A 115343-nucleotide genomic window follows, 5' to 3' on the forward strand; every position below is an offset into this window, starting at 1 on the left:
TTTGGAATTCAAAGATTGCTTGTAATTCCCCTTGTGAAATTTCTGGTTGGTATGGCGTGTAAGCTGTATAAAATTCTGAGCGAGAGATAACGTGATCTACAATTACTGGAGCGTAATGATCGTATACGCCTGCTCCTAAGAAAGAAGCATATTCTTTTAAGTTAGCATTTTTGCTAGCCATTTGAGTTAACTCTTTTAAAAGCTCTGGCTCTGATTTTGCTTCTTTAATTTTTAAATCCCCTTTAAAACGAACACTCTCTGGAATATCAGAGAATAACTCATCGATCGTTTGAACGCCGATCGTTTGTAACATTTCTTTTTTGTCTTCTTCTGTCATTGGAAGATAACGATGCAACATGAAATCTACCCCTCTCCCCGTTACTTTGAACGTTTATAAAATGGTGTTGGAACAACTACTGCTTTGACGCGTTTATTACGAATTTCAATTTCTACTTCTGTATCAACTGCTGCGTATTTTACATCAATTAGTGCTAAACCAATGCTTTTCTTTAACGTTGGAGATTGTGTACCACTCGTTACTTCCCCGATTTTTTCTTCCCCAATAAATACAGGGTAATGCGTACGAGGAATTCCACGTTCGATTACTTCGATGCCGACTAACTTACGAGACGCACCGTTTTCTTTTTGCTCTTTTAACGTTTCTTTTCCAAAGAAGTCTGCTTCTTTATTTGGTTTTACCGCAAAGCCAATTCCAGCTTCAATCGGTGTAATATCTTTTGATAATTCTTGACCATAAAGTGGTAATGTTGCTTCGAAGCGAAGTGTATCACGAGCACCTAAACCACATGCTTTTAAGCCTTCTTCAGCTCCAACTTCAAGAAGTTTCTCCCAAAGCTTTGCAGCATCTTCACTCTTACAGTAAATTTCAAATCCATCTTCACCTGTGTAACCTGTACGAGATACAAGTGCTGGGATTCCATCTACAAGAATATCGTTTTTAAATTTAAAGAACTTAATTTCTTTCAAATCTTCTGACACAACTTTTTGTAAAATGCCTTCTGCTTTTGGTCCTTGAATTGCAAGCTGTGCAACTTCACTAGAAACATTGACTACTTTCGCATCGCCAATTACATGGCTAGCTAACCATTCGTAATCTTTCTCGATATTTGATGCATTGATTACTAATAAATAGTCTTCTTCACCACGTTTGTAGATTAATAAATCATCTACTGTACCACCATTTTCGTAGCACATAGCTGTATATTGTGCGCCTCCTACCTTTAAGGTAGAAACGTCATTTGTAACAACACGTTGTAAAAATGCTAAACTATCTACACCTTTTACCTCAACTTCCCCCATATGAGACACATCGAACAAACCTGCCGCTGTACGTACAGCTTCATGTTCTTCTTTAATGCTTGAAAATTGAACTGGTAATTCCCAACCACCGAAGTCGATTGTTTTCCCACCATACTTCGCGTATACATCAAATAACGGTGTACGTTGTAATGTAATCATGCTCTCTCCCCCTTATGCTTTGACAAATCAATAAAAGTTGCTCGCCATATCTAAACATTTTCACTCTGAAAAGATAGGATATACGGAATCTCATTATATTTTTTTATGAAAGCGTAAATAAAAAATCACTTTCTTGGATAAAATACGAAAGATTCCACACATTTCACACCATTATCCTAACATTATTCGCTATATTTCATCAATATTCTAGCATAAAAAATAATTTAGAATTTTTTATTCTTAATCTAATTAAATACAACTTTCAAAATTTAGCCCTTTATCTTTGCCTATTCTTTAACTTTTAGTATGTGTAATAACGCTTTATTACAAGGCTTATATAAAAAGATTTTTTCATAATTACTTTAGTTTATAAAAGGTGGGAGAGTCGTAATGAATGTCGATATTTCCGTAGATCGGACATGGCAACACAATTTTTTAAATAGAATTGACGAAGATGGCCCTTGGACAAACTGGGATTTATATCATTTAGCTTATAAAACAGAAAAATCTTTACTTGTTCCTACTTTCGATGGATTACAAGCACCGAAACATTTATCCCATTTCACACCACTTCCTCATCAATTAGAAGTCGCTCAAAATGTCATTGAACAAATGAATGGTAAAGCGATACTAGCAGATGAAGTGGGACTTGGGAAAACAATTGAAGCTGGACTTATTTTAAAAGAATATATGGTCCGCGGCCTTGTGAAAAAAGTACTTATACTCGTCCCGGCCTCTCTCGTATCACAATGGGCATACGAACTAAATACAAAGTTTTTCATTCCAGCTGTAGCTCAAAAGAAAAGCTACTCGTGGGAACAAGCCGATGTGATTGTATCATCAATTGATACTGCGAAACGTTCACCGCATCGTGATATCGTTTTGAACTTAGAATATGACCTTATTATTATCGATGAAGCACATAAACTTAAAAATAATAAAACAAAAAACTATGAATTTGCACAGCGATTAAAAAAGAAATTTTGCTTATTATTGACTGCTACTCCTGTTCAAAATAAGATTGATGAAATTTTCAACCTCGTTTCTTTATTAAAACCAGGACATCTAGGCAATCAATCCAACTTTGAAGAATATTACGCTTCAAAAAATCGTTCAGCCGAATCTGATGAAGATTTAAAAGCTCTTATTAACAAAGTTATGGTCCGAAATCGACGTCATAACACTGGAATTGATTGGCCAAAGAGACATGTACGTACAATTTTTGTTGAGTTTAATGAAGAAGAGCAAGCTCTATATAATGATATTGAAAATTGGCGAGGACAAGATGCCTTCACATCTGCTTTCTCATCGTTAACTTTAAAACGGGAAGCATGTAGTAGTCGTGAGGCGGTTTACTATTCATTAAAAAAACATGTAGAAAAAAGACAGAAGGAAAATGAGCATTACATAAAAGACCCGCATATTGATGTGCTAATGGACAAAATTAATCATATTCCTTTTAACTCAAAAGCAAATAAAGCTCTCGAGCTTATAAAAGAAATTGATGATAAAGTCATCATCTTCACAGAATACCGAGCTTCGCAAATGTACTTACAATGGTTTTTACAACAACATGGTATTTCTTCCGTACCATTCCGCGGTGGATTTAAACGTGGGAAGAAAGATTGGATGAAGGAACTTTTCCAAAACCGTGCTCAAGTGTTAATCGCAACGGAAGCTGGCGGTGAAGGAATTAACTTACAGTTTTGTAGCCATATGATCAATTACGATTTGCCATGGAACCCAATGCGCCTTGAGCAAAGAATCGGACGTATTCACCGTCTTGGTCAAAAGAATGATGTTCATATTTATAACTTAGCTACAAAGCATACTGTTGAAGAACATATTTTGAAACTGTTATATGAAAAAATCAACTTATTTGAGCGTGTTATCGGTGAGCTAGATGAAATTTTAACGAGAATTAATATGAAAAACATCGAAGCGCATATTCAAGAAATATTTGTGCAGTCAAAAAGCGAGGGCGAAATCCGAATTAAGATGGAAAACTTAACATCTATTATCGACTTCGCGAAACGAAATGAAGCTGAGGTGCAAGGCTATGCAGCAACATGAAATTCATAATTACTTATACAATTTTTTCGAGGCGAATAACTGTGAAATTTTAAACCGTTCCCCTCATCTATTAGATGTGCAGTTAACAATTGAGATGGATAAATTATTAATGAATCGCCCTTTTTATTGGCACTATCTTGAGAAAACAGGAGGCGTACCGAATCCGATGCGCCTTACTCTTCATACAAATCCAGAAAGTGAAGAAAACGATGGTGAGCTTATTCACTACGGTTCACCACGTCTTCATCAAATTTTCCAAACAACAAAAGAATTAGGATCTTACATACGTTTATATGAGGAAGTACGGCATAGCGGGGCAACACATACACCACTCCATCCATGGCTCGGTGTAAATATAAAGGTTTCCTATCAGTGTGATCGAAAAAAAGACATCCTTCACTCCATTGGGATTCATCTCATTTCTGGTACAATGATTGCAAACTTTCATGAAACATTAGCTAACATTAAACTTACGCCGAAAATACCTGACTTTTGTTTTACCCTCTCGCCTATCATTAAACCGCAAAGCGGTTTACAGCGTATAGAGGATGCTTTAAAAAATATTATTGCAGAAGATGACCATACGTGGGCAAAAGAAGCAAGAGTGCGCTGGAATCACGATTTAGACCTTTTAAATCGTTTTTATGAAGAAAGTGATGAACTTCCCGAAAGCTATGAAATTGAAAAACAAGCACTGCAAGAACAATATGAACCACGCATTACAGTGCAAATTATTAACGGCGGACTCTTTTATGTTACGGCGAATCATTTTCTATCTTAAAAAGCCCCTTCTTTTTTAGAAGGAGCTTTTTTGAGTTATCCTCTATCGCCATTACGCTCTTGTTGTTTTTGCTTTGCCATACGTTTTTGATACGCACGATCCTTTGCACTCACATGATTTGCATCAGTTGGAAGATTTTCTTTTGAACGGCCAATTCCATTGCTCATCTATTTCACTCCTTTTATATCTTTCAAAATACATCCTTATTTTCAGCTAGAGGCACCATCCTTATGCAAAAAAAAATAAGAGCAGCCATTGGCTACTCTTACTCACTCACATATTTTTGAAACATATCATGGATGCCTTTATTTACGAGGTTCGAGATCTGCTCGTCAGATTTATTCGGATAACGATCACGCAATCTGATAGATGCCTTCACCATTAAATTTTCTAATACAGAACGGCCACCTTCTCCATAAATAATTTCAGCATACTTAACAAGCCTTCCATCCTCTACTGTTGCTGGATTATGATTGAAGAAAAATTTACTCATTGTCTCCACCTCTCTCTTTTGATAACGTTTACATTTATATAGATTATTTATGTTATTTATTTCACAATATTGTATGCATGTATATTTAATTAGTTTCATTATAAAGCAACATATCGATAGTAAATATGTGATTTTCCGTCCATTTTGTGAACAAACAAAAAAATGAAAGCGTTTCCTTTATTATATACTAAAAAAACTTACTACGCTAGGGGCAATTTTTTCAATCTACTAATCCCTCAAAAAATGATATATTTTTTCTTTTCCCATCAAACCTTATACAATTTTCAGAAATTATATTATAAAATATATGTATGACTTAAGGAGGATTTATATGAATCAAAATAAAAAAGCTATATTAGATCTTGTCTTTTATCTTGTAATCCCATTCCTCATTTGGAAATTTGCAAAACCTTATATCGATCCTTATTACGCGATGTTACTTTCCTCTGTTCCAGGGATTATTTATACACTGTATATGTTTAAAAGGGAAAAACAGTTTAACGTGACAGGGTTCTTTATTTTAATTACACTCATCGCTAATACGACGGTAGATTTATTATCTGGATCAGCTGAACGAATGTTGTGGAACGATGCATACTATCACATCGTACTCGGCATTATCGTCATATGTACAATTTTTATAAAAAAACCACTTATGTTATATTTCGCAGCAGATATCGCAGCACTACAAGGTCATGACCGTGATAAAAGTCGTGAACTGTATCGTGATAGTCGTATCTATCCAGCACTACAATATTTAACGCTATTTTTCGGGCTACAATTCATATTAAAAAGCTTCTTAAAAATTTATTTCATCTCTGTTTTCGGTGTAGATGGCTATGGTGAAATGAGAGCAATTATGACCGCTGTTGGATGGGGCATTTCTATTTGTATCGGAATTGGATTTGTCTGGGTGAACAATAAAATACATGCTGTTACAGAAGAAAAAGAATCCGTACAGTAAATGAAAATCCCCTAGTAGTATGATACTAGGGGATTTTCATTTACTAGACATATTACGAAATCGTTAACTTGATTTTTTTCTTTTATCTTTTACGTTTCGATAAAACAAAGCAGCACTTAGCGGCATCACACCAAACCACTTATTCATAAATGGCTCTTTTTCAGCACGGCGTTGTTCTTTCTTTTGTTTACGATCTTCTTTTGGAGCATCCATATACGACACAAACTGCTGTGTCACAAAGCGAACATAATCATTAGTAGACATATTATCATCACCTCTACTTGATTAGTATGTCCACTTTTTTATTCATTAATCTTTTCTTTTAATTCATTCATGATTTGCTTTACCGATTTATTCGTCGTATCAATATGAATATGAGCCTCTTCATAATGAGCTCGGCGCGATTCAAATTTTGCCACAAATGCCACTATATCTTTTTTCTGAAATAGTGGACGTGTCGTATCTTCACGAAGCCTTTCTGCAATTACATGTGGATCACAATATAAATACACGACAGTTCCATTTTCCTTCATCCACTTTCGGTTTTCCTCTCGTTCAATGATGCCACCACCAGTTGTAATAATTACATTATGAACAGGCAGTGAGCGTAACATTTCACTTTCATATTCCCGAAAAACAATTTCGCCTTCTTCGGCAAACATATCACGAATTGCCTTCTCCTGCTTCTCTTCAATTTTTTGATCGGTATCTACAACATCCATATGAAGTTCTTTACTTAACGCTTTTCCAATTGTTGTTTTCCCTGCTCCCATATAACCGGTTATGTATATAGATTTCATGTTCGTTCCTCTCAATCATCCGTTATTATTTGTTATTATAACGAAAGATTACATTATTGAATAAAAAAACGTCTTGTTCTCCTTATGCAATGAAGAACAAAACGTCACATACACGCTTTTACTTATAAGTACCTCTTCTCACCCACTGCGTTGCAATCCATTTCTCGCCTTTCGTTACAGGTGCCCCTCCGTGTAACGTAAGCTCATTTAATGATTGGTCTTGATAAAAATACTCAAAGTATACTGCCATTCCCTTTCTAGGGTTCACAGAAAGATTTAATTTCGGGAAGAACGTTTCTCCGCCTTCTTCTACATCATTTAAGTACATGACAAGCGTACTAATACGATTATTAGCAGCTGATCTACTATGTTCCGCAAAATAATCATAATGCGCTTTATATTGTTGATCCACTTCATAATTTAAAATGTGTAATCCTTCACCATGCGACGCAGGAACATTCATGATAGATGAAATTCGTTTTTCAATCTTTGTAGTAAGTTCATTATCGTCTAAAAATGCACCCTTACTCGTTCGAATATCATTTACATCACGTGATGAACCAACTTTTGAACGCGCTAACTTACTTTTAGACAATTCAATCAATTCATCGCATTCTTCATCACTTAATACATTTCCTAACACGACAATAAGAGGTTCTTCGAATTTTGAAATAATTTGTATTTCTCTATCTTCTATCATAATTGCATTTCCTTTATGATCAAAAATAGTTTGTTCCTTATTTTCACCTATTTGATTGTTATTTGTCATTTCCCTATTCTCCCTAAAAAAATATGTTTGGATAGCTTGAATATATCATATTCTTTCTACCTTTCTCTTTTTTGAGAAAATTTAAACTTTCAATTGTTTTATTTATCCTTTTCCTATAAAAAAATAACTTATTTTAAAATAAGAAATTATGGTTTTCATCCGTATATTTCACATGCTATCCTTCTATCCAATCGAATATTTTTTCATCCTTTTTTCTATATCGAAAACTAACCTTATAAAAAACTTCTTGTTTTATTTTGCACTGCAACGAAACGAGTATAGCATCGTTTTCAAAGACATAATTTCCACTTGCTTCGCCCTTTTCATATTGAAAGAAAAAAGTATCTTCCTTTTCTTTTTGCTGTAAGTCTTTTTTTATATTTGTAATAGATCGATTTAGTAGTTCCTCCAGTACAAACTTTTGCTCTATTTCAATATAAAATTTTTTATCTATAAGCAACATATTCGTTTCGTATACAAAGAACGAAGTTAATAATACAAGAAAAATGATTGTTCCTGGCATCGTAAATCCATCTTGTTTTCTCATTTATTTATTTCCATTGCGCTATACCTGACAGCTACACCTTCATATATTTTCCCACTCATATCTTTCATATTTATAAAGAGCAAATGAGGTGTTACTTCATACGAAACCATTGCAACATTTTGTAATATAACTTCTCTTCCGCGCATATTCACTTTTCTTATAAGATGATTATTCAATTTTTCATACGTCACTTCATCTCCAGTGCGAAGACGGAAGCGCAAAAGATTATCTTTATTTTCAGGGACTATTTTTTCTACAAAAGATACTTCACGAAACTCTAACTGTACTTGTCCTATAAACACATCCCATTCCCAATTATTTAATCCTTTTGATTGATTGTTTTCTATTCCAATAAAATTCAAACGTGGTAAAAGTAAAAAGAACAGCGATAACAGAAAAAAACATACGATCATTTCTATTAATGTAAACCCAACTTCTAATTTATTTTTTCTCCTGCATAAAAGCATTGTTCCATCATTCTTCCTTTCACATCTTTCCACATCGCACAAACTTCATTTCCTCCCCAATATGTGTAATATACATTTCCGTCCACGTCTTTTTCTTGCTGTTGTTTCGCCCCATTCTCATACATATATAAAGCTGCTTCTCTTTTTAATAATACAAATGCTTTATAACGAATTTGTATGTTTTTTCGTTCTTGCATAATCAATACTGTTTGCGGAAGTAGTAAAGATGCTGCCATCATTACTATACTTAATGCTACAAGCATCTCAGCCATCACTGATCCTTTTTGACATTTCACGATACGTAAATCTCCCTCTTCCAAGCTGAAATACAATCTCATATTTATAACTTCGATACGAAAGTAAAATAGTGCCACCTCTATTAATATTTCCACTCGGATTATATGTCATCGGATTTGGAAAAGTATTCAAATCAATTTGTATATCGCCATCATATTCTCTTTTAATGATAAAACGATTCGTACCTGACTCCCCTATATAATACATATTTCGCTCTTTATACCATCGTAGTGTATAGTGTTTTTGACGGTTTATCGCTAATTGTTGCATATACAAAATATCATTTGAAAACTGTCTCAAAAATTGTTCGATTTTTTGTTTTTCATATAATGAATGTACGTTATAATACGTGACCATACTTAGGACAGAAATTGCAAATAGAACGAGTAGCATTTCTAAAAGAGTAAATCCTTTTTGTTTCACAGTTTCCCACTTGTTACTGTGCCATCATTTGAAATATGAATGGACTCACCATTCGGACACTTGTCAGCTGTAATATATTTTTCATCCCTTAGCTCTTTTAGCGAGGGGATTTTATTATGTTGTAATTGGTATACCTGTATTTGAGCTTCTATAGATTTCACATAGGCTTTACATCCTGTTCCTTCGACGGATGAACGCTGTGTAACTACATTCGGAATAATTAGTAGTAATAATACAGTTATGACGACCATAACTAATAACATTTCTAAAAGGGTAAATCCTTCCTCATTCTGCATGTAAACACCTCCTAAATAGAATTCATCATTTGAAACATTGGCATAATCATCGCTAAATACATAAGAACAACTATTCCTCCAATACACGTAAATAAAATTGGTTGAATGATCACTAACATACGTTTAACTTTTTGCTCCACCTTTTCCATAATAAGATCGCTATAGTCACCTAATTCAATCGCCAAATTACCGTTTGCTTGTCCGTGCGTAATAATATAAGAAAGTTCTTCCTCATAATATCCACTTTTAGCAATAATAGATTGTAACGGTTCTCCCGCAATTAATTGGCGTTCAATTCGGCACGCTTCATACTGAAAGAACGGATGATATTTTTGCTCCATCATTATTGTTAGAGCCTCAAGTACTGATAGTCCGCCGTGTAATAAACCGCTCAATTGAGTGGCGAAATAATGTGAATGCTTTAAAATAAGAAATGTTTTTACGAGGGGGATACGAAGCATAATTTTTACCTGCTTCATATGCGGAAGTTTCTGAAAGTAAAATATATATACGCTACAGCCAATCATAACGATTAAAATAGTGCCAAAAATAAGATAGGGTAGTAGCTTGATTGCACTTAATATTTGTTCTGTAAATAACGTTGCTGTAGAACCAAACGAACTATATACCATGTCAACCTGTGGTAATAAAATGCGATTAAAAATCAAAATCATGATTATTAAAAAAAACGCCAAGAACATAGGATACTGCATTATTTTCATCATATCTTTCCTATACTTATCCTTTTTATAAAGAAGTGCGCTCCCTTGTTGCAATGCAAAAGAAATATCACCATGTTTCTCGGCATAAAATAAATAACTTAACATCTCCTGATGAAACTTTAATTGATGAAAAGAATCGTGTAGACTTTTTCCATCTTTTAATCCATCAATCATGCGCTGCAATTGTACTTTCTTTTCTAAAGGTAATTGAAACCGTAAAAATTCTAATGCCTGCAAAAGGGAGTATCCTTTTTCTAATAGTTCTCCCAATCGTTTAAGCAATACGACTTGATCACTTAAACTCCATATCTCCTTAAACATAAACATCCTCTTCTAAAAATCCTAAAGCGTATCCTTTTCGTATCAAAGATTCTAATGTTTCATGCTTGTATGTGACACATTCCCCGTTTGCTTCTTTGATCGCTTGTTTTAACTCATATCCATATAACAACTCATAAATACTCGCTTGTCTCACCTGCCTCATTGATTTACATAAAGTTGAGCACATTCTTTGGCAAAACGGACACTTCAATTCGACAAGTCGCTGTGCAGCTATAGCTAATAAAGATTGTTCAATCTCTTGCCTCGTTATGCCAAAATCCATGAACCTGAGTATCGCTCCTTTCGCATCATTCGTATGCAGTGTCGTCATTACTAAATGTCCAGTCAAACTTGCTCTTATAGCAATTTTCGCTGTTTCTTCATCACGAATTTCACCGACTAAAATAATATCTGGATCATGACGTAAAATAGCCTTTAGTCCCGCCTCATATGTGATACCTGCTTTTTCATTTATTTGAATTTGTAATACATCGTCATTTCTTTTTTCAACTGGATCTTCCAGTGTAACGATGCGTCGCGTTTTCTTTTTTCTAATTACCTCTAATAATGCATACATTGTTGTTGTCTTTCCAGAACCAGTCGGTCCAGTAAATACGAGTAACCCATGTGAATAACTTAAAAAAGAGAGTAGTTTTTTCGCTGTACTTGGAAATAACGAAAGATGAGATAACGGCTGAATAGATGCTTGTAAATGAAGTCGAATAACGAGACTTTCTTGGTATACGGTTGGAAGCGTGGAAAGGCGTAAATATACTTCTTGTCCATCCATTTGTAAATACAGTGAACCATTTTGTGGCTTCCGCTTCTCTCCTATATCCATGGATGCTAAAAATTTAAAGTGTGAAACAAGTTTTTCTCCAAATTCTTTTTCAATACAATGTTTCGTCATTAAATCTTTTCCTATACGTAGTTGTACTACTACGTCCTTCTGCCGGGGCACAATATGTAAGTCCGACGCTTGTACCCTGCACGCCTCTTTCAAAATCGTATTCGCAAAAATTTCAATTCCATTCATCATTTTTCCCTCCCCACTATGTATATAGCATGAAAAAACAGATAAGAAAAATCGGAATTTTTGTATTTTCACTAGAATAAAAAGGGAAAATATGTTTGTGAAATTATGAACAATTTCCGAATTATTGTCTGAAATTACCTATATGGAAGTTTATCTGTATTATAATGTTATTATCTTGGATAAAGTGATAAAGGTGGAGATCCTCATGGAACAAGCTTTAAAAATTACAGGTGTATTATCTGATCCAACTCGTTATTACATTTATAAATATATTTCTCAAAAACATAGTTACGTAACTGTACAAGAAATTGCAGATGAGTTTGATATTCATCCAAACGTAGCACGTTTACATTTATCTAAATTAGAAGATGTTCATATGCTGAAATCAGAAACGAAGAAAACAGGAAAAGGCGGAAGACCAAGCAGATTATATGTATTATCTGAAGATGTTATCCAATTGCAATTTCCATTCCGTGACTATCAATTGTTAGCAAGAATAGCATTTAATTCTTTACTTAGCCTTGGCGCTGCTGGTGAAAAAGCGCTATACGAAACAGGAAAACAATTCGGGGCCGAATTAATGCAACAACATATGCATCGTTTAAATGTGAGTGAAGATGCTTTAACAGTAGAGCAAAAAGTTCAAATTGCAAAAGAAGCTTTCTCAACAGCTGGCTTATCACCTGCATTTGAATTAAGTGCAGATGGAACGAAAATTTTCTATGATGTACACAATTGTCCATTTAAAGAAGTTGCTGTTCATCACCCAACTGAAATTTGTAATATGCACGGAGATATGATGAAAGGGATTTTTGAAATCCTATTCCCTAACACGGAATTAACACGAAACGATAGTCTACTAGATGGATGTAAATCTTGTAATTATAAACTAACAATTTAATTTCTCATATAAAAAGAAGCCATTTATAAATGGCTTCTTTTTATATGAACGAATATTTACAATAGTAAGAAAAATAAACTATAATAAGGTGAGGTTTACTTTTTTTAGAAAAGGAGGGAGATGGCATGGAGCGCATGTTTCGCGTTCTCGGCTTTTGGACTGGAATTTTCTCGGTTATGTTTTACGTAGGGGATATGCATTCGACCGCACTACTATTTTTAGGACAAACAGGTTTCTTCGTACTTTTAAGCTATTTAAATTTAACAGAGCGTATGTATATATACGTATTCGGGGCATATTTAACTGTTTTCTTCATAGGATTTACATACTACACGACGTTTTTACTTGTCCCTGGGGCTGGACATTAAAAGATGGCATTTTGCCATCTTTTTTTAATTCCGCAATTTCCTAGTTGACTTATAGGTTTTATTACCTTATATTCTATATAACAGATTGGAATTAGGGGGAATCAACATGAATACACTGCTTGTCGGAATTAACGTTGCAGTCATGCTCATCTTAGTTGGCGTATTATATTATATGCAACGTAAGCATGTATCTTTTAATAAACGCGTATTTACTGCTTTAGGAGTCGGAATTCTATTCGGTCTTATATTACAATTTATTTATGAACCAACTTCTAAAGTAATTATTGAATCAAATACTTGGTTTGGCTTAATCGGTAACGGTTATGTGAAATTACTTCAAATGATCGTTATGCCACTTATTTTAGTATCTATTATTTCAGCATTTACAAAATTACAATTAACGAAAAATCTTGGTAAAATTAGTGGTCTTATTATCGGAATTTTAATTCTCACTACAGGAATTGCTGCAGCTGTCGGTATCGCTGCAAGTGCAGGATTTGATGTATCAGCAACAGGCCTACAACAAGGTGATGCAGAATCTGCTCGTCTGAAGCTAGTTGAAGAAAGATTTACTTCTATTGAAAAAACAACAATTCCAGATAAATTATTAGAACTATTGCCTACAAATCCGTTTCTTGATTTAACAGGTGCTCGTCCAACATCAACAATTTCTGTTGTAATATTTGCAGCCTTTATCGGTATCGCCTTTATAGGTGTAAAACGAAAATATCCAGAACAAGCAGAACTATTTAAGAAAATGCTTGATGCTGTATATGCAATCGTAATGCGTATGGTAACATTAATTTTACGTCTTACTCCATACGGCGTATTAGCTCTTATGGCAAAAACAGTTGCTGGTAGCGACATAAATGCTATTTTAAAACTTGGTAACTTCGTGTTAGCATCTTACGTAGCACTTATCGTAATGTTCGTTATCCACTTATTATTAATTGCTCTATCTGGTTTAAACCCAATTCAATATTTAAAAAAGGTGTTCCCTGTATTAACATTTGCATTCACATCTCGCTCTAGCGCTGGTGCAATGCCATTAAATATTGAAGCGCAAAAAGAAAAGCTTGGTATTTCCGAAGGAATTGCCAACTTCGCAGCATCATTTGGAGTATCTATCGGACAAAACGGTTGCGCAGGTATTTATCCAGCAATGCTTGCAATGATGGTCGCTCCAACTGTAGGAATCGATCCATTACAACCACAATTTATTTTAACTTTAATCGCTGTCGTTGCTATTAGCTCATTCGGTGTTGCCGGTGTTGGTGGCGGTGCAACATTCGCAGCATTAATCGTACTATCTACAATGAACTTACCAATCGGTATTGTCGCTCTTGTTATCTCAGTTGAGCCATTAATCGATATGGGTCGTACAGCTCTTAACGTAAGTGGTTCTATGACAGCAGGTCTTATTTCTAGTAAATGGCTTGGTGAATTAGATCAAGATACGTACAATCAAGATGATACAAAAACTGGCGAAATCGCTTCATAATAAAAAGGACGCTAACAAAACTGTTAGCGTCCTTTTTTAGTTCTTTTCATCTTCCTCTTTATCTTTTATACATAAGGCATCACGTATATATATAACGAAATATACCGTTTTCATTTTTTAATAACTATTAATTTAAAATTAAAGACTAACTATTATTCCTCATCTGCAAACTGTAAAAACTCTTCCAACCGCTCCTTTAACTCCTCCTCTATCTCACAATAAGATTCATCAACAAGTTCACCACTTAGCTTACTTCCCCAAAACCTTATTTGAAGCGGTACTCCTAAAAAATAATTACAACATTCCCAGATAGGAACTGTATAAAATTCAATCATCTTTCCTTCTTCATCTAATACAGCTATCGAAATGGATGAAGAATATCCTGTTTCAAAAGGATATTCTTTATCTCTGATGAGTTCTATAAATAATTCCATGTTTTTTTCTATGTACAAATGTGAATAATCTTTAAAAAGTTTAAATGATATTCGCTCTATTTCCTTTTCCATACACTGAATCTTCTCTTTCAACTCCAACGTAAACTCCAGTTCTTTATACTTCATTTCCGTCTCCTTACCCATAGAAAAAGAGAATACAATAACATATTCTCTTTTCTCAAATATATTTCATTATCTCACAGCCCGTCCTTCTCACAAATAACCATTTTGTTCGCACCATTTATGAAATTGTCCTACGTCTACTCCAACTAACACGATATCCTTTAGCTCTACATCAATGCTTTGTTCTCCAATTTCAATAGCAAACTGCGATTCTAATTTTGTCTCGCTGTTCTTTACAATTCCAATTCGGTTCCGATGCGGTCCATCTTTTATATATGCTTTTTGTCCTACAATATCAAAGTTCAAGACTCTCACCTCTTTTATTGCGCTTAAATTTGAAATACGAACTCAAATTCGGAAAATTTCCTTTCCTTGCACTATTTCTCTATATATATGACGAAACAATAAAAGAGTCCTCCCTTCTTTACAATTATTTTTTCTTTGTATCATTTTTGTGATGGAAACGTAAATTTTATAATAAAACACACTTGGAAGCGCTTTCTATGTAGTTTTTTATGTTATAATGTATAAGTAGAACTTCGTAAAGAGGGTAAAAAAAATGAATACAAAAATGATTAAAAAAGTAATTGACGCATTAAAAGTATATGGCTTTCAGAATGTATCATTCTGTGACAAAACGAAACAATTTTTATTTCATAACGAAATGGATATTATGAGCGGCTATGCAGAAATAACATATAGTAGTCAATTTGAAAAATTTAACGTACAAATTCATCCAATTGAAACACATCACCAAGCAGAGTTACAAGAGGTTGAAAGACATATACAGGCTTGTATAAGAAAAGTAGAATATTTAAACGCACTTCTTAGCGGGCAAACAAAACTAGATGACAAAATTATTATAATGTAAAAAAAAGAACGTGATATCCTCACGTTCTTTTTTTTACATTATACGTTCATCTTTTCCTTCAGTTGTAATCCTGTAATGGATTGTAATACATCCATTGCTTCTCCAAATGTCATATCAAAGATTGTCTTATCTTCTATATACGGGAATTGTCTAAAGCGCTTTTCTAACATTTTCACGGCGTCCGACGTAAAGCGTGCACTATCAATGCCAAATTCTGTTTCAAGAAGAACGATCCAATCTAACACATGAAAACCTAATCCATTTACGAATGAAATAAGTTTTTTTTCTGGCTGTGAAGATAAGAATACGTTTCGTTCCATCTCATCGAAAAGTTCTTCACCTAAAACTTCTGCTAATTCATCATCATGTTCGCGTTCAATAATCTCTTCATATCCGTAATCATCAACAAGCTCTTCTACCTCTTCACTATCCTCACAAAGCAATTGACTAAGAAGTGCATCTTTCTTAAATTCACTATTTTGTACGACTTCTAAAAAGCTCGTTTCCCATCCATTTTCTAATTTCATATTATATACTCCTTTATATACGTTTCTTATCATCACTGTACCCAAAAGATCACTTTTATAACCTTTTAGACAGTTACTATTATTTCACGTGATCCATAACATAAGATGCAAATTCAGTTGCATCTCCTTCAAAAATATTTATTTCTGGCAAATGATAGAACGTTGTTTCAAGCGGGTTTCTTTCATGGTATACATATATCTTTTTCTCTAGCGCAATCGCCATTCCAAACTCTGTATGACTCCCATTTCCGCCATCTAATATAAGTAAAAAGACATTCGCTTCTTTAATAGCATTCTTTTCTGCCTGACCAATTTCTCTTAATTGATCTTGATTCACTGCTCTTTCGTTTCTAGTCCAATCATATGTATGGTGCCATCCTGCATGTTTCAGTTCATTTGCTATAGAACGTACAAGATGTTTATTTTGGAATCCTGAGGCGACATAAAAATTCATTTATATACACTCCTTCATTATGTACGGGAAACTCCTTTTAGCGTTACTTGCTATAAACATAATAAAGAACGACTTCAAAAAAAAATCCCTATCTTTAAAACTTATTTGCGTTTAAATGATGGGATTCTTCATGCTCTTCTTTTATTTTCTTCTTTTTATAACTTTCATCAGCTAACATTTCTAGCTCAGCTGTTATTTCTGATTTTTCAAGCTCTCTTTCTTGCGAAAATTTCCTTGAAATATAAACAATAACACTACCAACGTACAACACAAAGCATATAATAAGTGCAGTATTTTCATAGAGACTTAGCTCCAACACAGTCACTCCTAATCCATTCGTATTTTCACGCTTCATTAATTGGAATTTCCCTACTAATCCATTTGTTATTGTAACATAAAAATATCAATCCTTGGAATCTTTCATCCTACTAAAAAAGACATGATTGTTTCATCATGCCTCTGAAATATGTTGAATGATTGTTTGAATTGCTTCTTTTCCATTATATTTTTTTAGAGCTGTTTTATACATCTCATTATTTTGATTTAATTCTTCGACATGTTTTATAAGAGATTTCACAGTCACATCTTCTTCATACAATACAGAAGCATATCCTTGTCTTTCAAAAGACTCTGCATTTAGTATTTGATCTCCACGACTTGCAAATTTCGATAGCGGAATTAAAACCATTGGCTTTTGCAATGTTAAAAACTCAAAAATGGCATTAGAGCCCGCACGTGAAATAACAAAGTCTGTTATCGCTAATATGTCTGGCAGCTCTCCATGTATATATTCAAATTGTTTATATCCTTCTTTATTTTGTAAACTTTCATCAAGATTACCTTTTCCGCAAAGATGAACAATTTGATATTTTTTCAGAAGTTCTGGTAACGCCTCTCGAACCGTTTCATTAATTTTCTTTGCGCCCAAACTTCCTCCCATGATTGTAATAACTGGCTTTTTACGTGAAAAACCTAAAAACGCTAAACCTTTTTCACGATTTCCTTTTAGCACTTCTTCACGTACAGGAGATCCTGTATAGATTACTTTTTCTTTCGGTAAATGTTTCGCAGCTTCTTCAAATGTAACAAATATTTTCGAAGCAAAACGGAGCGCAATTTTGTTTGCTAGTCCTGGCGTCATATCAGATTCATGTAATAAAACAGGGACTCTATTTAGCCATCCTCCAATTACGACTGGTACAGATACGAAACCACCTTTTGAAAAAATCACATCCGGTTTTAGTTTTCGAATCCTTACATACGCATCCATGACACCCTTCATTACAAGAAAAGGATCTTTTATATTTTTCAAATCAAAATAACGACGTAGCTTCCCGCTTGCAATACTATAGTACGGAATGCCTTCCTTTTCTATAATCGTTTTCTCAATTCCTTGATGAGAACCGATATAAGAGATATCCCAATTCTGTTCTTGTAAATGTGGAATGATGGCTAAATTAGGTGTTACATGTCCTGCCGAACCGCCACCTGTAAAGACTATTTTCTTCATACGTCTCCCCCTTCTACACTATAATACACTAAAATATCTTGCTTCAGGGTGAGAAAATACCATAGCCGTCACAGATGCTTCTGGCTCCATCATAAATCCTTCCGTTAATGAAATACCTATTTCTTCTGGATGAATAAGGCGAAATAACTTTTCTTGATCCGCAAGTTCTGGACATGCTGGATAACCAAAAGACACGCGTATCCCTCTATATTTCGTACGGAAACGTTCTTCCATCGTCAGTTCTGGTGAATCTGGAATACCCCAGCGATCACGAATGAGCATATGTGTTTTTTCAGCAAGTCCTTCTGCTAGTTCAAGCGCTAACGATTGAATGGCATGACTGCGTAAATAATCACCCTTCGCCTTCCACTCTTCAGCAATATCCCGAACGCCTTCCCCAACCGTAACAGATAGGAAAGCAACATAGTCCATTTCATCTCCAACTGGTCGTAAATAATCACCTAAAGTACGATATGGTGCCTTTCCTTGTCTTGGGAATGTGAAACGTTCTATAACACTTGTATGATCTTCTGGATCATATATTACAATATGTTGTCCGTCGCTTTGCGCTGGGAAAAATTGATACACAGCTTTCGGTTTTAACCAAGATTGTCCTTCCTGCAATAATTCGTCTATTAAATCATTTAATGCGTGTGCTCTCTTATCTCCCTCTCGCAGAAGCTTCTTCACATTTCCTTTTAATCCAAGGTGATGTCCAAGTAGCATTTGTCTATTTAGAAATGGAGCGAGATGAAGGGCGGGAATATCACGTAATACAATTCGCTTTGTTGAATCAGGTATCATAACCTCAGCCTTCGGTAATGGTTCAATTACTGCTGGAATTTCTACTTTCTTATCCTCTTTTTTTACGATATGAAGATGACGCTCTTTTTTATCTTGTTTCATCTTTTCGCGTTCTTCTTCTTTTTGAAGCTTATTAATGATATCAAGCCCCGTCATTGCATCACTCGCATAGCATACAAGCCCTGTATATGATGGTGAAATACGGTTATCTGTAAACTTTCTCGTTAACGCTGCCCCACCTACAACGATTGGAATATCAATATTTGCCGCTTTTAAATCTTCAGCAGTCGTTACCATTTGTTGCGCTGATTTTACTAATAAACCAGAAAGGCCAATAATGTCAGGCTTCTTTTCTTGTACTTCTTGTACAATTCGATCCGAGCGAACATTGATTCCTAAATTAATAATCTCATATCCGTTATTCGATAAAATAATTTCAACGAGGTTTTTCCCAATATCATGTACGTCACCTTTAACAGTTGCTAATAATACTTTCCCTTTTTTCGCACTCTCGCTAGATTCCATATGTGGCTCTAAATAGCTTACAGCTGCTTTCATACTTTCAGCACTTTGCAATACTTCGGCAACGATAAGCTCATTATTATTAAATAGTCGTCCCACCTCATCCATTCCTGTCATAAGTGGCCCATTAATAATATCCAAAGGTTTTCTTCCTTCTGTAAGTGCGAAGCTTAAATCTTCTTGTAGCCCTTGTTTCGTACCTTCTACAATGTAATTTGCCAGCCTTTCATCAAGAGTTAATGTTTCTTGGATAACGACAGCTTTCTTTTTTGCCGCGCGATAGAAATTTGTAAATTCTTCTAACGTCTCTTGCGTCGTTTCAAAAAGTAATGCATCTGCAAGACGTTTTTCTTCCTCTGGAATTGACGCATACCGTTCTAATTTTTCCGTATTCACAATCGCGTAATCTAATCCTGTTTTCGTTGCATGATATAAAAAGACCGAATTTAATACTTCGCGGCCAGCTGGTGGTAAACCAAATGATATGTTACTTACACCTAAAATCGTTAAACACTCTGGTAATGCTTCTTTAATAAGGCGAATTCCTTCTATCGTCGCTGCCGCTGAACCCATATATTCTTCATCACCTGTACCTACAGGGAATACAAGTGCATCAAAAATAATATCTGACGGGCGTATACCATATTTCGTTGTCAATAACTCATAACTTCTTTTCGCGATTTCGAGTTTGCGTTCTGCACTAACCGCCATACCATCTTCATCAATTGTTCCTACAACAATAGCAGCACCATATTTCCGAAGAAGCGGCGTCACTTTTTTAAATCGTTCTTCTCCATCTTCTAAATTAATTGAATTAATAACAGCTTTTCCTTGAATATAAGTAAGAGCTCGCTCCATCACATTTTCATCTGTTGAATCAATCATAATTGGTACTTTTAATACTTTTGTAACTTCTGCCAAGAAGTTTTCCATATCTTCTATTTCATCGCGATCAGGATCTGCCATACAAATATCAATAATATGAGCATTTTTCTTCACTTGCGCTCTTGCGACTTCAGCAGCCTCTTCAAATTTCCCTTCTGCTACTAATCTTTTAAATTTACGTGATCCAATAACATTTGTTCTTTCACCAACAAATAACGGTCTCATAGAATCATCATACTGCAGTGCCTCTAATCCACTAACTCCGTGTCCATCTCTTTCGTGATGTTCACGCGGCTTAAGAGACGCTAACGCGGATTTCATTGCTTTTATATGTTCTGGTGTTGTACCACAACAACCACCTATAATATTAACCCATCCTTCTTCAGCAAATCGCTTCACTTTTTCAGCGAGAGAAGATGGAGATTCATGATAATGTCCATCTTCATCAGGAAGACCTGCATTTGGATAACAAGAAATGTAACACTCCGATAAATCGGATAGGGAACGAATATGGTCTCTCATAAACTCTGGACCAGTCGCACAGTTTAATCCAACAGACAATGGCTTCATATGTTCTACCGATAAGTAAAAAGCCTCAATTGTTTGCCCAGCCAGAGTCGTTCCCATCGGTTCAATCGTTCCCGAAATCATGATAGGCACAATTTTATTTAGTTCGTCAAAAGCTGCTTGGATTCCAATATAAGCAGCCTTCACGTTACGCATATCTTGACTCGTCTCGACGAGTAATACATCTACGTCGCCATTTAATAAGCCTCTTGCCTGCCGTGTATAGGCTTCAATTAATTCTTCAAACGTCACACCACCAGTAACACTAATCGCCTTCGTTGTCGGCCCCATTGCTCCCGCAACATATACTTCCTTCCCGCTTTCGTTGACCGCTTGCTTTGCTAAACGCGCTGCCTTCTCATTTAGTTCCTCGTCTAAATGAGACAGCTCATAATCACTTAATACAATGTTTGTCGCCCCAAATGTATTTGTTTCAATAATATCCGCTCCAGCTTCAATGTAAGATTTATGGATTTTCAAAATGACATCAGGCCTTGTTTCTACTAAATATTCATTACACCCTTCGTACTCTTCTCCTCCGAAATCTTCCGCAGTTAAGTCCTCTTGCTGAATCATTGTTCCCATTGCACCATCTAATATTAAAATGTTATTTTGTAGTTTTTCTTCTATACATTTCATCAGTTAATACCTTCTTTCACTTCTTGCTTTTCTCTCACATATTTAACAAGATGTTCTGTAATTTCATATTTTAGAAATGGTGTAATAAGATAAATGCCGTTAAAATATTTCATCGCCGCATCGATCAATTCTTGTGAAATGCGAATCCCTTCCTCAATTGCTGCCTCTTTCGTTTCATGTCCATCCATTCTCTCCCTTATTTCTTCAGGTAGAGTAATACCCGGCACCTCAAAATGAAGGAAATCTGCATTCCTTTTACTTATTAATGGCATAATCCCAATAAAAATAGGTTGTTCCAAATGCTTTGTCGCTTCATACACTTCTTCAATTAATGCGATATCGTAAATCGGCTGCGTTAAGAAATATTCTGCTCCAGCATCTATTTTCCGTTCCATTCGCTTAACCGCTGCTTTTAAATGTCTTACATGCGGATTAAACGCACCTCCCACTGAAAACCTTGTTGCTGGACCTATTGATTTCCCTAAAATAGAGCGCCCATCGTTCATCTCTTTAATCATTTTAATGAGCTCAATAGAGGACAAATCATATACAGAAGTGGCACCTGGAAAATCACCAACGCGCGCTGGATCTCCAGTTAAAGCTAACACTTCTTCCATACCTAACGCTGATAGGCCTAGTAAATGAGATTGTAGTCCGATGACGTTATGGTCTCTACACGTTAAATGAGTCAATACTGGAATATCGTGTTTCGTTAATAATGCCCCCATTGCCATATTTGAGACGCGTGGCGATGCTAATGAATTATCTGCTAGAGTAATAGCATCTGCCCCAGCTCTTTTCAATGCTCTTGCTCCTTCAAAAAACCGCTGCGTATCTAACGTTTTCGGTGGGTCTAATTCCACTACTACTGTCGTTTGTTTTTTTGCTTTCTCTGCTAAAGTGACATGAGCTTTCGAACGTTTCTCATGTGTATGAACTACTTTCGGTCTTTGAATCGTATCCTTTTCTATTACAGGTGTAACGTTTAAAGTAGCACGTTTCATACTTTCAATATGTTCTGGAGTCGTGCCACAACAACCACCCAATAACCGAATACCTTGCTCAATAAATTTCGGCGTCATCGCTTCGAAATAAGCCGGACTTCCCTCATATACGTAACGTCCCTCCACATAATTCGGGAGACCTGCATTTGGATATGCTGACAAGTAGCCATTTTGAGGAATCGATATCATTTTAAAAGCTTCCGTCATGTGAAGTGGCCCTAGTTGGCAGTTCAATCCAACAACATTTGCACCGTAATCTAAAAGCTGTTTTAATATTTCATTTACATCATTTCCATTTTGAGTCGTACCCGCCTCATGTAACGCTAATTGAGCTACAATTGGAATATTCGTTTGTTTTCGTAACACCTGAACAGCATGAAGTAATTCAAACTCATCATAAAAAGTCTCTAATAACAGTCCATCAACCTGTTCTTCTAGTAATGCACTCGCCTGTTCCAATAACATAAATTCTCGCTCCATATCAGTTGTCGTTACAGCTCCGATATGTTTCATACCACCAATTGTTCCTAAAATTACATTTCTGTCTGTAACAGATGCTTTCGCAATCTTCACTGCCGCTTTATTAATTTGAACAACTTGATTCTCTAAGCCATACATACGTAATTTTGCTTCATTTGCTCCGTACGTATTTGTTTGAATCACATCTGCCCCAGCAGCTACATATTGCTTATGAATCGATATAATCAAATCTGGATCAGATATATTCAATTCTTCAAAACTACTTTGCAAGCCATGTGAATGTAATAAAGTTCCAACCGCGCCATCACCTATTACAATTCCTTTTGATAATAAATCTAGTAATTTCACAAATCTCCCTCATTTCTATCAATATAAAAACCCCCTCTTCACTTTGAAGAGGGGGACATAATCGATCCTCCTCTTATCATGCAAAACATTCGTTTTGCAGGTATTAGCACCGTTTCAAACATTTCGTTTGAAGGTTGCCGGGTTTCACAGGGCCTTTCCCTCCACCGCTCTCAATAAGAGTTTGTCTTTATTATTTTATTTATGTAGCTAAAAGGAAATACGTTCCCCTTTTAACAATGTTTGTTAATTTTTTAATAAATTTAGCATGCACAAATACAAAAGTCAATGACACTTGCGGAAAAATAAAAATTATTTAAAATAAAGTTGCAATTCAATTATCTTTTGTTGTAAAGTTAAAAACATAATAAAATTTCATACGAACATTCTTATCTAGAGAGGTAGAGGGACTGGCCCTATGACGCCTCAGCAACCATTAACATTTGTTAATAAGGTGCTAATTCCAGCAAATTGTGAAAGATTTGACAGATGAGAAGAAGACTCTATTCAAACCGAAAGCCTTCTTCTTAGAAGGCTTTTTTTATTTTACATTCACTTAATTGTTAATTTAAAAAGGAGGAATTTTTAAATGTCAACTATTGAAACAAAACTAGCACAAATCGGAAACCGGAGCGAAACTACAACAGGAACTGTTAATCCACCTGTTTATTTCTCAACTGCTTATCGTCACGAAGGAATTGGTAAATCTACTGGTTTTGACTATTCACGAACTGGAAATCCAACTCGCGGCCTGTTAGAACAGGCAATCGCAGACTTAGAATATGGTGAACAAGGTTATGCCTGTAGTTCAGGGATGGCAGCTGTTCTCCTCGTCCTTTCCCTATTCCGTTCTGGAGACGAACTTATTGTATCCGAAGATTTATACGGGGGCACTTATCGATTATTTTCTGAGCACGAAAAAAAGTGGAACGTTCGATGTAGATACGTAAATACACAATCTATTAAACAAATTGAGAAAGCTATCACAACTGAAACGAAGGCTATTTTCATAGAAACTCCGACTAACCCATTAATGCAAGTTACCGATATTGCCGCTGTCGCAACCGTAGCGAAAAGACACGGACTACTTCTTATTGTAGACAACACATTTTATACGCCTTATATACAGCAGCCATTAACAGAAGGTGCCGACATTGTGCTTCATAGCGCCACAAAATATTTAGGAGGACATAACGATGTACTAAGCGGTCTTGTCGTTGCAAAAGGAACGGAACTTTGTGAGGAAATCGCTCATTATCATAATGCCTCTGGTGCGGTTTTAAGCCCATTTGACTCATGGCTATTAATTCGCGGTATGAAAACGTTAGCGCTTCGTATGAGACAACATGAAGAAAATGCAAAAGCAGTTGTTGCTTATTTAAATAATGAAGACGGGGTGACAGATGTATTTTATCCTGGAAGAGGCGGCATGATCTCATTTCGTCTGAAAGATGAAACATGGATTAATCCCTTCTTACAATCTTTATCCTTAATTACATTTGCTGAAAGTCTTGGTGGTGTTGAAAGTCTAATGACGTATCCAGCAACGCAAACACATGCTGATATCCCAGAAGAAATCAGAACAGCAAACGGTGTATGTAATCGTCTTCTACGATTTTCCGTGGGTATTGAAAATAGTAACGATTTGATTCAAGACTTAGAGCAAGCCATTAAACTTGTAAAAGAAGGTGTAAGAATATGAGTTATTCGATAGATACACTCTTACTGCACAACCAATATAAACACGACTCGCAAACAGGAGCTGTTAACGTTCCCATCTATAACACATCAACATTCCACCAATTTGATGTAGATACATTCGGAAAATATGACTATAGCCGCTCTGGTAATCCAACTCGTGAAGCTCTTGAAGATATCATCGCTTTATTAGAAGGCGGAACAAAAGGATTTGCCTTCGCATCAGGAATTGCAGCGATTTCTACTGCATTTCTCCTTCTTTCACAAGGCGATCACGTACTCATTTCAGAAGACGTATATGGAGGCACTTATCGAATTATAACTGAAGTTCTCTCCCGTTACGGTGTTTCACATACATTTGTTGATATGACCAATTTAGAAGAAATAAAGCAAAACATTAAGCCAAATACAAAACTCTTTTATGTGGAAACGCCCTCTAATCCACTTTTAAAAGTGACAGATATTCGTGCAGTTTCTAAACTTGCAAAATCTATCGACGCCCTTACTTTTGTTGATAATACATTTTTGACACCACTATTCCAGAAACCACTTGATCTTGGGGCCGATGTCGTTCTTCATAGTGCCACAAAATTCATTGCTGGTCATAGTGATGTTACTGCCGGATTAGCGGTTGTAAAAGATACCGAACTCGCTCAAAAACTTGGATTTTTACAAAATGCATTCGGTGCTATTTTAGGTCCTCAAGATTGTTCTCTCGTACTTCGCGGCCTAAAAACATTGCATGTACGTCTTGAGCATTCAGCTGCAAACGCCAATAAAATTGCACACTATTTACAAGAGCACGCTAAAGTTCAAAATGTCTATTATCCTGGCTTACAAACACATCTTGGATTTGATATTCAACAATCACAAGCTACATCAGCCGGAGCTGTCCTATCTTTCACTTTACAATCAGAAGACGCACTCCGCCAATTTTTATCAAAAGTAAAATTACCTGTCTTTGCAGTTAGTTTAGGAGCTGTCGAATCGATTCTTTCCTACCCAGCTAAAATGTCACATGCAGCCCTGTCACAAGAAGCTCGTGATGAAAGAGGGATTTCTAATTCATTACTTCGGTTATCCGTCGGCCTTGAAAATGTTGACGATTTAATATCTGATTTTGAAAATGCCCTTTCTTATGTAGAAGAACCTGTAAATGCGTAGAGAAAAAAGAAGATATGAAATTAAGTTTTCATATCTTCTTTTTTATGCTGTTAAGTATATTTTTCACTTTTCGTATAGTTCATACAAAAACGAGAGAGTACCACCTATTTCCAAATTATAAATTAATTGATATATTAAGAAGTAAAAAAAGGGGGGGAAATAATGGATACTTGTGCAGATGTTTTAATCGTTATCGATTTACAAAATGGAGTATGTTATAACGAAGAGCATTTATTTGATCTACAAAATTTACTTCCAAAAGTAAATAATAGAATTTCTTCATACAGAAAATCAAATAAATCAATCATTTTTGTTCAACATTGTGATGAGGATTTAGTACCTGAAAAAGAACTTTGGGCTCTTCATATTGATCTAGATGTTCAAGAACAAGATTTTTTTGTAAGAAAAACACATGCAAATTCATTTTATAAAACAAACTTAAAAGAAATTTTAGAGCAATTATCTGTACAGCGTATTGAATTTTGTGGTGCCCAAACAGAGTACTGCATGGATGCTACGATAAAATTTGCGCATGGACTAGGATATGAAAACTTCATGGTACAGAAAGCAACCTCTACGTTAAACAATCCATTTATGTCCGCAAAAGAGACAATTGATTTTTATGAGAATATATGGAACCACAGATTTTTAAAATTGATGAAAGATGAAATCTAGAATACATAACTAATGTCTTGGTAATTCTAAGATTTATCAGCTATATTCAAACATTTCATTTTCACCATAAAGAAGCTGACTACATTTAGCTTCTTTTCTTTTTAACCTGTTTTATATTCTAGATATTACATTACAATCCCTTTATCTTATTATTTTAAAAATTTTGTATATTCATTTGAAAGAATAAGAAAATCATGGTAAGATTGTGTTACAAATATATCTATATCTTTCAATTTTTAAAACGCATCGAAATTTTCACTCAAAAATGTCATTTTACAAAACCGTGCTAAATCATCTACTTTATTTACATCAGAGTCTCTTTTCTTACAATTTCTTTACTTTAGGACTTTTTTTCTGCAACAACTGTTTTCTTTTCTTTAATTTTTTGGTATGTATAGTATGGTATAACAGCTCACACGGAGGTGGAAAAGAACATGTTAGAAACCTTTCAAAAAGAAATAGAACTATATGAAAGCAATGCAGAATTATTGAAAGTACTTGCTCATCCTGTTCGCTTATGTATTGTAAAAGGATTAATTGAACGTGGTCCAAGCAACGTTTCTACAATGTACACTGGCTTAAACATGCCACAATCTACAATTTCACAGCATTTAGCAAAGTTAAAAAGTGCTAAAATCGTTTCTAGTGAAAGAAAAGGATTGGAGATTTATTACAAAGTAGAAAACGAAACAATTATTCAACTCGTTCGCGTATTATTAGGTTAGGGACTAATAAACAGAAAAAAAGGACGTATTTTATATTTTTCATCTCATATCTTTAATATAAATATATATCATGAGAGGAAATATATGATACTACATAAGTCGTATTAAAAAACAAGACACAGAAATATGCTGTGTCTTGTTTTTTATACTTTTAAATACCGTTCCAAGTGTAACTGTTGCATATGTTTCGTATGTATAACAACATCAAATGCACTCCCTAATCCTCCGCTCAAAATCATAGAACGAACTGCTCGATTTTGTTTTTGAGTTTCAGAAAAAGGATTCCGATCTTGATGATTGGTAAGCTGGTCTAATATTCCTGCTGCTAACAAAAACTCCGATTGCTTCTTATGCCATACTATATCCATGCCTTGCAGGCTAAACATCTCTTTCAGTTCGTCCCAATGAATATGAGTAGTAAGATCCATTTCACCTGGATGCGCTAAAGGATTACGGATTAACTTATGCTCGTAATACCCTCGTAAACTTCCTTCTTGACGTGCAGGATGCATCCATTCTTCTTTTGTGTATCCATAATCAACTGTAATACATATACCTTTTTGAAACCATTTCGCAATTTCTTTTATATATTCTTCCATTGAAAGTGGTACTTCAAAACGCTGCCCTTCAGCAAGATGAATATTATATTTCAATAAGTATCGACCAATGCTTTTATGTAACGGTCTACATACTTCTGCAAGTTTCCCTTCCTCTGTGTACGTAACACGTACTTCATACAATATTCCATTTCTCTTCTCAATTACTTCAACAGGAAATGCATCAAATAACTCATTCGAAAAAAGAATCCCATCGAATGATTCTCCCATTTCACTATGCGACGTATAATAGGACACATTAGAAAACGAACAAAGATTTTTCTGCTGTAAGTTTCTATGAAAAGGGCTCATTTCAATCACTGAATAGTTTAAATCAATAAAGGTTTCTGGAGATACTTGCTTCCACTCTTGTAAAACATCATAGGCAAACCTTCCTGTTCCCCCGCCAATCTCACAAATATTCGGAGCAACTTCACCATTTTCAACAAGACGAATAAAAAACTTTGCAAATGTTTTTGCAAAAACAGAGGATACGTTGCTACTTGTAAAAAAGTCCCCTTGTCTTCCAATTTTTTCACGCTCTTTCATATAGTATCCATGTTCCGCTGCGTATAATGCAAGGTTCATATATGTACTATATGAAATCGAATAATCCTTTTCTTTTTCCATCCATTTTCTAAAAATGAGCTCCATCCCCATAATGACTCCTTACTGTAAAAATGGATTATTTTCTTTTTCAAAACCAATGCTTGTTTCTGGACCATGTCCACATAACACCGCTGTTTCATCTGGTAACACAAATAATTTTTCTTCAATACTTCCAATCAATTCAGCAAAACTCCCACCAGGTAAATCTGTTCTTCCGATGCTCATTTGGAACAATACATCTCCAGAAAATACAGCATTCGCCTCTTTACAATAATAAGAAATACTGCCCGGAGAATGTCCTGGCGTCTCAAATATTTCAAAATTAAATGAACCAATTGCTAATGCACCTTCTGCATCAATAATACGATCTGCTGGTTTTGCTGTAATGCTACGATTCATCATAAAAATTTGAGAGCCATTTACAGTTGCATCGCCTAACCAATCTGCTTCTTCTTTATGTACGTACACAGGAATATGAAAAGCGTCTCTTACCGCATCAACAGCACCAATATGATCGAAGTGAGCATGTGTTAATAAAACAGCCAGTGGCTTTAATTGTTCTTCTTGTAAATATGTAACGAGTTTCTCTCCTTCGTGACCAGGATCAAAGATAATACACTCATTTTGATCATTCGTTAAAATATAAGCATTCGTTTGTAATGGGCCTAACGGCATTTGTATCCATTTCATATGAAAATCTCCTCCAATTATTAAACTTACTTTCAATGATACAACATTTTTTTCTCTTAGGAAAAGAAAGGATGCTATCTCGACAATCATTTTTAAAACATGTACAATATAAAAGAGTAAATATTCCAAAAACTCATATTGAGGAATGGGTAGACAGAGGAGGATATTGTATGGGCCTTGTTATTATTTTTGCGCTAGTCACTCTGTTAGCTGTATTTGCTACGCTTAGAACACTTCGCGAAAAAAACTTATTCGCGGGCGGCTTTGCAATTGCAACTGTACTCGTTTTCGGATGGTTTACGATCATGACTGTTCTATATAACGGGTACCCACCAGCAGCTTAATTCATTTACATGTTATTCTTCATCAAGATTTCACACAAAAAGAGGAAGGGTTTCCCCCTCCTCTTTTCATATTTCACAACTTATACCATCTTCGCTTCGTATTTGTGCTTTTTTACAAGCCAAGCTCCTCCGATAACACCTGCATCATTACCAAGTATTGCAATCGCTAACTTCGTGCTCTTTACAGCACGCGAGAAAGCATATTGCTCGAAATAACGTTGAATTGGCTCTAATAGTGCATCTCCAGCTTTAGACACACCACCGCCAATAACAATTTTCTCTGGGTTCAACGTACTAGCAAGGTTCGCTACAGCTAATCCTAAATAAGAAGCTACTTTTTCTACTACTTCGCCCGCTAGCTCGTCACCTTGTTCAAGCGCTTCAAATACATCTTTTGATGTAATACGCCCTTCTTCTGCTAACATAGAACGTAGCATACTCTCTTTATCAGTCTCTTGTATTTTTTGCATAGCAACACGCACAATACCTGTTGCAGATGCTACTGTTTCTAGGCAACCAGACTTCCCGCAATTACATGGGAAAGCATTTTCTGTAACGACTGTAATGTGTCCAATCTCACCAGCAGCACCGCTTACGCCGTGTACAATCTCACCATTGGCAATTACACCGCCGCCAACACCAGTGCCAAGTGTCATACAAATTAAATCTTTTGCTCCTTCACCAGCACCTTTCCACATTTCACCAAGCGCTGCTAAGTTTGCATCATTATCAATAACAACAGGTAATCCTGTTTCTACTTCTAATAAATCTTTTAACGGATAGTTTTTCCATCCTAAGTTAACCGCTTCGTAAATCATTCCAGATGCCACGTGTACAGGACCAGGAGCTCCCATACCAATACCGATTAACTTGCTTTTCAATTCGCCTAACTCTTCTAACTTTTTATCAATAGCTTTCGCTACATCAAGCGTAATATGTTTTCCTTGCTCATTTGTATTCGTAGGGATTTCCCACTTATGTAAAATTTCACCGTACACATTAATAAATGCTAATTTAATCGTTGTACCACCAAGGTCAACACCAACTAACCATTTCTCTTCCATGTTGCTTACCTACCTTTATCTAATTCTTATTTAGCTCTTTTTGAATTTCTTGCTTCAATAAAAATAAAGCTGTTTGATAGTCTTGTGGATCGATTAGCTGTGATTGATTTAATTCACGCAATTCATCTTGCATTAATTGTAAATCTGCAATTCGATCACCCGTATAAATAATCGTACCAAATTTCTTTAGCAATTGCTGAATATCATAAATAGATACCATTTCATCACCCTCTATGCTCACTTACTATAAAAAATTATAATAAGAAAACGTTCACATATTTTATTATAATCAAGAAGAAAAAGTCTCGTCAATTTTTATTTGTCTATACAAGCCCATTTTTAACCATTGTTCCTTTTTCTGTAATAATTTTTTCTACATTTTTATCAAACGGCTCTACTGGAATATGTTCCACCATTTGAAAACCATAAGCTAATGATAGCGTTTTCCCTTTATAATGCACGAGATAACGATCATAATAGCCACCGCCATATCCAATCCGTTCTCCTCGCCCTGTATAAGCTACGCCCGGCACGATTTGAAGATCAATGTCATCTGCACCCACTTCTTCCGTAAGCGCTGGAATTGGTTCACGTAAATTCATATACACTGTTTCTAATTGATCAAAATTACTAATTTGTCGGAAGGACATTGTTCTTGTTCCTTTATTACACTTCGGAACAACAACTTTCTTTCCCTCTTCCCAAGCTTTTTCGATAATAGGATATGTATTCACTTCATTTTCCATTGAGAGAGTGATTCCGATTGTTTTAGCTTCAGCCCACTCTTTTTGCGCATACAACGAAAATGCAATTTGCTCTGATAAAGTTGTATACCGTTCTTCTGATAAAGAATTCATGTGCTCTATTATTTGTTTACGTAAACGTAGTTTCTCTTCTCTCACACATTTTCCCCCTCACAGTGATACTTTGCTCTACGATGATAGTGTATCACTTTTAACAGCGGAATCGAATAAAAAAAGAAACAGTAGGAAAATATTCCTACTGCTTACTTTGTTTCACGGTGTAACGTAGACTTCTTGTCACGCTTGCAATACTTTTTAAGCTCGATACGCTCAGCGTTGTTACGTTTGTTTTTCTTTGAGATATAGTTACGATCTCCGCATTCTGTACATGCTAGAGTAATATTCACACGCATTCTTATTCCCTCCAGTACTAATAACTTAAATCAGACTATACTATAATACCACTTTTAAAATAAAAATTCTACACCTTTTGATATTGTCTAATTTTTTCTATAAGATTTTTCATGTTTTTCCTTGCTATTACTGGGTTTCTGGCATGCGAATACACTAAAAATTTCGGTTGTTTTGTGTCAGAAACGATATAAGACCACTCTTTTTCAGTATATTTGAACTGTACTCCTTCAAATATACCTTCTTCCTTTCTTTCCATATCAGCCAATAATTTCCTCATTATTTTTCCTTTTTCATTCCATGAACATACAACTTCATCACAAAGTAGATAGAGCGGCGGTGATTGCTCTACTATGCTGAGAAATGTTTTCCCCTGCACTGCTATTAGCTCAAATAATTTTCCTATTCGATATAAAATATCTCTCTTCCATCTCGCTTGAAACGACTTCTTTTCATCCTGCGTATAAAATAGAAGGTAACATTCTCCTAATTTCAAAGACATTGGGTAAATATTTCCTGTCGATTCAAGTAATAAATCTGGAATATCTACCTCTTCAAAATCTGTACCTTGGTAAATATTACTATGATTATCATATAACTCGAAATAATTTCCTTGCTCCGAAAACATAAGTGCCATATTTGCTTTACTTGATTTCATCAAGGCTTTCACATGATCCTTTTGTTCCCCTGCATAAATCCATGTAATTGTGCATCCGAGCCTTTGCAAAAAGAGCATAAGTAAATGTTGTAACATATCATTTCTTTTATTAATAAGAAGATGAAACTTCTGTTTTTGTATTTTTTCAATATCAATACGTTCTAATACAGCCTCTATATAATCATGTAAAGAAACGTGGACTAGCTTATTCTGTCCCATTTCCTTCTCACATACGTAATAAAACGACTCAGACATATATACTTGTTCTATCGCTTTTTGCTGCTTATACGTTAATTGTACCCCATCCTTACCATACAATTTTATTACAACCTCTTTTTCATTTTCCACTTGAATGAAAACCCCACCTGCACATTGCAAATCCTGAATACTATACTGAAAAAGCGACTCGTTCATTTCTTTGCATTCCATTGTATGAACCCCGATACCATGAATCGCATGAAGAAAGAGATTTTTATAAGAAGTCGTTTCTATATGTTCTTGACTCCCGATTAATATACTTTCTCCTTTGGCAAAAAGAGATCCATACGCCATCGCAACCTTCACAATAAATTGAGGAGTGATCTCAACATTACCTCTTCCTACAATGCGGCTTTTTTGCAACCACCCTGCACTCTTTTCACTTTCTTGAACACCAGCCGATCCTACTACCGAGTAGCTGTCAATCGCCTTATATGGCCATAGTTTTCCCTTTTGCTTAATTACCGTACTTTTCCCTATATGACAATGATCCGCCACAATGCTTTTTTGAAACAGTGTAACGTCATCTTCCACCGTTGTATGCTCTCCTATTGTCGTTTCTAATAGCTCGCAATACTGCCCAATGTGCGCATTTGCAAAAACAATACTTTTTTGAAGGTGAGAATAACTTGAAACAATACTATTTTTCCCGATAATAGAGTACGGCTCAATTACAGCTCCAGCACCAATCTTTGCTCCTTCTCCAATAAAAGAAGGGCCGTGAATTTTCGTTCCTTTTCCAATCGCCACACCTTCCCCCATCCATACCATCGGCAATACTTCCGTATAAGGAATAGGTACTTGCAATTTTTTCGTTAACAAATCAAATTGTGCTTGTCGATATTGATCAAATGTACCGATATCTAACCAATAGCCTTCTGACAAATATGCAAATAACGCATTCTTATTTGCCAATAATGGAAACACATCTTGACTGAAATCAAAAAATTCTCGGGGCGGTATGTAAGAAAAAATTTCTGGCTCCATAATATATATACCTGTATTCACAATATTAGAGACTACTTCATTCCAGCTCGGTTTTTCTATATATCGTGTAACCTCTTGTTCTTTGTTCATTACAACTAAACCGAATGAAAGTGGATTTTCTACTTCCTTTACAAACATAGTTACCATTCTTTTCTTTTGTTCATGAAACGTAATTCCTTCTGATAATTGAAAATCAGTTAACGCATCCCCGCTTATCACAACAAACGTTTCATCTAAAAATGTTTCCGCTTGTTTAATGCTCCCTGCGGTTCCAAGCGGTGGAGAGTCTTCAAAGTAGTACAAGTTAACGCCCCACTTGCTACCGTCACCAAAATATTGCTTAATGGCTGTACTCATATACTGAACAGTAATTGCAATTTCACGAATACCATGCTGACGTAATAATTCAATATTGTATTCCAAAACTGGCTTTTCTAATAATGGCAACATCGGCTTTGGAGTATTACATGTTAATGGTCTAAGGCGTCGTCCTTTTCCTCCAGCTAAAATAACCCCCTTCATATACTTCAGCCTCCACTTATATAATGTTCAGTAACTTCATATACGATATGTATATTATCTACCCCGTATTAACTAGCAGTATAAAATGAAACTTTAATTAGTAGGGATTTTGCTGCATCTCTCACTGATTATTAGCCCTGACCACTCAGGCTTTTACAGGCAGTAAAACTCCCTATATACATGTACCTTTTAAACACCCACTAAGAAAGCGCTTACTGTAGGTTGGGTGAAATATTACTTATGAAATGAATAACATATATGTCCTATTTTTTCCATTATATTATGATACATCTTATCATCATAAACTAAAGGAAACAACGAGCTTTTTTTGTCATGTTTTGACTAAAAAAAGCAGGTGATGTTTCACCTGCCTTTTTTCGTTATTCATTTAATAAGTAATGCTTTCCTTTTACTAAATAAAAAACATTTTCAGCAATATTTGTAATATGATCTGCTACACGCTCGATATATCTCGCCACAAAGGATAATTGTGTAATTTGTGTAATCGCTTCTGGCTGTTCTGGAACTGAAGATATAAATTCACGAATCGCTTTCCCATATATTTCATCAACTGAATCATCCATTTCGGCAATTTGTTTCGCAAAAGTTAAATTTTCTTGCTCATATGCTTCCAACGCTAACTGTAACATCTTATTTGCAATTGCAAACATTTCATCAAGATTGTGTAAACTAACAACCACTTCTTTTTCCCCAAGACGAATTGTTGATTTCGCAATATTAACAGCATGATCTGCAATACGCTCTAAATCTGTCGCTGTTTTAATTGAAATGAAAATCCTTCTTAAATCACTTGCTACAGGTTGCTGCTTCGTAATAAGCATAAGCGCAAGATCATTTATTTCCTCTTCTAAATTATCCATACGATAATCACCATCTATTACCTCTAACGCTTTCTCTACATCTCTTGTATGAAGACCTTCCATAGCAAGCAATAAAGCTTCCCTCGCTAGCTCTCCAAGCTCAATCACCTTTTGCTGTAACGTTTTTAAATCACATTGAAACTGTTCTCTTACCATCGTTTCTTCCCCCTCAATATTATATATATAAATCTCCTATTGTAAGGCCTCTTATCTCTGTAATCAGCCTTAAAATAGGAGAAGTATTCCTTCTCAGCAAAATAAGAAATACCCTCTGTTAAGAGGGTATTTACTCTTAGCCTTGCAACGATATCAACCGAATCGGCCTGTAATATAATCTTCTGTACGCTTATCTGAAGGTGTCGTAAATAATTTATTTGTATCTGTATATTCCACAACTTCTCCACTTAAGAAGAAAGCAGTTTTGTCTGAAATACGTGCTGCTTGTTGCATGTTATGCGTTACGATCACAATACTAAAGTCTTTCTTTAACTCTTGAATTAATTCTTCTACTTTTAATGTTGAAATTGGATCTAGTGCCGATGTTGGCTCATCCATTAAAATAACGTCTGGTTCAATTGCTAAACAACGTGCGATACATAGACGCTGTTGCTGTCCACCAGATAAACCGTATGCATTATCATGCAAACGATCTTTTAACTCATCCCAAATCGCTGCTCCACGTAAACTTTTTTCAACAATTTCATCCAATGTTTTCTTATCACGAATACCATGAATTTTCGGTCCATATGCTACATTTTCATAAATAGATTTCGGAAATGGATTTGGCTTTTGGAACACCATTCCCACATGAGTTCTTAATTCTTCAACTGGGTATGATTTTTCAAATATATTGCGCTCTCTATATTCAATTACACCTGTAGTTCGCACGATTGGTACTAACTCTACCATACGATTTAATGTTTTTAAGTACGTGGATTTACCACAACCACTTGGCCCGATAATTGCTGTAACTTCATTCTCATGAATGCTTAAGTTAATATCTTTTAAAGCATGGTCTTCTCCGTACCATAAATTTAAGTTTTTCGTATCAAATACTACTTTCTTTGGTGCAGTCTCGATTTTCTCCTCGTTTTTCACCTGTACATTTACTACTGTTGCTACCATTTGAATTCCCCTTTCATCCATTTCCAACTTATTTTCGATTTCGTAACCATAAGACAAATATATTGATAAAGAGCAACAAACCTAACAAAACAATCATCCCAGCAGCAGCTACGTACTGAAATTCTTCTTGTGGCCTACTCATCCAATTAAAAATTTGAATTGGTAAAACTGTAAATCTATCAAACATACTAAATGGAACATAATTTGCAAATGCAAGTGCCCCGATAACTAATAACGGTGCCGCTTCTCCAATCGCTCTTGAGATCGCTAATGTACAACCCGTTATAATTCCTGGGAAAGCATATGGCAATACAATTTGATACATCGTTTGCCACTTCGTAGCACCTAATCCGTAAGAAGCTTCTAATAATGAACTTGGCACAGATCGTATCGCTTCTTGACTCGCTACAACAACTGTCGGTAAAACGAGTAAACTCATTGTCAGTGCCGCCGCAATAATACTCTCACCTAAATGAAGAGCATATACAAAAATGGTTAAGCCGAGTAATCCAAATACAACGGAAGGTACTCCTGCTAACGTTTGATTATTAATTTCTATTACCTTTTTAAATATAGATTCCTTCGCATATTGCTCTAAATAAAGAGCAGTTCCAACTCCAAATATAAAGGAGACTGGTATAACAATACTCATAAATAATATTGTTCCTGACAAAGCTGCAGCAATCCCAGCTTCTTTCGGATTACGCGAAGCGAAGTTTATAAAGAAATCTAACGAAAGGTAACTTATACCTTTTTCAAAAATTTGAAAAAGCAAAATAAGCAATATTACTATTGAAAACAAAATTGCTATATAAAATAACAATTGGTAAACTCGGTCTTTTAAAAAACGTGATGCCATATTTTCTTGTATTTTTTTATGATTCAACATTCGCATATTATGTCACCCTCCTAAAGCGGCGCATAATAGACTGTGAAATAATGTTCATTATAAGAGTAAACAAGAACAACGTTGCGCCTACAGCATACATGCTGTAATACGTAATTGTTCCATGCGGAGCATCACCTAAACTCACTTGCACAATATAGGCTGTTAGCGTTTGGATAGATTGTGTCGGGTCAAGCGATACATTCGGTGTGGATCCCGCTGCAATTACAACGATCATCGTTTCACCAATTGCCCTGGAAGCAGCTAATATGATCGCTGCCATAATCCCTGTAAAAGCCGAAGGAAACACGACTTGTTTTACCATCTCAAACCGAGTTGCTCCAAGTGCTAACGAAGCTTCTTTCGTTCCTTTCGCTACAGCTCTCATCGCGTCTTCAGATAGAGACGCAATTGTAGGTGTCATCATAAAGCCAATAACAATACCTGGGCTGATCGCATTAAAAAACTGTAAATCTGGTATAATCCGTTGTAAAAGCGGTGTGACAACTGTTAATGCAAAAAAACCATATACAATTGTCGGAATACCTGCTAATAGTTCTAACATCGGTTTTAATACTTTCCTTGCACCGTTTGAAGCATATTCGCTTAAAAATACAGCACAGGCTAAACCGATAGGAATTGCTACGAACATGGCAATTGCTGTTACAAGGAATGTTCCACATATAAGTGGTAATATACCGAATTTAGGATCTTCAAAAAAAGGTAACCATTCTTTTCCCGTCAAAAAGGAGTGTAATGGTATTGTTTGAAAAAACATCAATGTTTCATTTGCCAATGTGAAAATAATTCCAAGTGTCGTTACAATAGACACGCTAGCAATTATTTTTAGTAATAATGGAACGATTCGATTGATTCGCTGCGTTTTTTTTCTTTGTTTTGTATTTCTTTCAATCAAATGTTGTACAGAAAATGTAATTTGACTTTTGTCATTATGAGCCAAAGATGAAAACCCCTCTCCACCCTGACATTACCTTTTTATTTCTGTTAACCTCCGCAGCTGTTCATTGTATTTTTCTTTTGGTAATTTTACATACCCAACCTCTTCAGCGAGATCACCAACATGTTGAATCATAAACTCAATATAATTTGCTACATTCATTTTTTTTCGGATAGATGCATCATTCACATAAGCAAATAGCGGCCTAGATAATGGCTTATACTTACCTGATTGAATGGTATCTTTCGTCGGAAGTACACCATTCACTTTTATTGCTCTCACCTTATCTCGATTGGCCATATAATAAGCATATCCTACAAAAGCAATGGCATTTTTATCATTCATTACCCCTTGCATAATAACTTGATCATCTTCAGACAAAGAGACTTTTTTTACAATGCGACTATTTTGTAAGATGACATTTTGAAAATAATCATACGTACCAGAGTCTACACCTGGCGCATAAAACTTCACCTGTTCACGTGGCCATGATGAATGAATTTGTGACCATCGCTTTTCGCTTTCATCTTCACTCCATAATAGACGTAACTCGTCTACCGTCATATTGTCTACCCAAGTATTTTGGCGATTCACAACGATCGTAAGACCATCGTAAGCGACTTCAAACGGTGTAAACTGAATGGAGTTTTTCTTCATTTCATTTTCTTCTACTTGTTTCATTGCTCTCGAAGCATTATTTATATCTACTTCTCCTTTACTGAAACGATTAAATCCTCCTCCTGTTCCAGAAACACTGATGGAAATCTTCACGTTTGGATGCACCTTTGTATATTCCTCCGCTACTGCTTCTATAATAGGGAAAACTGTTGAGGATCCATCAACTCTCACTTCTCCCATTTCATTCACAGCAAATGCAGTAGACGTGCCAACATAAAGAAAACATGTCGACAGTATGAAAACTTTAATCGATGCACTTATCCATTTCACGTGTTCTTCCTCCTAGAAGTAACCGGAAATAACAGGATTACAGATATAAGAATACTGCTAAACTATTAATTCGGTTTTAATTGTTTGTAAAAGTTTTGTAAAGTTCCACAAGAATCAACATTAGGTAAAACTTTAATCCGTAGCCATTGTTCATTTTCACTGATGATTGGTCCATAAAACCGCTATCCTTCAGAGGGATGCATGAGTATCATTTGTGAGGCCTCTTAATTTTCCGATATGATATGCTTGTCCACTTTATTAAAACGTATGCATAAACCATAAAAAAAAGCACACTATCTTTTCAGATAGTGTGCTTTTTTTACAACTTTTTTATTCATCATCTTGCTCTTTATTTTTCTTTTTATTATCTATTTCCTCTTTTGAAGCTTCGCCATTTTCTACTTTTTTCAAATCAAAGTACGCGTCCATAATGTCACGGCTAATATATCCGTTAATACCTGATTTATCATCTACCCAAGGTACAACAACAGAAAATGCTACTTCAGGGTCTTCAAGTGGCGCATAACCTACTAACGTTAAGTTATATGTTTCTTTACGCTCACCGTTTGCCTTTCTACCAATCTCTTTATCTCCGCCATACACAGTTTGAGCTGTACCTGTTTTACCAGCAGCTTTATATTGTGCGCCTGCAAAGTATTTCGTAGCTGTACCACCAGAATCGTTAAACACTTGTCTAAATCCTTCCTGAACACGTTTAATTTGTGATTCAGGCATATCAATACGGTTTAGTACTTTCGGTTCCATTGAATGAACAACTTTTCCAGTTTCTTCTGGTTTCACTGCCGGTTGACTAATTTCCTTTACAACTTGTGGCTGCATGCGATAACCACCATTTGCAATTGTGGAAACATACTGTGCTAATTGAAGTGGTGTATACGTGTCATACTGTCCAATTGATAAATCTAATAGGAAACCTGGCTGATTTCCTCTACCTGTTTGACCCGCAGATTCATTCGGTAAATCAATACCTGTTTTTACGCCAAGTCCAAACTGTCCGAAATAATAACGCATCGTATCAAATGCTTTTTGTGGTATATCTAACGTACCACCTCTCACATATTGAACACCTGCGAGATTCATCGCCGTTTTAAACATATATACGTTAGAAGACATTTTTAATGCTGTTAAATCATTAATATATCCCATCGTCTTCCACGAAGATTTTTGTGGCGTTCCCTTTAATCTGATTGGTTCATCAAGCTGAACTGAACCCGGTTGAATTGCACCTGTTTGATATCCTGTAAGTACTGTCGCACCTTTTACAGTTGATCCCATCGGATAAGAGCTTGTCATCGTTCCTAATGCGAAATCTTGCACTTTCGTTTCGCCATTCTCTTCCACTAACTGTTTCCCTGCCATAGATAAAACTTCACCATTTTTTGGATTCATCATTACAACGAATGCACGATCTAAAAGAGGTTGTCCCCCTTTATATCTCAATAAATTTTTAGTGATAATTTCTTCTACACGCTTTTGTAATTCCATATCAATTGTTAAATTCAGATTATTACCACTTTGCCCTTTTGATACATTAATCGTTTCTAAAATATTACCGTTTTTATCTGTAATATTTTTCACTTCTGCTTTATTACCGTGCAAACTATCTTCATATTGCTGCTCAAGATAACTTTTTCCTACGCGGTCATTTCGATTATAATCACGAACAAGGTAGTAATCTAATCTCTCTCTCGGTAAACCTTCATCTGATGTCGACACTCCGCCAAGTACACTTCGGAATAAATCATCATAAATATACTTTCGATCCCAATCAACATTCGTATCTACACCCGGTAATGCTGCTAGGTTTTCACTAATAATCGCATATTCTTGTTCTGTGGCATCTTTCTTAATGACTTGAGGTGTCATTGCATATCCGCCGTCCATTTTACTCTTAACCGCTAGTATTTCTAAATCTTTTGCGGATAATTGATTCACTTCTTCTTCTGTCACACGACTTCGTTGACGTTCATCTAATTCTTTATCGTCAATTTTTTTATCTTTTAACTCTTGACGATCTTTATTCGTAATCTTTTCTTTAGCTTCCTCTTTATGCATAGCAAGCCAATAATCTTTTTTATCGCGATCTGTTAATTTATCAGTCGGTACTTCAATCAAATCTGCCAGCTTTTTCGCTGTTTCTAAGCGAGCCTCCGCAGTTGATCCTTTCATTTTTGTAAATGTAATCGTACGTACAGCTGCATTATCTACTACAGGTCGCCCAAAACGGTCAAATATTTTCCCACGTGGTACAGGATTACTTATCGTCGAGTTCTCTTGCCTCTCCACTTCATTCTTATATTCTTCACCGCGAACAATTTGTACATATCCAAGCCTTACAATAACCGCGGAGAACATTAAAAACACGCAGAAAAACAGCACGTTTAACCGAAAAGGAACGTGAGTCTTTTTCTTTTGTTGTTTCTGCTTCTTGCTCATACAAACCCCCTCTACCAACAGCTATGTAATGTGAAAGGGACACCTTCATACAGGTGTCCTCACTGCTGTCTTACATCTTTTTCTATTCTAGCATAAAACAACCGAGAAGTTAACCTTCTGGTTCTGTTTGATTCTGCGCAGTTGCTTGCGTTACAACACTTGTTTTACTCGCATTTCCCTCATCATATTTGACATTTTTAACTGCAAAATAAATAAGAAAATGTCCTGCACCTAAAATACATAATAAGTAAGGTATACTTTTTTCAGGCGGAAAGAATAGTACAGCACATAAAAAACTTAAAATCGAGCAAATTCTTCCTGCATTTAACCATAACTCCCGGACAACTACATACTCTACACGCCACTCTCTCGCATTTTTCGCTCTGCCAATAACATCATAAGTCATGGACCCGTACGGAACGAGCAAAATTGGGTATGCAATCGCAATACACGCTGCATAAATAAGTAATTTTGCGTATGTAACATTGAATATAACTAAAAATACGACAGCATATAAAATAATGCCTCCAAGCAAAATTGCTTTTTTTCGCCATTCTTTCTTTAACATACGAGTAACTAAATAGTAACACACAAATGATACAGCCGAATTTACTAAGCTATACTTCCCTAATGCGAGCTCGCTATCAGTTGCTAAATACACGTACACTGAAATCACAAAAATAAACGTTCCCTCTCTCAACCCTTGGAAAAAATGAGCACGTGTAATTCTCCCCCAATTTTTATCAATCTGCCGTTCTTTCAATACTTGTACAATTTCATACCGTCCTTCACATTCTCTCTTAGATACAAAAAAACTTAAAATGACAGCAATTGCAAATAACAGTAACGAAAGAAAGAATATGACCGTATAGCCACTCCATTTTTCCATACGTGAAATTGTGTACCCAGCTGCTATCGGTCCAATCATGCCAGAGAAGGATGTAAGAAGTCCAAGAAATCCGTTAAAGAAATCTCTTGTTTCTGGTTCTGTAATCTCAAATGTTAATAAGTTAAATGCGAGCCAGTAAAAACCATATCCGACTCCTAAAAGAGCCCCCATTAATAAAATATAGTGAGAAGCGCTTTTTCCCGCTACTAAAACAACGATAAAAAAAATAGCTAACGTGCCTACACCTATTCGTAACAAGATTGAGCGATCAATACGCTTCGCTAATTTCCCACCTATAAGAAATGTGAGAGGCTGTAATACAACGCTGGCCAAATTATACAAGCCAAGATTCACATAATTTTGTGTTTGTTTCCATAAATAAATGTTAACAAACGTATTCGATAAAGAAATTGCGAGCGTGTATAAACCTCCAATAAGGAGCAATAACACTAAATCCCGATTCACTTCAACGTCACCAATTATATGTTTCCACTTCATACACAACTCTCCTTTACTTCATGTTCTAGTCTTCCAAAGACAAGCCCAATTATGTAAAAGGAAAGCATAGAAAAAAGCTAGGAGAATTCTCCTAGCTTTTTTTCTATAATTATTTTGCTTCTTGGTAACGTTTTTCAGCAGCGTTCCAATCTACAACGTTCCAGAATGCACCGATGTAGTCCGGACGACGGTTTTGGTAATTTAAGTAGTAAGCATGTTCCCAAACATCTAAACCAACAACTGGAGTTTTACCTTCAGTTAAAGGAGAATCTTGGTTTGGCGTGCTTGTTACTTCTAACTCACCATTATTTACTACTAACCAAGCCCAACCAGAACCGAAACGAGTTGCGCCAGCTTTTGCGAATTCTTCTTTGAATGCATCGAAGCTACCAAATTTCGCTTCAATTGCAGTTGCAAGTTCACCTACTGGTTGTCCGCCGCCATTTGGAGATAGGATTGTCCAGAAGAATGTATGGTTAGCATGTCCGCCACCATTGTTACGTACTGCTGTACGGATTGCTTCTGGTACTTCGTTTAAGTTTGCAACTAATTCTTCTACGCTTTTGTCAGCTAATTCTGCATGACCTTCTAAAGCAGCGTTTAAGTTTGTAATGTACGTGTTATGGTGTTTTGTATGATGGATGTTCATCGTTTCTTTGTCAAAGTGAGGCTCTAAAGCATCATACGCATAAGGTAAGTTTGGTAATTCGTGTTTTGCCATTGTTATATTCCTCCCAGTTTATGTATTGCCACTTAAGTGACATACAACTTCATTCTACCCTAATTGCCATAGGGTGCAAACAAATAAATCACATTGTCTTGCTATCATTAACGTAGCAAAAATCCCACTTCTTTTCAATTAAAATGCTCATATATTCCGTAAAAAAAGCTCCCTTCTACAAGGAAGCTTCCCGCTGACATAATAAACATGTGAAATGGATATGGACCCTGTAGGACTCGAACCTACGACCGGACGGTTATGAGCCGTCTGCTCTAACCAGCTGAGCTAAGGGTCCACAATTATGTATGTAACAACATATCAAATAAAGGAATTCCTATCAGATATATCCTTTAAGAAATGTAAGATAAATTTACCATATGGAAAAGAAAAGTGTCAATTGTATTTTTCTCATATAAAAGAAGAAAATTAATAAAAAGAAATTTAGTTATCTCCACTATATGTAAATATAATATATCTTGAGATTCTCTAGATTCCTACGTTACAATGATTTTATACATACATAAAGGAAGTGAATCTATGTCCATATTTACCCAATTAGCAAAAAGCGTATATTCGCCTAAAGATATGGCGCTATTCCGTTTTCAAAAAATCGGAAAAACCATTTTGTATATTATGCTACTTTGTCTAATCACTACTATTCCAAGAACATTCTTTTACGGTAGCTTTATTCAAGATAGTGTTACCATGGTAAATCAAGCAATTGAAAAAGATTTACCTGATTTTAAAATCGAAAACGGTGAACTAAAAGCAGATATTGAACAACCTATTCTAAAGGAAGAGGGAGATGCTCTTTTCGTATTTGATCCAAATACAACAGATATAGAAACATATCAAAACAAAACTGGTTTATTTATTTTAAAAGATAAAGTAGTTTCTATAGGAAATGGTCAAACACAAACATACTCCTATAATGATTTATTAGGGACATCTCTTGAGAAGAAAGATTTGCAAGATTTCATTTCTGTATTCGATAGTATTTATCCAATTTTACTAGCTGTTATCGGCGTGTTAGTATACCTATTCCAATTGTTTATTACTTTCTTAGGAATTACTTTACTTGCATTTATAGGTTCTGCTATGAGCGGTCAACGTAAATTATCTTATAAGCAAGTATGGACATTAACTGCATACAGCTACACAATTCCAACAATCTTCTTTATGATTATGGATCTATTCAAAATTGTTGTACCTGGTTCAACATTCATTTATATCGCAGTTGTTTTAATTGTTCTTTACTTAACGATTAAAGAAGTTCCAAAACCGAAAGAAAAATAAGAACGAAAAAAATGCCTAAATAGGCATTTTTTTTTTGGACAAGCATATATTCCTAGCAAAGGAGTGAAGAATATGAAGAGATTAGGTATATTCTTATTCGTGCTTGTTCTTGGTTATATATTTTATTACGATATAAAAATCGGCACTTTACCGATGTTAAGTTCATATAAAAAAACAACCGCTGCCCAAACAATAAAACAAGAAAGCACAGATACAAAACAAAATAAAGAGAACAAAGCAGAAAAAGAAACAGATGTCACTTATAAAACAATTGAAGTCAAAACAGGTGAGACAGTTCTTTCTATTACCGAACAAATTAACAAGAAAAAAATCCCTTCCATTGAGAAGGTAATTGATGACTTTAAACAACTAAACAAAAGTACATCTGCTACAAAAATACAAATTGGAAAGTCTTATAAATTCCCGTTATATCAATAAGCAATCACTTAATCCTTGTCAATTACATAAAGGCGCTGATACAATAGTAAAAGTGAAACCGAGCACTTCGGTTTCTATAGCCCTGTATCACGTATACTATCATTGATATGTGGGACTAAATAAGAAACTTCTTTTATAAGGAGAGCGATCTATTCGTGAATGAAATGACTCATCGTACAAAAACACGTCCAGTTAAAGTCGGTAATTTAACAATTGGCGGTAATAATGAATTAATTATACAAAGTATGACAACAACAAAAACACATGATGTTGAAGCAACAGTTGCTGAAATTAAACGTTTAGAAGAAGCTGGCTGTCAAGTCGTTCGTGTTGCTGTTCCAGACGAACGCGCAGCAAATGCTATTGCTGATATTAAAAAACAAATCAACATTCCACTTGTTGCTGATATTCATTTTGATTATCGCCTTGCTTTAAAAGCAATTGAAGGTGGCATTGATAAAGTACGTATCAATCCAGGTAACATTGGTCGTCGCCATAAAGTAGAAGCTGTTGTAAATGCAGCGAAAGAACGCGGTATTCCAATCCGTATCGGTGTAAACGCAGGTTCATTAGAGCGTCACATTTTAGAAAAGTACGGATACCCAACTGCAGATGGTATGGTCGAGAGTGCCCTACATCACATTAAAATTTTAGAGGACTTAGATTTCCACGATATTATCGTATCTATGAAAGCCTCTGATGTTAACTTAGCAATTGAAGCATATGAAAAAGCTGCTCGTGCTTTTGATTACCCATTACATTTAGGTATTACAGAATCTGGAACATTATTTGCCGGAACTGTAAAAAGTGCCGCTGGTCTTGGAGCAATCTTAAATAAAGGCATCGGAAATACACTACGTATTTCATTAAGTGCTGACCCAGTTGAAGAAGTAAAAGTTGCGCGTGAGCTATTAAAGTCATTCGGCCTTGCATCTAATGCAGCAACACTTATTTCTTGTCCAACTTGCGGTCGTATTGAAATCGATTTAATTAGCATCGCTAACGAGGTAGAAGAATACATCTCTACACTAAAAGTACCAATTAAAGTTGCAGTACTTGGCTGCGCTGTAAACGGTCCTGGTGAAGCTCGTGAAGCTGATATCGGTATCGCCGGTGCACGTGGAGAAGGATTATTATTCCGTAAAGGGCAAGTTGTTCGTAAAGTACCAGAAGAAATCATGGTAGAAGAACTGAAAAAAGAAATCGACGTAATTGCTGCTGAAATGGCTGCTGAACGAGAAAAAGAAAAAGAAAAAGAAAAAGAAACACAAGAACAATAAAAAGAAGGTTGCCCACAAATATTGTGGCAACCTTCTTTTTTACGTAAAAAAAGCTCGTCAGTTGTGTAACCGACGAGTTCTTATTTTGCACATTTTGGACAACGGCCGTATATTTCAAACTTATGACCAGTTACTTCATAACCGTTAAAATCTTTATTCATAAAATCCATCGGGCAGGAAGTAATCTCTTTCGTCCCCCCACAATCTAAACAAATAAAATGATGATGATGTTCCATAATAGAACATGTAAAACGAAAATGTTTTTCACCATTTAATTCCGTTTGCTCCAAAACACCGATTTCAGCAAACACCGTTAAGTTACGATAAATCGTATCAAAGCTAAGACCTGGATAATCATCCTTCATATGCTCTAAAACGTCTTTCGCCGTTAAATAACGATTGTGAGCTGCAAATAACCTGAGCATTTCTTCCCTTTTCCCAGTATGTTTGTATCCTTTATCTTTCATTAGGCGTAAAGCTTCTGTTAGATTCATATCTATCCCTACTTTATGCAGTTTTTTTCTTTTTCCATAAAATCGCACCAATTAAAATAAGAACTGCTATCATAACAATTGTACCACCTGGCGCTAGATCAAGTTGATATGAAGCAAACATTCCACCAATTACTGCAATTTCACCAAATAAAATGGAAAAGAAAATTGTTTGTTTAAATCCATTCGCAATACGAATACTTGCTGCAACTGGTAACGTCATTAATGATGATACGAGAAGAACCCCTACTACACGCATTGATACTGCAATGACAAGAGCAACCAATATAATGAAAATAAAATGAATCCACTTTGCACTCAAACCGGTTGATACAGCATATTCCTCATCAAACGATAGTAAAAATAACTCTTTGTATAATAAAGTAATCGTTACAATAACAACAATTGCTACAATGCCGATGATTATTAAATCTGTACTTGTTACAGCACTTACACTCCCAAATAAATAACTAAATAAATCAGTGTTAAATCCATTTGCAAGTGATATAAAGATAACCCCAATCCCCATTCCTGCTGAAAGAATAATCGGAATTGCTAATTCTTGATAATGTTTATATACAGTACGTAATTTTTCAATTAGTAACGCCCCACCAATAGAAAAAATCATTCCCATATATAACGGATTTAAAAATCCTCCTGTGAAAATTGTTTTTTCTAGTAGTAAACTTGCAGCAATACCCGATAATGTCACATGACTTAATGCATCCGCAATAAGCGACATACGGCGAATGACAACAAATACACCGATAAGCGGTGCAACAAGTCCTATTAAAATTCCTGCATATAAAGAGTTACGTAAAAAGTCATATTGTAAAAAATCTTGTATCATTATATCCTCCCGTGATGCTCGTGTTCTAAACGATGAACATGATGTCCATATAAGACGGACATTTCTGCATCTTCTAACTCTCGGAACTTCTCTACATTTCCATGGAAATGTAGATGTTGGTTTAAGCATGCAACATGTGTTACCTTCTCTGTAACAGCTCCCATATCATGAGTAACGAGAATTAATGTGATTCCTAACCTTTTGTTTAAATCCTCTAATATCTCATAAAAACTTTCAACATTCTTCACATCGATTCCAACAGTGGGCTCGTCCAAAATAAGTAATTCAGGATCACTAACGAGCGCACGAGCAATAAATACACGCTGTTGTTGTCCACCAGAAAGTTCTCCGATATTGCGCCCTTGAAACGCACTCATCCCTACATCAGCAATCGCTTTTTCTACTTTTTCCTTATCGTTTTTCGTAAAAAAGCGAAACAGCCCTTTTTTCGAAACGAGTCCCATTGATACAACTTCAAAAACAGTGGCCGGAAAACCAGAATTAAAGCTATTTGCCTTTTGCGACACATAACCAACTTTGTTCCATTCTTTAAACTTCTTACTATCAACACCAAACAAACGAATACTTCCCTGTTTTGGCTTTAAAACGCCTAATAAACATTTTAGCAAAGTTGATTTTCCAGAGCCATTTGGCCCAACTAAACCTAAAAAAGCTCCCTTCGGAACTTGCAAATTAATATCTTCTAACACATTTCGATCTTCATATCGAAATGACAATCCTTCTATTTCTAATATATTATTCATAGCATCTCACCTATTTTAATTCAGAATGATTCCGATTTATATCTATTTGAATTATAGTACAGCTTATTATAGTTGTAAACCAATCTGCCTAAAATATATCAATTTTTTCAAGAAACCTTATTATTATAACAAAAAGCAGAGAAAAATCCTCTGCTTTCGAAAAATATTCCTATAAAATGAAACCTTAATCAGATGAGGCTATCCCCTAACGATTAGCGAGGGCTTTTACTGGATAAATTTTCTAGTGGATAGCCGATTTAAACTTGCCACCATTTGTCTCTTGTGTATTCATAATCGTAACAAACGCATTCGCATCAATTTCATACACAATTGATTTTAACTTTGTCACTTCCAGACGCGTTACAACTGCATAAATAACTTCTTTTTCTTTATCCGTGTAACCGCCTTTCGCTACAAGCTTTGTAGTTCCACGACCAAGACGATGCAAAATCGCATTTGATACTTCCTCATATTGATCTGATACAATTAAAACTGCTTTCGTTTCATCTAAGCCTTGAATGACTGTATCAATTGTTTTGAATGCGATATAGTACGTCATAACAGAATACATAGCTTGCTCAACACCAAATACAAATGCTGCCCATGCAAAAATAAATAAGTTCACAAACATTACAAATTCGCCAACAGAGAAAGGTAATTTCTTCGTTAATAAAATACCCATAATTTCTGTTCCATCCATTGATCCACCATGGCGAATAACGAGCCCTACACCAAGACCTAAAATAAGACCACCAAACACTGTCGCTAAAATCGGCTCTGTTGTAAATGGCGGCACAGCATGTAACGTTGATTCAATAAACGCTAAAGCTACAATACCGAACGCTGAAGATAGCATGAACGTTTTTCCGATTTGCTTATAACCCGAATACATAAATGGGATATTGAGAATAACGACTAAAGTAGAGAAACTTAACCACCAAATATTAGGAGTAAGATAATCTAACATAAGAGAAATACCAATAATTCCACCATCAATAATTTTATTTGGCATTAAAAATAGTTCAATCGCTACCGCTGCGCATGCTGCTCCAAAAATAATCATAACTAAACGATAAATAAGATGGATAACACTTTCTTTTCGATGTTGCTTCTGCTCCATAAGTCCTCCCTATACTCTTTTTCTATGGTTTTGTCCTTATATTATAACATACGCTTCTTTTTCTCATGAAAAAGAAGCTCTATACGAATATGTACAAGCTACGTACTCATATATTTCGATAGAAGAACATGTGAAGGAGGATAACTCGATGAACCTCATTAAACAACTTGTAAATAAAAAATTAAATCATATTTCTACAAAAGAGTTATTGAAATATAGTAAAGAGTATGAAGTTTCTATTACGACTGCACAAGCGGATCAAATTGTTTTACTTATGAAAGGTAAGAATATTAACATTTACGATAATGACGAACGGCTAGAGCTCTTAAAACAAATAGCAAAAGTAACCTCCCCTGCTACTGCCCAACAAGTAAATACTTTATTTCAGCAACTACTAAAATAAGGAGGGGAAAATCCCCTCCTTATTGCTTATTTCGCTTTAATTTTCTCAAGAATTCCTTCATCAAAAGTACCATTTTTCAGCATTTCGATTTCTAATTTATATGGTGGCTTCTTATCTTTTTTATCTTCACCTACATATGGTGTTTCAAGAATTTTTGGTACGTGCATTAACTGCGGGTGATGCACAATATGATGTAACGCTTTATAACCGATATGACCGAAGCCGATATTTTCATGACGGTCCTTTCCTGCGCCGCATACATTTTTACTATCATTAATATGAAGTACTTGCAAACGATCAATACCAACAATCTTATCAAATTCGTTTAATACGCCGTCAAAATCATTTACAATATCATATCCTGCATCATGCGTATGACACGTATCAAAGCATACTGATAATTTTTCATTATATTTGACACCATCAATAATCTTTGCAATTTCTTCAAAGCTACGACCGCATTCTGTTCCTTTTCCTGCCATCGTTTCTAATGCAATGTTAACCGTCTGCTCTGGCGTTAATACTTCATTAAGCCCTTTAATAATTTGTTGAATACCAGCATCCGCTCCTGCACCAACGTGCGCACCTGGGTGAAGAACAATTTGTTTCGCTACACCTAATGCCGATGTTCTTTCAATTTCCATGCGAAGGAAGTCTACACCTAATTGGAATGTTTCTGGCTTTGTCGTATTCCCAAGATTAATAATATATGGCGCATGTACGATAATTTCCTCAATACCGTTTAGTTCCATATGTTTTCTTCCTGCTTCTATGTTCAATTCTTCAATTGGTTTTCTTCGTGTATTTTGCGGTGCACCTGTATAAATCATAAACGTCGTTGCACCGTATGAAACAGCCTCTTCACTTGCTGCTAATAACATTTTCTTACCACTCATAGAAACATGAGATCCAATCTTTAACATACAATCACCTCTTCAATATACAATAGATATAATGATAGCATAATTTGTAGAAATATGTAGTGAATTGTTTGTTCCTAAAACACTACGCAAATTGTAACTAGCTACACCAAAACTTTAATCAGTGTTTTTTCCATCCTCCACTGATTTTCATCCCGCAAATAGCCGGATAAAAAAAGATAAGGGGGCTCCCCTTATCTTTTTTTATGGCTATATTTTTTCTTCACTTTGTCACGTTCTGTTGCAAGTTTACGTTTATAGTTTGGTTTTACTTTTTTCGGCTTTTTAATAACTTTCGTTGCCATAACGTCAAGTTCATCATTTGGTTTTTTACGGCTCTTACGACGACGACGTTCACCTAAATCCGCCCACTCATCTCCACGTAACTCTACATGCTTAAACTCAATATGACGTTGTTTTTCTAAACTATCTAACGCTTCTTCGTTTGCTGGATCATAAATCGTCACTGCAATACCTGAATGCCCCGCACGTGCTGTTCTTCCAACACGGTGAACGAAGAAATCTAAATCTGATGGAAGTTCGTAGTTAATAACATGACTAATTCCTTCAATATCAATACCACGTGCTGCTAAATCAGTTGCAACAATATATTGGAATTCAAGATCACGAATTTGTTTCATCATTTTTTTACGATCACGCGGTGATAAATCTCCGTGAATTCGTCCAACTTTTAGGCCACGTTCCATTAATCCGTCAGCAACCTGATCCGCCATCTTCTTCGTATTCGTGAAAACAACTGCTAAATACGGTTTAAATTGTAGCAACATTTTGTTCACTAAATCGATTTTGTTACGATGTTTAGAAGGTACTAAATAATGCTCAATATTCCCAGCCGCAACTTGTTTTGGATTGATATGAATATGCTCTGGATTCTCCATATATTTCTTCAGAAACGGTTTTAGTTTTTGAGGAATTGTTGCAGAGAAAACTAGCATTTGCAAGTTTCTAGGCATGCGTGATGCAATTTTGTCTACATCATGAATGAATCCCATGTCAAGCATTAAGTCTGCTTCATCGACAATAATAGTATTTGCTTTATGAACAAATAATGCTTGCGCTTCTACTAAATCTTTAATACGTCCTGGTGTTCCAACTACAATATGAGGTTGTTTTTTCAACTTTTCAATTGATCGTTGTTTATCAGTTCCACCAATTAAACAACGTGCTGTAATCATTTGATCTTCCGCACAAAACTTTGTTAATTTCACGATTTCTTCGTAAATTTGTTGTGCTAACTCACGAGTAGGCGCTGTAATAACAAGTTGTACTTCTTCACGACTTGCATTAATTCGGTTCAATGTAGGAAGTAAGTATGCATGTGTTTTCCCAGAACCTGTTTGGGATTGTCCAATTACACTTACACCTTTTTTCACGACCGGGAAAATTTTCTTTTGAATTCCTGTCGGCTCTGTAAAGCGTAGTTCACGAACTGCATCTATTAAAAATGGTTTAAAATCATACTGTGTAAAAGTTTGTTGTGTCATAAGTTACACCTTCTTTCTAAATTTCTACTGCGCGCACAAATCAGTCAAGTCTACATTATATCGAAATCTACAAGTAAAATCCATCTTTAGTTTAGGTTTTCCCTTCAAAAACTAACCTTCTTCCCTCTTATTGCATATTGTATGTGTATATACCTAACTGAAGAAAGGAGGATTTCTCACATGTTTCCAAAATCACCCACAAGGCAAATGTATCCGAATCAAGGACAGCAACCTTATACACCATATCCAATTCCACAGCTACCACCGATGGCACAAAAAAAGAAAGGGTTCCTTGCTAAACTCTTTAAAAAACACGATCCAACCGAGCCTTTCATGCAAATGGTTCCGCCTTATCGACAAATGGAAGGACCGCCGCCAATGATGCACCAGCAACCGCCGCCCCAATATCAACAACAATACCCTCAACAATACCCGCAGCAATACTCACAACAATACTCACAACAATATCAACCATACATGCAGCAGCATCCAGAGCAAAGGATCCCCCCTCAAATGTATGAATCAAATGAAATGCGCGGCGGTGCAGCAACTACAGCAGCAGCAAGTAGCGGCATCGGCAGTTTTTTTGCGAATTTAATTTCGAATCCAACTAATATGATAAACAATATCGAAAAGGTATCCCAAGTCGTTCAATCTGTAAGCCCTGTCGTCGAACAGTACGGTCCTATTATGCGTAACCTACCAAGCATTGTTAAAATCCTCACCTCTGGAAAAAGTACGGAAGAAGATCCGACTGAAGATCAAGCTAAAGACATAACAGAAAAGGTTGAGGTAGCAACTCCGCCTCCTCCACAAAAAAAAAGAAAAAGAAAAAAAATAGTGATTGAGCCAGTCATAGAAAAAGAATTACGAGAGGAGCCTGTTCAAAAAATAGCAACAAAACCAAAACTATATGTATAACAATCCTTTGTTTTCTATCCACTCCTCCTTTATAATATAAAAGACTATGCACAAAAGTATCCCTTGTTTAGAAGGAGAGGATTACTCATATGAAAATTGTTAAAATTTCCCCTCGTGGTTATTGCTACGGTGTTGTGGACGCGATGGTTATTGCACGTAACGCCGCATTAGATACATCATTACCAAGACCTATTTACATTTTAGGTATGATTGTTCACAACAAACATGTAACAGATGCATTCGAAGAAGATGGCATCATTACATTAGACGGCCCAAGTCGATTAGATATTTTAGATCAAATTGATTCTGGTACTGTTATCTTTACTGCTCACGGTGTTTCTCCTGAAGTTAAACAGCGTGCAAAAGAAAAAGGTTTAACGACAATCGATGCCACTTGTCCAGATGTTACAAAAACGCATGACCTTATTGAAGCAAAGAAAGCTGAAGGTTACCATATCATTTATATCGGTAAAAAAAATCATCCTGAACCAGAAGGTGCGGTTGGTATTGCACCTGACATCGTTCATCTTATCGAAAGAGCCGCTGATTTAGAAACATTAGAAATCCCAACGGATAAAATTTTAGTTACGAATCAAACAACGATGAGCCAATGGGATGTCCAGCATTTAATGGAGGATATTCAGAAGAAATTCCCAACAGCAGAATTTCATAAAGAAATTTGTTTAGCAACTCAAGTTCGCCAAGAAGCTGTTGCTAAACAAGCTGATGTTGCAGACTTAACAATTGTTGTTGGTGATCCAAAAAGTAACAACTCAAACCGTTTAGCACAGGTATCACAAGAAATCGCTGGTACGAAAGCGTACCGCGTCGCAGACGTAAGTGAGATTAAGTTAGAGTGGCTACAAGGTGTAGAAAACGTAGCTGTTACAGCAGGTGCTTCTACTCCAACTCCAATTACAAAAGAAGTTATCGCTTTCTTAGATCAATATGATCCAATGAATCCCGCTACATGGGAGAGAGTTCGAAAAGTACCGTTACAAAAAATATTACCTCGTGTAAAAGTGAAAAAAGAACAATAATAAAAACCGTTGCCTATATGAGCAACGGTTTTTTATTTTTCTTATACAAATGTAAATGGATCTGTATGTAATTGCGAAGCATGAATGTGTGCATTAAAGTTCTTTGCATCCACTTTTTCTTGTAATTGCTTTTGCACACCTTGCTTCATTACTTTTTCAACGTTATGTCCTGGGTCAACTATATTTAAACCGAGCATCATCGCATCATGAGCAACATGATAATACATGTCTCCTGTTACATATACATCCGCTCCTTTAAATTTAGCTTGATTGATGTATTTGTTACCATCGCCACCCAGTACAGCTACTTTGCGCACTTTATCATCTAATTTCCCAACAACTCGTGCACCCTTTACATCTAATGATTGCTTTACATGTTCTGCAAACTGTCCAAGTGTCATTTCTTCTTGTAAATATCCTATTTTTCCAAGCCCTAATGTTTCGCCTTTGTTATCAAGTGGGTACACATCATATGCTACTTCTTCATATGGATGCGCCGTCACCATTGCTTTAATCACTTTTCGCTGTAGTGAAGCTGGAATAATCGTTTCGATTCGTGCTTCTTCTACGCGTTCTAACTGCCCAGTTTCCCCGATATAAGGATTTGTCCCCTCTTGAGGTACAAACGTGCCTGTACCCTCGCTATTAAACGTACAGTGGCTATAATTGCCGATATGACCAGCACCTGCGTCTCCTAATGCTTTTCTTACTTCTTCTTCATGAGTTTCAGGTACAAACACAACAATTTTTTTCATTTCTTCTGCATATGTCGATGCCAAAACTTCTGTATCTTGCAATCCTAACGCCTCAGCAAGTAAATCATTTACTCCGCCCTTAGCAACATCCACATTTGTATGCGCTGCATAGATTGCAATATCATTTTTAATACACTTTTCAATAATTTTCCCATACGCCTTATCTGTATGAATCGCTTTTAACGGGTTAAAAATTAAAGGGTGATGAGCAATAATGACATTCGCTCCTAATTGTATTGCTTCATCCACAACTTCTTCCGTTACATCTAACGCAATTAATACGTGTTGTACAGGCTTATTAAGCGCTCCAATCTGCAGTCCAATCTTATCTCCTTCCATCGCCAAATGCTTTGGATACATACTTTCAAATAAAGAAATAATTTCATGGCCATTTGGAGTTTTACTCATGATAAAACCTCCTCTATCATTTTCATTTTCGCTTCGACTTTCGCACGCTTCGCTTTTGTTTCTTCAGAATCAGCCGCACGTTCTAACTGTTTTAAAATATTTTGGAAGTTTTTCAATTCCCCTTCCCATTTTTCAACGAAAGCTTCACTTTTTTCTTTTATTAAAAATGGTCCCATAAACAATTCAGCTTGTTTATTTTCGGAATAAGGAAGGTCGATGTTTCCGCGCTCCCCTACTAAAATTTCGTAAATTTTCCCATCTTCTTTTACGATTTTTTCATGGATAAGCTCCCATCCATTCTCAATAAACCATTCACGAATGTGATGCGCTGCAATATTCGGCTGTAAAATTAAACGCGTTACACCTACTAATTTTTCTTTACCACTTTCTAAAATGTCACGAATTAACGCTCCGCCCATTCCAGCAACCGTAATTACATCTACTTCTCCTGGCGCTATAACAGCTAATCCATTCCCTTTACGCACATCTACTTTATCTTGTAAGCCACTTTCAGCTACAGTTGCTTGCGCAGATCGAAATGGTCCATCTACAACCTCTCCAGCAACTGCTTTTGTAGCAATATTATTTATAATTGTATAACACGGTAAATACGCATGATCCGATCCAATATCAGCTACTGTAGATCCTACCGGTATTTCACGAACAACTTCTTCTAATCGTTTTGAAAGCTTTACTTCATTCATGTATTTCCATTACTCCTTCTCTTGTCAGTCTGTCTCCATGATAATGAATTTATAGTAGTTGTTGCAAGCCTATAACAACAATTCACATCTCTATCATTCATCGTATTTTAGAAAATATAGAAAAACAAGCCCTTTGCATAAGCAAAAGGCTTGTCATACAGAACTTTATTTTTTCTTTGATAACCAATCAGCTACTTTAGCGGCTTGATCAGCTGGAACTATATTTGGCGGCATGTTTCCTTTTCCTTTCGAAAGAATTTCTTTAATTTCATCTTTTGAAAGTTTCCCACCAATTTTTTGTAAATTAGGTCCTACTGCCCCTTGTAACTGATCACCGTGGCAGCTCGTACAGCTTTGCTTCACAATATCCTCTGGCTTTGATGCTGTTTGTGCTGGCTTCCCACCATTTTTTGCATCAGCTAACTCTTTAGATTTATTTAGCCCCTGAAATGAAAATACAAACATAACGATAATACCTAATGCTGCAATAAGAGCGAACGGAATCAGCGGATTACGTTTCATATCTCTTCTCCCCCCTCTATACCCCTAAATAGTTAGATGATTCAGTCATTTATATTGTACTTGAAAACGCTCTATCAGAAAAGAGTAAACTACTAATCATTAAAAATATTCCATAAATTCAGTTTATTGTTTTTCATTGTAATATCGCTTATTATTTCGATAATTATTAACGTTTCTCATCATATTTTTCACTTTTCTACATATATTTTTGTATAGAATAAACAAAATTAATCGAAAAATCGAAAAATGAGCATTTGCAAATCAAAAGACAATTCTGTAAAATAAATTACAAGAAATTGTAATCGTTGCCGATAGCTAAAGTTTAACAAAAATTAACAAAATAAAAAAGTTTACTTCACAAAGGTGAAGTAAACTTAAAGGTAGCCCTACTCTAAGAAATCCTTAAGACGCTTACTACGGCTTGGATGTCTTAATTTACGAAGTGCTTTTGCTTCAATTTGACGGATACGTTCTCTTGTTACGCCGAATACTTTCCCAACTTCTTCAAGCGTACGAGTTCGTCCATCATCTAAACCGAAACGAAGACGTAGAACATTTTCTTCACGATCTGTTAGTGTATCTAACACATCTTCTAATTGTTCTTTTAGCAATTCATACGCTGCATGGTCCGCAGGCGATGTTGCTTCTTGGTCTTCAATGAAATCACCTAAATGGGAGTCATCTTCTTCACCAATCGGTGTTTCAAGAGAAACTGGCTCCTGTGCAATTTTTAAGATTTCACGTACTTTTTCTGGAGCAAGATCCATTTCTTCACCAATCTCTTCAGGAGATGGTTCACGTCCTAAATCTTGTAGTAATTGACGTTGTACACGAATTAACTTATTAATCGTTTCAACCATATGAACTGGGATACGAATTGTTCTTGCTTGGTCTGCAATCGCACGTGTAATTGCTTGACGAATCCACCAAGTTGCATACGTACTAAATTTGAAACCTTTACGATAATCGAACTTTTCAACCGCTTTAATTAGACCCATATTCCCTTCTTGGATTAAGTCTAAGAAAAGCATACCACGGCCCACGTAGCGCTTTGCAATACTTACTACAAGACGTAAGTTTGCTTCCGCAAGACGACGTTTCGCTTCTTCATCGCCGTCTTCAATACGCGTTGCAAGTCGAATTTCTTCTTCTGCAGATAGTAAATCTACACGACCAATTTCTTTTAAATACATACGAACAGGATCATTGATTTTAACCCCAGGTGGTACACTTAAATCATTAAGGTCGAATTCTTCTTCCGCTTTTGTAATTTGGCGATTATTAGGGCCTTCTTCGTTGTCATTGTCGCCAACTAAGTCAATCCCTTGTTCACCTAAATATTCATAGTATTCATCCATTTGATCAGATTCAATTTCAAATCCATTCATGCGTTCTGCAATCTCTTCATATGTAAGAACGCCACGTTTTTTTCCGAGCTCAGTGAGTTGTTCTTTCACTTGCTCAAGGGTCATTTCAGTTTCAATTTGTTTAGAACGAGCTGGTTTGTCAGCCATCTGTTCCCCTCCTTACGCGAGATACAAACATTCATTATACTAAAAATTTATCAAAAAAGCTATTTTCTCGCTTTTTGATTTTGTAAATATGCTACATAATATTTAGCAGCTTCTACAGGATCTGTTTTTTCCATTTGTTTTACCTTAAAGATGATTTCCGTCTTTTCAAGTTTTTCTTGGTGACGTCTGAGCGTCTCCAAATGGCCTTGTAACACTTCTTCTGTGTATTCTGGATTAATAAATTCATCCGTCGAAATATCAGTGATAATATTTTTTAACTTCTCATCAGAGAGCCAACTTAAAAATGTTCCGACTGAAGGTTCATTTCCCTTTTCATAATATGCGTATAGTTCATATAAAATCCCTTTATGTTCTTCTGTATGAAAATCTTCTATGTGGGATTCCATACGAACAGCCACTTCTGGACTTTGCAACATATGGTAAATAATTTCTCTTTCTGCCCTTTCAAAACCTGTTAACTTCGGTTTTGTTTGAACAATTTGAGACGGCTTAGAAACCTGCTTTACTTGTTTTTGCTGTACCTTTTGTTCTTTGCGATATTGGTGCAATTGATTCAAAAGTGTTTCCATTGAATACGAAAATTCTTGCGATAATGACTTCAAATATGATTCTGCCTGCATCGCATCCTGTAGCAACGATAACTCTTTTAAAACACTTTTCACATATTCTTCTTTGCCAGACTCATCTTGCAAATTTTTCCCTAAACGCAAATAATTTATTTTAAAACCAACAAAACTTATACTTGATTTCACAAGATTTTCAAAAGCAGTTGTCCCATATTGTTGCACATATTCATCAGGATCAAGCTTATCTGGCAAGGATGTAACTTTCACTTGGCAACCAACTTTTAGCAATAATTGCCCTGCTTTCATCGTTGCTTCTCGCCCTGCTTTATCACCATCATAGCAAAGAACAACAGTTTCAACGTTACGTCGCAGAAGTTTTGCTTGTTCTTCAGTTAAAGCTGTTCCCATTGTCGCAACAGCTTCTTCCACACCACTTTTTACCGCAGCCATTACGTCGGCATACCCTTCAAAAAGGACCACTTGCCCACGTTTTCTAATAAACGGCCTCGCTTGGTGGAAGTTATACAACAATTTACTTTTATGAAAAATCGGTGTTTCAGGGCTATTTAAATATTTCGGAGTGTCATCTCCCAATGCCCTTCCACTAAACGCTATCACTTTACCTTGTAACGTATAGATTGGAAACATAACTCTTCCACGGAAGCGATCATAATGACTACCATCCTTCTCGCTTCTTATGAGAAGACCAGCTTGTTCCATACTAGACAGCGATAAACCTCTTTTTTGTAAAATTTTCGTTGCTGCATCCCAAGCAGGTGACGCATAACCAATTTCAAACTTCTCAATCATCTCTTTCGTAATACCACGTTTTAACAAATACGAAAGTGCTTCATTTCCTTCTTCTGTATTTACTAATAAATGATGATAATACTTTTTCAAAAGTTCATGAGCCTGTTGCATGATGACAGTGTCATCAGATATGTCTTCTTGTTGTCCTTGCCCTGATGTATACTCTGCAACTGCAGTTCCATTTCTTTCACCTAGCTTTTGAACAGCCTCGGTAAAAGCCAATCCTTCCATTTTCATTAGAAAGGAAAATACATTTCCACCTTCTCCACATCCGAAGCAATGAAAAATTTGCTTATCAGATGAAACAGAGAATGAAGGAGAATTCTCACCATGAAATGGACAAAGGCCAAAGTAGTTACGCCCCTGTTTTCTAAGTTGAACGTATTCACCAATCACTTCTACAATATCCGATGACGTCCGAATCTGTTCAACAACTTCTTCGGGAATTCTGTTCCCCATAAATCCATCTCCGTGTCGTATTTTGTATTCGATATAAATTAAAAAATTCCTTTATAATTCGACAATATTTTTTCTAAACTTATTAGAAAGTGTTGTCGATCACGTTATCAAACGATTTTTCAGGCCTTTTTCTACGTAATTTCGCAGATACGTACCTACTATATAAAATTGTATCCATTTGCTCATCTGTTACAAATGTATCTCCTGGAGACAATACATATACACTTTTTACAAGAAGACTAGCAAGCACCATATCCTATGTGATCACGAGATCTGTTTCTTTTGCATGTTGATACATATAAAAAATCAACTTTAGCTTATTCAGCATCTACATAGACCCAAACTTCCTTGCTACTTCCTTAAACAATGAGCATACGATGTGACAAACAAAATTTCGACATGAACTTTCGTTCCAACTTGCACAATTTTCAGCATTCACAGGATATGCATCTGCATCAACTAATACGATATTGATGTTTTGCATATTTCTGTATTCTACATCCCTTCTGCGAATCCTTCCATAATGTGCGTTTTCTTGTATAGATTTTGTCGATTTAACGTAATTACATGTCTTTTCGTAAATCCTATCCCTAGTTTATTCTGAAAAATTAAAGTCTAAACGTAAAATATAGGTTTTTATCACAATTTTTTATTATAATATATTTTCTTCAACTGCGCTACATATCCCTTTATTTTTTTCATCTTCTATTTCAGGATAACGAAACCCTGCCTTTAGCATAATAAAAAGACAGAAGAATATAAGTATAACCACTCCGCTATAATCTATTACGAAATCAACAGGCATTGTGTTTCTCACGAGCGAAAAAAGCACATTCACCTTTGGTAAATGTGCTAAAACAATTTTTGGTTTTGCACTGCATTCACAATGATGTTGGCTGTTTCTTCAATCGCTTTATTCGATACATCAATTACTTGACAATTTATTTTACCAACTACATTCTCAAAGTGATCAATTTCTTCTTTAATACGATTAATATTGGCATATGTTGCACCGTCACTTAGTCCAAGTGATTTCAATCGCTCTTTTCGAATATGATTCAACTTATCTGGCGTAATTTTCAAACCGAAGCATTTTTCTTTAGCCACTTGATATAATTCTTCAGGCGGATCTACTTCTGGTACAAGCGGTACATTGGCAACTTTCAAACGTTTGTTATGAGCTAAATATTGAGAAAGTGGTGTTTTTGATGTGCGCGAAATACCAATCAACACGATATCTGCTTTTAAAATGCCACGTGCGTCTCTACCATCATCATACTTTACAGCAAACTCAATCGCTTCAATCTTTTTAAAGTATTCTTCATCTAATCTACGAACAACACCCGGCTCATATCTTGGTACTTGGCCTGTAATTTCTTCAATTTGATCGATAAGAGGCCCGATAATATCATATGCCTCTACGCCTTCTTTCGCAGCCTCTGTCACTAAATACTGGCGCATGTCAGGCTTTACTAACGTGAAACAAATAAGCGCTTGATTGCTCTTAGCAATTGAAATCACTTCTTTTAATGTCCCTGTATCTTCTACATACGGTACACGTCTAATATCAGGAGCGAATGGGAATTGCCCCATCGCTGCTCGAACAACCAAATCAGCCGTTTCTCCAACAGAGTCAGATACGACATATACGATTTTATTATCCATTACATTACCTCACTTTAAACAAATTACACTTATTCGTTATTTACTAAATTTACAAACGCACGTGTAATATTTGTTTTTGTAATTCGTCCAATCACTTCTAAACCTTGCTTCGTATCTTTTACAACTGGCATCGCATCAATCTGTCTTTCTATTAATTCCATCGCAATATCATACAAAGAATCTTCTCTACGACACATCGCAATGTTTGGCATCCTTGTCATGATAATATTAACCGGAAGAGAGGTTAAATCCTGCTTTCCTAGGCTAGCTCGTAATAAATCTTTACGAGATACAACGCCAACTAATAGAGTCGATTGATCTACAACGAATAATGTACCTACGTCCTCTAAAAACATAGTACAAATCGCATCGTATACTGATACATTTTTATCAATTACAGCTGGTCTAGATTGATAATCTTGTACTTTAATTTTCTTAACAGCTTCAGATAATAGCTGCCCCCCAGTTTTACCCGTATAAAAATAACCTACGCGTGGACGCGCTTCTAAATAACCAGCCATCGTTAAAATTGCTAAGTCTGGTCTTAGCGTTGCACGTGTTAATCCTAATTGCGCAGCAATTGACTCCCCTGTAATAGGACCGTGATCTTTTACAATCTGAATGATATGTTCTTGCCGTTTATTCAGCTCTATGATAATCACCACCTTCAATGCACAACGAAAAAAGTTATACTATCTCTTAAATATTATATACTAAATATGCTATTTGAAAAAGATAGGATGTAAAAAGGACCGTATACGGCCCAAAATTATATTTGAAACTTATCAAGTTGTTCCAAGAAACGTCTTGATTTCAAATAAATCCCGCAATATTCATCATAATATGTATTCAATACTAAACGCATTTGTTTTTTTGTGCTATCCTTCACTGATACATTGCCAAGTCTATGTAAATCGAAGTGGTAGAAAAGACGTAATAATTTATGAACAGCTTCCCCCACTGGTATACGATACTGGTCTTGCTCAGCATGACGCGAGCACAGAAAACCGCCTTCCCGGACAGAGAAGGCGACAAAATCTGTTTCTTGATGACAAATCGCACATGTATCAAAATACGGGCGCATCCCTAATACTGGAAGCATTTTCGTTTGATAAATTAATGATAATACTTCTGAATCAACACCCTCACACATATAATGCAACGTTTGATATAACATTTCAAATAAATATGGATTATGTTTTTTATCTTCTGTTGCTTTATCAGTTAACTCAACAATAAATGATGCATAAGCAGTTAAAAATATATCCTCGCGAATTTCTTTCATAGTTGAAATAATCTCGCCTTGTTGCAAAGTTCCAAGCCCAGATCCCATTTGAATAAGAAAATTACCATGGGTCATAAGTTGCGAAACAGATGCTAACCGGCTTTTCGGCTTTTTCGCCCCTCTGGCCATTGCACTTACCTTACCCAATTCTCTTGAGAATATTGTAACAATCTTGTTCGTTTCTCCGTAATCTGTCGTACGGATAACGATGCCCTCAACTTTTTGAAACATGTTCGTCACCATCCAAGGTTTGAACAAAACGGGTCAAGAAATTGGAGAGTCTAGATGCGCTAGCTCCTCTTCATGTTGATCCATCTCATCGTTTACGTCTTTTTCCATCTCTTTCAAAAGCAAGTACGTTTCAATGCTTCCTGTTTTGGAGAAAAACTTCCAGGTAAAATCTAGCATAAGAATCCACCTTTCTCAATAAGCGTAGCCTATAAACCAATTTCCTTTGTTGTTATTAAATTGACCCATTTTGTCCATTTTCATGTGAGAAAAATTTTTCCTAATTTATCAAAACTCATAAAAACCAATAATCAGCGGATGAACAAAGCATCCGCTGATTACAGCTGCACTCTATTTTAGTACTCGTCTTCGCGGAAACCAAGGTCACGAAGCTGAGACATTTTATTACGCCAATCTTTTTGCACTTTTACCCATACTTCTAAAAATACTTTAGAACCAAGTAATGCTTCAATATCAAAACGAGCTCGCTTACCAACTTCTTTTAACATCTTCCCTTGTTTTCCGATAATAATCCCTTTTTGCGACGGACGTTCAACAACAATCGTTGCATTGATATAAACTGCCCCGCCTTCGCGTTTTTGGATTGCATCGATAACAACAGCCACAGAATGAGGCACTTCTTCACGTGTTAAATGTAGTACTTTCTCACGAATAAGCTCTGAAATAATAAATCGCTCTGGATGATCCGTTACTTGATTATCTGGGTAGTATTGCGGTCCTTCTGGTAAATACTTTTTAATTGTTCCAATTAAAGCATCCACATTATTGCCGTCTAATGCAGAAATTGGTACAATCTCTGCAAACTCATATAGTTTACGGTATTGATCAATTAACTCTAATAATTGCTCTGGATGAAGTTGGTCAATTTTATTAATTACTAAAAATACTGGTTGTTTCGTTTCTTTTAATTTCTCAATAATGAATTCCTCACCACGACCAAATCCTTCAACTGCATTGACCATAAACAGAACAATATCAACTTCTTTTAATGTCGTTTGAGCCATCTTCACCATGAAGTCGCCTAATTTATGTTTAGGCTTATGTATTCCTGGTGTATCAATGAAAATTACTTGTGAATCATTTTCTGTATATACGCCTTGAATTTTATTACGAGTTGTTTGTGGCTTGTCACTCATAATCGCAATTTTCTGGCCGATAATACGATTTAAAAATGTAGATTTCCCAACATTCGGTCTGCCAATAATAGAGACAAAACCTGATTTATAACCTTTTCTATTCATGTAAATCCTCCGCTAAAAATGCTCCTGGCAACAATTCTCCGACTGTCGTCTCTTGAACGTCACCATGTAAATTTGATAGGTATACTTTCGTATCCTGTTTACATAATTCTACCATAACTTGTCGACATGCTCCACAAGGAGGTACCGGACGCTTTGTATCTGCCACAATTGCGATAGCTACAAACTCTTTATCTCCTTCAGAAACCGCCTTAAATAAAGCTGTTCTTTCTGCACAGTTACATAAGCCATATGATGCATTCTCAACATTACATCCACGATATACTTTTCCATCCTGTGTTAATAATGCTGCACCTACTTGAAATTTAGAATATGGTACGTACGCTTGTTTACGCGCTTCGATTGCTTCTTGAATTAATTGTTTACTATTCATATTCCCGCATCCTTCCTGTCCACAGCTGTGAATAGATACACTCTCTGATTAAAGACCTTTACGGCACTTTCAAAGCTTAATAAAAGCTTTGGAATGCAACTATACCACATACGGCAAAAAGATAATAGCACCAATTATAACGGCTATTATCGCAAACAATAAAACCGCTCCGGCTGCGACATCCTTTGCAATTTTCGCAAACGGATGTATATCGGTAGTCGCTAAATCTACTGTTTTTTCCACAGCCGTATTTACCATCTCTAAACTCATTACAATTCCTATTACAATAAGTAATACCATCCACTCTACTTTCGTAATATGGAAATAAAAACCGCAGCATATAACAATGACTGCGGCTAAATAATGAATTTTCATATTTCGTTCATGACGAAGACAAAAGAATATACCTGCTATAGCATATCCAAAACTATTTATAAGTTTTCCTTTTTTCATCGACCTAATCCAAATGCCTCTAAAATTTCTTTTTGTCTTCCAAACATTTCTTTTTCATCCTCTTCTGTCATGTGGTCATAACCAAGTAAATGCAAAAAGCCATGTAACGCTAAAAAGCCAAGTTCACGATCAAAAGAATGTCCATACTCTTCAGCTTGTTCTTTCGCTCTCGGAATAGAAATAATAAGGTCACCTAACATGCGAGGCATCTCTGCACCTACAATTTCCATTTCTCCTTCTCCCATTTCTTCCATAGCAAAGGAAATGACATCAGTAGGCTGATCTTTATCTCGGTAATCACGATTAATCTCGCGAATGCGTTCGTTATCTACAAATGTCACTGATAACTCCGCACCATCCTCTATTTTTTCCATTTGAGCTGCTTTTTCTAATATCTCACGAATTAAATTCACATATTCTTCTTTCACTTCTTCTGTTTCATCAATGAAATCAATTAATAAACTCATTCTTTCTCCTTCTCTTCCGGTGGTTCCGGATATGTAATACGCGAATGGAAAATACCATTTAACGTTTCACATAACGTTTTTCCAACGATTTGTAGTTCCTTAAACGTCAAATCACATTCACTAAATTGCCCATCTTGCAGGCGATCTTTAATAATACTTTGTACTAAATTATTAATTTGATCTGGCGTTGGGTGATTCATAGAACGTACCGCCGCCTCAACACTATCAGCAATACCAACAATTGCCGACTCTTTAGAAGTTGCTTTTGATCCCGGATAGCGGAACATCTCTTCTGTATATTTTTCTTTATCTTCTTTAATCGCCTTATAATAAAAATATTTAAGTAATGTTGTACCATGGTGTTGTCCCGCAATATCGATAATTTCTTGCGGAATATGGTATTCTTCGAGCATTCTGACTCCATCTGTTACATGAGCAATGATAATATCTTTACTCGTCACAGGATCTAATTTATCATGTGGATTTTCAATTCCCATCTGATTTTCAATAAAGAATTGCGGTTGTACTGTTTTTCCTACATCATGATAATACGCCCCTACACGTGCTAATACACCATTTGCTCCAACCGCTTCACAAGCTGCCTCAGAAAGATTCGCTACCATTACACTGTGGTGATATGTTCCTGGCGCTTCTAACAAAATTCTACGCAAAAGCGGATGATTCGGACTTGATAGTTCCATAAGCTTCATGCTTGATACAATTCCAAGTCCACTCTCTAAATATGGTAATATCCCCATCGCTAAAACGGATGAGATAATCCCTGAAACGGAAGCCATCAATAATTGCGTTCCAATTTCAAGAGGTGAAAAATTCCCATTACGTAATAATAATAACGCCGCTAAGACGACTACATTTAAGATAGAAACGAGTATACCAGCTTGCAAAATCATCGTACGACGATTTTTTTCTCTTAAGAAAATACTTACTGATAATGAACTTAATAGCACATAAATACCTACACTATAATTAAGTGTACTTGTTACTCCTTCATTAAACATAATACTTCCGCACACAGAAAAAATCATACTTGTTAAAAATACAAATCGATCGCCAATCATTAGTTTTACAAGTATTGTTCCCATCGCAACTGGGACAACATACGCAATTCCTGCATATTCAAGCTTTTGAAACAAACTAATAGTTTTCATTAAAACAATCGTGATAGATAAAATTGTAATATATGCTAAAACATAGGGTCTGTCTTCTCTTTTACGCTGTAAAAATACTTCAAACTGCTTATGCATAAAGTACAGTAACACACCAATGAGCACCGCTAATCCAACATAAGGCTGAAAACTATTACCTTTCTCTAATAAACCGACTAATTTCAACTGATTATACATATCACTTGAAATTGTTTCACCTTCTCTAACAATAACTTGTCCTTGAAGAATATAAACAGGTGGAACTAAATCTTCTTCCGCTTTCTTCTTCTCTTTCGTTACAGCCGGATCATAAAAGTAATTTGCCGTAATCGCATATGATCCTAGCGCATTCACAGCTTCCTTCAATCCGCTATTCACATTGAGGCTTTTCATTTCATTAACAAATCGCTCTTTTGCCGCTATTTCTTCGGACATTTTAATATTTCCACCCATAATAACACTAACAGACGTTAGAGCCGCATTCTTTGCTAATTCTAATTGATCCGGTTCTGCATTAATAAAGTATAATAAATTCTCATCAGATAATTCCTTTGTTAAATTAGATGGCAACTTCTTCTTCAACTTTTCTAATTTATTTGCATCAGTCATCTTTTTTTGTTCTTCAGGTCCAGCAGCTTTCATCTCTTGAATTACTTCATTTACCTTAGCAAAAACATCATTTACAATATCTACTCTATTTTGTTTATATTCACTTCTATATGTATATTGATCCCCAACTTTTTGAGCGGCCTCTTGTTTTTTTCTGTCCGTTATAACCTTATCTTCAATTTTAATAGGAGAATGAATTGTTTTTTTCGCAATAGAATACATATCAACATCTAATTGCTCTGGTTTTACATTATTCATAAGTGCAAAAAACAGCACTGCTCCTAATAAAACATAAGAAATCCAACTTAGTTTTTTCGAATGTTGTAAATTACGAAACCACTTAGAAATTTCTTGAGCTCTTAACATGATTTCAATACCTTCTCCTCTCCAGAAATAAAGTGAAACTATTTATAGCTTTCATTTCTTCTAGCCAACGATACTTTTAGGTAACATTTTGATACACCAGTACCTATAGTTTATTTCTCTTATCTTTTATGATAGTAAAAAATATGCCGTTCGCCAACCTTAATACAAAAAGAAATGATCCTGACAAATAGGATCATTCCATTTTATCATATGCCTCAATAATACGTTGCACCAGCGGATGCCTCACAACGTCCGTCTGTTCTAATGTAATGAATGAAAGACCTGATACACCAGATAAAATGTTAGAAGCTAGCGAAAGCCCTGATTTTACCCCTTTTGGTAAGTCTACTTGTGAAGGGTCTCCCGTAATAACCATTTTAGAACTAAAACCCAATCTTGTTAAAAACATTTTTATTTGTGCACCCGTTGTATTTTGAGCTTCATCTAAAATAACAAATGAATCATCGAGCGTACGCCCTCTCATATAAGCAAGAGGCGCGATTTCAATTACACCTCGCTCCATCATACGTTGCGTATATTCTTGTCCAAGAATATCGTGCAACGCATCATACAATGGACGTAAATACGGATCTACCTTCTCTTTCAAATCTCCTGGTAAAAAACCTAAACTTTCTCCAGCCTCTACAGCCGGTCTCGTTAAAATAATTTTCTTTACATATCCTTGCTTTAAAGCTCTCACAGCCATTACTACAGCTAAGTATGTTTTCCCCGTCCCAGCAGGTCCTATTCCAAATACAATATCATTCTTCTTCATTGCATGAATATATCTTCTTTGCCCCATTGTTTTTACACGAATGGATTTACCTTTTGCCGTTTTAAAGATTTCTTCTTCATATAACTCTTCAAATTGAGCAATATTCCCTTGTTGTGCGAGCTGAATTGCATACGCAACATCTCTTTCTGCAATTGATACACCTTTTCGAATAACAACAAGTAATTGCTGTAAGATTTTTTCTACGAGTGTCACAGTTTCAACTGCTCCAGATGCATGAACAGTTTCACCTCTAGTTACAATCGATACATTCAGTTCCCGTTCAATTACTTTCAAATGAGCATCATTGACTCCAAAAAGAGCGATTGCTTCGTTAGTATTTTCCAATTGTTGGTTCATTTCTACTAATTGTTCTGCCATTACTCAGTCTCCTTGAATATCGGATTCGGATATTGGTTGTGGCTCTGCAATATTTTCGATCACAGTATAATGCAACGTGACTTTTAGTTGATCCGCCTCAACCTCTTTACTCAAAATCTTATCACTTACAATCATAGCATGTTCATCCAATTTTTTCTTTAGTTCTTTTTCAGCCATCTCTTTCGCTACTTTCATTGCCTGTTTTTCTGTATATTCCCGATTCGCTTCTTCCTCTTCTCGCACGATATCTTTTTCGTACGCGATCGGCAGTGTAAAACCAAATAGTTTCACATCGTGTTTTACACTTTCAGTACGAGAGCGTTTATACTTATCATGTTGAAATCCCCATATTTTTATTTTCGCACTCCCAAATGTAAGGTAATGCTCATTATATGCATTGCCAGTATATACTTGAAATTGCGTCTTCAGTGGTACATTCACCTCAGATGTATACCACGTTTCTCCATACACAATACCTTTCGCCGAAACAATCGTTGGACTCTCCTCATTACCGTATATCCCTGATACGAGAAGCTGTCCTTTTTCGACATGGTCATTTTTCAAGACGACTGGTTTTCCTACTTCAACAAATGTTTTTGTAACAATCGCTTCTTTTTTTGCTACTAAATTTTGCGGCCTTTGTTCCTTTTCTTTTTTCGGCTCGTTTTTTTCAACAATTTTAAAATGGTACGTCGTTCCTCTTATTTCTAGTCCCGCCCAAGTAATCGCATTAATATTGTCTGTCAAATGACGTTGTACATCTTCTACATTAGGCATTTGGAATTGTAATTTCCCTTTTTTAATACCCATTTTGTCCAATTCTTTCATCAATATATATTCCGTTTCAGGTTTCGCTCCTGTAATTTCAATTTTCCAAACCATATTTGATAATGCAATCATGCCAAAAAAGAAAATTAAAAAACCAATTAAGAATCCACTATTTTTAATTAAACGCTTATTTAAAAAAGGAAAACCGTAACGTCCAATAAAATATAGTTTACATTCATTTTTTCTATAAATTGGTTTTATTTTCTTCACATCTCGTAATAACATACAAAAAACTAACGTTTCATCAGCAATCTTCTTAACATCCCAAACTAATAATTTTCTACGTACACATTCGTTAACGAACCGTTCCGCTCCTCTACCTTCAATTCGTACTTTTACATATCCAAGCCACTTTATAAACCATTTATTTTTCATCTACTACCTCCACTACCTTTCCAAAAGTATACACACTACTTTTTTCAATTTAATTAGCAAAATAGCTCGTACGAAAATGAAATAAAGAGTTTTACTGCCCATAAATAGCGAGATAAACTGAATAGTAAGGTCGAATCACAAAAATAACGAAGAAAAACTTCACATATGGAAGTTTCTCTCACTCCTCTTTTTTTTCGTTTTCTAAAAACGTCACTTGCTCAATTATTCCTTCAAGCAAAAGTTCTTCTGGAAGGATTGTTTTAATAATAAAGGATTGCCCCTTAATTAATAATTGACCGTGCTTTAACAACAATCTTACTTCTTTATCTGAAAACACTAATAAACCCCGATGATTTTCTATATAGATATGCACTTGCCCAACAAGCGTGATCCGAGGTAGATCCATTAGCACATCCACTGGTAGGTCTATTTGCTTCGTTAACCAATTCTTCATTTGTTCTAATTTTTTCATCTCAAAAGACCCCCTCTCATCCCATATGTATGAAAAAAGAGCTTGTAATATCACGTCCAAACTGAAAAAAAGCATAAAAAAACGTCTCATACGAAATGAGACGTTTTTTTATGCTAATAGCTGGATAACCAGCTTATTCACAAGTGATCCGTCTGTTTTACCTTTTACTTTCGGCATAACAGCAGTCATCACCTTACCCATATCTGCTTTAGAAGTCGCACCAACTTCAGAAATAACTTGCTTAATTACATTCGCTAGTTCTTCTTCTGTTAATTGCTCAGGCAAATATGCGCTTAAAATCTGAATTTCACTTTGCAGTTTATTAACAAGGTCTTCACGACCAGCTTTTTTAAATTCAAGGAGGGAGTCCTTATACTGTTTTACTTCACGAGCTAAAACTGTTAATTCCTCTTCTTCAGTAAGAGTATGTTGCAGTTTAATACCTTCATTTTGTAAAGCAGCCTTAACCATACGAATAACGGTTAATTTTTCTTTTTGTTTATTCTTCATCGCTTGTTTCATATCATCGTTTAAACGACCGAGAAGACTCATAACTTACACCCTCTCTTAGAATTTACGCTTTCTTGCCGCTTCAGATTTCTTCTTACGTTTTACACTTGGCTTTTCATAAAACTCGCGCTTTCTTGCTTCAGCAAGTGTACCAGTTTTAGAAACCGATCTTTTAAAACGGCGAAGTGCATCCTCCAAAGACTCGTTTTTACGAACGACTGTTTTTGACATTCTCTTTCCCTCCCTCCGAAACATCACACTTACATACTAATTTCAGCATGCAAAAAGAAACCCTTCTTCAGCATGTCTTTTACGATTATAATACATTTTATCACTTCAGGTCAACTATTTGGCAGAATAAAAGAAGAATAGATACCCTTACCTGTTCAAAAGCTATGTAGATAGCTATTATCCTTTTTCCCTGAAGACAACTATATTTTTATCGTTACACCTTTTTTAATACAAGAAAGCATTAAATAACTACTCATTCAACGCACCTGCCTTTTCAGTACTTAACTTCTCCACAAAAAAAGAAAGCATGCAAATCGTTTCCGTTTGCATGCTTTCTTATCCCGCTATTTGCCAGGACAGTAAGACCCCTACCTCAAAATTCAGCAAAAGCAAAGAACTTAGGTGGGGGTCAGGCTGATAATCAGCGGGGATGAACAAAGCCCCCCACTGATTAAAATTTCATTTTATGCGCTTGCTGATTCTTTTTTTACATCATCTTCAAGAACACGAACAAATTGCGCTTCGTTATATGGATAACCAGCTTTCGTAATTTTCACTTTCACTAGCTTACCAATTAATTCTTCCGATCCTTCAAATACAATTTTCAAGTAGTTATCCGTATAGCCTACATATAAGCCTTCACGGTCGCCCTCTTTAAATTGCTCTTCCGGAATGATTTCAAGCACTTCCCCTTCAAACTGTGACGCATACTCTTTCGCTAATTGGTTAGATAGTTCAATTAAACGATGAACACGATCATTCTTCACATCTTCAGGAACTTGATCTTCCATACGCGCTGCAGGTGTTCCTGTACGCTTCGAGTAAGGGAATACGTGTAACTCAGAGAAGCGATTCTCTTTAATGAAATTGTATGTTTCCATGAATTCTTCTTCTGTTTCACCCGGGAAACCAACAATTACGTCCGATGTAATCGCAAGGCCTGGTAACGCTTCTTTCAAACGATCTAAACGTTCTTGGAAAAATTCCATCGTATACTTACGACGCATACGCTTTAATACAGTATTAGATCCAGATTGCAACGGAATGTGTAAGTGACGTACAACTACTTCAGACTTATCTAACACTTCAATTACTTCATCTGAAATTTGACTCGCCTCAATAGAAGAAATACGAAGACGTTTTAATCCACCTACTTCCGCTTCCATATCACGAAGTAATCCAGCTAAGTTATAATCTTTAATATCTTCACCGTACCCACCTGTATGAATACCTGTTAATACGATTTCTTTATAGCCTGCATCTACTAATTGCTGCGCTTGTTTAATAACTTCTTTCCCATCACGAGAACGCATTAAACCACGTGCCCAAGGAATAATACAGAATGTACAGAAGTTATTACAACCTTCTTGTATTTTTAAAGATGCACGTGTACGATCCGTGAAATAAGGTACATCCAGTTCTTCGTATACACGTGTTTTCATAATGTTGCGGACAGCATTAATTGGTTGACGCTCTTTGCGGAATTCTTCGATGTATCCTAACATCTTTTCACGATCCTGTGTACCAACTACAATATCTACACCTGGAATCGCCATAATTTCTGCTGGAGATGTTTGTGCATAACATCCAGTTACACAAATAACCGCATCCGGATTTTGACGAACAGCACGTCTAATAACTTGACGACTTTTCTTATCTCCAGTATTCGTTACTGTACATGTATTAATAACATATACATCAGATTTCTTTTCATATTCAGTTCTTTCATAACCACCTTGTTTAAACAATTGCCAAATGGCTTCTGTTTCATAGTGGTTTACTTTACAACCTAACGTATGGAACGCAACAGTTGACATTGATCATCACCCCATCAATTCAAAATGATACGAAGCAGCACTTAACGCGTATAACGGCGCCGTTTCTGTTCTTAAAATTCTTGGTCCTAAACTACATGGTACAAATTTATGTTCACGAAGCGCTGTAATCTCTTCCTCAGCTAAACCGCCTTCTGGGCCAAATACAATCAATAGCTTTTGACCTGGTTTCATCGTTGTTAAAGCTTTCGCAAAATTAGATTTCTCGCCTTGTTTCGCTTCCTCTTCGTAAGCAACAAGACAAACATCATACTCACCACTCATTGAAAGCAATTGTTTAAACGATGCCGGAGCATGTACTTCTGGAACTTCACTTCTATGTGATTGTTCCGCAGCTTCTTTCACAATTTTTCTTAAACGCTCAACTTTTTTATCAGCTTTTTTCGCATCCCATTTTACGATAGAGCGAGATGCTTGAAATGGTAAGAATGCAGCTGCCCCAAGCTCTGTTCCTTTTTGGAAAATTAACTCTAGCTTGTCTCCTTTTGGCAGTCCACTTGCAATCGTCACGAAAACAGGAAGTTCACTTGACGCCTCTACCCATTCTACAATAGCCGTATTAATAAATTCACTGGTAATTTCATCAATTGAACATACTGCTGTTTTTCCGTTTACACAGCAATAAATGTGATCTCCAGCTGACATACGCATCACTCTTGCGATATGATGTACGTCATCACCTACAATACGAATATTTGTCTCATTTACATATTTCTCTTCTACAAAATAACGTTGCATATAATCACCTTAGTAGAGTTTCGTTCCTTTCGTAAGTCAATACTTACGAAAGGAACGAAACGTTATCATTTTTCATATAACAAACGGCAAGTCCCTCACCTGATAGTGAGAGACTCCCCTTTTCATTATAGACTAAAATCTATATTACGCATTTCGTGCAATAATTGCTACCCAATCTTCCATTCGTAACACTTCTTCAATTGTAAATCCAGCTTTTTCTAGCGCCTCCGAAATTACCTTTTCCTTCGCAGCAATAATGCCCGATGTAATAAATAATCCACCTGACTTCACAACTCTCGCTGCATCCTCAGGGAATAAAAGAATAATTTCTGCTAATAAGTTAGCTACGATTAAATCAACAGGACCTTCAATACCCTCTAAAAGACTATTTTGCCCAACAGACACGATATCATCTGTTTTATTTAAACGTACGTTCATTTCTGCACTTTCAACTGCAACTGGATCTAAATCATACGCCTGAACAGAAGACGCACCTAATTTTGCCGCTGCAATACTAAGCACACCAGAACCTGTTCCTACATCAATGATAGTGTCACCTGGCTGAACTGTTTTTTCTAAAGCACGAATACACATCGTTGTTGTCGGATGAGTTCCTGTCCCAAACGCCATACCTGGATCTAATTCAATAATTTTTTCTTCCGGAGAAGCTGGTGTATACTCTTCCCACGTCGGCACAATTGTGAATGTATCAGAAATTTGTACTGGATGGTAATATTTTTTCCAAGCAGTAGCCCAATCTTCTTCATTGACTTCGTTAACGGTAATATTTCCAGTACCAATTTCAATGTCGTAAGATGGAAGCATATCAATAGATGATTTTACACCTGCAATCGTTTCATGTAAAGAATCCGTTTGCGGGAAATATGCTTTTATTAATACACCTTCCGCCGGATATTCATCTGGGTTCAATGCATAAATTTCACCGTATTGTTGCTCGCGCTCTTTCGTCAACTCTGCTGGATCCTCAATCGCAACTCCACTAGCACCAGCTTCATGTAAAATATGAGAGACAGCTTCTACTGCTTCTTCTGTTGTATGAATACTAATTTCTGACCATTTCACAATTTACCAACTCCATTTTTTATTTCCATTATTCCCCTTTGAAAGCACGTTTAAGCTTTCCAAATAAACTATCATCCTGCTCTTCTTGTCCCGCAAATTCACGTAATAACTCTTTTTGATGTGAAGTTAATTTCGTCGGTACAACAACACGAACAACTACATATTGATCTCCTTGGCCGTATCCACGTACGTTCGGCGCACCTTTTCCTTTTAAGCGGAATTCTGTTCCTGTTTGTGTTCCTGCTGGAATTTTCAGCTTCACTTTCCCATGAACAGTAGGAACTTCCACTTCAGCACCAAGTGCCATTTGCGCAAATGTTAATGGCATTTCGCAAATAATGTGATCTCCCTCACGCTCAAAGAATTCATGATTTCTTACATGAACAACAACATATAAATCTCCTGCCGGTCCGCCATTTACGCCCGATTCACCTTTTCCAGATACACGAATTTGTTGACCATTATCGATACCTGCTGGAATTTTGACATTGATTTTTTTACGTTTACGTACTTTACCAGAACCATGACATGTCGTACATTTTTCTTTAATCATTTGACCAGTTCCTGAACAATGACCACAAGCTTGACGGTTTACAATACGACCAAACGGTGTATTTTGTTCTACACTTACTTGACCTGATCCTGAACAATGTTTACATGTTTCTTTTGAAGTTCCTGGTTTTGCTCCGCTACCTTTACAAGTATCACATGGATCTTCTACTGGAATCTCAACATTTAACTCTTTACCAAAAATAGCTTCTTCAAACTCTAAAGTAACTTGGTATTGTAAGTCAGCACCTTGACGCGGAGCATTTGGATCACGGCGTCTGCCACCACCACCGCCAAAGAATGAACTAAAGATATCTTCGAAACCGAAGCCACCGCCGAAGTCTCCTCCGCCGCCAAAGCCACCGAAACCTTGATTTGCACCAGCATGACCGAATTGATCGTATTGCGCGCGCTTTTGATCATCACTTAATACTTCGTATGCTTCTTGTACTTCTTTAAACTTTTCAATTGCATTTTCTTCTTTACTTACGTCTGGATGGTATTTTTTAGCCAAACGACGATACGCTTTTTTTATTTCATCTTTAGAAGCACCTTTGCTAAGGCCAAGAACCTCATAATAATCTCGTTTACTCATAAATTTACAACCCCCGAATCTTTCACATAAACGTAATTTTAACACCGAAAGAAAGTGCTTTGCAACAAAGTTTCCTCACTTACAGTATGCAAAGTAAAAAACTTAAGAACCTCACACATTTCTTCTCATTCATGAAAAAAGCCAAAGCCAAGGCACGCTTGACTTTGACTTTTTGTCATCTTACTTATTTATATTACTTATCTTCTTTTACTTCTTCAAACTCAGCGTCTACTACATTGTCTTTCTTCGCGCCAGTATCTTGTGCGCCTTGTGCACCTTCTGCTTGCCCTGCAGCTGCTTGAGCTTGCTCGTATAATTTAACTGTTAATTGTTGTACGATTTCTTGTAAAGCGTCTTTTTTCGCACGGATTTCCTCAAGCTCGTTCTTCTCGATCGCAGCTTGTAATGCTTCTTTCGCTTCTGTTGCTTTTGCAACTTCAGCCGCATCCACTTTACCTTCTAAATCTTTTACAACTTTATCCGTTTGGAATACAAGTTGGTCAGCTTCGTTACGAAGTTCAACTTCTTCCTTACGTTTTTGGTCAGCGTCAGCATTTGCTTCTGCTTCTTGTACCATACGATCTACTTCTTCATCAGAAAGACCTGAAGAAGATTGGATTGTAATAGTTTGCTCTTTGCTTGTTCCTAAGTCTTTTGCACGTACGTTAACGATACCGTTCGCATCAATATCGAATGTTACTTCGATTTGTGGAATACCACGTGGTGCTGGTGGAAGGTCTGTTAATTGGAAACGACCTAATGTTTTGTTGTCAGCTGACATTGGACGCTCACCTTGTAATACGTGAATGTCTACTGCCGGTTGGTTATCAGCAGCTGTTGAGAATACTTGTGACTTACTTGTTGGAATTGTAGTGTTACGCTCGATTAATTTCGTGAATACACCACCCATAGTTTCAATACCTAAAGAAAGTGGAGTTACGTCTAATAATAGTACGCCTTCTACATCACCAGTAAGTACGCCACCTTGAACTGCAGCACCTAATGCTACAACTTCATCAGGGTTTACACCTTTATATGGTTCTTTACCAGTTTCACGTTTAATAGCTTCTTGTACAGCTGGGATACGAGTAGATCCACCAACAAGGATAACTTTATCTAATTCGCTTGGAGCAAAACCAGCGTCTTTTAATGCACGACGAGTTGGCTCTAACGTTCTTTCAACAAGACCTGCTGAAATCTCTTCGAATTTCGCTCTTGTTAACGTTAACTCTAAGTGTAATGGACCAGCAGCTCCAGCACTAATGAATGGTAATGAAATTTGTGTTTGTGTTACGCCAGAAAGATCTTTTTTCGCTTTTTCAGCTGCATCTTTCAAACGTTGAAGTGCCATTTTATCTTGGCTTAAATCAATGTTATTTTCTTTTTTGAATTCAGCTACTAAGTGGTCAATAATAACTTGGTCAAAGTCATCTCCACCAAGACGGTTGTCACCAGCAGTTGAAATAACTTCGAATGTTCCGTCTGCTAACTCAAGGATAGATACGTCAAATGTACCACCACCTAAGTCATATACTAAGATTTTTTGCTCTTCATCTTGTTTTTCTAAACCGTAAGCAAGCGCTGCTGCTGTTGGTTCGTTAATGATACGCTCAACTTCTAAACCAGCGATACGACCAGCATCTTTTGTTGCTTGACGTTCTGCATCGTTGAAGTATGCAGGTACTGTAATAACAGCTTTCGTAACTGTTTCACCTAAATATGCTTCAGCAGAAGCTTTTAAGTTTTGTAAAATGATTGCAGAAATTTCTTGAGGTGTATAATCTTTACCTTCAACTTCTACTTTGTAGTCTGTACCCATATGACGTTTAACAGACATGATTGTATTTGGGTTTGTAATTGCTTGACGCTTTGCAACTTCCCCAACTTGACGCTCTTCATTTTTGAAAGCTACAACAGAAGGTGTTGTACGGTTTCCTTCTGGATTTGGGATAACCTTTGGTTCTCCACCTTCCATAACAGCTACACAAGAGTTTGTTGTACCTAAGTCAATACCGATAATTTTACTCATGGCGAATCCTCCTACTTTTATGTAAATTATTGATTTACTTTTACCATTGATGGGCGAATCACGCGGTCTTTTAGTTTATAACCTTTTTGGAATTCTTCAACTACCGCGTTCGATTCAAATTCACTATCTTCCACTTGCATAATAGCTTGGTGTTCATTAGGATCAAACTGTTTACCGACAGATTCAATCACTTCAACACCTTCTTTAGTCAGCGCTTCTAGCAATTGGCGATGCACCATTTCCATACCTTGTAACAAGGATTTCGTTTGCTCATCAGTTGCTTCCACTTGCATCGCTCTTTCAAAATTATCAAGAGCTGGCAAAATATCTGAAACTAGACTTTGTGCTCTATATTTTTCAGCAGCCTGTTTATCCATTTGGACACGACGCTTATAATTTTCAAAATCAGCTTGTAGACGTAATGTGCGACCTTCCGTTTCCGTTAGTTTCGCTTGTAACTCATCTACTTTTTCTTGTAAAAGAGCAGCCTCACTTTTTTCTTCTACAGTTTTTTCACTGTTTTCTGTCGTGACAGCTTCTTCAACTTGCGCTTCTTTTACTTCCTCTACCACTTGTTCGTTACGCTCTTCCACAATATTCACCTCCTTAAAAGGTATTAGGTATTATGCTCAGCACAATTACCTAAGCATTATATATTACACACAGCAATGAAAATTTCATTACTTGAGCGAATGTATTACTCCCATTTACTTTTTAAGTCCATCAGTAAATTGTCTCGTAAATAACTGTAACAAACTAATTACCCGAGAGTATTGCATTCTTGTCGGACCTAAAATAGCAATTGTTCCAAGCTGTTCTTCTCCAATCGAATATGTTGCAGAAATTAAACTACAATCTTCCATGGCCGTCGCAGAGTTTTCCCTACCAATGTTCACTTGAATACCTACTTGTTTATGACGCAAAATGTCATAAAACTCGGCTTCATTATCAATCATCGTCAGCAAGGATCTTACTTTGTGAATGTCATGGAACTCTGGTTGCGAAAGCATATTTGCTTTGCCTCCAAAGTATATCTTTTCCGATAAAGGAACTTGAAATGTACCATCTAACATTTTTATTGCACTATCGTAATTATGAACATACCCACGTAAAACTGTAACAATCTCTTTAAAGATTTTGTTATGCAGTTCTGCCATTGGTACACCCGACAGCTTTTCATTTAAAATATTAACCATTTTTTCTAAATCTGATAAATCAACAGATTCCGGAACGGTAATCGTTTTGCTTTGTACATGCCCTGTATCAGTTACAATAATAGCGACTGCAGTTTGACGATCAAGCGGTACAATTTGTACGTTTTTAAGTTTATTTGTGCTTAACTTCGGTCCAAGAACAATAGCCGTATAATTCGTAAGCTCTGATAAAATTTGAGCCGATTGCTGTGCAATCTTTTCCGCTTCAAAAATTCGTTCAGCAAATAAATCTTTAATTTGTACAATTTCATCGTTCGGTAAGTTTTGCGGCGCTAAAAGATGGTCTACATAAAAACGATATCCTTTTTCGGAAGGAACACGTCCTGAAGAACTATGCGTTTTCTCAATAAATCCTAGTTCCTCTAAATCAGCCATTTCATTTCGAATAGTAGCTGAACTAAACGTAATTTCATCTTTCTTAGCCAACGTCCTCGACCCAACAGGTTGCGCTGATCCAATAAAGTCATCAATAATTGTTTGTAAAATTAAGAGCTGACGTTCCGTAAGCATCTCATCATCACCTCTGTTAGCACTCTTTGTCTTCGAGTGCTAAATCTATTAATAACTTACCAAAATTGACATTCAATTGTCAACGGAAACGTCACGAAATAATGAAACTTTTTCACGTTTATGGAACATTTAATTAGTCAATCAAAAATGATTGGAATACTTCATTCCCTAATAATTTTCCTTTTCGCGTTAAATGAACATATCCATCTTTCTCTTCAAGCAATCCTTGTTCTTGATTTTTTTGCAACTGCTTCGCGAAAACTTGATTCATCTCCATATTAAATTTCTTTTGAAACAATATTTTAGATACGCCTTGTGTTTTTCGAAGCCCTAAGAACAACTCTTCTTCCATTCTTTCTTTCTCCGTCACCGCGTGAACATCTAAATACGGAAATCCAGTTTCATCGATTTTATTGAAATATTGCTTGAGCGGCCCTACATTTTGGATACGCTCTCCATTTACATAACTATGCGCTCCAGCTCCAAATCCATAATACTCCTCATTATTCCAGTATGTGAGATTATGTCTACTTTCATTATCACCTTTTGAGAAATTGCTAATTTCATACTGGGTATATCCGTGTTTCTCCATCTCATTCATTACCATTTCATACATTTTCGCTTCATGGTCTTCACCTGGAAGTCTTAATTTCCCTTTATTCATTAAGTTATAAAACACAGTTTTCGGTTCCACAATTAATGAATATGCCGAGAAATGTTGTACACCAAGCGTAAAAGCAATGTCTAATGTTTCTTTAACATCTTCTATTGTCTGCCCTGGCAGAGCATAAATAATATCTACATTTATATTTTTAAAGCCCACTTCCTGCGCTTCTCTAATTGCTACAAATGCATCTTCCCTCGTATGCCTACGCCCAATTTTCTCAAGCAACTCATCCCGAAATGTTTGCACACCAAAACTAATTCGGTTCACTCCACCTTCTAGCAATACATTTAACTTCTCTTTCGGTAAATCACCTGGATTCGCTTCAAATGTTAATTCACAGTTTGGGGCGAACGGACGTAAACGACGATTTATAATATCTAATAATTTCTTTGTCTGCTCCATATTTAACGCTGTCGGAGTTCCTCCACCAACAAAAATCGTTTTCATACTATCAAACGGTTCTTTTTGAACTGTATTTATTATTTCTTTCTCTAAATACTCTAAATATTGATCGACCGGTTGGCGTTCAATAAACACTTTATTAAAATCACAATAGTGACAAATATGCTGACAAAACGGAATGTGAATATATGCAGCTTGCACCAAATATAACTCCTACCTTTCTAAAAAGAAAACCTCCGCGCTCCGGAGGAATCTTTACTTCTCTAACGTATTACGAATTTGTTCCATTCGCATTTTTCCCCAATCATACATCATTTCAACGATTGGTAAAAGCGACATGCCTAATTCCGTCATATAATACTCTACTCGCGGAGGAATTTCTGGGTATACTGTTCGGTCAACAATCCCATCTTCCATTAACTCTTTTAATTGGTTCGACAAAACTTTATGAGAAATGCTTGGGAATAATCGTTGTAATTCACTAAAACGATGAGGCCCTTCCACACCAAGATGCCACAGTATCACAACTTTCCACTTCCCACTAATAATAGAAAGCGTCAATTCCTTTTCACAATTAAAATTGCCATTTTGTATTTTCTCGTGAATATCTTTTCGAATATTTTCGGACATTAATAGTCTCCTAACTCTATATCAATCATTCATAAATATAGCCACCTCACTATTGTAAATGAGAGAAGCTACGTTGTCTAAAAAGTAATTACACATAAAAAAGAAGCCGCATAAACGACTCCTTTTTATTTTAATTATTAGTTGTCATCCATTTTCAATACAGCCATGAATGCTTCTTGCGGTACTTCTACAGAACCAACAGACTTCATACGTTTTTTACCTTCTTTTTGCTTATCAAGAAGTTTACGTTTACGAGAAATGTCACCACCGTAACATTTTGCAAGTACGTTTTTACGCATCGCTTTAATTGTAGAACGGGCTACAACTTTATTTCCGATAGTAGCCTGAATTGGTACTTCGAACTGTTGTCTTGGAATTAATTCTTTTAATTTCTCTACGATTACTTTACCACGGTCATATGCTGAATCACGGTGCACGATGAATGATAAAGCATCCACTTGCTCATTATTTAAAAGAATATCCATTTTCACAAGTTTAGATGGTTTATAACCAATTAACTCGTAGTCAAATGATGCATATCCTTTCGTATTTGATTTCAATTGATCGAAGAAATCATATACGATTTCTGATAACGGGATGTCATATGTCAATGTAACACGTGTTTCATCTAAATACTGCATATCAATAAACGTTCCACGTTTACCTTGGCAAATTTCCATTACAGCTCCAACATAGTCATTCGGAACCATAATTGCAGCCTTCACAAACGGCTCTTCTACACGATCGATAGACTGTGGATCTGGCATATTAGATGGATTATCAACAATAACATCTTCACCGTTTGTTAAATAAACTTTATAAATAACGCTTGGCGCTGTTGTAATTAAGTCAATCTTAAATTCACGTTCAATACGTTCTTGAATAATTTCCATGTGAAGAAGTCCTAAGAAACCACAACGGAAACCAAATCCTAGCGCTTGAGATGTTTCTGGTTCAAACTCAAGAGCAGAATCATTCAGTTCTAGTTTTTCTAATGCATCACGTAAGTCGTTATAGCGAGCAGAATCAATCGGATATAAACCACAGAATACCATTGGGTTTAACTTACGATATCCTGCTAACGCCTCTGCAGCTGGACGTTTCGCATGTGTAATCGTATCACCAACGCGTGTATCACCAACGTTTTTAATAGATGCTGCTAAGAAACCTACATCACCTACTGTTAACTCGTCACGTTGCGTTGTTTTCGGTGTAAACACACCTACTTCTGTTACTTCAAATTCTTTTCCAGTTGCCATCATACGTACTTTATCGCCAACTTTTACCGTTCCATTTACAACACGGATATAAGCAATTACACCACGATACGGATCATATAAAGAATCGAAAATCATACATTGTAACGGCTCTTCTGAATCACCTGTTGGAGCTGGTACTTTTTCAACGATTTGTTCTAAAATTTCTTCAATACCAATTCCAGCTTTTGCTGAAGCAAGTACTGCTTCTGATGCATCTAAACCAATTACATCTTCTACCTCTTGACGTACACGTTCTGGGTCCGCACTTGGTAAGTCGATTTTATTAATAACTGGTAAAATTTCCAAATTGTTATCAAGCGCTAAATATACGTTCGCTAATGTTTGCGCCTCAATCCCTTGTGCTGCATCCACAACAAGAATTGCACCTTCACAAGCCGCTAAACTACGAGATACTTCGTACGTAAAGTCGACATGTCCTGGAGTATCGATTAAGTGAAGAATATACTCTTCACCGTCTTTCGCTTTATACGTTAATTGTACTGCATTTAATTTAATTGTAATACCGCGCTCACGCTCTAAATCCATAGAGTCAAGCAATTGAGCTTTCATTTCACGTTGTGTTAACGCGTTTGTTTTCTCTAAAATACGGTCTGCTAACGTTGATTTTCCGTGGTCAATATGAGCAATGATAGAGAAATTACGGATTTTGGACTGTCTTTTTGCTCTTTCTTCTTTGTTCATCTATGTTCTCAACTCCTAATAGTCTCGCCAATATACACTAGCACTGATTATATCAATAGAGCAGCAAAGATTCAATGAAAACTCGTGCTGCTTACAATACAAATCATTCTATCTATATCTTATGCGAACAAACCATAAGAGACAAACCTTTTTCAAATTTAAAAACGGCTGTCGTACAAAATGGTAAGACAACCGTTCTTCCTGCTACCCTTAACTAAAAATCTCTTTCACTTTCCCAACAACTATATCCGTTCCAAACTTTGTTACTTCATAAGTAGCACTTGCTATTGCCATACCAATTCCTTCTACAACATTAAAACTTTTTAAGCTTTCTAATTGTTTTTGTTTCTCAGTAACGGAAAACGAACTTCCCAAAATTGTTGATTCAGCACCTGCACCCTCTGTTCCTGTCATATGAGCGATTTGTTCATACGACATTTGCTGATAACCTTTCATACTTTTCAAACCATGATTAGCAAGTGCCACCCCTGCTATTATCATAAGTAAACATAAGGCCGCACTACATATACATAAAAGCGAAAAGCGACTTAAACGATTATCGTCTCTTCCCATCAATGTGTATATGCTCCTGTATTGTCTTGGTCAATTTGATGATGCAAGGCTGCATTTAAACCACTCGCTATTACATTCGCCATATCCTCTATGAAAGCATCCACTTCTTTCGGAGTCACCATTAAATTATGGCCAAGAGGAGATAACACTTCATAAATTAATTTTCTCTTCTCTTCATCTTCCAATGTACCTACAGCACCCAAAAACATATTCCGACTCTTTTCATCCGGCATATCTTCTTCTGTTAATTTTTTCTTTTCTCCAAATGAAAATCCCGCTGGTAACAAAGAACGGGAAGGTTTGTTTCCTTCTTTCATCTCCCGTCCAAAATGTTTCAAAATAAAATCAATTGTATCGCTTGTAATTGAAACGGCATCAACCACAGTCGGAACACCAATCGCGATAACAGGAATACCTAATGTTTCTTTACTAAGCTCCTTACGCTTATTCCCAACACCCGATCCAGGATGAATTCCCGTATCAGAAATTTGTATCGTACTATTTACTCGTTCAATAGAACGGGCAGCTAACGCATCAATTGCAATGACAAAGTCTGGCTTCGTCTTCTCAATGATTCCATAAATGACATCGCTCGTTTCGATTCCTGTAATCCCCATTACCCCCGGCCGAATTGCACTAACAGGCCTAAACCCTTCTTCTACACTTTCAGGCTGCAATTGAAACAAATGTCTCGTTACCAATACATTTTCTACAACGATCGGTCCAAGCGCATCTGGCGTTACATTCCAATTCCCAAGACCAACAATTAAACAACTCGCTTCTTTCGTAACGCCAACCTCTTCTAAGAAATAAGAAAATTCTTTTGCAAAAATGCGCTCTACTTTTTGTTGCAGCTCCGTATCTTGTTGACGTATGCCTTGTACTTCAAGCGTTAAATAGCTCCCAGGTTTTTTACCCATCGATTCAGAGGCAATTTCATCAATCGTTACTTTTGTAATAGTAATACCTTCTTCTTCCCTCTCTTTTACAAGAACTCCTTGTATCCCTTTTTGCTCTTCTTGACTCTCTTGCAGCATTTGATGTGCCTCTACAGCAAGGTCCGTTCTAACACTATATTTACTTAAATCTAATGGTTCTTTCATCGTATCTCCTCCGTAATTCATAGTAAATATCGTTAGATTTCCCAAAGTTATATAAGGTCATTCTTTCCTTTACGTGAAATTTCATTGATATACTATTGCAATTCTCTTCACCGTTTGATAGAATATCACTTGTTCTATGTTAAGAATCGAGTCATTCGATTGCACCAGGGAGGTGAAAAGTATGGCAAACATCAAATCTGCTATCAAACGCGCTAAACTTAGCGAAGAGCGTCGTTCACATAACGCTTCTATCAAGTCTGACATGCGTTCTGCTGTTAAAACTGTAGAAGCTTTAGTTACTAATAACGATCTTGAAAATGCTAAAGAAGCTTTCAAAACTGCTTCTAAAAAACTTGACAAAGCAGCTCGTAAAGGTCTTATCCACCAAAACGCTGCAGCTCGTCAAAAATCTCGCTTAGCGAAACAAGTAAACGCGTAAGGCGTTTAAAAAACGATCCATTTGGATCGTTTTTTTATATACAAAAAAAGTTCACGTGCTAAGCACGTGAACTTTTTGTTTTATCACATATGATTTAACCGCATTAAGAAAAATTCAAGCACAAGCTTCTTATCCATTTTCCCAGTCTTCATACTATAATCAGCTTCTGCTAATTCTATAATCACTTTTTTTAATTCTTCAAAAGAGAAAAACTTCGTTTGATTCATCGCTAACTTTACACGGTATGGATGCACACCAATATGAGACGCAATTTGATTTTGTCCATAACCACGCTGCTGTAACTCTTTCACTTGATAGAGCAAGCGGAATTGACTTACTAATAATGCAAGCAGTTTAATGGGTTCCTCTTGCTGCGTAAATAATCCATCCAAAATTTGCATCGCACCCGCGATATCTTTTTTCACCACTTTTTCTGTCAAAGCAAACACATTTTGTTCAACCGATTTCGGCACAAGCTCTGCAACAAGTTTCGATGTAATCTCTCCACCCATACCGACGTATAACGTTAACTTGTCCATTTCCTTCGCCAACATCGTTACATTACTTCCCACAAGCTCTAACAACAAACTAACAGCTGCATTATCAATATGCACATGCACCTCATCTGCACGAGCAACAATCCACTTCTGAACATCCTGCACTTGCATCGCATTCGCTTCTACTACGTCCGCTGTTTTCTTTAATAGTTTTGTAATTTTTTTTCGTTCATCAAGTTTTTCGTAAGGCGCAACAAAAACAAGAATAGAAAATGGAGAAGGCTCTCCAATATATTCTTCTAAAATTTTTATATTTTGCTCTAATTTTTCTTTTTGTGAAGTTAAAAATAGTGGTGATTTTATTAATATCACTTTACGTTCTCCAAAAAAAGGAAGTGTACGTGCATCCTCAACCACATCTTCTAAATACGCTTCTTCTAAATCATATGTCACAACATTAAACTCGCGATCTTCCTCTTCAAGCGCTTCTGTTGCAATAAGCTTTATCGTTTCATTTATAAAAAACGCTTCCGTTCCATACAGTAAATACAACGGAGCAAACTGCTTCTTTTTAATCTTTTTATGTATATCACTCATACTTTTTCCTACTCCCTAACTTGGCAATATATATTTATACTAATGCCCTAGCTTTCGTTTTACAAGTACAAAGGAACAGGCTTTATAACCCGTTCCTTTATTTATATTAAACGCCACGCAATAAGCCCCGGGTTTCTTATTGGTGTGCGGTAATCACCTTCCCTTTATTATTCACAATAAAAATTCGAGTATAAGTGCCAACTGTTAACATGCTTGGAAACAAAAAACTCACGTTCCTTAATGATCTAAAAGTAGTAAAAACGATCGATTTCTCTTCATATGGAAATTGTAGATTTTTTTCTGACAATATTTTATACTAAAGTGGAATGTTGGGGAGGGATTCTAAATGAATGATTTTGAACAAAACGTTCAAAGTAAACGCAATGACGCTATTGATTCAGGGGTAGGATTTATCGTCTCATTTGGTTTTTTCGCAACACTTTTCATCATTGCGACTGTTATTAAATTTATCGGTTCTTAAAGACTGCTGCTTACTGGCAGTCTTCTTTTTATCTATTATGTGTTTCATCATATGTGATTTTACTACGAAAGGTTCCATGTTCCTCTTTAAAAACATAGGAAATAGCACCTTGCTTATCCGTACGCCATACTTCAATCCCCATCTTCTCAAAACGCTCTATAACTTCCTTATGAGGATGCCCATACCTATTACGCTCACCGACAGAAATAATCGCTACATCAGGCTGTACAACGCTCAAAAAAGGCACTATAGATGACGTATTACTCCCATGATGAGCAACCTTTAAAACATCCGCCCGTAAATCTGGATACGTAGCTATTAAAAACTTCTCTCCTTCTTCTTCTAAATCACCTGTAAACAGCCACGTTAACCCTCCTAATTTTGCCCATATTACAATTGAAGCATTATTTTCACTTCTTGCTTTTCCTGTTGGAGCTAACACAAAAAATTCCGCTTCATTTACACGCCAATTTTCTCCTTCCCCCACTTCACTTATTTTCACTTTCTTTTCTAATGCCTGTTTCTTTAATACTTTTTCTAATACCGCATATTGTTCCTTTCGGCCGAATACAACTTCTTTTACGGTTATATTTGCTATTAACTCTTGCGCAGCACCTATATGATCCGCATCTCCATGCGTTACGATTAATTTATCGATGGTTTTAATACCTTCCTTTTGTAAATAAGGGATTAAAATATCATTTCCAACAGAAAATTCATGCTTTTTCCGCTGCCATTCTTCCTTATTTGCACGCATTGTGCCACCAGTATCAATGAGATAAATCTCTTTATCGTACGGGAGGCGAATTAATATTGCGTCTCCCTGTCCAACATCAAGAAATGTAACACTCCCACTTTCTCGAAAATACGGATATACATAATGACATGTACAAACAAAAAGAAATATACCCGAAGCTATGAACATAATTTTCTTCGACACCCGCCCCTCCCATACCATCAATATACTAACAATACTCGCGCAATATAGAGCTACAAGAAGTATCGGCGTTTGCCCAAAAACAAGGCGGATAAACGGTAAACTTTCACAATAACTTAGAAAATCATTAGAAAGATTCAAACCTATTGATAGTACATCCGCAAGTCCTTTTGCAAGAAACGAGCCGATAGGTATACATACCAAAATAATAATACTACAGGGCAATACAATGAGAGATAAAAACGGAACGTATAGGATATTAAGAAAAATGCTATATGGAGAAAAATAACCGAAGTGATATAACAAAATCGGAGTACTAACAAGCTGTGAAATAAGAGAAATATAAATGGAATTTCGGATTACTCCATTACTACTCTCTAGTAAAAACGGGGCTGACAAAAGCAAGGCGAAACTACCAACGAAAGAAAACTGAAAGCCAATATTAAAAACAAGATACGGATCAAATATAAGCATACATATAGCTGTGATACTTAAAGCATCTAAGCTAGATAAACGAATAGAACATATGAAAGCAATCAACATCAAAACTCCTGTTATAGAAGCTCTTATAACAGACGGGGATGCTCCTGCTAAAATCATATATAGAGGAATGCAAAAGATAAGACATACTGTCGCTACCTCCCTCGTCACACCACTTCTTAGCAAAACAAAATACACAATCACCATTAACAATACGATATGCGATCCTGAAATCGCCAACAAATGTACAAGACCAAATTGCTGATATTGCTCTTCAATTTCAAATGTCATTTGTTGTCTATCACCAAATACTAATGCATTTATAAAAGCACCTGATTGCTCTGGAAACATTTCTGTAACTCCCGTGATTGCTTGCTGTCTCAAAAGAAGAATCCATTGCACGAGTGACAACGATGTTTTATGGCATCCAGAAATATATGTAGCCTCCAATACGAAATGAACATTTTGCTTATACAAATAATCACGATAATTAAAACCATGAAAATTCCGAGCTATTGGTGGTTCTTTCCTCCCACCTTCGAATACACATGATACTCCTGCATGTAATTGTCGCAGTTGTTTCTTTTCCGAGGCTGATTTAATTTTGTAACTTAACTGCACTATATTTTTATTCTGATCTTCAACTTGAAATGATAGGCGATCCCCGTTAATAAGAGGTGTATTTTGTATCACTCCTCTTGTAGCTTCGTAGGACTCTCCCAGAGGCTTGTTTTGCTCTTGGGCATACGTAGTGTACATAACGCCGCTAAAACACGCTATTATACAATAAAGGAAGGTTTTACGCGAAGTACGATACAAACAAAAGAAAACATATAGAACGAGACAACAAGTCAGCAACAAAACCGAAGAGGAGAAGGCAATTGCAATCCCTATTATAAATGAGATTGCAACATAGCCCCATTGTCCTTTCAACTCATACTCACTCCTTATAGCATCATTTTTGCTTTCGTGAATACATGCTGTAATTCTTCCATCGATAAGTTCTCTTTTTCTAAAGATGCAAATAGTTCTTTTAACTCCATATAACGCTTTTGATCCTCTAATGCTGCAATATCATATTCTAGCGGAACATGTTTCACCGTTACATTCGCCTTTTCAAATAACTCTACGGCATATGGATGATTTTTATAATCCTGCGCATAATAAACTGCTGTAATACCACTTTGAATAATCGCCTTACAGCATTGTAAACAAGGGAAATGCGTAACATAAATTTCCGCTTCCTCCGTTTTCACACCAAATTTTGCACATTGTAATAAAGCATTCATTTCTGCATGAATCGTACGAACACAATGATTATCAATAACGTAGCATCCATCATCTATACAATGTACGCCACCTTTAATTGAACCATTATATCCACCAGCAATAATTCGTTTATCACGAACGATAGTCGCTCCTACTGCAAGCCTTGTACATGTACTACGTAAAGATAGCAAATGGCTTTGCGTCATAAAATATTGATCCCATGAAATTCGTTCCATATTTTTCACCTACTTTTTTGTCTACTTGTAGTGTAGCGAATGAAGAAAAACTTCGTCAATCTTTTACGGAATAATAATTTGATCTTTTATTTTTTCCAGTGACTTCACACCAATCCCGTCGATCTCTAACAAATCTTCTATTTTCTGAAACGGACCATGTTCTTCACGATATTTCAAAATACTTTCTGCTTTCCTAGAACCAATACCTGTAATTTTTTCAAGTTGTTCTTTAGAAGCTGCATTTATTTGAACTTTCCCTTCTCCCTTTGAAACAGCAGCTCCTTCTTGCACTTGTTCGTTTTTATCCGGCACATAAAGGACCATTTGGTCTTGTACCATTTGCGCTAAATTTACCTTTTTCCTATCTGCCTCGGGCAAAAAACCACCTGCCTTTTCAATAGCATCCTTGACACGGTCCCCTTCTTTCATTTCATACACTCCCTCTTTAACAACAGCTCCTTTCATATCAATTATAATTATTTTTTTCTGCTGCTTTGTATCCGATATTTCCGGTTTACTTTTTTTCTCTATCTCTTTCGCTTGAACATCCGTTGTAATGACTGATTGATCTGTATGCTGGTTCGTTTTCCAAAAAAGAAGAAAAAGTACAGTTCCAATAATAGCTACTATTCCTAACCATTTCTTTGGAAAATTCCACATCATTTTACACCTCTAATCATAAATTTATAACATCATTCATATTGTTTAGGAGAAAGCTGTTACGAAGGAGGGATGAAACATTGAACATAGGAATTATAGGGACAGGGAACATGGGGAATATACTAATCGACGCATTTTTAGAAACCCGTGCTGTCAAACCTTCGTGCCTTACAATCATTAATCGAACGCCCGCCAAAGCATATCATATAAAGGAAAAATACCCTTCTGTTCATATAGCCAAAACTATCGATGAGGTAATCGAACGATCACATCTTATTTTTATTTGCGTAAAACCGATAGATATATACCCGATCCTACAAAAATACGTTGAACATTTTTCTGATGAAAAGTGCTTAGTTTCTATCACAAGTCCAATATCTCCATCACAATTAGAGACACTTGTACCTTGCCACGTTGCACGTATCATTCCGAGCATTACAAACCGCGCCCTGTCTGGCGCATCACTATTTACATTTGGAAGTAAATGCTCTGAAGAATGGCAACAAAAACTATTTCGCCTATTCAAAAACATTTCCACTCCCCTTGTAATAGAAGAAGATATAACGCGCGTTTCATCTGATATAGCAAGCTGCGGTCCTGCATTCTTTAGTTATTTATTACAATGTTTCATTAACGCTGCTGTAGATAAAACAAATATTACACATGAAGAAGCCACTACTTTAGTAAGTGAAATGGTCGTTGGAATGGGGAAACTACTTGAAAAAGGGATTTTCACATTGCCTACTTTACAAGAAAAAGTATGTGTTAAAGGCGGCGTTACAGGAGAAGGCATTCGTGTTTTAGAAGAACATGTTGGGGATATGTTTCATAAATTAATTGAGCGGACACACGAGAAATTTGATGAAGATTTAAAATGCGTTAATCAGCAATTCAATAAACACACATAATAAATACGTCATCGTCATTCCAAATCCTTTTTATACATGCTTACTTTTTTACATTATATTTTTACTTAAACTAGCATTTTCACACTTCACGTATATCATCTTATTATTATTCTAGAACTAAAATTACAACTTCTTTACAAAACAAAAGCAACCTTCTCGGTTGCTTTTGTTTTATCCGTTTTTCTTCGCCATGAAGAAAATACGCTCTGTTTGTTCTGTAACTTCAAGTCGTTCAAAATCACCAGTCACGCGAAGCACTGTAAAACCAGCTTCTTCAAGCCATTTCGTTAACTCTTCAACCTGATATGCACGTTGCACGTGACATTCGTCAAAACGATGGTACACATCTTCTTCTGGGTCTTGAACAAAGAATGTTAAATCATGTTCTACACTATTTGATTCTTCACCAGGGAAGCAATTCCAAATAAGAGATATTTCTTCTCCATTTACTGTGTATGTTTCATTTTGAAATACATGATGTATTTTATATAAAGAATGTACATCAAATAAAAACAAACCATCTTGACGTAAATGGTGAAACACTCTTCGAAATGTTTCTTGCACTCCATCTTCTTGCAATACATAATTTAATGAATCACAAAAGATTGTTACACAGTCAAACTCACCTGGAACATCAAGCTCTCGCATGTCTTGTTGGTAAAAAGGAATAAAGTATCCTTCTCCGCCTAGTTTTTGCTGAGCGACCGTTAACATTTCTTCTGAAAGATCGACACCGATTAAATCGTAACCCTTTTGTACAAGCGGAAGTGTTACATTACCAGTACCGCATGCTACATCAAGAATCTTCGCCTCTTTCATATCCGCTTGCTGTAAACTTTCCTCTGTGAATTCCACCCATTTATCATAAGGAACATCATTCATTAGTTCGTCGTACAACAATGCAAATTGTTCGTATTTCATTGGTCTAGCTCGTCTGTAATATCCTCACGTGGCACATCGCCCCAAAGACGCTCTAAATTATAGTGATTACGCTCATCTTTATGGAATACATGAGCAACTACATCTCCAAGGTCAACTAGTACCCAGCGTGCTTCGTCAAAACCTTCCATACGTTGTACGTCGATTTCAAACTCATGTGCTTTTGATTTAATTTCACGCGCAATTGCTTGCACTTGCTTATCTGAGTTACCGTGACAAATAATGAAATAATCTGCAATTGGTGAAATACCTTGCATATTTAGGACAACCATATCTTCTGCTCTTTTATCATCAGCCGCTTTTGCTGCTAATACTAATAAATCTTTATCTTTCATTTACTAATTTCCTCCTTGATAACTGCGTTGTATGTTTGGAATGTCAATGGATAAATCGTTTGATTTTTTTCCATTAAAAATTGAATTGTTCGCTTTAATGCAAATAATAAAGCTTGATTTATATCCGTATATGCTAGTTTGCGAGCTTCCTCCACCCCTGGAAACTTTCGTCCAGGCTCAATGTAATCAGCTACATAAATTACTTTATCTAACATCGTCATTTTCTCATGACCACTTGTATGATATGTAATAGCTTGCAGGATTTCAGGATCCGTAATGCCTACTTCTTTTTCTACTAAGTATGCCCCAACAGGTGCATGCCATAACTCTTTGTTATAACAAAGTAAATCTTTCGGCAAACCTTCACTTTTAATAATCTCTTCCATCTCAGAAATCGCTCTACACTTCGCATAATCATGGAATATAGCTGCAACTTCAGCCTTTTTTTCATCCACACCGTATAACTTAGCAAGTTCAATTGCTGTCTCCATTACACCTATTGTGTGTATATAACGTTTTTCATGCATTTGTTGTTTGACAATATGAAGTGCTTTCTCACGATTCATACAACCCATTCCTCTCGATATACACCTGTACTTTTTCAGGAAGTAAATATTTACACGTTCTCTTCTCTTTATATCTCTCACGTAATAAAGATGAAGAAACTGCAAACTCCGGAATTTCCACAGTGGTGATAGGATAAGGTGTACGCAATGTATAACCAGGTCTTGCAACCCCAACAAACGTCACAAGATCAAGTAACGCTTCAATGTTATACCACTTCGGTAAATACTCAACCATATCTCCACCAATAATAAAGTGAAACTGCACATCAGGATACTTCTTCGTCAATTGTAACATAGTGTCATACGTATAAGATGGGCCCTTCCTGCTTAGCTCTTCTAAACAAATAGAAAAATGTTCCTCCACCTCAGTCGCAAGCTCTAACATTTGTAAGCGATTTTCTACACTTGTAATATTCCGCCCTTGTTTATGCGGTGGAATTTGGTTCGGTAAGAACCATACTTCTTCTAAATTCAAAGCGTGATATACTTCATTTGCAATTAGCAAATGCCCATAATGTGGCGGATCAAATGTACCGCCAATGATGCCAATTTTTCTCAAAAGAAACGCCCCTTCCTTTTACCTACAGTAACTCTCTTCATTCCTATCCGAAGAGAGTTCACTGTTAATAAAAGTTCAATTGGTTTCGCTCTCTACATCATTACGCACTAACGATAAAAAATAGCATATACTAGTCTTTTGATCGCGGAAGTTTAATTTGTTTATTTTCTCTAGATTCTTTGTATAAAACGATTGTACTTCCAATTACTTGAACGATTTCAGCACGTGCGCCTTTTGCAAGTTCTTCTGCAACTTCACGACGATCGAATTCACAGTTTTGTAGCACACTTACTTTAAATAGTTCACGAACTTCTAAAGTATCTGCGATTTGTTTAATCATATTTTCATTTACTCCGCCTTTTCCTACTTGAAAAATTGGTGTTAAATGATGTGCTTGTGCACGTAAAAATCTTTTTTGTTTTCCTGTTAACATATATGTTAGCCTCCAAGCTTTCTTATAACTAATTGTTTCATTCTATCGATATTCGGTACACGCCCTGTCCACATTTCAAATGCAAGCGCCCCTTGATAAACAAACATATCAATACCATTTTGAATCATTGCACCTTGCTCTTTTGCCTCACATAAAATTTTCGTTTCAAATGGATTATAAATTATATCTGATACAATCGTCCCTTCTTTTAACGAAGAAATTTGTAATGGCGTATATTCGATGCGTGGATGCATACCTATTGTTGTCGTCTGAATGATAATATCATAATTCCCTTGTTCTTCTGTTGCTTTTTCTAGCGATAAAGCAACAGAATTAACAGTAGCCATACATGCAGCAATAAGTTCTTTCGCCTTATCTACTGTACGATTAGCTACATCAATCTCTTTCACACCTACATCAGCAAGAGAAAAATAAATAGCTCGACTAGCACCACCTGCGCCAAGCAATAAAATACGTTTCTCCTGAAGTGGTTCCCTACTAATTGACTGCAGTGCTCGGACAAAACCAATTCCATCTGTATTGTAGCCAATCAATTTTCCATCCTTATGAACCACTGTATTTACTGCACCAATTTGTTTTGCTAGCGGGTCAATCTCATCCAAATAATCCATAATAGCAACTTTGTGCGGCGTTGTTACATTAAATCCTGAAATACCTAATGCTTTTAAACCTCTTACTGCTTCCCCTAGCACTTCCTCTTTAACAAGAAATGCATGATAATGGGCATCCATATTCAAGTGTTCAAATGCATCGTTATGCATAACAGGTGATAATGAATGTCCAATTGGATTTCCGATTACACCATATAATTGTTTCATAAATCCCTCTCCATATTAAATTAAAGATTTACGCAATGAAACACTTACTCCTTTTGGTACGTGTGCAACAATTTTTGCTCCCGGTTCGTTCACAGTAACCCATCCTAATCCAGAGAATACAACATCCGTTTTTGGTTCACGAATATTAAATTCGTATTTCACTAGATCTGGCATATTTGCTAATTCTTCTGGTGTTGGCGGGCTTAGTAAATCCCCAGCATGATTTTTATACAATTCATCTGCTTTCTCAAGCTTTGTACGATGGATTGTTAAACGATTCGAGAAGTGACAAGTAAATGCACGACGACCACCACTTACATAATCAAAACGTGCCAAGCCACTGAAGAATAATGTTTGTTCTTCATTTAATTGGAACACCATTGGCTTAATTTCTTTTGTTGGTGTAATAAGCTTTAAGCTTTCTTTTCCAACATAATGAGCCATTTGATGGTGGTTAATAATACCTGGCGTATCATATAAAGAAGATTCTTCGTCTAACGGAATATCAATTAAATCAAGTGTTGTTCCTGGGAAATGAGATGTTGTAATTACATTTTCAGTCTCATCACTAAATTCTTTAATCATACGATTAATAAATGTTGATTTTCCTACATTCGTACATCCCACAACGTAAACATCTTTTCCGCCGCGGTAATACTCAATAGCATCTGCCAGCTCAGCAATCCCTTGTCCTTTCGCTGCACTAATTAAAAAGACATCTTCTGGTTTTAATCCTAGTTGCTTTGCACTGTAGCGCATCCAATGCTTTACTTTATCATGTTTTACTGACTTAGGAATTAAATCAGCTTTATTTCCAACAAGTAATACTTTATTATTCCCCACGAAACGATGTAAGCCAGGTAACCAGCTACCATTAAAATCAAAAATATCTACAATTTTAACTACTAACGCATCCGATTTTCCAATTCCATTTAGAATACGTAGGAAGTCATCATCTGTTAATGATACATCTTGAATTTCGTTGTAATGTTTCAAGCGAAAACAGCGTTGACAAATTACTTGTTCTTTCTCTAAAGATGAGGTAGGAGCATATCCCACTTCGTTTTTATCTTCTGTTTGAATTTCTACACCGCAACCAATACATTTAATTGTTTCAGTCAAACTTTATTCCTCCCAGTTAATTAAACCTTTTTTCTTCATACTTCTCATAATTCTTCGTTCAATTTTCCGATTAAAGCGCGTTACTAATCCGTCCGTTTGTGCTACCGGTACAACCAAAATCGTATGAAGTCCCACTCGGTTTCCACCTAACACATCCGTTAGTAACTGATCCCCAATTACTACAACTTCATCTGGTTGCAGGTGCATCTCTTGTATCGCACGCTTAAATGCGCGGACAAATGGTTTACGCGCACTATGAATAAATGGAATACCTAATGGATCAGCAAAGTCTTTCACACGTTGCTCATTATTATTTGAAACGACCGTTACTTGAATGCCTTGCTCTTTCATTTTCAAAAACCATTCTTCAAGTTGCGGCGTTGCATTTGGACGATCCCATTCAATTAACGTGTTATCTAAATCAGTAATAACACCTTTAATTCCACGTTTTTTCAAATCTTCTGGTTGAACATGATATACATTTTTCACATATTCATTTGGTAAAAATAACTTCAATTTCTTTCACCTCTTTGAGGAGTTTTCATAAAAATTTTTCGACAACATATTTCGATATATAACCTGTGGATAAAATTGTACACATTTTCCACATTAATTTTTCAGTCAATTTGGAATTTACTAACAATCTATTCACATTTTATCCACCTAGATATGTGGATAACCACCCGTTTGTGACTGTCATATTTTTTTGGTACATTAAATGCAACAACGAATCAATCCTTATATTATTAGGAGGTGACTCACCTTGAAAACAAAACACATGGAACAGTTATCTACTGAGTTACTCACTGAGTCTTATTATAAAGCAAAAGAACTAAAATTAAATCCCGACTTCATTTTACTTATAAAACAAGAAATGATTAGACGCTCATTAGAGGACAAGCTTGTCAAATCGTCTTAATTACATATAAAGTGAAATTTTAATGAGTTAACTTGTAAAAAGAGCCATCCTGTGATGGCTCTCGAATAAACAAGTACTCCCATCTAGGGAATTTCATCATTAAGCATCTTTGTCCATAACTCTTGCTTACAGTTATAAAATCTTTTCTTTACTTATGAGCCAATCGAGTAGCAATTTTTTCACCAAGACGAAGTTCTTGTCCACTCTTCAAATTCTGCACTACTTCTATCATATCTTTTTCAAACAATAACACAACTGTTGAGCCAAATGTAAAGTATGCCATTTCTTCACCTTTTTGAACAGTACTTCTTTCATGTAGCAGCTCAATACTGTTAACAAACATAGCTCCTACTTTTACAAGTGCCATATGTTCACCGTCACTATTTACTTCTGTAACAGAGCGATAATTTTTTGACAATGGCTCTTTCCCGTATTCCATACCAGCTGCATTTACCGGATATGACTTTCTACCAAGTACAAACCTTTCAGTCACAGAACCAGAAAGCGGACTATGAATACGATGATAATGACTTGGGCTTAAATAAATAACCATGTATGTACCACCTGCATATCGCTTTGCACGTTCTTCATTACCTAGCATATCCACGATTGAATAACGCTTACCTTTAATATCAAATGTTTTTGTGTCCTCAATAGGACCGTAATCAGCAAAAACACCATCAACAGGACTAACGATACTCGATGCATCTGTATCAACACTACGCTTTCCTTCTTTTAGCTTACGCGTAAATAATTCATGCAATGTTCTATATTCCTTCAAACCCTTTTCCATCTCATCTTGGTTAATTTGAAAAACTTTCGCATACGATGGAATAATGATAGCGCTCAAACGAGATTGTGCAAATTTACGTAATATATAAGAAGTAAAACGACCATTTGTAAGTTCGATCATAAGTCGATATAATGTACGTCGCAAATTGCGAAACCTCCTAATCAGTCTATAACTTTAGCTTCCCCTTCTTTTCCTTCTATATCATATGTAAAATTGGTTCTTATTCCCACATATCATATAGAACTGTTTCATTATACATGCGGAAAACTAAGTATGGTATTATTCTTAAATTGTTTAGCACCCTCTAATATTACAGATAGAATCCGTCATTTTCAACAGTGAACATGGATTTCTTCTAAACACACCTCTTTTTCTTTCCTTATTTACAAAAAGAAAAGCAGCCCATTTTAAAACATGGCTGCTTGCAATGTACATTATTCTTTCGCTTTTTTCTCTTTCTCAGCTCTTACAAATTCATGGAACATTTTCATTAACGCGCGCTTTTCAATTCTTGATACGTAGCTTCTGGAAATACCAAGTGCCTTTGCAATCTCTCGTTGCGTTTTCTCCTTATCAAGCCCCAGTCCAAAACGCTTCACGATTACTTCTTTCTCTCGTTCGTCTAAAATATCGATATACTCTTTAATCTTTTCCAACTCCATACTAAGCTGGATCATATCAATTACATCTTCAGACTCTGATTTTAATATATCAATAAGCGATATTTCATTCCCCTCTTTATCTTGCCCGATCGGATCATGAAGTGAAACGTCCTTTTTCGTTTTTTTCAGTACACGTAAATGCATCAAAATTTCATTTTCAATACAGCGCGCTGCATACGTCGCAAGTTTTGTGCCTTTTCCTGCCGAATAGCTCTCGATCGCTTTAATGAGCCCAATTGTACCAATTGAAATTAAATCTTCTGCATCTTCCCCTGTATTTTCAAATTTTTTAACGATATGAGCTACAAGCCGTAAATTATGTTCAATTAACAGATTTCTCGCTTGAGCATCACCTTGCTCCATTAACTCTAAGTACTTTCTCTCATCGTCTGATGATAACGGCTGCGGAAACGCATTATTTTTCACATAAGAAACAAAGACAAACACTTCTCGAACCATATATCCAATTGCGGCGAATAGACTCAAACCTTTCACCTCCGCCAAAATAGTGGTCTTTACTAAGTGTATGTGGGCGTGAGGTTGTTTGTGTCTGTACGATATAAATATGGAATCCTTAGCTTTTTGTCGAACGAAATAAGTCTTTCGTACCTTGCATATTTTTTCCAATGTATTACAATATGTTAAGTTCCAAAATTTTGAAAGAGGTGTTTTCATGCGATACGCTACGTCACAAATCAGAAACCTTGCAGTACTCACATTATCATTTTTCTTACTTTCAGCTTGTGGACAACAAACGTCTCCTACAAAAACCGAGGCTACTAAACAGGATACTGCCGCATCAAAAGACAGTACAAAAACGGAAGATAGCCAAAAAACGGAAGACAATGCAAAAACTGAGAACAACGCGAAAACTGAGAACAACGCAACAACTAAAAACAGCACAACAACTAAAAACAACACAAAAACTGAGAACAACGCAAAAACTGAAAACAACGCAAAAACTGAAAACAACGCAAAAACTGAAAACAACACAAAAACTGAGAACAACGCAAAAACTGAAAACAACGCAAAAACTGAAAACAACGCAAAAACTGAAAACAACACAAAAACTGAAAACAACACAAAAACTGAAAACAACACAAAAACTGAAAACAACGCAAAAACTGAAAACAACACAAAAACTGAGAACAATACAACAGCTACAACTAACGGAAAAACTGAAGCATCATCTAAAAACACGCAGAAAGATCAACAACCAGCTAAGCAACCAAATAAACAAACTGATACTATTACATTCACAAGTGAAGATGCTATAAAAGTCCTAGAAAAAAGAATGGGAGCTCGCTCAGATGAAATTCGTTATGGCTCCGGCGAAGACAAACTAATTGGCACAATAAATGGTATTAAACTATACGACGTCTTATACGGACGCGAATCTTCTGAGAACTCACGTGCTCTAAATTTTGCAGTAGGATCTGATGGAAACCTATATAATTGGTCAAAAGCTCAAGATGGTATTCTTCAACCACTTAACGGCAATTAATAAATGATTCTAAGAACATAGTAAAAGCCAATCGATACGTATCGATTGGCTTTTACTAATATTCACTCCAAATTTTCTCCCCAGTATGCGCATCAATATAACGAATTTCTCGACTAAAATCGAAGGATTCTTTATGATTTTCATTCGTCGTTTGTTTATACAGTAGTTCGTAATTCGTTTCCTCTAAGTCATTTTCTAAAAACCATTCTAAATTAACTCGCATAGCCCCTCTGTATATTGCTACCGCGTTTTCCTTTTTTACTTTTGGTGTTGTTTCATATGTAAGTAATTCTTTTATAAATTTGTTAGACTCTCCAGAGTAGTGCATCACTGCACCATTTTCTGCATTGATGTTGATCATAATATATTTCCGCTCTACATGAATGTCATTTACATACATTGAAAAGGAAAACCTCTCTATCCCCTCTTCCTCTTCATAATCATCCCACAGCTGAATATACTTTGTCGCATCTGGTATAGTATGCTCTAAAAATTGAAGTGCTTTGCTTAAACATTGCTCTCTTGATAAGATTGTTCTTCTTTTTTTCTCATCCTGCCACATAAAAAAAGAAAGCAATTGATTTGTTTCTTTATCTAGAGTAATTACAACAAATTCATCATGCTTTAGCATTGGAACATGTTTTTTATAGAACTCATCCATTGAATATTGATCCTTCTCTTCTATTTCGTTTTGTAATTCTTCTTTTAATACAAATTTTATCCGGACTTCATCCTCATCTACTTTTTCATCTAATTTTACAAATTTCTCCTTGTCCCAATCAAATAAATCAAGCACATCCTTTTTCAGACTACTCTTTAGGGGTTTATCAACAAGTACTGTAGAAGATAATTTATAATGGTCTGGCCCATATAAATCTTTACCTGTACTTGCTTTAATAAACGCATAACTAGGCGCTGGCTCATATACAAGATGATGCCCTTTTATTTCCTCACCATTTTCATATTTACATGAAGAGTATGTTAAATCTACAAATACAAGTCTCATATCTTGTCTAGCTTTCAAGTTTTCTAAAACGACGTTCTCCTCAACAATTTCGCTTGGCCATAACGGTTTTTTCTCGATAGCTTTTTGTCCATTATAATGAAAATTCACAACATTCCCTGAAGAGTGAACTCGCACAATACACCCTGTATTCGGCAATGGATAGCCATTCACTTCTTGCATATAATTTACTTCTTTCCGACCACGCCTGTCGTCCTTAACCGTTACATATGTATAAAATTCATATCCTTCTTTTGTATATTTTTTTAAGAATGCATTTGCAATCTCTCTTGCTTTATTCTCCTCTATCGCTTTCTTACCGCTCGAAAAAGAATTTTCATCATCTATACTAAATTCAATTAAATTACCAGTATGTCTATTCAACGTAATTTGTATCGTTCTCTCCTCATCCTCTTTATGCTCCCACCATAATAGATGATATGGGTCATCCACGCCTTCTTGATCATCTACAACGAGTCTATAATCATCCGAAATTTCAATAATATGTGCCACTTTCTCTTTTCTTTCTTTATCTTTTTGATTCATCATACCTCTCCTTCATTACAATTTAAGGTAATTATAACAAACAAAACCAAAGTACTATAAACAAAAAAGACTAGAGATATCTCTAGTCTGCTACTTCGTTTCACGATGTAACGTTACTCGCTTTAATCGTGGACAATATTTTTTTAGTTCGATGCGCTCTGGATTGTTTCGTTTATTTTTTTTAGAAATGTAATTACGATCACCGCACTCCGTACAAGCTAGTGTAATATTTACACGCATATGTAATTCTCCTTTCTTTCAAAGATCGCAACTAAAACGTAATGATTACGATTTATATATTATATAATCTTATTCTATTTGTCAATTGCAAAACAAAAGGGATCTAAATAGACCCCTTTTATTTAAGTAATCTATGCCTTGTATTAAAATGTTTCGTATGTAACAAACTCACTAATCGGCTTTCGGTATCCTCGTGGACGAGTTTTAGTAGTATCACTTTTTCCTATCGTAATCATTAAAACAGGTACTATATGCTCCGGCATATTTAGTTCACTCTGCACTGCTTTTTCATCGAAACCGATCATTGGACACGTATCATAGCCGTAATATTTAGCTGCGTACATAAAAGTCATCGCACTTAACGAAGCATTTCTAATCGCTTCCTCTTCCATGAAGCGTTCTCCTTTTCCTTCATATAGCCCTTTCGTTTGCTTAATTGTATCTTCATACTCACATTCATCAATCATCTTTAAAACCTTCATACCGAAATAAATATTTTCGACATTTTGGTATGCTCTCTTATCACCACAAACAAGTATTACCGCAGATGCACTCGATACTTTATATTGCCTAAAAGCTAACTCTTTTAATCTTTCTTTTCGCTCTTGATCACGAATTACAACATAATGCGTATGTTGCAAATTGTAACAAGATGGAGAAAGCTTTGTTAGCTCAAATATTTTTTTAAAATCCTCATCTGGGATTTCTACTCCTTGTACAAATTTCATTGCGGAACGTCTAGCAATTGCTAATTCTTCAAAGTTCACTGTACAGCCTCCTTAATAACCGTAAATTCAAATATACATTAATTCATACAAATGAATAATTCAAATGAAAACACTTTAAATTATGGATAATAATGATGCTTCAAAAAAAAAGACAAAAAGCTGAAACAATTAGTTCATACGAAATTCACATGAATCTATTACTATAGGAATTGTACATAGTGAACTTATTAACAATCACGTTTATTTATATAGAATCTTACTCGAAAGGAGTTGAAAGTATGAAAACTAAATATCGTTTTATGATCTCATCATTTGCTGCTTGCGCTTATATGCTTTGGTATTTAGTATAATAACAACCTCACTTGTAAATAGGAAAAGGTGTGTATATAAATGGAATATAATCAATCAACAGTTAACTACTGGAAAGCTTTTGTACTACCATATACATTTGCTTTAGAAGAGTTAAAAACTAAATTTGAAATTATGAACCGGGAAGCTCAATTTTTAGAGGATTACAACCCGTTTGAACATATAAAAACAAGATTAAAACAACCTGAAAGTATTATTAAAAAGCTTGAACGTAAAAATTTATTACCTACAGTTGAAAATGCGCAAACACATTTACAAGATATCATCGGCATTCGTATTACATGTTGCTTCGTAGAAGATATTTATCATTTAAAAGAAGTCATTCAAAAGCGTGAAGATATGGAAATCATAGAGGTAAAAGATTATATTGCTAACCCAAAGGGAAACGGCTATAAAAGTTTACACATGATTATTAAATATCCTTTATCACTGAATTCTGGTACAAAAGATGTATTTGCAGAAATTCAGTTACGTACACTTGCTATGGACTTTTGGGCAAGTTTAGAACATAAACTTTATTATAAATATGAGGGGAAAATACCTGAGTATTTAAAAGATGAACTACATGATGCAGCAATGAAAGCTGAAGATCTTGATAATAAAATGGCAACAATTCGCCAAGATATTGATGATATCGAAGCATGCTCAAATCAAATTATGTTACCACTATAAAAAAAGGTTCTCGCCAATGAGAACCTTTTTATTTCGCTATTTACAGGTAGGAAGACTCCCTGATTAAAGTTTCACTTTATTTCTTCCCTATCGTGCGAACCTCTTCAATTTTCCATCCATCCTCTTCTTTTCCAAGTGCATACTGTACTTTCTTCTGAAGAGTGATCTCTCCCTCTATTTCTTTTTCCTTCGTCTCAACAACAACATACCCTGCTTTACTAGCTTTCATATCTATATGTTCCAATTCAATTTTCTTATTTCCTTTTTGAAAAGCTGCTTCTTTTTGCGTTTTTAAATCTTCAGCACTAGGCATCTTCTTTGAAAATAACTCCATATGTTCAGCAAGATTTTTTTCATTTGTCGTCCGTACAAACTTCTCCATAACATCTTGAATCGATTTCTCTTCTTCTTTCGTTATTTGTACCTTTTCCTCAGCTTTTGTAGCAGTAGATTTTTGTTCTATATGACTCTCCTTGGATTGACATCCAACTAGTAGTAATACACCTATTAGAAGGGATCCTATCCCTCTGAAAAAACCCCTCATCTTCCCATCTCCTAAAAAGAAAAGTGAGGCATTTTGCCTCACTTCCATTTATAATTAGCGTCTTCCTTTATTCGGATCGCCACCGCCAACAATATCAAAGACGCGTTTGGCAATATTTGTATTCTCTTGAACACCAGAGAACAAGTATTTACCAGGGCCAAATGCATATACGTTTACATCTTCCCCTGTATGTCCACCTGTTGTCCATCCTGTAACCGAACGCTTATTGAAAATATCCTCAATCGCATTATCAATCTTTGTTACATCTTTTGAAGGAGCAATATCATTTACCGCTTTAATTTCTTCAGGTGTTAATTGTAAATCAATATATTTTTTCAATGTTTCTTCTACATTTGCACCTTTTGCAATTTCATTTGCCATGAAGTCTGGTGTGCGCTTTGCAGCTTTAATTGGATCTACTTTAAAGTTATACTCACCATTTGCACCTAAAGATAATCCACCTGTAGCGTGATCTGCTGTCGCAACGACTAACGTATTTTTATCTTTTTTCGCAAACTCAATCGCTGCTTTAAATGCTCTTTCAAAGTCTTCCATTTCACTCATTGCACCAACGATATCATTATCGTGTCCAGCCCAGTCGATTTGGCTTCCTTCAACCATTAAGAAGAAACCATTTTTATTTTTATTCAAACGATCAATCGCTGCATTTGTCATCTCTTCTAATGAAGGTGTTTTATCAGTACGATCAATCATTTTATCTAATCCGCCTGGTGCAAATAAACCTAGAATTTGATCGTTTTTATCATTTAATAATTGATTTCGATCTGTTACATAGCTATAACCAGATTTCTTAAATTCTTCTGTAAGATTGCGATCTTTTCTAACAAAGTTATTTACACCGCCGCCAAGCATAACGTCTACTTTATGCTTCCCTTTAATTTTCTCATCAAAATAATCATTTGCAATTGCGTCCATATTTTTACGACTAATGTCATGCGCACCGAAAGCCGCTGGTGTTGCATGTGTAATTTCAGAAGTAGCAACGAGTCCCGTTGATTTCCCTTTTTCTTTCGCTTGTTCAAGAACAGTTTTTACTTCTGCTTTATCATTATCAACTGCAATTGCTGCATTATATGTTTTAATTCCTGCCGACATAGCTGTTGCTGCAGATGCAGAGTCTGTAATATTTTCATGTTCATCTTCCGGATATGTTTTTTGCGTTCCTACAAGATGCTTATCAAATTCTGTAGATTCCATCTCAAAAGTTTTTGGATTATCTTTCATATAACGGTGAGCCGTCATATATGAAGGTCCCATACCATCCCCAATTAATACGATGACATTTTTAATCTTTGCATTGCTTCCGCTCTCATCTGCATTAACCTCACTAGAACGAGTAAAATTCCATGTTGCTACCGAAGTAACAGCTAACGATGCCACAACTGCAAATGGCCATGCTTTTTTCACAAACTTTTTCACTATATTGTCCCCCTAATTAGGTTATTCATTTCCCACTATCAAATTTAATAGAAGACTATTAAGATAAAATTAGTTATATGTAAATTTTTTGTTAACTTATGTAAATATCAGTTATAATTTGTATAACTTTGTCCCTTCATAGCAACCTTCTTCCCCTTTACAATCAAAATATAAATAAGTTGGATTTCATTTAAAGTAAATCTCTTATTTAACACTTTCAATCTACTTTTATGAAAATTAATAGAAAAGTGGTGAACATTTATGAAAACAATAAAGCTAGATGAAACTTTTATTTTTGATTTACTCGACCTTTGCAAAGCTATTGGATGGTTACAAGATAAAGCATTTATGAAAAAACAATTCGAAATGTATCTTTCGCTCGGCACACTTATCGGTTATATGCATGAAAATAAACTGATTGCAGCTGGAGGAGTATTTCCTTTTAAAGATAGTTTTTCTACTATCGGCATGTTAATCGTCCACCCTAATTTTCAAAGCCGAGGCATCGGGCGGATTTTGCTTAATCACTGCTTAGAATACACTCACCCAAAACAACCAATTGCACTTATTGCAACAAAAGCTGGCGAGCCTCTTTATACATCGTGCGGATTTCAAACAGTAACGACGATTCATCGTTTTGAAAAACAAACTACTAAAACACATATTGCACACACGCAACAAGTGAACGAACCAGACCTTGTATCACTTATTTCTCTCGATCAAATTACAACTGGTGCTAATCGTTCTTTACTTTATTCATTACTATTACCAAGAACTAGGTACTCTTTTAAAATCGAGAGAAATAACTGTATAGAAGCTTTTTCTTTATGTATACAAAAAGGTAATATATTATGCGTCAATCCACTTATCGCAAAACAAGAGAAGGATGCTATCCAATTATTCAAGAAGATCTGTGAATGTTGGAATGGCACAGTACGAATTGATGTCCCACATTCACAATTTTCATTTCGTAAATTTCTTCAAACAGAAAATTTCCAAGAAACGCTTCTTTCACCTCTTATGATGAAAAATGGTAGCCAACTTCCTGGAAATCGTAATATGCTATTTGCTATGATAGATACAGCGTTATGTTAGAAAGGGGACACCTCATTGAAGCGATTTAGCTATTTTATGGTAGGTTGTCTTACTCTTACACTATTAGTAGGATGTAGTGCAGCAGAAAAGCCAGTAGAACAAGTAAAACAAGTTAAAAATACAATTACAGCGAAACTAACTACCGAGGAAAAAATGGTAGAAATAGATGGTCAAACCATTTACTTTAAAAAAATTGGTAATAAAAAACCACCTTTACTTATGATTCATGGATTTGGAGGGTCATCAGATGGCTTCCAAAAGATTTATTCAGATTTAGCAAAAAATCATACGATTATTTCTGTTGATGCTTTAGGATTCGGACGCTCATCAAAGCCGATGGATTTTTATTATTCTTTTCCAACTCATGCAAACTTGTATTATAAGTTAATGAAAAAACTCGGCTATGATTCATTCGCAATACTGGGACATTCAATGGGCGGAGAAATTTCTCTTAATTTAACATATTTATACCCTGAAGCAGTTACCCACCTTATCTTAACTGATGCCACAGGCGGTCCTCATACACTAGTTAATAAAACAGGTTCTCCGAAACCACAATTATCGACTGATTTAAATACTGTTTCTTCTGTTAAAGACTATGATGAGAGCCAAGTGAAGTTTAAGCGTGACGATGAAGAACATTACAACAAAATGAAATTATGGCCTAGACGTCTTCAAATCAATGCGAATGAAATCAAACAACCAACTTTAATTATATGGGGAAGAAATGATAGTAGCGTTTCTTGGAAAGAAGGAGAAACGTATCATCAATTCTTAAAAAATAGTACTTTCCATATTATCGAAAAAGGTTATCATGCACCATTTCGTCAAGAGCCACAAGAGTTTGTAGGTTATGTAAAAGACTTCTTTAAGAACAATCCAATAAAAGTTGAAAAATAATATAAACGGGTATCTCATTTTGAGATACCCGTTTTCATATATTAAGCAGCTTGCTTTTGGCGTTTTGGCGTTTTTGATCCTAATACTTTTGGAATAACGAAACCATCCATTCCAAATTTACCAGCGTTCATACCAGAGACTAGAACGAACATTGATAAAATAACCATTTCAGGGTTTACACCAATTGACCCACTAAACATATAGGAAAAGTTCATTACAAGGCCAAAAAAGACCGCTGTTTTTGTTAAACAGCCTACAATTAAACCAATTCCAACTAAAATTTCTCCCCACGTTACAAGTGTATTAAATAGATCAACGTTTGGAATTGCGAAATCTTGTAAAAATGATGCCCACCAAGATTGAACAGCCGGTTGTGCTCCTTTAGATTTTTCAATTGCACCTTGTAAATAACCAGTTGCATCGAATCCTTTTCCTTGTAGTTTACCGATTCCAGCCATTAACCATGTGTAACCAAGATATACTCGAATTACTGCTAACACAAAAGAAACTGCTTTGTTTTCTCTTAAAAATTGAATAACCATATCTTCCTCCTAAAGTTGTAATTAAGTTAGTTACAGATAATATAATAACATTAGTTACTTATTTTTCAAATGTTAATTACGAATAATTTGTGACATGTGTATGAAACATTAAAAACTAACATTTATATAGTAACTTTTTTCACCTGTAAAAACTTGAACATATCATACCATAGGTGATAATCATTTTCATTGAAGAAAATGTAAAAAAAATGTGAGTTAAATGTGAAACGCCTTTATTCGAATATAGAATAAAGGCATTTTTTATTATTTATAGAATTGAAATGTATGTGTCTCCTCATCAATTAATTTCGCCTCTTGAAAAACATCCTCTAACGTTTTTGCATGGTTAATAAGCCCATAAAATAAGCGTATTGTAAACATAAGTGCTGCATTCCCATCTACATAATCTATCGATCCAATATACGATTTCGCCCCACTACGTAAAAAAGATTCTGCTAGTTTTCGCTCCCCTAACGTACACCCACTATTTACAATATGTGTATTATGCAATTTTGCATATTTATAAATCTCTGCTGCACCAAAGTATCCCCTCGGTTCATCTTGTTCATATATATCTTCACCTAACTCTTCCATCACAAATTTTCCTTCCTCACCATGAAAGCAAAAGACCACATAATCAATATCATTATATAAACTCTTTCCAGAAAGAATATCGATGAACTCTTTCGGTCTACCAATCCAGTATGTTATAACTTTTGCTCCAAAATATTCAAGCGATGCTCGGATTGATTGCGCCTCTAAATCCGAATTAAAACCAACTACTAATGCAACATTCAACATACACCCTCCATCCTATAATCACCCCTTATCAATCAGACTTTTAAGGGATACATCCATTTCATATATACCCGTTTCTTTCAAAAAATCAGATCTAGTTAAAACGACTTTCTGTAAATATTGCCGATACGCTGTAATTGTCCCGTCGTGAGATACAATACAAATTCTTTCCGCACCCAGCTCATAACACCAAAGGAGGAATTCATCTACTATTTGCTGAAAACGATTCTCTAAAATAGTATTTATACCTTCTGTCCATAGCCGCTTATTTGTGCTTTTCGCTATCGAAAAATGTGGAAATACATTTGTTATCATTTCCTGACCTACTATATGATCACATGGTAATGTTTTCGCTCCTTCTCGATAAGGAAAAATACGTGGGGATACATATGGATGGACAATTTTTTGACAAGCTACTTTCGTACTCCATATAGTCGCCGTTTGTAAAGTTCTAAGTGTAGGGCTAGCAATTAATATATCCGTTTCCTGCAATGGTACATCGAATTGAATTAATTTAGCCTGATTCCTTCCCTCATTCGTTAATGGCGGATGCAACACTTGTAAACTTGACGGCAAATCCTTTGTATGTTCTCCTTCACCGTGCCGAACAAAGACTAGTTTCATACTCACCCTCCTCTCGCTATGAAATCCTTCAACATAATTTCTTCCCTATCTCATCCATTATTCCTGCTATATGAAAAATCGATATGTAAAAAATATTTGATATAACAATTTGGAAAACATTACAATTATATATGTAAAATACTTTTTACAAGAGAGAGGGGAATCACAAATATGAAATGGATTATTGCCTTTATCGGAATGATCATATGGGGATACATAAATGGATTTTTTAATAGTGATAAAACTGCTAATCCTTGGATTACAGATGATGAACGTGAAACAAAAATGAAACAGAAAGCAATTATTGCAAGCTGGTCTGGTGTTTTCATGTTTTGTATCATTAACCTCTTAAACAAATGGTTAGGTTTAGGAACGAGCAATACATCACCTTACTTACCAGATCCCGTCGCAACTATTTTAAAAGAAAATGTTGAGTTACAAGTTTTACTTATGCTATTTATTACGTATGGCATATTTTACGTATACTATCGAAGAAAATTAGGCGCTTAACTTTTATCTCATGATTATCCTCCTAAATGGTTATAGTAATTAGGACGAAATGAAAGGAGCGATATAAAAATGAGTAACTCAAATGACTTTTTAGATACACTACATGAAAAACAAGCAAAAGATGAACAAAATAGAAAACGTCAAGGGAACGGAAACCCAGCGAAAAAAAAGCCAAATAAAACACATAAATAACAATAAAAAAACCTACCTAAAATTATCTTTTAGGCAGGTTTTTTTATTCTTCTTTCACCGAGATGACATTTTCCCAATTCCACCTCTCGTAATACCACTCTGGTACATCTATATTTTCAATCCACTTCTTCTCCTGTTTCCCATCACTATGTGCAATCCATACATTAGCTTTCTTACGGTCTGAACGTACCCATATTAATTGATTGCTCTTCTTCATAAAGATCGGATGATAATCACCTTGCTTATGAGGTGGATTTGTAATTTGATGTTGTTTATCGCTTGTACGATCGATCTCATTTAAAGATGGCAGTGGCCTTTTTTCTGGTGGAGTTTCTATCCCCGCCTCTTTTGCTCGTGAAACGATAATGACATTATCGTTCTTCCATGCAAAATCCCAATCGACATATCCTTTCGGCGTAAATGTGTTCTGCTGAAGTGCTGGTAGTTCTTTTACTTTTAAATGTTTATTCTCTAACGCAACTCTCCCGCTACCTTCAATATAGGCTAATATATCTTTTGATGGCGCCCATTGAAACCATTGTGTGTCTAATAACATTTGATCTACTTTTTCAAATCGGCTGCCATCTGCCCGAACTAAGCAAAGCGTATTGCTATCAGCTGACCATGAAGCTGTCGGTACTGCTAAAAATGAAATCCACTTTTGATTTGGTGACCACTTAAAGCCACTTGCAACTAATGCTAGGAAATCATCATGTTCATTTGGTAATGCATACAAATGTTTCATTTTATGAGGATTCATATGTGCATCTTTTTGCACTTCATATAGCTGAGCCCCTGTCCATCCTGTTGGAAGTAAGTGTGCTTCAGATGATACAAGAAACTTCTTTCCATCAGGGGACCATGCATAATCACCTACACCAGCCGATACATTTTCATAATCTGCATTCTTTTTTTCTACATCAAATGTATTTAATGCGCCTGTAAAGATAAAGGCAATTATATTATCTGTTGGTGACCATTGATAATTTGATGCCTCTGAGTGAAACGGCATAACTTTCTTTCCATCTTTCAGCCGATACAGTTCAAAGTGATTTTGTTTCTTTCCTTTGGCATAAGCAATCCATTCTCCATCATGAGACCATTTCGGCCCTGTTATGTACTCACCTTTTGTTATTTTCTTTTCCTTTCCATCAATTTTAATCCAAAGGTCATGATGACGAATAAAAGCAACTCTCGCTTCATTATTTTCTGCACTAATAATAGTGATTGAACATAAAAACATGAATAACATTGCGCTACCACTTACTATGAACCTTTTCATAACACCCCTCCATTTCCCTCATAGCATTCCTCACTTCCCACCTACAATATGTGAAAAATTCCTATTCGACATAATCCCAAAAAATTTCCCAAGAAATTTTTAATTCAAAGAGGATTGGTATGAATTATGTCGAAAGTATAGTTTATCCAACATTCGATTTTATATTTCATAACAAAAATGTAAGATATTCTTTCGGAATATTGGCACTTTTTATTAGGGGGAGTTTCAATGAAAAAAACTGCATCTACACTATTAAGTATGGCGCTCGTCTTTTCAAGTTTTGGAGCTTTAAGCGCACATGCTGAATCGCTGCAAAAGGAGAAGCAATTTAGTCCACAACTAAAAACAACGATTGAACAGTGGGGAGAAAATAAAATTGCTCAACATGTTGAAACAAAAACAACAAAAGAAATATCTGTAATTGTAGAATTACAACATGCTCCTCTTGCTGCGCAAAGTAACATTCAGCATGCTCCAGATTTACAAAATAGTAATGCACAGTCTTATCATGCCCAGCTAAAAAAGGCACAAGAAGATACGACTAAGAAAATAAAAGAAAAAGCACCTGGTGCAAAAATTAAAGAAGTTTATAATACGTTATTTTCTGGTTTCTCAATTTCAGTTCCTGGAGATCAAATTACCGCTCTTGCTTCTTTACCTGAAGTAAAAGCAATCTATCCGAACTTAACATATAAATTGCATGAAACATCAAAAAGTACTACTAACGAAGAAGTACCAAATATCGGCGGACCGACAATTGGTGCACCTGAAGCATGGAATTTAAAAGACCCATCTGGCAAACCGCTTGATGGAAAAGGTATGAAAGTAGCGATTATCGACTCTGGTGTAGACTATACACACCCTGACTTAAAGGCAAATTATATAGGTGGATATGACACTGTCGATGAAGATAGCGATCCAATGGATGGTAACGTACATGGTACTCATGTAGCTGGAATTATTGCTGGTAACGGAAAAATTAAAGGCGTTGCTCCAAATGCTTCTATTCTAGCCTACCGTGTCATGAATGACGGTGGAACTGGTACAACAGAAGATATTATTCAAGGTATTGAACGAGCGATTCAAGATGGTGCTGATGTGCTAAATCTATCCCTTGGACAAGATTTAAATGTACCTGATCAACCTGTAACATTAACGTTAGAACGTGCAGCAAAACTTGGGGTTACTGCAGTCGTTTCCAATGGAAATGATGGGCCAAAACCTTGGTCTGTTGATGCACCTGGAAATGCGAGCAGCGTTATATCAGTTGGAGCATCTACTGTTTCTATCCCGTTTCCAACATTCCAAGTAGCTGGTTCCAGCAAAACATATCAAGGGTTACCGTTATCAAAATCAGATTTCCCAATAGGAAATGATTCTCCACTTGTATATGTTGGCTATGGTAATCCAAGCGATTATGCAAAACAAGATGTGAAAGGAAAATTTGCACTTGTTTTACAAGGTACTTCTAGTACGTTAGTAAAAGCTGAACAAGCGAAGCAAGCCGGTGCAATTGGTGTACTATTAATTTCTATAGAAAAAGAAATCAATATTATGCCTGAATACTTTGCACGTGAAAGCCTAGCCCTTCCAGTTATGCAATTATCAAATGTAAATGGTGAAGAGTTGAAAAGCTTAATTACAAAGCGCAAGAAAAATATAAAAATTGGACAACCCGTTCCGACTGAATTAATTGGCAACTTTAGTTCCAGAGGTCCGTCACAAGGAAGTTGGCTTATAAAACCAGATATCGTTGCACCTGGAGTACAAATTACTAGTACAGTACCACGAGGCGGCTATGAATCTCATAACGGAACCAGTATGGCTGCGCCTCAAGTAGCTGGAGCGGTTGCTCTATTACGCCAAATGCATCCTGATTGGACAACGGAACAATTAAAAGCATCCCTTGCCAATACAGCAAAAACTTTAAAAGATGTTAATGAAAATACGTATCCTGTTATGACACAAGGATCTGGCTTAATTAACATTCCAAAAGCTGTTCAAACAAATGTATTAGTACAGCCTAACAATGTCAGCTTCGGTCTTATAAAGCCAAATAGTGGCAAAGTAAAACTGACGCAAAATATTACGTTACAAAATCTTTCTAGTAAAAAGAAAAGCTTTTCAACTCGTGTAGAATTACTAGATGCAAACACAAAAACCAAAGTAAAAACTTCTGTTCCTTCATCGATTAGCGTACAGCCAAATAGTAATACAGAAAAGCCATTTACTATCACTGTCGATAGTTCACTACCACAAGGTGTGTATACTGGGAATGTATATGTAAAAGAGCAGGGAGCGAAAGAAGAAATTCGAATTCCATTTACATTTAGTATCGACCCTAAAGATTATAAACGTATTGATGGTCTCGAAATTGTGAATTCTACTTTTAGTCCAAACGGGGATAACATATTAGATGATAATCTCATCAACTACTATTTAGTTTCTCCTGTTGAAGATGTAACGTTACACGCTAACTTAGTTACAAAAGAACGTGTGACATACCAAGGAATAATTTATCAAGGAAAAAATGAAACAGCAGGTTATAAACCTTTCAAATGGAATGGTACAAAATTAGATGGATCACCACTAGCGGATGGTTTATACCAAATTGAAGCTGTTGCTTCTAATTCTGG

Annotated in this window: 125 protein-coding genes, 1 tRNA gene, 2 pseudogenes and 2 riboswitches (2 of these 130 only partly in view); of the genes and pseudogenes, 30 read left to right on the top strand and 98 right to left on the bottom strand. The window is 35.9% G+C overall.

The window, feature by feature from the left end; translation table 11 throughout:
- Together gcvPA and gcvT are read right to left on the bottom strand one after the other, a co-directional pair.
- On the bottom strand, positions 1–358 hold the 5' portion of the coding sequence (gene gcvPA / locus KZZ19_RS20655) for an aminomethyl-transferring glycine dehydrogenase subunit 1 (RefSeq protein WP_098341799.1). It extends 986 nt beyond the left edge of the window; only the first 358 of its 1344 coding nucleotides appear in the window; the start codon lies at positions 356–358; its stop codon lies off the left edge, out of view.
- Between the two features lie 20 nt (positions 359–378).
- A complete protein-coding gene (gene gcvT / locus KZZ19_RS20660) occupies positions 379–1479 on the bottom strand; it encodes a glycine cleavage system aminomethyltransferase GcvT (protein WP_002122489.1) in 1101 nt (366 codons plus the stop codon).
- Positions 1480–1869: 390 nt separating this feature from the next.
- Here gcvT and KZZ19_RS20665 point away from each other — a divergent pair, with 390 nt between their 5' ends.
- Together KZZ19_RS20665 and KZZ19_RS20670 are read left to right on the top strand one after the other, a co-directional pair.
- On the top strand, positions 1870–3552 hold the full coding sequence (locus KZZ19_RS20665) for a DEAD/DEAH box helicase (protein ID WP_237979486.1): 1683 nt from the start codon (positions 1870–1872) through the stop codon (positions 3550–3552).
- Positions 3539–4333: a YqhG family protein gene (locus tag KZZ19_RS20670; RefSeq protein ID WP_237979487.1), complete on the top strand. Its 795-nt coding sequence runs from the start codon at positions 3539–3541 to the stop codon at positions 4331–4333. The genes KZZ19_RS20665 and KZZ19_RS20670 overlap by 14 nt, the downstream gene beginning before the upstream one ends.
- A 35-nt stretch (positions 4334–4368) precedes the next feature.
- Here the strand turns inward: KZZ19_RS20670 and KZZ19_RS20675 are convergent, their stop codons facing one another.
- The gene (locus KZZ19_RS20675; protein WP_000064669.1) at positions 4369–4500 is read right to left on the bottom strand and encodes a hypothetical protein; all 132 of its coding nucleotides are present in this window, start codon (positions 4498–4500) and stop codon (positions 4369–4371) included.
- A 98-nt stretch (positions 4501–4598) separates the two neighbouring features.
- Positions 4599–4826 carry a hypothetical protein gene (locus KZZ19_RS20680; RefSeq protein WP_000032702.1) on the bottom strand — a complete coding sequence of 76 codons (228 nt, stop codon included), beginning with the start codon at positions 4824–4826 and terminating at the stop codon, positions 4599–4601.
- Positions 4827–4899: 73 nt separating this feature from the next.
- Between KZZ19_RS20680 and KZZ19_RS20685 the strand changes: the two are divergent.
- Positions 4900–5017 (top strand): annotated as a pseudogene (locus KZZ19_RS20685) (GTP pyrophosphokinase).
- Between the two features lie 140 nt (positions 5018–5157).
- Positions 5158–5790, top strand: coding sequence for a VC0807 family protein (locus tag KZZ19_RS20690; protein WP_088097740.1), 633 nt, complete (start codon positions 5158–5160; stop codon positions 5788–5790).
- Positions 5791–5853: 63 nt separating this feature from the next.
- On the opposite strand, the gene KZZ19_RS20695 is transcribed toward KZZ19_RS20690, so the two are convergent.
- The 10 genes from KZZ19_RS20695 to comGA form a co-directional block, all read right to left on the bottom strand.
- Positions 5854–6054 carry a YqzE family protein gene (locus tag KZZ19_RS20695; RefSeq protein WP_000106080.1) on the bottom strand — a complete coding sequence of 67 codons (201 nt, stop codon included), beginning with the start codon at positions 6052–6054 and terminating at the stop codon, positions 5854–5856.
- 38 nt (positions 6055–6092) lie between these two features.
- The gene (locus KZZ19_RS20700; protein WP_237979488.1) at positions 6093–6590 is read right to left on the bottom strand and encodes a shikimate kinase; all 498 of its coding nucleotides are present in this window, start codon (positions 6588–6590) and stop codon (positions 6093–6095) included.
- A 118-nt stretch (positions 6591–6708) separates the two neighbouring features.
- Entirely contained in the window at positions 6709–7359 is a 651-nt protein-coding gene (locus KZZ19_RS20705) for a 2OG-Fe(II) oxygenase (RefSeq protein ID WP_088097742.1), read from the bottom strand.
- 175 nt (positions 7360–7534) lie between these two features.
- Positions 7535–7906 carry a competence type IV pilus minor pilin ComGG gene (gene comGG, locus KZZ19_RS20710; protein ID WP_088097743.1) on the bottom strand — a complete coding sequence of 124 codons (372 nt, stop codon included), beginning with the start codon at positions 7904–7906 and terminating at the stop codon, positions 7535–7537.
- The gene (gene comGF, locus KZZ19_RS20715; RefSeq protein ID WP_237979594.1) at positions 7903–8373 is read right to left on the bottom strand and encodes a competence type IV pilus minor pilin ComGF; all 471 of its coding nucleotides are present in this window, start codon (positions 8371–8373) and stop codon (positions 7903–7905) included. The genes comGG and comGF overlap by 4 nt, the downstream gene beginning before the upstream one ends.
- On the bottom strand, positions 8343–8645 hold the full coding sequence (locus tag KZZ19_RS20720; protein ID WP_237979595.1) for a type II secretion system protein: 303 nt from the start codon (positions 8643–8645) through the stop codon (positions 8343–8345). The genes comGF and KZZ19_RS20720 overlap by 31 nt, the downstream gene beginning before the upstream one ends.
- Positions 8638–9093 (bottom strand): competence type IV pilus minor pilin ComGD, encoded by a 456-nt coding sequence (comGD, locus tag KZZ19_RS20725; RefSeq protein ID WP_088097744.1) that lies wholly within the window; start codon positions 9091–9093, stop codon positions 8638–8640. Before comGD ends, KZZ19_RS20720 begins: the two co-directional genes overlap by 8 nt.
- Entirely contained in the window at positions 9090–9389 is a 300-nt protein-coding gene (gene comGC / locus KZZ19_RS20730) for a comG operon protein ComGC (protein ID WP_088097745.1), read from the bottom strand. The genes comGD and comGC overlap by 4 nt, the downstream gene beginning before the upstream one ends.
- 11 nt (positions 9390–9400) lie before the next feature.
- A complete protein-coding gene (gene comGB, locus KZZ19_RS20735; protein ID WP_237979489.1) occupies positions 9401–10432 on the bottom strand; it encodes a competence type IV pilus assembly protein ComGB in 1032 nt (343 codons plus the stop codon).
- Positions 10425–11468, bottom strand: coding sequence for a competence protein ComGA (comGA, locus tag KZZ19_RS20740; RefSeq protein WP_237979491.1), 1044 nt, complete (start codon positions 11466–11468; stop codon positions 10425–10427). The genes comGB and comGA overlap by 8 nt, the downstream gene beginning before the upstream one ends.
- Positions 11469–11673: 205 nt before the next feature.
- On the opposite strand from comGA, the gene KZZ19_RS20745 reads away from it, so the two are divergent.
- From KZZ19_RS20745 to KZZ19_RS20755, 3 genes are all read left to right on the top strand, one after another.
- Entirely contained in the window at positions 11674–12369 is a 696-nt protein-coding gene (locus KZZ19_RS20745) for a helix-turn-helix transcriptional regulator (RefSeq protein ID WP_088097748.1), read from the top strand.
- Positions 12370–12494: 125 nt separating this feature from the next.
- Entirely contained in the window at positions 12495–12737 is a 243-nt protein-coding gene (locus KZZ19_RS20750) for a DUF2626 domain-containing protein (protein WP_000440714.1), read from the top strand.
- A gap of 106 nt (positions 12738–12843) precedes the next feature.
- A complete protein-coding gene (locus KZZ19_RS20755; RefSeq protein WP_001094345.1) occupies positions 12844–14238 on the top strand; it encodes an L-cystine transporter in 1395 nt (464 codons plus the stop codon).
- Between the two features lie 152 nt (positions 14239–14390).
- Here the strand turns inward: KZZ19_RS20755 and KZZ19_RS20760 are convergent, their stop codons facing one another.
- Both KZZ19_RS20760 and KZZ19_RS20765 read right to left on the bottom strand, forming a co-directional pair.
- On the bottom strand, positions 14391–14798 hold the full coding sequence (locus KZZ19_RS20760; RefSeq protein ID WP_237979492.1) for a hypothetical protein: 408 nt from the start codon (positions 14796–14798) through the stop codon (positions 14391–14393).
- A gap of 87 nt (positions 14799–14885) precedes the next feature.
- Positions 14886–15101, bottom strand: coding sequence for a DUF3912 family protein (locus KZZ19_RS20765; RefSeq protein WP_140392552.1), 216 nt, complete (start codon positions 15099–15101; stop codon positions 14886–14888).
- 253 nt (positions 15102–15354) lie between these two features.
- Between KZZ19_RS20765 and KZZ19_RS20770 the strand changes: the two genes are divergently transcribed.
- Complete coding sequence (locus KZZ19_RS20770; RefSeq protein ID WP_001093232.1) at positions 15355–15666, top strand: hypothetical protein; 312 nt, start codon at positions 15355–15357, stop codon at positions 15664–15666.
- A 38-nt stretch (positions 15667–15704) separates the two neighbouring features.
- Here the strand turns inward: KZZ19_RS20770 and KZZ19_RS20775 are convergent, their stop codons facing one another.
- From KZZ19_RS20775 to KZZ19_RS20800, 6 genes are all read right to left on the bottom strand, one after another.
- Positions 15705–16193, bottom strand: a complete 489-nt coding sequence (locus tag KZZ19_RS20775; protein ID WP_140392553.1) for a hypothetical protein — start codon at positions 16191–16193, stop codon at positions 15705–15707.
- Between the two features lie 79 nt (positions 16194–16272).
- Complete coding sequence (locus KZZ19_RS20780; RefSeq protein ID WP_237979494.1) at positions 16273–16647, bottom strand: nucleoside 2-deoxyribosyltransferase; 375 nt, start codon at positions 16645–16647, stop codon at positions 16273–16275.
- 94 nt (positions 16648–16741) lie between these two features.
- A complete protein-coding gene (locus KZZ19_RS20785) occupies positions 16742–17002 on the bottom strand; it encodes a DUF3966 domain-containing protein (protein WP_000817963.1) in 261 nt (86 codons plus the stop codon).
- 96 nt (positions 17003–17098) lie between these two features.
- Positions 17099–18157, bottom strand: coding sequence for an undecaprenyldiphospho-muramoylpentapeptide beta-N-acetylglucosaminyltransferase (gene murG / locus KZZ19_RS20790; RefSeq protein ID WP_088097753.1), 1059 nt, complete (start codon positions 18155–18157; stop codon positions 17099–17101).
- Positions 18158–18175: 18 nt separating this feature from the next.
- Complete coding sequence (metH, locus tag KZZ19_RS20795) at positions 18176–21574, bottom strand: methionine synthase (protein WP_237979495.1); 3399 nt, start codon at positions 21572–21574, stop codon at positions 18176–18178.
- A complete protein-coding gene (locus KZZ19_RS20800) occupies positions 21574–23406 on the bottom strand; it encodes a bifunctional homocysteine S-methyltransferase/methylenetetrahydrofolate reductase (RefSeq protein WP_237979496.1) in 1833 nt (610 codons plus the stop codon). Before KZZ19_RS20800 ends, metH begins: the two co-directional genes overlap by 1 nt.
- A gap of 70 nt (positions 23407–23476) precedes the next feature.
- A riboswitch (SAM riboswitch) is annotated at positions 23477–23586 on the bottom strand.
- Between the two features lie 203 nt (positions 23587–23789).
- Positions 23790–23899, top strand: a riboswitch (SAM riboswitch).
- Positions 23900–23992: 93 nt separating this feature from the next.
- Between KZZ19_RS20800 and metI the strand changes: the two genes are divergently transcribed.
- From metI to KZZ19_RS20820, 4 genes are all read left to right on the top strand, one after another.
- Positions 23993–25105: a cystathionine gamma-synthase/O-acetylhomoserine thiolyase gene (metI, locus tag KZZ19_RS20805; RefSeq protein WP_237979497.1), complete on the top strand. Its 1113-nt coding sequence runs from the start codon at positions 23993–23995 to the stop codon at positions 25103–25105.
- On the top strand, positions 25102–26265 hold the full coding sequence (gene metC / locus KZZ19_RS20810; RefSeq protein ID WP_237979498.1) for a cystathionine beta-lyase: 1164 nt from the start codon (positions 25102–25104) through the stop codon (positions 26263–26265). Before metI ends, metC begins: the two co-directional genes overlap by 4 nt.
- A 162-nt stretch (positions 26266–26427) precedes the next feature.
- Positions 26428–26940 (top strand): cysteine hydrolase family protein, encoded by a 513-nt coding sequence (locus tag KZZ19_RS20815; protein ID WP_237979499.1) that lies wholly within the window; start codon positions 26428–26430, stop codon positions 26938–26940.
- Positions 26941–27374: 434 nt separating this feature from the next.
- Positions 27375–27665, top strand: a complete 291-nt coding sequence (locus tag KZZ19_RS20820) for an ArsR/SmtB family transcription factor (protein WP_000894375.1) — start codon at positions 27375–27377, stop codon at positions 27663–27665.
- Positions 27666–27808: 143 nt separating this feature from the next.
- Here KZZ19_RS20820 and KZZ19_RS20825 read toward each other — a convergent pair whose 3' ends face one another.
- Both KZZ19_RS20825 and KZZ19_RS20830 read right to left on the bottom strand, forming a co-directional pair.
- Positions 27809–28921, bottom strand: coding sequence for a class I SAM-dependent methyltransferase (locus KZZ19_RS20825; RefSeq protein ID WP_237979500.1), 1113 nt, complete (start codon positions 28919–28921; stop codon positions 27809–27811).
- Positions 28922–28930: 9 nt separating this feature from the next.
- Positions 28931–29560 carry an MBL fold metallo-hydrolase gene (locus tag KZZ19_RS20830; RefSeq protein WP_237979501.1) on the bottom strand — a complete coding sequence of 210 codons (630 nt, stop codon included), beginning with the start codon at positions 29558–29560 and terminating at the stop codon, positions 28931–28933.
- Positions 29561–29730: 170 nt separating this feature from the next.
- Between KZZ19_RS20830 and KZZ19_RS20835 the strand changes: the two genes are divergently transcribed.
- Positions 29731–29904 carry a DUF2759 domain-containing protein gene (locus KZZ19_RS20835; RefSeq protein WP_000524847.1) on the top strand — a complete coding sequence of 58 codons (174 nt, stop codon included), beginning with the start codon at positions 29731–29733 and terminating at the stop codon, positions 29902–29904.
- Positions 29905–29984: 80 nt separating this feature from the next.
- Here the strand turns inward: KZZ19_RS20835 and glcK are convergent, their stop codons facing one another.
- The 14 genes from glcK to KZZ19_RS20905 form a co-directional block, all read right to left on the bottom strand.
- Positions 29985–30968 (bottom strand): glucokinase, encoded by a 984-nt coding sequence (gene glcK, locus KZZ19_RS20840; RefSeq protein ID WP_237979502.1) that lies wholly within the window; start codon positions 30966–30968, stop codon positions 29985–29987.
- Positions 30969–30987: 19 nt separating this feature from the next.
- Positions 30988–31188, bottom strand: a complete 201-nt coding sequence (locus KZZ19_RS20845) for a YqgQ family protein (protein WP_000253699.1) — start codon at positions 31186–31188, stop codon at positions 30988–30990.
- 103 nt (positions 31189–31291) lie between these two features.
- A complete protein-coding gene (locus KZZ19_RS20850) occupies positions 31292–31870 on the bottom strand; it encodes a 5-formyltetrahydrofolate cyclo-ligase (protein ID WP_088097762.1) in 579 nt (192 codons plus the stop codon).
- Between the two features lie 104 nt (positions 31871–31974).
- Complete coding sequence (rpmG, locus tag KZZ19_RS20855; RefSeq protein WP_001265616.1) at positions 31975–32124, bottom strand: 50S ribosomal protein L33; 150 nt, start codon at positions 32122–32124, stop codon at positions 31975–31977.
- Between the two features lie 68 nt (positions 32125–32192).
- Positions 32193–34547 (bottom strand): sugar phosphate nucleotidyltransferase, encoded by a 2355-nt coding sequence (locus tag KZZ19_RS20860; RefSeq protein WP_237979503.1) that lies wholly within the window; start codon positions 34545–34547, stop codon positions 32193–32195.
- A 380-nt stretch (positions 34548–34927) separates the two neighbouring features.
- The gene (gene phoU / locus KZZ19_RS20865) at positions 34928–35584 is read right to left on the bottom strand and encodes a phosphate signaling complex protein PhoU (protein WP_088098192.1); all 657 of its coding nucleotides are present in this window, start codon (positions 35582–35584) and stop codon (positions 34928–34930) included.
- A 153-nt stretch (positions 35585–35737) separates the two neighbouring features.
- Positions 35738–36553, bottom strand: a complete 816-nt coding sequence (pstB, locus tag KZZ19_RS20870) for a phosphate ABC transporter ATP-binding protein (protein ID WP_000226689.1) — start codon at positions 36551–36553, stop codon at positions 35738–35740.
- A 28-nt stretch (positions 36554–36581) separates the two neighbouring features.
- Positions 36582–37448, bottom strand: a complete 867-nt coding sequence (gene pstA, locus KZZ19_RS20875; protein WP_237979504.1) for a phosphate ABC transporter permease PstA — start codon at positions 37446–37448, stop codon at positions 36582–36584.
- A 1-nt stretch (position 37449) separates the two neighbouring features.
- Positions 37450–38400, bottom strand: a complete 951-nt coding sequence (pstC, locus tag KZZ19_RS20880; RefSeq protein WP_237979505.1) for a phosphate ABC transporter permease subunit PstC — start codon at positions 38398–38400, stop codon at positions 37450–37452.
- A gap of 27 nt (positions 38401–38427) precedes the next feature.
- The gene (phoX, locus tag KZZ19_RS20885) at positions 38428–39345 is read right to left on the bottom strand and encodes a phosphate ABC transporter substrate-binding protein PhoX (RefSeq protein WP_237979506.1); all 918 of its coding nucleotides are present in this window, start codon (positions 39343–39345) and stop codon (positions 38428–38430) included.
- Between the two features lie 330 nt (positions 39346–39675).
- Positions 39676–41802 (bottom strand): peptidoglycan D,D-transpeptidase FtsI family protein, encoded by a 2127-nt coding sequence (locus KZZ19_RS20890; RefSeq protein ID WP_237979507.1) that lies wholly within the window; start codon positions 41800–41802, stop codon positions 39676–39678.
- Positions 41803–41911: 109 nt separating this feature from the next.
- On the bottom strand, positions 41912–43189 hold the full coding sequence (locus tag KZZ19_RS20895; protein WP_237979508.1) for an MFS transporter: 1278 nt from the start codon (positions 43187–43189) through the stop codon (positions 41912–41914).
- Between the two features lie 109 nt (positions 43190–43298).
- Entirely contained in the window at positions 43299–43910 is a 612-nt protein-coding gene (gene sodA, locus KZZ19_RS20900; protein WP_001052034.1) for a superoxide dismutase [Mn], read from the bottom strand.
- A 221-nt stretch (positions 43911–44131) separates the two neighbouring features.
- A tRNA-Ile gene (locus tag KZZ19_RS20905) sits at positions 44132–44205 on the bottom strand.
- A 242-nt stretch (positions 44206–44447) separates the two neighbouring features.
- Between KZZ19_RS20905 and KZZ19_RS20910 the strand changes: the two genes are divergently transcribed.
- The 3 genes from KZZ19_RS20910 to ispG all read left to right on the top strand — a co-directional run bounded on the left by KZZ19_RS20910 (position 44448) and on the right by ispG (position 46924).
- Positions 44448–45206, top strand: coding sequence for a DUF1189 domain-containing protein (locus KZZ19_RS20910; protein WP_000021902.1), 759 nt, complete (start codon positions 44448–44450; stop codon positions 45204–45206).
- Between the two features lie 72 nt (positions 45207–45278).
- Positions 45279–45644: a protein YqfZ gene (gene yqfZ / locus KZZ19_RS20915; RefSeq protein ID WP_088097769.1), complete on the top strand. Its 366-nt coding sequence runs from the start codon at positions 45279–45281 to the stop codon at positions 45642–45644.
- 164 nt (positions 45645–45808) lie between these two features.
- On the top strand, positions 45809–46924 hold the full coding sequence (gene ispG, locus KZZ19_RS20920) for a flavodoxin-dependent (E)-4-hydroxy-3-methylbut-2-enyl-diphosphate synthase (RefSeq protein WP_131934101.1): 1116 nt from the start codon (positions 45809–45811) through the stop codon (positions 46922–46924).
- 80 nt (positions 46925–47004) lie between these two features.
- Here ispG and KZZ19_RS20925 read toward each other — a convergent pair whose 3' ends face one another.
- From KZZ19_RS20925 to KZZ19_RS20940, 4 genes are all read right to left on the bottom strand, one after another.
- A complete protein-coding gene (locus KZZ19_RS20925) occupies positions 47005–47418 on the bottom strand; it encodes a Fur family transcriptional regulator (RefSeq protein WP_001054512.1) in 414 nt (137 codons plus the stop codon).
- A 13-nt stretch (positions 47419–47431) separates the two neighbouring features.
- Complete coding sequence (locus KZZ19_RS20930) at positions 47432–48265, bottom strand: metal ABC transporter permease (protein WP_000613823.1); 834 nt, start codon at positions 48263–48265, stop codon at positions 47432–47434.
- A complete protein-coding gene (locus KZZ19_RS20935) occupies positions 48265–49029 on the bottom strand; it encodes a metal ABC transporter ATP-binding protein (protein ID WP_088097772.1) in 765 nt (254 codons plus the stop codon). Before KZZ19_RS20935 ends, KZZ19_RS20930 begins: the two co-directional genes overlap by 1 nt.
- A 241-nt stretch (positions 49030–49270) precedes the next feature.
- Positions 49271–50149 carry a YitT family protein gene (locus KZZ19_RS20940; protein WP_088097773.1) on the bottom strand — a complete coding sequence of 293 codons (879 nt, stop codon included), beginning with the start codon at positions 50147–50149 and terminating at the stop codon, positions 49271–49273.
- Positions 50150–50297: 148 nt separating this feature from the next.
- Between KZZ19_RS20940 and KZZ19_RS20945 the strand changes: the two genes are divergently transcribed.
- The gene (locus tag KZZ19_RS20945; RefSeq protein ID WP_001048965.1) at positions 50298–50552 is read left to right on the top strand and encodes a DUF2624 domain-containing protein; all 255 of its coding nucleotides are present in this window, start codon (positions 50298–50300) and stop codon (positions 50550–50552) included.
- Between the two features lie 26 nt (positions 50553–50578).
- Here KZZ19_RS20945 and KZZ19_RS20950 read toward each other — a convergent pair whose 3' ends face one another.
- Positions 50579–51475: a deoxyribonuclease IV gene (locus tag KZZ19_RS20950; RefSeq protein ID WP_237979509.1), complete on the bottom strand. Its 897-nt coding sequence runs from the start codon at positions 51473–51475 to the stop codon at positions 50579–50581.
- A 191-nt stretch (positions 51476–51666) separates the two neighbouring features.
- Positions 51667–52977, bottom strand: a complete 1311-nt coding sequence (locus KZZ19_RS20955; RefSeq protein ID WP_087981972.1) for a DEAD/DEAH box helicase — start codon at positions 52975–52977, stop codon at positions 51667–51669.
- Between the two features lie 180 nt (positions 52978–53157).
- Here KZZ19_RS20955 and KZZ19_RS20960 point away from each other — a divergent pair, with 180 nt between their 5' ends.
- Complete coding sequence (locus KZZ19_RS20960) at positions 53158–53898, top strand: YqfQ family protein (RefSeq protein WP_237979510.1); 741 nt, start codon at positions 53158–53160, stop codon at positions 53896–53898.
- An 89-nt stretch (positions 53899–53987) separates the two neighbouring features.
- Positions 53988–54938, top strand: a complete 951-nt coding sequence (locus KZZ19_RS20965; protein WP_098341783.1) for a 4-hydroxy-3-methylbut-2-enyl diphosphate reductase — start codon at positions 53988–53990, stop codon at positions 54936–54938.
- A gap of 41 nt (positions 54939–54979) precedes the next feature.
- Here KZZ19_RS20965 and KZZ19_RS20970 read toward each other — a convergent pair whose 3' ends face one another.
- From KZZ19_RS20970 to gpr, 31 genes are all read right to left on the bottom strand, one after another.
- Positions 54980–56101 carry a Nif3-like dinuclear metal center hexameric protein gene (locus KZZ19_RS20970; RefSeq protein ID WP_237979511.1) on the bottom strand — a complete coding sequence of 374 codons (1122 nt, stop codon included), beginning with the start codon at positions 56099–56101 and terminating at the stop codon, positions 54980–54982.
- Entirely contained in the window at positions 56098–56805 is a 708-nt protein-coding gene (locus tag KZZ19_RS20975) for a tRNA (adenine(22)-N(1))-methyltransferase (RefSeq protein ID WP_237979512.1), read from the bottom strand. The genes KZZ19_RS20970 and KZZ19_RS20975 overlap by 4 nt, the downstream gene beginning before the upstream one ends.
- A gap of 165 nt (positions 56806–56970) precedes the next feature.
- A complete protein-coding gene (gene cccA / locus KZZ19_RS20980) occupies positions 56971–57327 on the bottom strand; it encodes a cytochrome c550 (RefSeq protein ID WP_000828145.1) in 357 nt (118 codons plus the stop codon).
- A gap of 386 nt (positions 57328–57713) precedes the next feature.
- Positions 57714–58841: an RNA polymerase sigma factor RpoD gene (gene rpoD, locus KZZ19_RS20985; RefSeq protein WP_237979514.1), complete on the bottom strand. Its 1128-nt coding sequence runs from the start codon at positions 58839–58841 to the stop codon at positions 57714–57716.
- Positions 58842–58900: 59 nt separating this feature from the next.
- Positions 58901–60697, bottom strand: coding sequence for a DNA primase (gene dnaG, locus KZZ19_RS20990; RefSeq protein ID WP_237979515.1), 1797 nt, complete (start codon positions 60695–60697; stop codon positions 58901–58903).
- Between the two features lie 852 nt (positions 60698–61549).
- Positions 61550–62362, bottom strand: a complete 813-nt coding sequence (locus KZZ19_RS20995; RefSeq protein ID WP_000368940.1) for a pyruvate, water dikinase regulatory protein — start codon at positions 62360–62362, stop codon at positions 61550–61552.
- Between the two features lie 29 nt (positions 62363–62391).
- Entirely contained in the window at positions 62392–63024 is a 633-nt protein-coding gene (locus tag KZZ19_RS21000) for a helix-turn-helix transcriptional regulator (protein ID WP_000583755.1), read from the bottom strand.
- A 107-nt stretch (positions 63025–63131) separates the two neighbouring features.
- Positions 63132–63878 carry a DNA repair protein RecO gene (recO, locus tag KZZ19_RS21005; protein WP_000487012.1) on the bottom strand — a complete coding sequence of 249 codons (747 nt, stop codon included), beginning with the start codon at positions 63876–63878 and terminating at the stop codon, positions 63132–63134.
- Positions 63879–63911: 33 nt separating this feature from the next.
- Complete coding sequence (locus KZZ19_RS21010) at positions 63912–64055, bottom strand: YqzL family protein (protein ID WP_000883924.1); 144 nt, start codon at positions 64053–64055, stop codon at positions 63912–63914.
- A 176-nt stretch (positions 64056–64231) separates the two neighbouring features.
- Positions 64232–65137, bottom strand: coding sequence for a GTPase Era (gene era, locus KZZ19_RS21015; RefSeq protein WP_061677310.1), 906 nt, complete (start codon positions 65135–65137; stop codon positions 64232–64234).
- Entirely contained in the window at positions 65130–65528 is a 399-nt protein-coding gene (locus tag KZZ19_RS21020; protein ID WP_001086294.1) for a cytidine deaminase, read from the bottom strand. The genes era and KZZ19_RS21020 overlap by 8 nt, the downstream gene beginning before the upstream one ends.
- A 99-nt stretch (positions 65529–65627) precedes the next feature.
- Entirely contained in the window at positions 65628–65981 is a 354-nt protein-coding gene (locus tag KZZ19_RS21025; RefSeq protein ID WP_000715483.1) for a diacylglycerol kinase family protein, read from the bottom strand.
- On the bottom strand, positions 65978–66448 hold the full coding sequence (gene ybeY, locus KZZ19_RS21030) for an rRNA maturation RNase YbeY (RefSeq protein ID WP_000054689.1): 471 nt from the start codon (positions 66446–66448) through the stop codon (positions 65978–65980). Before ybeY ends, KZZ19_RS21025 begins: the two co-directional genes overlap by 4 nt.
- The gene (locus KZZ19_RS21035; protein ID WP_237979516.1) at positions 66445–68589 is read right to left on the bottom strand and encodes an HD family phosphohydrolase; all 2145 of its coding nucleotides are present in this window, start codon (positions 68587–68589) and stop codon (positions 66445–66447) included. Before KZZ19_RS21035 ends, ybeY begins: the two co-directional genes overlap by 4 nt.
- Before the next feature lie 193 nt (positions 68590–68782).
- Positions 68783–69742, bottom strand: coding sequence for a PhoH family protein (locus tag KZZ19_RS21040; protein ID WP_237979517.1), 960 nt, complete (start codon positions 69740–69742; stop codon positions 68783–68785).
- Positions 69743–69745: 3 nt separating this feature from the next.
- Entirely contained in the window at positions 69746–70945 is a 1200-nt protein-coding gene (yqfD, locus tag KZZ19_RS21045) for a sporulation protein YqfD (protein WP_088097785.1), read from the bottom strand.
- Between the two features lie 178 nt (positions 70946–71123).
- Entirely contained in the window at positions 71124–71417 is a 294-nt protein-coding gene (gene yqfC / locus KZZ19_RS21050; RefSeq protein ID WP_000732264.1) for a sporulation protein YqfC, read from the bottom strand.
- A 108-nt stretch (positions 71418–71525) separates the two neighbouring features.
- The gene (locus KZZ19_RS21055) at positions 71526–71969 is read right to left on the bottom strand and encodes a GatB/YqeY domain-containing protein (protein ID WP_000054579.1); all 444 of its coding nucleotides are present in this window, start codon (positions 71967–71969) and stop codon (positions 71526–71528) included.
- 15 nt (positions 71970–71984) lie between these two features.
- A complete protein-coding gene (gene rpsU, locus KZZ19_RS21060; protein ID WP_000048061.1) occupies positions 71985–72158 on the bottom strand; it encodes a 30S ribosomal protein S21 in 174 nt (57 codons plus the stop codon).
- A 464-nt stretch (positions 72159–72622) separates the two neighbouring features.
- Complete coding sequence (mtaB, locus tag KZZ19_RS21065) at positions 72623–73975, bottom strand: tRNA (N(6)-L-threonylcarbamoyladenosine(37)-C(2))-methylthiotransferase MtaB (RefSeq protein ID WP_061677306.1); 1353 nt, start codon at positions 73973–73975, stop codon at positions 72623–72625.
- Between the two features lie 6 nt (positions 73976–73981).
- On the bottom strand, positions 73982–74731 hold the full coding sequence (locus KZZ19_RS21070) for a 16S rRNA (uracil(1498)-N(3))-methyltransferase (RefSeq protein ID WP_048531237.1): 750 nt from the start codon (positions 74729–74731) through the stop codon (positions 73982–73984).
- A gap of 144 nt (positions 74732–74875) precedes the next feature.
- Positions 74876–75814: a 50S ribosomal protein L11 methyltransferase gene (gene prmA / locus KZZ19_RS21075; RefSeq protein ID WP_088097786.1), complete on the bottom strand. Its 939-nt coding sequence runs from the start codon at positions 75812–75814 to the stop codon at positions 74876–74878.
- Positions 75815–75842: 28 nt separating this feature from the next.
- On the bottom strand, positions 75843–76958 hold the full coding sequence (gene dnaJ, locus KZZ19_RS21080; RefSeq protein WP_237979518.1) for a chaperone protein DnaJ: 1116 nt from the start codon (positions 76956–76958) through the stop codon (positions 75843–75845).
- Positions 76959–77151: 193 nt separating this feature from the next.
- Positions 77152–78987: a chaperone protein DnaK gene (gene dnaK / locus KZZ19_RS21085; RefSeq protein WP_237979519.1), complete on the bottom strand. Its 1836-nt coding sequence runs from the start codon at positions 78985–78987 to the stop codon at positions 77152–77154.
- Between the two features lie 26 nt (positions 78988–79013).
- Positions 79014–79580 carry a nucleotide exchange factor GrpE gene (grpE, locus tag KZZ19_RS21090; protein ID WP_000392717.1) on the bottom strand — a complete coding sequence of 189 codons (567 nt, stop codon included), beginning with the start codon at positions 79578–79580 and terminating at the stop codon, positions 79014–79016.
- Positions 79581–79694: 114 nt separating this feature from the next.
- The gene (hrcA, locus tag KZZ19_RS21095; RefSeq protein ID WP_000954947.1) at positions 79695–80711 is read right to left on the bottom strand and encodes a heat-inducible transcriptional repressor HrcA; all 1017 of its coding nucleotides are present in this window, start codon (positions 80709–80711) and stop codon (positions 79695–79697) included.
- Positions 80712–80844: 133 nt separating this feature from the next.
- Positions 80845–81984 (bottom strand): radical SAM family heme chaperone HemW, encoded by a 1140-nt coding sequence (gene hemW / locus KZZ19_RS21100; protein ID WP_237979520.1) that lies wholly within the window; start codon positions 81982–81984, stop codon positions 80845–80847.
- 51 nt (positions 81985–82035) lie between these two features.
- Complete coding sequence (locus KZZ19_RS21105) at positions 82036–82410, bottom strand: winged helix-turn-helix transcriptional regulator (RefSeq protein WP_001293536.1); 375 nt, start codon at positions 82408–82410, stop codon at positions 82036–82038.
- A 137-nt stretch (positions 82411–82547) separates the two neighbouring features.
- Positions 82548–84371: an elongation factor 4 gene (gene lepA / locus KZZ19_RS21110; protein WP_001030963.1), complete on the bottom strand. Its 1824-nt coding sequence runs from the start codon at positions 84369–84371 to the stop codon at positions 82548–82550.
- A 210-nt stretch (positions 84372–84581) separates the two neighbouring features.
- Positions 84582–84947, bottom strand: a complete 366-nt coding sequence (locus KZZ19_RS21115; protein WP_237979521.1) for a YqxA family protein — start codon at positions 84945–84947, stop codon at positions 84582–84584.
- The gene (gpr, locus tag KZZ19_RS21120) at positions 84944–86047 is read right to left on the bottom strand and encodes a GPR endopeptidase (protein ID WP_237979522.1); all 1104 of its coding nucleotides are present in this window, start codon (positions 86045–86047) and stop codon (positions 84944–84946) included. Before gpr ends, KZZ19_RS21115 begins: the two co-directional genes overlap by 4 nt.
- Before the next feature lie 181 nt (positions 86048–86228).
- Between gpr and rpsT the strand changes: the two genes are divergently transcribed.
- Complete coding sequence (gene rpsT / locus KZZ19_RS21125) at positions 86229–86486, top strand: 30S ribosomal protein S20 (protein ID WP_001274014.1); 258 nt, start codon at positions 86229–86231, stop codon at positions 86484–86486.
- A gap of 83 nt (positions 86487–86569) precedes the next feature.
- On the opposite strand, the gene holA is transcribed toward rpsT, so the two are convergent.
- Positions 86570–87580, bottom strand: coding sequence for a DNA polymerase III subunit delta (holA, locus tag KZZ19_RS21130; protein WP_237979524.1), 1011 nt, complete (start codon positions 87578–87580; stop codon positions 86570–86572).
- Between the two features lie 346 nt (positions 87581–87926).
- On the opposite strand from holA, the gene KZZ19_RS21135 reads away from it, so the two are divergent.
- Positions 87927–88061 (top strand): YqzM family protein, encoded by a 135-nt coding sequence (locus tag KZZ19_RS21135; RefSeq protein WP_000997609.1) that lies wholly within the window; start codon positions 87927–87929, stop codon positions 88059–88061.
- Between the two features lie 28 nt (positions 88062–88089).
- Here the strand turns inward: KZZ19_RS21135 and KZZ19_RS21140 are convergent, their stop codons facing one another.
- From KZZ19_RS21140 to KZZ19_RS21150, 3 genes are all read right to left on the bottom strand, one after another.
- Complete coding sequence (locus KZZ19_RS21140) at positions 88090–90411, bottom strand: DNA internalization-related competence protein ComEC/Rec2 (RefSeq protein ID WP_237979526.1); 2322 nt, start codon at positions 90409–90411, stop codon at positions 88090–88092.
- A gap of 14 nt (positions 90412–90425) precedes the next feature.
- Positions 90426–90983, bottom strand: coding sequence for a ComE operon protein 2 (locus tag KZZ19_RS21145; protein WP_088097795.1), 558 nt, complete (start codon positions 90981–90983; stop codon positions 90426–90428).
- Positions 90984–91046: 63 nt separating this feature from the next.
- Positions 91047–91646 carry a helix-hairpin-helix domain-containing protein gene (locus KZZ19_RS21150; protein ID WP_237979527.1) on the bottom strand — a complete coding sequence of 200 codons (600 nt, stop codon included), beginning with the start codon at positions 91644–91646 and terminating at the stop codon, positions 91047–91049.
- 77 nt (positions 91647–91723) lie between these two features.
- Here KZZ19_RS21150 and comER point away from each other — a divergent pair, with 77 nt between their 5' ends.
- A complete protein-coding gene (comER, locus tag KZZ19_RS21155; RefSeq protein ID WP_237979528.1) occupies positions 91724–92551 on the top strand; it encodes a late competence protein ComER in 828 nt (275 codons plus the stop codon).
- 171 nt (positions 92552–92722) lie between these two features.
- Here comER and KZZ19_RS21160 read toward each other — a convergent pair whose 3' ends face one another.
- From KZZ19_RS21160 to KZZ19_RS21195, 8 genes are all read right to left on the bottom strand, one after another.
- The gene (locus KZZ19_RS21160) at positions 92723–93472 is read right to left on the bottom strand and encodes a class I SAM-dependent methyltransferase (RefSeq protein WP_000873069.1); all 750 of its coding nucleotides are present in this window, start codon (positions 93470–93472) and stop codon (positions 92723–92725) included.
- Complete coding sequence (gene rsfS, locus KZZ19_RS21165) at positions 93469–93825, bottom strand: ribosome silencing factor (RefSeq protein WP_000653202.1); 357 nt, start codon at positions 93823–93825, stop codon at positions 93469–93471. Before rsfS ends, KZZ19_RS21160 begins: the two co-directional genes overlap by 4 nt.
- Positions 93822–94391: a bis(5'-nucleosyl)-tetraphosphatase (symmetrical) YqeK gene (yqeK, locus tag KZZ19_RS21170; protein WP_064474757.1), complete on the bottom strand. Its 570-nt coding sequence runs from the start codon at positions 94389–94391 to the stop codon at positions 93822–93824. Before yqeK ends, rsfS begins: the two co-directional genes overlap by 4 nt.
- Complete coding sequence (gene nadD, locus KZZ19_RS21175) at positions 94381–94950, bottom strand: nicotinate-nucleotide adenylyltransferase (protein WP_088123418.1); 570 nt, start codon at positions 94948–94950, stop codon at positions 94381–94383. Before nadD ends, yqeK begins: the two co-directional genes overlap by 11 nt.
- Positions 94951–95080: 130 nt before the next feature.
- Positions 95081–95383, bottom strand: coding sequence for a ribosome assembly RNA-binding protein YhbY (gene yhbY, locus KZZ19_RS21180; RefSeq protein WP_048541496.1), 303 nt, complete (start codon positions 95381–95383; stop codon positions 95081–95083).
- A gap of 5 nt (positions 95384–95388) precedes the next feature.
- Positions 95389–96222 (bottom strand): shikimate dehydrogenase, encoded by an 834-nt coding sequence (gene aroE / locus KZZ19_RS21185; protein ID WP_237979529.1) that lies wholly within the window; start codon positions 96220–96222, stop codon positions 95389–95391.
- A 15-nt stretch (positions 96223–96237) separates the two neighbouring features.
- Positions 96238–97344, bottom strand: coding sequence for a ribosome biogenesis GTPase YqeH (yqeH, locus tag KZZ19_RS21190; RefSeq protein WP_088097801.1), 1107 nt, complete (start codon positions 97342–97344; stop codon positions 96238–96240).
- Between the two features lie 3 nt (positions 97345–97347).
- Entirely contained in the window at positions 97348–97860 is a 513-nt protein-coding gene (locus KZZ19_RS21195) for a YqeG family HAD IIIA-type phosphatase (protein ID WP_237979530.1), read from the bottom strand.
- A gap of 247 nt (positions 97861–98107) precedes the next feature.
- Between KZZ19_RS21195 and KZZ19_RS21200 the strand changes: the two genes are divergently transcribed.
- Positions 98108–98263, top strand: coding sequence for a sporulation histidine kinase inhibitor Sda (locus KZZ19_RS21200; protein ID WP_000850097.1), 156 nt, complete (start codon positions 98108–98110; stop codon positions 98261–98263).
- Between the two features lie 148 nt (positions 98264–98411).
- Here KZZ19_RS21200 and KZZ19_RS21205 read toward each other — a convergent pair whose 3' ends face one another.
- Together KZZ19_RS21205 and sigK are read right to left on the bottom strand one after the other, a co-directional pair.
- Positions 98412–99200, bottom strand: coding sequence for a phosphatidylserine decarboxylase (locus KZZ19_RS21205; RefSeq protein ID WP_237979531.1), 789 nt, complete (start codon positions 99198–99200; stop codon positions 98412–98414).
- 290 nt (positions 99201–99490) lie between these two features.
- Positions 99491–100204: an RNA polymerase sporulation sigma factor SigK gene (gene sigK, locus KZZ19_RS21210; RefSeq protein WP_000051382.1), complete on the bottom strand. Its 714-nt coding sequence runs from the start codon at positions 100202–100204 to the stop codon at positions 99491–99493.
- A 187-nt stretch (positions 100205–100391) separates the two neighbouring features.
- Here sigK and KZZ19_RS21215 point away from each other — a divergent pair, with 187 nt between their 5' ends.
- The gene (locus tag KZZ19_RS21215; protein WP_348638005.1) at positions 100392–101222 is read left to right on the top strand and encodes a hypothetical protein; all 831 of its coding nucleotides are present in this window, start codon (positions 100392–100394) and stop codon (positions 101220–101222) included.
- A 55-nt stretch (positions 101223–101277) separates the two neighbouring features.
- On the opposite strand, the gene KZZ19_RS21220 is transcribed toward KZZ19_RS21215, so the two are convergent.
- The 3 genes from KZZ19_RS21220 to KZZ19_RS21230 all read right to left on the bottom strand — a co-directional run bounded on the left by KZZ19_RS21220 (position 101278) and on the right by KZZ19_RS21230 (position 103778).
- On the bottom strand, positions 101278–102774 hold the full coding sequence (locus KZZ19_RS21220; protein ID WP_237979533.1) for a YcdB/YcdC domain-containing protein: 1497 nt from the start codon (positions 102772–102774) through the stop codon (positions 101278–101280).
- Between the two features lie 87 nt (positions 102775–102861).
- Complete coding sequence (gene rpmG / locus KZZ19_RS21225) at positions 102862–103011, bottom strand: 50S ribosomal protein L33 (protein WP_001265617.1); 150 nt, start codon at positions 103009–103011, stop codon at positions 102862–102864.
- 143 nt (positions 103012–103154) lie between these two features.
- Positions 103155–103778 carry a nitroreductase family protein gene (locus KZZ19_RS21230; protein ID WP_088097805.1) on the bottom strand — a complete coding sequence of 208 codons (624 nt, stop codon included), beginning with the start codon at positions 103776–103778 and terminating at the stop codon, positions 103155–103157.
- 351 nt (positions 103779–104129) lie between these two features.
- On the opposite strand from KZZ19_RS21230, the gene KZZ19_RS21235 reads away from it, so the two are divergent.
- Positions 104130–104780, top strand: coding sequence for a GTP pyrophosphokinase (locus KZZ19_RS21235; RefSeq protein WP_000456213.1), 651 nt, complete (start codon positions 104130–104132; stop codon positions 104778–104780).
- A 76-nt stretch (positions 104781–104856) separates the two neighbouring features.
- On the opposite strand, the gene KZZ19_RS21240 is transcribed toward KZZ19_RS21235, so the two are convergent.
- Entirely contained in the window at positions 104857–105324 is a 468-nt protein-coding gene (locus KZZ19_RS21240; protein WP_237979534.1) for a hypothetical protein, read from the bottom strand.
- A gap of 54 nt (positions 105325–105378) precedes the next feature.
- Positions 105379–106764 (bottom strand): alkaline phosphatase, encoded by a 1386-nt coding sequence (locus tag KZZ19_RS21245; RefSeq protein WP_088097807.1) that lies wholly within the window; start codon positions 106762–106764, stop codon positions 105379–105381.
- A gap of 261 nt (positions 106765–107025) precedes the next feature.
- On the opposite strand from KZZ19_RS21245, the gene KZZ19_RS21250 reads away from it, so the two are divergent.
- Positions 107026–107859 (top strand): GNAT family N-acetyltransferase, encoded by an 834-nt coding sequence (locus KZZ19_RS21250; RefSeq protein ID WP_237979536.1) that lies wholly within the window; start codon positions 107026–107028, stop codon positions 107857–107859.
- A 15-nt stretch (positions 107860–107874) separates the two neighbouring features.
- Entirely contained in the window at positions 107875–108759 is an 885-nt protein-coding gene (locus tag KZZ19_RS21255; protein ID WP_226544938.1) for an alpha/beta fold hydrolase, read from the top strand.
- A 41-nt stretch (positions 108760–108800) separates the two neighbouring features.
- Here the strand turns inward: KZZ19_RS21255 and KZZ19_RS21260 are convergent, their stop codons facing one another.
- The 3 genes and pseudogenes from KZZ19_RS21260 to KZZ19_RS21270 all read right to left on the bottom strand — a co-directional run bounded on the left by KZZ19_RS21260 (position 108801) and on the right by KZZ19_RS21270 (position 110826).
- The gene (locus KZZ19_RS21260) at positions 108801–109301 is read right to left on the bottom strand and encodes a DoxX family protein (RefSeq protein WP_088097810.1); all 501 of its coding nucleotides are present in this window, start codon (positions 109299–109301) and stop codon (positions 108801–108803) included.
- Positions 109302–109565: 264 nt separating this feature from the next.
- Positions 109566–110102 (bottom strand): delta-aminolevulinic acid dehydratase, encoded by a 537-nt coding sequence (locus tag KZZ19_RS21265; protein WP_088097811.1) that lies wholly within the window; start codon positions 110100–110102, stop codon positions 109566–109568.
- 18 nt (positions 110103–110120) lie between these two features.
- Positions 110121–110826 (bottom strand): annotated as a pseudogene (locus KZZ19_RS21270) (histidine phosphatase family protein).
- Between the two features lie 68 nt (positions 110827–110894).
- On the opposite strand from KZZ19_RS21270, the gene KZZ19_RS21275 reads away from it, so the two are divergent.
- Both KZZ19_RS21275 and KZZ19_RS21280 read left to right on the top strand, forming a co-directional pair.
- Positions 110895–111233 (top strand): phosphoglycerate mutase, encoded by a 339-nt coding sequence (locus tag KZZ19_RS21275; RefSeq protein WP_237979540.1) that lies wholly within the window; start codon positions 110895–110897, stop codon positions 111231–111233.
- A 69-nt stretch (positions 111234–111302) separates the two neighbouring features.
- A complete protein-coding gene (locus tag KZZ19_RS21280; RefSeq protein ID WP_000071861.1) occupies positions 111303–111425 on the top strand; it encodes a DUF4023 domain-containing protein in 123 nt (40 codons plus the stop codon).
- A gap of 43 nt (positions 111426–111468) precedes the next feature.
- Here KZZ19_RS21280 and KZZ19_RS21285 read toward each other — a convergent pair whose 3' ends face one another.
- Entirely contained in the window at positions 111469–112707 is a 1239-nt protein-coding gene (locus KZZ19_RS21285) for a TolB family protein (protein WP_237979541.1), read from the bottom strand.
- 228 nt (positions 112708–112935) lie between these two features.
- Here KZZ19_RS21285 and KZZ19_RS21290 point away from each other — a divergent pair, with 228 nt between their 5' ends.
- Positions 112936–115343, top strand: partial view of a S8 family serine peptidase gene (locus KZZ19_RS21290; protein ID WP_237979542.1) — the 5' portion only. The gene runs 346 nt beyond the window's last position; the window shows 2408 of its 2754 coding nt (coding positions 1–2408); the start codon lies at positions 112936–112938; the stop codon falls past the right edge of the window.

Source organism: Bacillus thuringiensis, from assembly GCF_022095615.2.
GTDB classification, from domain to species: Bacteria; Bacillota; Bacilli; order Bacillales; family Bacillaceae_G; genus Bacillus_A; species Bacillus_A cereus_AG.

What these genes read in the sequence shown, in the direction of transcription:
- gcvT (WP_002122489.1), bottom strand. Translation starts at nt 1,479, where the DNA reads ATGATTACATTACAACGTACACCGTTATTTGATGTATACGCGAAGTAT.
- KZZ19_RS20665 (WP_237979486.1), top strand. Translation starts at nt 1,870, where the DNA reads ATGAATGTCGATATTTCCGTAGATCGGACATGGCAACACAATTTTTTA.
- KZZ19_RS20670 (WP_237979487.1), top strand. Translation starts at nt 3,539, where the DNA reads ATGCAGCAACATGAAATTCATAATTACTTATACAATTTTTTCGAGGCG.
- KZZ19_RS20675 (WP_000064669.1), bottom strand. Translation starts at nt 4,500, where the DNA reads ATGAGCAATGGAATTGGCCGTTCAAAAGAAAATCTTCCAACTGATGCA.
- KZZ19_RS20680 (WP_000032702.1), bottom strand. Translation starts at nt 4,826, where the DNA reads ATGAGTAAATTTTTCTTCAATCATAATCCAGCAACAGTAGAGGATGGA.
- KZZ19_RS20690 (WP_088097740.1), top strand. Translation starts at nt 5,158, where the DNA reads ATGAATCAAAATAAAAAAGCTATATTAGATCTTGTCTTTTATCTTGTA.
- KZZ19_RS20695 (WP_000106080.1), bottom strand. Translation starts at nt 6,054, where the DNA reads ATGTCTACTAATGATTATGTTCGCTTTGTGACACAGCAGTTTGTGTCG.
- KZZ19_RS20700 (WP_237979488.1), bottom strand. Translation starts at nt 6,590, where the DNA reads ATGAAATCTATATACATAACCGGTTATATGGGAGCAGGGAAAACAACA.
- KZZ19_RS20705 (WP_088097742.1), bottom strand. Translation starts at nt 7,359, where the DNA reads ATGACAAATAACAATCAAATAGGTGAAAATAAGGAACAAACTATTTTT.
- comGG (WP_088097743.1), bottom strand. Translation starts at nt 7,906, where the DNA reads ATGAGAAAACAAGATGGATTTACGATGCCAGGAACAATCATTTTTCTT.
- comGF (WP_237979594.1), bottom strand. Translation starts at nt 8,373, where the DNA reads ATGCTTTTATGCAGGAGAAAAAATAAATTAGAAGTTGGGTTTACATTA.
- KZZ19_RS20720 (WP_237979595.1), bottom strand. Translation starts at nt 8,645, where the DNA reads ATGGCTGAGATGCTTGTAGCATTAAGTATAGTAATGATGGCAGCATCT.
- comGC (WP_088097745.1), bottom strand. Translation starts at nt 9,389, where the DNA reads ATGCAGAATGAGGAAGGATTTACCCTTTTAGAAATGTTATTAGTTATG.
- comGB (WP_237979489.1), bottom strand. Translation starts at nt 10,432, where the DNA reads ATGTTTAAGGAGATATGGAGTTTAAGTGATCAAGTCGTATTGCTTAAA.
- comGA (WP_237979491.1), bottom strand. Translation starts at nt 11,468, where the DNA reads ATGAATGGAATTGAAATTTTTGCGAATACGATTTTGAAAGAGGCGTGC.
- KZZ19_RS20745 (WP_088097748.1), top strand. Translation starts at nt 11,674, where the DNA reads ATGGAACAAGCTTTAAAAATTACAGGTGTATTATCTGATCCAACTCGT.
- KZZ19_RS20750 (WP_000440714.1), top strand. Translation starts at nt 12,495, where the DNA reads ATGGAGCGCATGTTTCGCGTTCTCGGCTTTTGGACTGGAATTTTCTCG.
- KZZ19_RS20755 (WP_001094345.1), top strand. Translation starts at nt 12,844, where the DNA reads ATGAATACACTGCTTGTCGGAATTAACGTTGCAGTCATGCTCATCTTA.
- KZZ19_RS20760 (WP_237979492.1), bottom strand. Translation starts at nt 14,798, where the DNA reads ATGAAGTATAAAGAACTGGAGTTTACGTTGGAGTTGAAAGAGAAGATT.
- KZZ19_RS20770 (WP_001093232.1), top strand. Translation starts at nt 15,355, where the DNA reads ATGAATACAAAAATGATTAAAAAAGTAATTGACGCATTAAAAGTATAT.
- KZZ19_RS20775 (WP_140392553.1), bottom strand. Translation starts at nt 16,193, where the DNA reads ATGAAATTAGAAAATGGATGGGAAACGAGCTTTTTAGAAGTCGTACAA.
- KZZ19_RS20780 (WP_237979494.1), bottom strand. Translation starts at nt 16,647, where the DNA reads ATGAATTTTTATGTCGCCTCAGGATTCCAAAATAAACATCTTGTACGT.
- KZZ19_RS20785 (WP_000817963.1), bottom strand. Translation starts at nt 17,002, where the DNA reads ATGAAGCGTGAAAATACGAATGGATTAGGAGTGACTGTGTTGGAGCTA.
- murG (WP_088097753.1), bottom strand. Translation starts at nt 18,157, where the DNA reads ATGAAGAAAATAGTCTTTACAGGTGGCGGTTCGGCAGGACATGTAACA.
- metH (WP_237979495.1), bottom strand. Translation starts at nt 21,574, where the DNA reads ATGAAATGTATAGAAGAAAAACTACAAAATAACATTTTAATATTAGAT.
- metI (WP_237979497.1), top strand. Translation starts at nt 23,993, where the DNA reads ATGTCAACTATTGAAACAAAACTAGCACAAATCGGAAACCGGAGCGAA.
- metC (WP_237979498.1), top strand. Translation starts at nt 25,102, where the DNA reads ATGAGTTATTCGATAGATACACTCTTACTGCACAACCAATATAAACAC.
- KZZ19_RS20815 (WP_237979499.1), top strand. Translation starts at nt 26,428, where the DNA reads ATGGATACTTGTGCAGATGTTTTAATCGTTATCGATTTACAAAATGGA.
- KZZ19_RS20820 (WP_000894375.1), top strand. Translation starts at nt 27,375, where the DNA reads ATGTTAGAAACCTTTCAAAAAGAAATAGAACTATATGAAAGCAATGCA.
- KZZ19_RS20825 (WP_237979500.1), bottom strand. Translation starts at nt 28,921, where the DNA reads ATGGGGATGGAGCTCATTTTTAGAAAATGGATGGAAAAAGAAAAGGAT.
- KZZ19_RS20830 (WP_237979501.1), bottom strand. Translation starts at nt 29,560, where the DNA reads ATGAAATGGATACAAATGCCGTTAGGCCCATTACAAACGAATGCTTAT.
- KZZ19_RS20835 (WP_000524847.1), top strand. Translation starts at nt 29,731, where the DNA reads ATGGGCCTTGTTATTATTTTTGCGCTAGTCACTCTGTTAGCTGTATTT.
- glcK (WP_237979502.1), bottom strand. Translation starts at nt 30,968, where the DNA reads ATGGAAGAGAAATGGTTAGTTGGTGTTGACCTTGGTGGTACAACGATT.
- KZZ19_RS20845 (WP_000253699.1), bottom strand. Translation starts at nt 31,188, where the DNA reads ATGGTATCTATTTATGATATTCAGCAATTGCTAAAGAAATTTGGTACG.
- rpmG (WP_001265616.1), bottom strand. Translation starts at nt 32,124, where the DNA reads ATGCGTGTGAATATTACTCTAGCATGTACAGAATGCGGAGATCGTAAC.
- KZZ19_RS20860 (WP_237979503.1), bottom strand. Translation starts at nt 34,547, where the DNA reads ATGAAGGGGGTTATTTTAGCTGGAGGAAAAGGACGACGCCTTAGACCA.
- phoU (WP_088098192.1), bottom strand. Translation starts at nt 35,584, where the DNA reads ATGGTAAGAGAACAGTTTCAATGTGATTTAAAAACGTTACAGCAAAAG.
- pstB (WP_000226689.1), bottom strand. Translation starts at nt 36,553, where the DNA reads ATGGTAGCAACAGTAGTAAATGTACAGGTGAAAAACGAGGAGAAAATC.
- pstA (WP_237979504.1), bottom strand. Translation starts at nt 37,448, where the DNA reads ATGCGAATGTTGAATCATAAAAAAATACAAGAAAATATGGCATCACGT.
- KZZ19_RS20890 (WP_237979507.1), bottom strand. Translation starts at nt 41,802, where the DNA reads ATGAGCAAGAAGCAGAAACAACAAAAGAAAAAGACTCACGTTCCTTTT.
- KZZ19_RS20895 (WP_237979508.1), bottom strand. Translation starts at nt 43,189, where the DNA reads ATGAAGTGGAAACATATAATTGGTGACGTTGAAGTGAATCGGGATTTA.
- sodA (WP_001052034.1), bottom strand. Translation starts at nt 43,910, where the DNA reads ATGGCAAAACACGAATTACCAAACTTACCTTATGCGTATGATGCTTTA.
- KZZ19_RS20910 (WP_000021902.1), top strand. Translation starts at nt 44,448, where the DNA reads ATGTCCATATTTACCCAATTAGCAAAAAGCGTATATTCGCCTAAAGAT.
- yqfZ (WP_088097769.1), top strand. Translation starts at nt 45,279, where the DNA reads ATGAAGAGATTAGGTATATTCTTATTCGTGCTTGTTCTTGGTTATATA.
- ispG (WP_131934101.1), top strand. Translation starts at nt 45,809, where the DNA reads ATGACTCATCGTACAAAAACACGTCCAGTTAAAGTCGGTAATTTAACA.
- KZZ19_RS20925 (WP_001054512.1), bottom strand. Translation starts at nt 47,418, where the DNA reads ATGAATCTAACAGAAGCTTTACGCCTAATGAAAGATAAAGGATACAAA.
- KZZ19_RS20930 (WP_000613823.1), bottom strand. Translation starts at nt 48,265, where the DNA reads ATGATACAAGATTTTTTACAATATGACTTTTTACGTAACTCTTTATAT.
- KZZ19_RS20935 (WP_088097772.1), bottom strand. Translation starts at nt 49,029, where the DNA reads ATGAATAATATATTAGAAATAGAAGGATTGTCATTTCGATATGAAGAT.
- KZZ19_RS20940 (WP_088097773.1), bottom strand. Translation starts at nt 50,149, where the DNA reads ATGGAGCAGAAGCAACATCGAAAAGAAAGTGTTATCCATCTTATTTAT.
- KZZ19_RS20945 (WP_001048965.1), top strand. Translation starts at nt 50,298, where the DNA reads ATGAACCTCATTAAACAACTTGTAAATAAAAAATTAAATCATATTTCT.
- KZZ19_RS20950 (WP_237979509.1), bottom strand. Translation starts at nt 51,475, where the DNA reads ATGTTAAAGATTGGATCTCATGTTTCTATGAGTGGTAAGAAAATGTTA.
- KZZ19_RS20955 (WP_087981972.1), bottom strand. Translation starts at nt 52,977, where the DNA reads ATGACACAACAAACTTTTACACAGTATGATTTTAAACCATTTTTAATA.
- KZZ19_RS20960 (WP_237979510.1), top strand. Translation starts at nt 53,158, where the DNA reads ATGTTTCCAAAATCACCCACAAGGCAAATGTATCCGAATCAAGGACAG.
- KZZ19_RS20965 (WP_098341783.1), top strand. Translation starts at nt 53,988, where the DNA reads ATGAAAATTGTTAAAATTTCCCCTCGTGGTTATTGCTACGGTGTTGTG.
- KZZ19_RS20970 (WP_237979511.1), bottom strand. Translation starts at nt 56,101, where the DNA reads ATGAGTAAAACTCCAAATGGCCATGAAATTATTTCTTTATTTGAAAGT.
- KZZ19_RS20975 (WP_237979512.1), bottom strand. Translation starts at nt 56,805, where the DNA reads ATGAATGAAGTAAAGCTTTCAAAACGATTAGAAGAAGTTGTTCGTGAA.
- cccA (WP_000828145.1), bottom strand. Translation starts at nt 57,327, where the DNA reads ATGAAACGTAATCCGCTGATTCCGTTCGCTCTTATTGCAGCATTAGGT.
- rpoD (WP_237979514.1), bottom strand. Translation starts at nt 58,841, where the DNA reads ATGGCTGACAAACCAGCTCGTTCTAAACAAATTGAAACTGAAATGACC.
- dnaG (WP_237979515.1), bottom strand. Translation starts at nt 60,697, where the DNA reads ATGGGGAACAGAATTCCCGAAGAAGTTGTTGAACAGATTCGGACGTCA.
- KZZ19_RS20995 (WP_000368940.1), bottom strand. Translation starts at nt 62,362, where the DNA reads ATGGATAATAAAATCGTATATGTCGTATCTGACTCTGTTGGAGAAACG.
- recO (WP_000487012.1), bottom strand. Translation starts at nt 63,878, where the DNA reads ATGTTTCAAAAAGTTGAGGGCATCGTTATCCGTACGACAGATTACGGA.
- KZZ19_RS21010 (WP_000883924.1), bottom strand. Translation starts at nt 64,055, where the DNA reads ATGCTAGATTTTACCTGGAAGTTTTTCTCCAAAACAGGAAGCATTGAA.
- era (WP_061677310.1), bottom strand. Translation starts at nt 65,137, where the DNA reads ATGAATAGAAAAGGTTATAAATCAGGTTTTGTCTCTATTATTGGCAGA.
- KZZ19_RS21020 (WP_001086294.1), bottom strand. Translation starts at nt 65,528, where the DNA reads ATGAATAGTAAACAATTAATTCAAGAAGCAATCGAAGCGCGTAAACAA.
- KZZ19_RS21025 (WP_000715483.1), bottom strand. Translation starts at nt 65,981, where the DNA reads ATGAAAAAAGGAAAACTTATAAATAGTTTTGGATATGCTATAGCAGGT.
- ybeY (WP_000054689.1), bottom strand. Translation starts at nt 66,448, where the DNA reads ATGAGTTTATTAATTGATTTCATTGATGAAACAGAAGAAGTGAAAGAA.
- KZZ19_RS21035 (WP_237979516.1), bottom strand. Translation starts at nt 68,589, where the DNA reads ATGTTAAGAGCTCAAGAAATTTCTAAGTGGTTTCGTAATTTACAACAT.
- KZZ19_RS21040 (WP_237979517.1), bottom strand. Translation starts at nt 69,742, where the DNA reads ATGGCAGAACAATTAGTAGAAATGAACCAACAATTGGAAAATACTAAC.
- yqfD (WP_088097785.1), bottom strand. Translation starts at nt 70,945, where the DNA reads ATGAAAAATAAATGGTTTATAAAGTGGCTTGGATATGTAAAAGTACGA.
- yqfC (WP_000732264.1), bottom strand. Translation starts at nt 71,417, where the DNA reads ATGAAAAAATTAGAACAAATGAAGAATTGGTTAACGAAGCAAATAGAC.
- KZZ19_RS21055 (WP_000054579.1), bottom strand. Translation starts at nt 71,969, where the DNA reads ATGAGTCTTCTCGGTCGTTTAAACGATGATATGAAACAAGCGATGAAG.
- rpsU (WP_000048061.1), bottom strand. Translation starts at nt 72,158, where the DNA reads ATGTCAAAAACAGTCGTTCGTAAAAACGAGTCTTTGGAGGATGCACTT.
- mtaB (WP_061677306.1), bottom strand. Translation starts at nt 73,975, where the DNA reads ATGTCAACTGTTGCGTTCCATACGTTAGGTTGTAAAGTAAACCACTAT.
- KZZ19_RS21070 (WP_048531237.1), bottom strand. Translation starts at nt 74,731, where the DNA reads ATGCAACGTTATTTTGTAGAAGAGAAATATGTAAATGAGACAAATATT.
- dnaJ (WP_237979518.1), bottom strand. Translation starts at nt 76,958, where the DNA reads ATGAGTAAACGAGATTATTATGAGGTTCTTGGCCTTAGCAAAGGTGCT.
- dnaK (WP_237979519.1), bottom strand. Translation starts at nt 78,987, where the DNA reads ATGAGTAAAATTATCGGTATTGACTTAGGTACAACAAACTCTTGTGTA.
- hrcA (WP_000954947.1), bottom strand. Translation starts at nt 80,711, where the DNA reads ATGCTTACGGAACGTCAGCTCTTAATTTTACAAACAATTATTGATGAC.
- KZZ19_RS21105 (WP_001293536.1), bottom strand. Translation starts at nt 82,410, where the DNA reads ATGTCCGAAAATATTCGAAAAGATATTCACGAGAAAATACAAAATGGC.
- lepA (WP_001030963.1), bottom strand. Translation starts at nt 84,371, where the DNA reads ATGAACAAAGAAGAAAGAGCAAAAAGACAGTCCAAAATCCGTAATTTC.
- gpr (WP_237979522.1), bottom strand. Translation starts at nt 86,047, where the DNA reads ATGAAAGAACCATTAGATTTAAGTAAATATAGTGTTAGAACGGACCTT.
- rpsT (WP_001274014.1), top strand. Translation starts at nt 86,229, where the DNA reads ATGGCAAACATCAAATCTGCTATCAAACGCGCTAAACTTAGCGAAGAG.
- holA (WP_237979524.1), bottom strand. Translation starts at nt 87,580, where the DNA reads ATGAGTGATATACATAAAAAGATTAAAAAGAAGCAGTTTGCTCCGTTG.
- KZZ19_RS21135 (WP_000997609.1), top strand. Translation starts at nt 87,927, where the DNA reads ATGAATGATTTTGAACAAAACGTTCAAAGTAAACGCAATGACGCTATT.
- KZZ19_RS21145 (WP_088097795.1), bottom strand. Translation starts at nt 90,983, where the DNA reads ATGGAACGAATTTCATGGGATCAATATTTTATGACGCAAAGCCATTTG.
- KZZ19_RS21150 (WP_237979527.1), bottom strand. Translation starts at nt 91,646, where the DNA reads ATGATGTGGAATTTTCCAAAGAAATGGTTAGGAATAGTAGCTATTATT.
- KZZ19_RS21160 (WP_000873069.1), bottom strand. Translation starts at nt 93,472, where the DNA reads ATGAAATACGAACAATTTGCATTGTTGTACGACGAACTAATGAATGAT.
- rsfS (WP_000653202.1), bottom strand. Translation starts at nt 93,825, where the DNA reads ATGAAAGATAAAGATTTATTAGTATTAGCAGCAAAAGCGGCTGATGAT.
- yqeK (WP_064474757.1), bottom strand. Translation starts at nt 94,391, where the DNA reads ATGAATCGTGAGAAAGCACTTCATATTGTCAAACAACAAATGCATGAA.
- yhbY (WP_048541496.1), bottom strand. Translation starts at nt 95,383, where the DNA reads ATGTTAACAGGAAAACAAAAAAGATTTTTACGTGCACAAGCACATCAT.
- aroE (WP_237979529.1), bottom strand. Translation starts at nt 96,222, where the DNA reads ATGAAACAATTATATGGTGTAATCGGAAATCCAATTGGACATTCATTA.
- KZZ19_RS21215 (WP_348638005.1), top strand. Translation starts at nt 100,392, where the DNA reads ATGCGATACGCTACGTCACAAATCAGAAACCTTGCAGTACTCACATTA.
- KZZ19_RS21220 (WP_237979533.1), bottom strand. Translation starts at nt 102,774, where the DNA reads ATGATGAATCAAAAAGATAAAGAAAGAAAAGAGAAAGTGGCACATATT.
- rpmG (WP_001265617.1), bottom strand. Translation starts at nt 103,011, where the DNA reads ATGCGTGTAAATATTACACTAGCTTGTACGGAGTGCGGTGATCGTAAT.
- KZZ19_RS21235 (WP_000456213.1), top strand. Translation starts at nt 104,130, where the DNA reads ATGGAATATAATCAATCAACAGTTAACTACTGGAAAGCTTTTGTACTA.
- KZZ19_RS21240 (WP_237979534.1), bottom strand. Translation starts at nt 105,324, where the DNA reads ATGAGGGGTTTTTTCAGAGGGATAGGATCCCTTCTAATAGGTGTATTA.
- KZZ19_RS21250 (WP_237979536.1), top strand. Translation starts at nt 107,026, where the DNA reads ATGAAAACAATAAAGCTAGATGAAACTTTTATTTTTGATTTACTCGAC.
- KZZ19_RS21260 (WP_088097810.1), bottom strand. Translation starts at nt 109,301, where the DNA reads ATGGTTATTCAATTTTTAAGAGAAAACAAAGCAGTTTCTTTTGTGTTA.
- KZZ19_RS21265 (WP_088097811.1), bottom strand. Translation starts at nt 110,102, where the DNA reads ATGTTGAATGTTGCATTAGTAGTTGGTTTTAATTCGGATTTAGAGGCG.
- KZZ19_RS21275 (WP_237979540.1), top strand. Translation starts at nt 110,895, where the DNA reads ATGAAATGGATTATTGCCTTTATCGGAATGATCATATGGGGATACATA.
- KZZ19_RS21280 (WP_000071861.1), top strand. Translation starts at nt 111,303, where the DNA reads ATGAGTAACTCAAATGACTTTTTAGATACACTACATGAAAAACAAGCA.
- KZZ19_RS21285 (WP_237979541.1), bottom strand. Translation starts at nt 112,707, where the DNA reads ATGAAAAGGTTCATAGTAAGTGGTAGCGCAATGTTATTCATGTTTTTA.